This is a genomic window from Microtetraspora sp. NBRC 13810, from assembly GCF_030268685.1.
Lineage (GTDB): Bacteria > Actinomycetota > Actinomycetes > Streptosporangiales > Streptosporangiaceae > BSRQ01.
In genome coordinates this window covers 1-109,394 of sequence record NZ_BSRQ01000019.1, presented here as the reverse complement: position 1 = coordinate 109,394, position 109,394 = coordinate 1, and the positions used below count along the sequence as shown (strand labels likewise).

At 72.2% G+C, this 109,394-nt stretch carries 116 protein-coding genes, 1 pseudogene and 1 riboswitch (1 of these 118 running past the window's edge); of the genes and pseudogenes, 48 read left to right on the top strand and 69 right to left on the bottom strand.

Features of this window, described 5'->3' with window-relative positions; genetic code table 11:
- Positions 1–829 carry the 3' portion of a LysR family transcriptional regulator gene (locus QSK26_RS31025; protein WP_285778845.1) on the top strand. It extends 281 nt beyond the left edge of the window, so the window shows 829 of its 1,110 coding nt (coding positions 282–1,110); its start codon lies beyond the left edge, outside the window; its stop codon occupies positions 827–829.
- A gap of 131 nt (positions 830–960) precedes the next feature.
- Positions 961–1,605, top strand: coding sequence for a ribonuclease HII (gene rnhB, locus QSK26_RS31020; RefSeq protein WP_285778910.1), 645 nt, complete (start codon positions 961–963; stop codon positions 1,603–1,605).
- A gap of 10 nt (positions 1,606–1,615) precedes the next feature.
- On the opposite strand, the gene QSK26_RS31015 is transcribed toward rnhB, so the two are convergent.
- Positions 1,616–2,200 carry an HD domain-containing protein gene (locus QSK26_RS31015; RefSeq protein WP_285778844.1) on the bottom strand — a complete coding sequence of 195 codons (585 nt, stop codon included), beginning with the start codon at positions 2,198–2,200 and terminating at the stop codon, positions 1,616–1,618.
- A 200-nt stretch (positions 2,201–2,400) separates the two neighbouring features.
- Positions 2,401–3,129, bottom strand: a complete 729-nt coding sequence (locus QSK26_RS31010; RefSeq protein ID WP_285778843.1) for a FadR/GntR family transcriptional regulator — start codon at positions 3,127–3,129, stop codon at positions 2,401–2,403.
- Positions 3,130–3,199: 70 nt separating this feature from the next.
- On the opposite strand from QSK26_RS31010, the gene QSK26_RS31005 reads away from it, so the two are divergent.
- On the top strand, positions 3,200–4,060 hold the full coding sequence (locus tag QSK26_RS31005; RefSeq protein ID WP_285778842.1) for a carbon-nitrogen hydrolase family protein: 861 nt from the start codon (positions 3,200–3,202) through the stop codon (positions 4,058–4,060).
- A gap of 19 nt (positions 4,061–4,079) precedes the next feature.
- Positions 4,080–5,426: an APC family permease gene (locus QSK26_RS31000; protein ID WP_285778841.1), complete on the top strand. Its 1,347-nt coding sequence runs from the start codon at positions 4,080–4,082 to the stop codon at positions 5,424–5,426.
- Positions 5,427–5,430: 4 nt separating this feature from the next.
- Here QSK26_RS31000 and QSK26_RS30995 read toward each other — a convergent pair whose 3' ends face one another.
- The 9 genes from QSK26_RS30995 to QSK26_RS30955 form a co-directional block, all read right to left on the bottom strand.
- Entirely contained in the window at positions 5,431–7,320 is a 1,890-nt protein-coding gene (locus QSK26_RS30995) for a hypothetical protein (protein ID WP_285778840.1), read from the bottom strand.
- 198 nt (positions 7,321–7,518) lie between these two features.
- Positions 7,519–7,905, bottom strand: a complete 387-nt coding sequence (locus tag QSK26_RS30990; RefSeq protein ID WP_285778839.1) for an SCO5389 family protein — start codon at positions 7,903–7,905, stop codon at positions 7,519–7,521.
- A 65-nt stretch (positions 7,906–7,970) separates the two neighbouring features.
- Positions 7,971–8,951 (bottom strand): ATP-binding protein, encoded by a 981-nt coding sequence (locus tag QSK26_RS30985; RefSeq protein ID WP_285778838.1) that lies wholly within the window; start codon positions 8,949–8,951, stop codon positions 7,971–7,973.
- Between the two features lie 267 nt (positions 8,952–9,218).
- On the bottom strand, positions 9,219–10,601 hold the full coding sequence (locus QSK26_RS30980; RefSeq protein WP_285778837.1) for an LCP family protein: 1,383 nt from the start codon (positions 10,599–10,601) through the stop codon (positions 9,219–9,221).
- 82 nt (positions 10,602–10,683) lie between these two features.
- Positions 10,684–11,604, bottom strand: coding sequence for an NAD-dependent epimerase/dehydratase family protein (locus QSK26_RS30975; RefSeq protein ID WP_285778836.1), 921 nt, complete (start codon positions 11,602–11,604; stop codon positions 10,684–10,686).
- Positions 11,605–11,787: 183 nt separating this feature from the next.
- Positions 11,788–13,443, bottom strand: coding sequence for an AMP-binding protein (locus QSK26_RS30970; RefSeq protein WP_285778835.1), 1,656 nt, complete (start codon positions 13,441–13,443; stop codon positions 11,788–11,790).
- On the bottom strand, positions 13,440–14,573 hold the full coding sequence (locus QSK26_RS30965; RefSeq protein ID WP_285778834.1) for a cytochrome P450: 1,134 nt from the start codon (positions 14,571–14,573) through the stop codon (positions 13,440–13,442). Before QSK26_RS30965 ends, QSK26_RS30970 begins: the two co-directional genes overlap by 4 nt.
- A complete protein-coding gene (locus QSK26_RS30960; RefSeq protein WP_285778833.1) occupies positions 14,570–15,301 on the bottom strand; it encodes a glycosyltransferase family 2 protein in 732 nt (243 codons plus the stop codon). The genes QSK26_RS30965 and QSK26_RS30960 overlap by 4 nt, the downstream gene beginning before the upstream one ends.
- Entirely contained in the window at positions 15,301–16,260 is a 960-nt protein-coding gene (locus QSK26_RS30955) for a 3-oxoacyl-ACP synthase III family protein (RefSeq protein WP_285778832.1), read from the bottom strand. Before QSK26_RS30955 ends, QSK26_RS30960 begins: the two co-directional genes overlap by 1 nt.
- 147 nt (positions 16,261–16,407) lie before the next feature.
- Here QSK26_RS30955 and QSK26_RS30950 point away from each other — a divergent pair, with 147 nt between their 5' ends.
- Both QSK26_RS30950 and QSK26_RS30945 read left to right on the top strand, forming a co-directional pair.
- On the top strand, positions 16,408–17,604 hold the full coding sequence (locus QSK26_RS30950; protein ID WP_285778831.1) for a cytochrome P450: 1,197 nt from the start codon (positions 16,408–16,410) through the stop codon (positions 17,602–17,604).
- The gene (locus QSK26_RS30945) at positions 17,598–17,801 is read left to right on the top strand and encodes a ferredoxin (protein WP_352244424.1); all 204 of its coding nucleotides are present in this window, start codon (positions 17,598–17,600) and stop codon (positions 17,799–17,801) included. Before QSK26_RS30950 ends, QSK26_RS30945 begins: the two co-directional genes overlap by 7 nt.
- 55 nt (positions 17,802–17,856) lie before the next feature.
- On the opposite strand, the gene gnd is transcribed toward QSK26_RS30945, so the two are convergent.
- Positions 17,857–19,278: an NADP-dependent phosphogluconate dehydrogenase gene (gene gnd / locus QSK26_RS30940; RefSeq protein WP_285778829.1), complete on the bottom strand. Its 1,422-nt coding sequence runs from the start codon at positions 19,276–19,278 to the stop codon at positions 17,857–17,859.
- Positions 19,279–19,369: 91 nt separating this feature from the next.
- Complete coding sequence (locus QSK26_RS30935; protein WP_285778828.1) at positions 19,370–20,425, bottom strand: glucose 1-dehydrogenase; 1,056 nt, start codon at positions 20,423–20,425, stop codon at positions 19,370–19,372.
- A gap of 88 nt (positions 20,426–20,513) precedes the next feature.
- Here QSK26_RS30935 and QSK26_RS30930 point away from each other — a divergent pair.
- A pseudogene (locus QSK26_RS30930) lies at positions 20,514–20,828 on the top strand (arylamine N-acetyltransferase family protein); the annotation flags it as partial.
- On the opposite strand, the gene QSK26_RS30925 reads toward QSK26_RS30930, so the two are convergent.
- Entirely contained in the window at positions 20,789–21,214 is a 426-nt protein-coding gene (locus QSK26_RS30925; RefSeq protein ID WP_285778827.1) for an AAA family ATPase, read from the bottom strand. The pseudogene QSK26_RS30930 and the gene QSK26_RS30925 sit on opposite strands and share 40 nt — an antisense overlap.
- Before the next feature lie 191 nt (positions 21,215–21,405).
- On the opposite strand from QSK26_RS30925, the gene QSK26_RS30920 reads away from it, so the two are divergent.
- A complete protein-coding gene (locus QSK26_RS30920; RefSeq protein WP_285778826.1) occupies positions 21,406–22,014 on the top strand; it encodes a hypothetical protein in 609 nt (202 codons plus the stop codon).
- Positions 22,015–22,069: 55 nt separating this feature from the next.
- The gene (locus QSK26_RS30915) at positions 22,070–23,254 is read left to right on the top strand and encodes a saccharopine dehydrogenase family protein (RefSeq protein WP_285778825.1); all 1,185 of its coding nucleotides are present in this window, start codon (positions 22,070–22,072) and stop codon (positions 23,252–23,254) included.
- A gap of 12 nt (positions 23,255–23,266) precedes the next feature.
- On the opposite strand, the gene QSK26_RS30910 is transcribed toward QSK26_RS30915, so the two are convergent.
- The 3 genes from QSK26_RS30910 to QSK26_RS30900 all read right to left on the bottom strand — a co-directional run bounded on the left by QSK26_RS30910 (position 23,267) and on the right by QSK26_RS30900 (position 26,095).
- Positions 23,267–23,908: a hypothetical protein gene (locus QSK26_RS30910; protein WP_285778824.1), complete on the bottom strand. Its 642-nt coding sequence runs from the start codon at positions 23,906–23,908 to the stop codon at positions 23,267–23,269.
- A complete protein-coding gene (locus QSK26_RS30905) occupies positions 23,905–24,513 on the bottom strand; it encodes an RNA polymerase sigma factor (RefSeq protein ID WP_285778823.1) in 609 nt (202 codons plus the stop codon). Before QSK26_RS30905 ends, QSK26_RS30910 begins: the two co-directional genes overlap by 4 nt.
- A 301-nt stretch (positions 24,514–24,814) precedes the next feature.
- Complete coding sequence (locus tag QSK26_RS30900; RefSeq protein WP_285778822.1) at positions 24,815–26,095, bottom strand: adenosylmethionine--8-amino-7-oxononanoate transaminase; 1,281 nt, start codon at positions 26,093–26,095, stop codon at positions 24,815–24,817.
- 139 nt (positions 26,096–26,234) lie between these two features.
- Here QSK26_RS30900 and QSK26_RS30895 point away from each other — a divergent pair, with 139 nt between their 5' ends.
- Together QSK26_RS30895 and QSK26_RS30890 are read left to right on the top strand one after the other, a co-directional pair.
- On the top strand, positions 26,235–26,795 hold the full coding sequence (locus tag QSK26_RS30895; RefSeq protein ID WP_285778821.1) for an RNA polymerase sigma factor: 561 nt from the start codon (positions 26,235–26,237) through the stop codon (positions 26,793–26,795).
- Entirely contained in the window at positions 26,792–27,439 is a 648-nt protein-coding gene (locus QSK26_RS30890; RefSeq protein WP_285778820.1) for a hypothetical protein, read from the top strand. The genes QSK26_RS30895 and QSK26_RS30890 overlap by 4 nt, the downstream gene beginning before the upstream one ends.
- A 44-nt stretch (positions 27,440–27,483) precedes the next feature.
- Here QSK26_RS30890 and QSK26_RS30885 read toward each other — a convergent pair whose 3' ends face one another.
- Positions 27,484–27,978, bottom strand: coding sequence for a beta-class carbonic anhydrase (locus tag QSK26_RS30885; protein ID WP_285778819.1), 495 nt, complete (start codon positions 27,976–27,978; stop codon positions 27,484–27,486).
- Positions 27,979–28,144: 166 nt separating this feature from the next.
- On the opposite strand from QSK26_RS30885, the gene QSK26_RS30880 reads away from it, so the two are divergent.
- The 5 genes from QSK26_RS30880 to QSK26_RS30860 all read left to right on the top strand — a co-directional run bounded on the left by QSK26_RS30880 (position 28,145) and on the right by QSK26_RS30860 (position 32,620).
- Positions 28,145–28,693 (top strand): RNA polymerase sigma factor, encoded by a 549-nt coding sequence (locus QSK26_RS30880; protein WP_285778818.1) that lies wholly within the window; start codon positions 28,145–28,147, stop codon positions 28,691–28,693.
- Positions 28,690–29,547, top strand: coding sequence for a zf-HC2 domain-containing protein (locus QSK26_RS30875; RefSeq protein ID WP_285778817.1), 858 nt, complete (start codon positions 28,690–28,692; stop codon positions 29,545–29,547). Before QSK26_RS30880 ends, QSK26_RS30875 begins: the two co-directional genes overlap by 4 nt.
- Positions 29,548–29,568: 21 nt before the next feature.
- Complete coding sequence (locus tag QSK26_RS30870; RefSeq protein WP_285778816.1) at positions 29,569–30,375, top strand: ABC transporter ATP-binding protein; 807 nt, start codon at positions 29,569–29,571, stop codon at positions 30,373–30,375.
- A gap of 236 nt (positions 30,376–30,611) precedes the next feature.
- Positions 30,612–31,934, top strand: coding sequence for a hypothetical protein (locus tag QSK26_RS30865; RefSeq protein WP_285778815.1), 1,323 nt, complete (start codon positions 30,612–30,614; stop codon positions 31,932–31,934).
- Positions 31,935–32,044: 110 nt separating this feature from the next.
- A complete protein-coding gene (locus tag QSK26_RS30860) occupies positions 32,045–32,620 on the top strand; it encodes a hypothetical protein (protein ID WP_285778814.1) in 576 nt (191 codons plus the stop codon).
- Here the strand turns inward: QSK26_RS30860 and QSK26_RS30855 are convergent.
- Positions 32,617–33,951, bottom strand: coding sequence for a helix-turn-helix domain-containing protein (locus QSK26_RS30855; RefSeq protein WP_285778813.1), 1,335 nt, complete (start codon positions 33,949–33,951; stop codon positions 32,617–32,619). The genes QSK26_RS30860 and QSK26_RS30855 overlap by 4 nt on opposite strands.
- A gap of 188 nt (positions 33,952–34,139) precedes the next feature.
- Here QSK26_RS30855 and QSK26_RS30850 point away from each other — a divergent pair, with 188 nt between their 5' ends.
- Genes QSK26_RS30850 through QSK26_RS30840 form a run of 3 tightly spaced genes read left to right on the top strand, consistent with a single transcriptional unit; the run spans position 34,140 to position 34,920 of the window.
- Entirely contained in the window at positions 34,140–34,424 is a 285-nt protein-coding gene (locus QSK26_RS30850; protein ID WP_285778812.1) for a hypothetical protein, read from the top strand.
- Entirely contained in the window at positions 34,421–34,690 is a 270-nt protein-coding gene (locus tag QSK26_RS30845) for a hypothetical protein (RefSeq protein ID WP_285778811.1), read from the top strand. Before QSK26_RS30850 ends, QSK26_RS30845 begins: the two co-directional genes overlap by 4 nt.
- Positions 34,687–34,920: a hypothetical protein gene (locus QSK26_RS30840; RefSeq protein ID WP_285778810.1), complete on the top strand. Its 234-nt coding sequence runs from the start codon at positions 34,687–34,689 to the stop codon at positions 34,918–34,920. The genes QSK26_RS30845 and QSK26_RS30840 overlap by 4 nt, the downstream gene beginning before the upstream one ends.
- Positions 34,921–35,004: 84 nt before the next feature.
- Here QSK26_RS30840 and QSK26_RS30835 read toward each other — a convergent pair whose 3' ends face one another.
- The 4 genes from QSK26_RS30835 to QSK26_RS30820 all read right to left on the bottom strand — a co-directional run bounded on the left by QSK26_RS30835 (position 35,005) and on the right by QSK26_RS30820 (position 38,773).
- Complete coding sequence (locus QSK26_RS30835) at positions 35,005–35,559, bottom strand: GNAT family N-acetyltransferase (protein WP_285778809.1); 555 nt, start codon at positions 35,557–35,559, stop codon at positions 35,005–35,007.
- 99 nt (positions 35,560–35,658) lie between these two features.
- A complete protein-coding gene (locus QSK26_RS30830; RefSeq protein ID WP_285778808.1) occupies positions 35,659–37,137 on the bottom strand; it encodes an amidohydrolase family protein in 1,479 nt (492 codons plus the stop codon).
- Positions 37,134–37,799 (bottom strand): hypothetical protein, encoded by a 666-nt coding sequence (locus QSK26_RS30825; RefSeq protein ID WP_285778807.1) that lies wholly within the window; start codon positions 37,797–37,799, stop codon positions 37,134–37,136. Before QSK26_RS30825 ends, QSK26_RS30830 begins: the two co-directional genes overlap by 4 nt.
- Before the next feature lie 212 nt (positions 37,800–38,011).
- Positions 38,012–38,773: a glycoside hydrolase family 16 protein gene (locus tag QSK26_RS30820; protein ID WP_285778806.1), complete on the bottom strand. Its 762-nt coding sequence runs from the start codon at positions 38,771–38,773 to the stop codon at positions 38,012–38,014.
- 228 nt (positions 38,774–39,001) lie between these two features.
- Between QSK26_RS30820 and QSK26_RS30815 the strand changes: the two genes are divergently transcribed.
- Positions 39,002–40,390, top strand: coding sequence for a hypothetical protein (locus tag QSK26_RS30815; protein WP_285778805.1), 1,389 nt, complete (start codon positions 39,002–39,004; stop codon positions 40,388–40,390).
- Between the two features lie 604 nt (positions 40,391–40,994).
- On the opposite strand, the gene QSK26_RS30810 is transcribed toward QSK26_RS30815, so the two are convergent.
- The 9 genes from QSK26_RS30810 to QSK26_RS30770 form a co-directional block, all read right to left on the bottom strand.
- Complete coding sequence (locus QSK26_RS30810; protein WP_285778804.1) at positions 40,995–41,729, bottom strand: hypothetical protein; 735 nt, start codon at positions 41,727–41,729, stop codon at positions 40,995–40,997.
- Entirely contained in the window at positions 41,729–42,823 is a 1,095-nt protein-coding gene (locus tag QSK26_RS30805; RefSeq protein WP_285778803.1) for a MinD/ParA family ATP-binding protein, read from the bottom strand. Before QSK26_RS30805 ends, QSK26_RS30810 begins: the two co-directional genes overlap by 1 nt.
- Positions 42,824–42,857: 34 nt before the next feature.
- On the bottom strand, positions 42,858–44,594 hold the full coding sequence (locus QSK26_RS30800) for a hypothetical protein (RefSeq protein ID WP_285778802.1): 1,737 nt from the start codon (positions 44,592–44,594) through the stop codon (positions 42,858–42,860).
- Positions 44,591–46,153: a hypothetical protein gene (locus QSK26_RS30795; protein ID WP_285778801.1), complete on the bottom strand. Its 1,563-nt coding sequence runs from the start codon at positions 46,151–46,153 to the stop codon at positions 44,591–44,593. Before QSK26_RS30795 ends, QSK26_RS30800 begins: the two co-directional genes overlap by 4 nt.
- A 1,083-nt stretch (positions 46,154–47,236) precedes the next feature.
- Complete coding sequence (locus tag QSK26_RS30790; protein ID WP_285778800.1) at positions 47,237–47,704, bottom strand: hypothetical protein; 468 nt, start codon at positions 47,702–47,704, stop codon at positions 47,237–47,239.
- 142 nt (positions 47,705–47,846) lie between these two features.
- Entirely contained in the window at positions 47,847–48,482 is a 636-nt protein-coding gene (locus QSK26_RS30785; protein ID WP_285778799.1) for an ATP-dependent Clp protease proteolytic subunit, read from the bottom strand.
- Entirely contained in the window at positions 48,479–49,135 is a 657-nt protein-coding gene (locus QSK26_RS30780; RefSeq protein WP_285778798.1) for a ClpP family protease, read from the bottom strand. Before QSK26_RS30780 ends, QSK26_RS30785 begins: the two co-directional genes overlap by 4 nt.
- A 203-nt stretch (positions 49,136–49,338) precedes the next feature.
- Positions 49,339–49,902 (bottom strand): HAD-IA family hydrolase, encoded by a 564-nt coding sequence (locus tag QSK26_RS30775; protein ID WP_285778797.1) that lies wholly within the window; start codon positions 49,900–49,902, stop codon positions 49,339–49,341.
- Positions 49,903–50,045: 143 nt separating this feature from the next.
- A complete protein-coding gene (locus QSK26_RS30770; protein ID WP_285778796.1) occupies positions 50,046–50,405 on the bottom strand; it encodes a hypothetical protein in 360 nt (119 codons plus the stop codon).
- A 217-nt stretch (positions 50,406–50,622) separates the two neighbouring features.
- On the opposite strand from QSK26_RS30770, the gene QSK26_RS30765 reads away from it, so the two are divergent.
- On the top strand, positions 50,623–50,784 hold the full coding sequence (locus tag QSK26_RS30765) for a hypothetical protein (RefSeq protein WP_285778795.1): 162 nt from the start codon (positions 50,623–50,625) through the stop codon (positions 50,782–50,784).
- Between the two features lie 270 nt (positions 50,785–51,054).
- On the opposite strand, the gene QSK26_RS30760 is transcribed toward QSK26_RS30765, so the two are convergent.
- The gene (locus tag QSK26_RS30760; RefSeq protein WP_285778794.1) at positions 51,055–51,666 is read right to left on the bottom strand and encodes a TetR/AcrR family transcriptional regulator; all 612 of its coding nucleotides are present in this window, start codon (positions 51,664–51,666) and stop codon (positions 51,055–51,057) included.
- Between the two features lie 214 nt (positions 51,667–51,880).
- Complete coding sequence (locus tag QSK26_RS30755) at positions 51,881–52,750, bottom strand: aldo/keto reductase (protein WP_285778793.1); 870 nt, start codon at positions 52,748–52,750, stop codon at positions 51,881–51,883.
- A 276-nt stretch (positions 52,751–53,026) separates the two neighbouring features.
- On the opposite strand from QSK26_RS30755, the gene QSK26_RS30750 reads away from it, so the two are divergent.
- Positions 53,027–53,815: a carbonic anhydrase family protein gene (locus QSK26_RS30750; protein WP_285778792.1), complete on the top strand. Its 789-nt coding sequence runs from the start codon at positions 53,027–53,029 to the stop codon at positions 53,813–53,815.
- Positions 53,816–53,835: 20 nt separating this feature from the next.
- On the opposite strand, the gene QSK26_RS30745 is transcribed toward QSK26_RS30750, so the two are convergent.
- From QSK26_RS30745 to QSK26_RS30735, 3 genes are all read right to left on the bottom strand, one after another.
- Positions 53,836–53,973, bottom strand: a complete 138-nt coding sequence (locus QSK26_RS30745) for a hypothetical protein (protein WP_285778791.1) — start codon at positions 53,971–53,973, stop codon at positions 53,836–53,838.
- 43 nt (positions 53,974–54,016) lie between these two features.
- Positions 54,017–54,274 carry a hypothetical protein gene (locus tag QSK26_RS30740; RefSeq protein WP_285778790.1) on the bottom strand — a complete coding sequence of 86 codons (258 nt, stop codon included), beginning with the start codon at positions 54,272–54,274 and terminating at the stop codon, positions 54,017–54,019.
- A 78-nt stretch (positions 54,275–54,352) separates the two neighbouring features.
- Entirely contained in the window at positions 54,353–55,630 is a 1,278-nt protein-coding gene (locus QSK26_RS30735; protein WP_285778789.1) for a flavin-dependent oxidoreductase, read from the bottom strand.
- A gap of 153 nt (positions 55,631–55,783) precedes the next feature.
- On the opposite strand from QSK26_RS30735, the gene QSK26_RS30730 reads away from it, so the two are divergent.
- From QSK26_RS30730 to QSK26_RS30705, 6 genes are all read left to right on the top strand, one after another.
- Entirely contained in the window at positions 55,784–56,542 is a 759-nt protein-coding gene (locus tag QSK26_RS30730; RefSeq protein WP_285778788.1) for an IclR family transcriptional regulator, read from the top strand.
- Between the two features lie 188 nt (positions 56,543–56,730).
- Positions 56,731–58,251, top strand: coding sequence for a UbiD family decarboxylase (locus QSK26_RS30725; RefSeq protein WP_285778787.1), 1,521 nt, complete (start codon positions 56,731–56,733; stop codon positions 58,249–58,251).
- Positions 58,248–59,285: an ABC transporter substrate-binding protein gene (locus QSK26_RS30720; RefSeq protein ID WP_285778786.1), complete on the top strand. Its 1,038-nt coding sequence runs from the start codon at positions 58,248–58,250 to the stop codon at positions 59,283–59,285. Before QSK26_RS30725 ends, QSK26_RS30720 begins: the two co-directional genes overlap by 4 nt.
- Positions 59,282–60,124, top strand: coding sequence for an ABC transporter ATP-binding protein (locus QSK26_RS30715; protein ID WP_285778785.1), 843 nt, complete (start codon positions 59,282–59,284; stop codon positions 60,122–60,124). Before QSK26_RS30720 ends, QSK26_RS30715 begins: the two co-directional genes overlap by 4 nt.
- Positions 60,121–60,963, top strand: a complete 843-nt coding sequence (locus tag QSK26_RS30710) for an ABC transporter permease (RefSeq protein ID WP_285778784.1) — start codon at positions 60,121–60,123, stop codon at positions 60,961–60,963. The genes QSK26_RS30715 and QSK26_RS30710 overlap by 4 nt, the downstream gene beginning before the upstream one ends.
- Entirely contained in the window at positions 60,930–61,640 is a 711-nt protein-coding gene (locus QSK26_RS30705; RefSeq protein WP_285778783.1) for a UbiX family flavin prenyltransferase, read from the top strand. Before QSK26_RS30710 ends, QSK26_RS30705 begins: the two co-directional genes overlap by 34 nt.
- Here QSK26_RS30705 and QSK26_RS30700 read toward each other — a convergent pair.
- The 3 genes from QSK26_RS30700 to QSK26_RS30690 are packed head-to-tail and all read right to left on the bottom strand — an operon-like array spanning position 61,571 to position 64,176.
- Positions 61,571–62,272 carry a maleylpyruvate isomerase family mycothiol-dependent enzyme gene (locus tag QSK26_RS30700; RefSeq protein WP_285778782.1) on the bottom strand — a complete coding sequence of 234 codons (702 nt, stop codon included), beginning with the start codon at positions 62,270–62,272 and terminating at the stop codon, positions 61,571–61,573. The two genes, QSK26_RS30705 and QSK26_RS30700, sit on opposite strands and share 70 nt — an antisense overlap.
- The gene (locus QSK26_RS30695) at positions 62,269–63,096 is read right to left on the bottom strand and encodes a fumarylacetoacetate hydrolase family protein (protein WP_285778781.1); all 828 of its coding nucleotides are present in this window, start codon (positions 63,094–63,096) and stop codon (positions 62,269–62,271) included. The genes QSK26_RS30700 and QSK26_RS30695 overlap by 4 nt, the downstream gene beginning before the upstream one ends.
- A gap of 9 nt (positions 63,097–63,105) precedes the next feature.
- Entirely contained in the window at positions 63,106–64,176 is a 1,071-nt protein-coding gene (locus tag QSK26_RS30690) for a cupin domain-containing protein (RefSeq protein ID WP_285778780.1), read from the bottom strand.
- Positions 64,177–64,288: 112 nt separating this feature from the next.
- Between QSK26_RS30690 and QSK26_RS30685 the strand changes: the two genes are divergently transcribed.
- The gene (locus QSK26_RS30685; protein ID WP_285778779.1) at positions 64,289–65,044 is read left to right on the top strand and encodes an IclR family transcriptional regulator; all 756 of its coding nucleotides are present in this window, start codon (positions 64,289–64,291) and stop codon (positions 65,042–65,044) included.
- Positions 65,045–65,256: 212 nt separating this feature from the next.
- Positions 65,257–65,889 (top strand): LysE family transporter, encoded by a 633-nt coding sequence (locus QSK26_RS30680; RefSeq protein ID WP_285778778.1) that lies wholly within the window; start codon positions 65,257–65,259, stop codon positions 65,887–65,889.
- A gap of 37 nt (positions 65,890–65,926) precedes the next feature.
- Here QSK26_RS30680 and QSK26_RS30675 read toward each other — a convergent pair whose 3' ends face one another.
- Positions 65,927–68,917, bottom strand: a complete 2,991-nt coding sequence (locus QSK26_RS30675) for an FAD-binding and (Fe-S)-binding domain-containing protein (protein WP_352244428.1) — start codon at positions 68,915–68,917, stop codon at positions 65,927–65,929.
- Positions 68,918–69,271: 354 nt separating this feature from the next.
- Here QSK26_RS30675 and QSK26_RS30670 point away from each other — a divergent pair, with 354 nt between their 5' ends.
- Entirely contained in the window at positions 69,272–70,354 is a 1,083-nt protein-coding gene (locus QSK26_RS30670; protein WP_285778777.1) for a PP2C family protein-serine/threonine phosphatase, read from the top strand.
- 87 nt (positions 70,355–70,441) lie between these two features.
- Here the strand turns inward: QSK26_RS30670 and QSK26_RS30665 are convergent, their stop codons facing one another.
- From QSK26_RS30665 to QSK26_RS30655, 3 genes are all read right to left on the bottom strand, one after another.
- Entirely contained in the window at positions 70,442–71,830 is a 1,389-nt protein-coding gene (locus QSK26_RS30665; protein ID WP_285778776.1) for a HAMP domain-containing sensor histidine kinase, read from the bottom strand.
- Positions 71,831–72,094: 264 nt separating this feature from the next.
- Positions 72,095–72,475 carry a hypothetical protein gene (locus QSK26_RS30660; protein ID WP_285778775.1) on the bottom strand — a complete coding sequence of 127 codons (381 nt, stop codon included), beginning with the start codon at positions 72,473–72,475 and terminating at the stop codon, positions 72,095–72,097.
- A 58-nt stretch (positions 72,476–72,533) separates the two neighbouring features.
- On the bottom strand, positions 72,534–72,929 hold the full coding sequence (locus QSK26_RS30655) for a hypothetical protein (RefSeq protein WP_285778774.1): 396 nt from the start codon (positions 72,927–72,929) through the stop codon (positions 72,534–72,536).
- Positions 72,930–73,327: 398 nt separating this feature from the next.
- Here QSK26_RS30655 and QSK26_RS30650 point away from each other — a divergent pair, with 398 nt between their 5' ends.
- Together QSK26_RS30650 and QSK26_RS30645 are read left to right on the top strand one after the other, a co-directional pair.
- Positions 73,328–73,537: a hypothetical protein gene (locus tag QSK26_RS30650; RefSeq protein ID WP_285778773.1), complete on the top strand. Its 210-nt coding sequence runs from the start codon at positions 73,328–73,330 to the stop codon at positions 73,535–73,537.
- 119 nt (positions 73,538–73,656) lie between these two features.
- Positions 73,657–74,289 (top strand): hypothetical protein, encoded by a 633-nt coding sequence (locus QSK26_RS30645; RefSeq protein WP_285778772.1) that lies wholly within the window; start codon positions 73,657–73,659, stop codon positions 74,287–74,289.
- 25 nt (positions 74,290–74,314) lie between these two features.
- On the opposite strand, the gene QSK26_RS30640 is transcribed toward QSK26_RS30645, so the two are convergent.
- Positions 74,315–75,133 carry an MBL fold metallo-hydrolase gene (locus QSK26_RS30640; RefSeq protein WP_285778771.1) on the bottom strand — a complete coding sequence of 273 codons (819 nt, stop codon included), beginning with the start codon at positions 75,131–75,133 and terminating at the stop codon, positions 74,315–74,317.
- Positions 75,134–75,202: 69 nt separating this feature from the next.
- Between QSK26_RS30640 and QSK26_RS30635 the strand changes: the two genes are divergently transcribed.
- Positions 75,203–75,832, top strand: a complete 630-nt coding sequence (locus QSK26_RS30635; RefSeq protein ID WP_285778770.1) for a TetR/AcrR family transcriptional regulator — start codon at positions 75,203–75,205, stop codon at positions 75,830–75,832.
- On the opposite strand, the gene QSK26_RS30630 is transcribed toward QSK26_RS30635, so the two are convergent.
- From QSK26_RS30630 to QSK26_RS30610, 5 genes are all read right to left on the bottom strand, one after another.
- Positions 75,829–76,530: a hypothetical protein gene (locus tag QSK26_RS30630; protein ID WP_285778769.1), complete on the bottom strand. Its 702-nt coding sequence runs from the start codon at positions 76,528–76,530 to the stop codon at positions 75,829–75,831. The genes QSK26_RS30635 and QSK26_RS30630 overlap by 4 nt on opposite strands.
- On the bottom strand, positions 76,527–76,865 hold the full coding sequence (locus tag QSK26_RS30625; protein ID WP_285778768.1) for a PadR family transcriptional regulator: 339 nt from the start codon (positions 76,863–76,865) through the stop codon (positions 76,527–76,529). Before QSK26_RS30625 ends, QSK26_RS30630 begins: the two co-directional genes overlap by 4 nt.
- A gap of 4 nt (positions 76,866–76,869) precedes the next feature.
- Positions 76,870–77,595 carry a CPBP family intramembrane glutamic endopeptidase gene (locus QSK26_RS30620; RefSeq protein ID WP_285778767.1) on the bottom strand — a complete coding sequence of 242 codons (726 nt, stop codon included), beginning with the start codon at positions 77,593–77,595 and terminating at the stop codon, positions 76,870–76,872.
- Between the two features lie 408 nt (positions 77,596–78,003).
- Entirely contained in the window at positions 78,004–79,503 is a 1,500-nt protein-coding gene (locus QSK26_RS30615) for a DHA2 family efflux MFS transporter permease subunit (RefSeq protein WP_285778766.1), read from the bottom strand.
- A gap of 205 nt (positions 79,504–79,708) precedes the next feature.
- Positions 79,709–80,068 (bottom strand): YybH family protein, encoded by a 360-nt coding sequence (locus QSK26_RS30610; RefSeq protein ID WP_285778765.1) that lies wholly within the window; start codon positions 80,066–80,068, stop codon positions 79,709–79,711.
- 93 nt (positions 80,069–80,161) lie between these two features.
- On the opposite strand from QSK26_RS30610, the gene QSK26_RS30605 reads away from it, so the two are divergent.
- Complete coding sequence (locus QSK26_RS30605; RefSeq protein WP_285778764.1) at positions 80,162–81,064, top strand: LysR family transcriptional regulator; 903 nt, start codon at positions 80,162–80,164, stop codon at positions 81,062–81,064.
- A 36-nt stretch (positions 81,065–81,100) separates the two neighbouring features.
- Positions 81,101–82,132 carry an NAD(P)H-dependent flavin oxidoreductase gene (locus QSK26_RS30600; RefSeq protein WP_285778763.1) on the top strand — a complete coding sequence of 344 codons (1,032 nt, stop codon included), beginning with the start codon at positions 81,101–81,103 and terminating at the stop codon, positions 82,130–82,132.
- 28 nt (positions 82,133–82,160) lie between these two features.
- Here QSK26_RS30600 and QSK26_RS30595 read toward each other — a convergent pair whose 3' ends face one another.
- Positions 82,161–82,967: an SAM-dependent methyltransferase gene (locus QSK26_RS30595; RefSeq protein ID WP_285778762.1), complete on the bottom strand. Its 807-nt coding sequence runs from the start codon at positions 82,965–82,967 to the stop codon at positions 82,161–82,163.
- Positions 82,968–83,175: 208 nt separating this feature from the next.
- Between QSK26_RS30595 and QSK26_RS30590 the strand changes: the two genes are divergently transcribed.
- Complete coding sequence (locus QSK26_RS30590) at positions 83,176–83,448, top strand: GlsB/YeaQ/YmgE family stress response membrane protein (protein WP_285778761.1); 273 nt, start codon at positions 83,176–83,178, stop codon at positions 83,446–83,448.
- Between the two features lie 48 nt (positions 83,449–83,496).
- On the opposite strand, the gene QSK26_RS30585 is transcribed toward QSK26_RS30590, so the two are convergent.
- Together QSK26_RS30585 and QSK26_RS30580 are read right to left on the bottom strand one after the other, a co-directional pair.
- On the bottom strand, positions 83,497–83,781 hold the full coding sequence (locus QSK26_RS30585) for a hypothetical protein (RefSeq protein ID WP_285778760.1): 285 nt from the start codon (positions 83,779–83,781) through the stop codon (positions 83,497–83,499).
- Positions 83,782–84,021: 240 nt separating this feature from the next.
- Positions 84,022–84,756 carry a GNAT family N-acetyltransferase gene (locus tag QSK26_RS30580; RefSeq protein ID WP_285778759.1) on the bottom strand — a complete coding sequence of 245 codons (735 nt, stop codon included), beginning with the start codon at positions 84,754–84,756 and terminating at the stop codon, positions 84,022–84,024.
- A 263-nt stretch (positions 84,757–85,019) separates the two neighbouring features.
- Between QSK26_RS30580 and QSK26_RS30575 the strand changes: the two genes are divergently transcribed.
- Complete coding sequence (locus tag QSK26_RS30575) at positions 85,020–85,292, top strand: hypothetical protein (RefSeq protein ID WP_285778758.1); 273 nt, start codon at positions 85,020–85,022, stop codon at positions 85,290–85,292.
- Here the strand turns inward: QSK26_RS30575 and QSK26_RS30570 are convergent.
- Positions 85,265–86,077 (bottom strand): aminoglycoside 3'-phosphotransferase, encoded by an 813-nt coding sequence (locus QSK26_RS30570; protein ID WP_285778757.1) that lies wholly within the window; start codon positions 86,075–86,077, stop codon positions 85,265–85,267. The genes QSK26_RS30575 and QSK26_RS30570 overlap by 28 nt on opposite strands.
- A gap of 80 nt (positions 86,078–86,157) precedes the next feature.
- On the opposite strand from QSK26_RS30570, the gene QSK26_RS30565 reads away from it, so the two are divergent.
- From QSK26_RS30565 to QSK26_RS30545, 5 genes are all read left to right on the top strand, one after another.
- On the top strand, positions 86,158–86,445 hold the full coding sequence (locus QSK26_RS30565; protein ID WP_285778756.1) for a hypothetical protein: 288 nt from the start codon (positions 86,158–86,160) through the stop codon (positions 86,443–86,445).
- A gap of 141 nt (positions 86,446–86,586) precedes the next feature.
- Positions 86,587–87,405 (top strand): ion transporter, encoded by an 819-nt coding sequence (locus QSK26_RS30560; RefSeq protein WP_285778755.1) that lies wholly within the window; start codon positions 86,587–86,589, stop codon positions 87,403–87,405.
- 167 nt (positions 87,406–87,572) lie between these two features.
- Positions 87,573–88,217: a DedA family protein gene (locus tag QSK26_RS30555; RefSeq protein ID WP_285778754.1), complete on the top strand. Its 645-nt coding sequence runs from the start codon at positions 87,573–87,575 to the stop codon at positions 88,215–88,217.
- A 220-nt stretch (positions 88,218–88,437) separates the two neighbouring features.
- Positions 88,438–88,661, bottom strand: a riboswitch (cobalamin riboswitch).
- A 206-nt stretch (positions 88,662–88,867) separates the two neighbouring features.
- On the top strand, positions 88,868–89,389 hold the full coding sequence (locus tag QSK26_RS30550) for a phospholipase (RefSeq protein ID WP_285778753.1): 522 nt from the start codon (positions 88,868–88,870) through the stop codon (positions 89,387–89,389).
- Positions 89,390–89,456: 67 nt separating this feature from the next.
- The gene (locus QSK26_RS30545) at positions 89,457–89,987 is read left to right on the top strand and encodes a GNAT family N-acetyltransferase (protein WP_285778752.1); all 531 of its coding nucleotides are present in this window, start codon (positions 89,457–89,459) and stop codon (positions 89,985–89,987) included.
- On the opposite strand, the gene QSK26_RS30540 is transcribed toward QSK26_RS30545, so the two are convergent.
- Positions 89,888–90,820 (bottom strand): hypothetical protein, encoded by a 933-nt coding sequence (locus QSK26_RS30540; RefSeq protein ID WP_285778751.1) that lies wholly within the window; start codon positions 90,818–90,820, stop codon positions 89,888–89,890. The two genes, QSK26_RS30545 and QSK26_RS30540, sit on opposite strands and share 100 nt — an antisense overlap.
- Positions 90,821–90,847: 27 nt before the next feature.
- Here QSK26_RS30540 and QSK26_RS30535 point away from each other — a divergent pair, with 27 nt between their 5' ends.
- Together QSK26_RS30535 and QSK26_RS30530 are read left to right on the top strand one after the other, a co-directional pair.
- Positions 90,848–92,215 carry an SGNH/GDSL hydrolase family protein gene (locus tag QSK26_RS30535; RefSeq protein WP_285778750.1) on the top strand — a complete coding sequence of 456 codons (1,368 nt, stop codon included), beginning with the start codon at positions 90,848–90,850 and terminating at the stop codon, positions 92,213–92,215.
- Between the two features lie 115 nt (positions 92,216–92,330).
- Complete coding sequence (locus QSK26_RS30530; RefSeq protein ID WP_285778749.1) at positions 92,331–93,200, top strand: hypothetical protein; 870 nt, start codon at positions 92,331–92,333, stop codon at positions 93,198–93,200.
- A gap of 8 nt (positions 93,201–93,208) precedes the next feature.
- Here the strand turns inward: QSK26_RS30530 and QSK26_RS30525 are convergent, their stop codons facing one another.
- Together QSK26_RS30525 and QSK26_RS30520 are read right to left on the bottom strand one after the other, a co-directional pair.
- On the bottom strand, positions 93,209–93,562 hold the full coding sequence (locus QSK26_RS30525; RefSeq protein WP_285778748.1) for a YbaB/EbfC family nucleoid-associated protein: 354 nt from the start codon (positions 93,560–93,562) through the stop codon (positions 93,209–93,211).
- A 17-nt stretch (positions 93,563–93,579) separates the two neighbouring features.
- Positions 93,580–93,933: a hypothetical protein gene (locus QSK26_RS30520; protein WP_285778747.1), complete on the bottom strand. Its 354-nt coding sequence runs from the start codon at positions 93,931–93,933 to the stop codon at positions 93,580–93,582.
- Between the two features lie 663 nt (positions 93,934–94,596).
- On the opposite strand from QSK26_RS30520, the gene QSK26_RS30515 reads away from it, so the two are divergent.
- Positions 94,597–95,904 (top strand): extracellular catalytic domain type 1 short-chain-length polyhydroxyalkanoate depolymerase, encoded by a 1,308-nt coding sequence (locus QSK26_RS30515; protein WP_285778746.1) that lies wholly within the window; start codon positions 94,597–94,599, stop codon positions 95,902–95,904.
- Positions 95,905–96,033: 129 nt separating this feature from the next.
- On the opposite strand, the gene QSK26_RS30510 is transcribed toward QSK26_RS30515, so the two are convergent.
- The 9 genes from QSK26_RS30510 to dnaK form a co-directional block, all read right to left on the bottom strand.
- Entirely contained in the window at positions 96,034–97,308 is a 1,275-nt protein-coding gene (locus QSK26_RS30510) for a cytochrome P450 (protein WP_285778745.1), read from the bottom strand.
- Positions 97,309–97,317: 9 nt separating this feature from the next.
- Positions 97,318–97,509, bottom strand: coding sequence for a ferredoxin (locus QSK26_RS30505; RefSeq protein WP_285778744.1), 192 nt, complete (start codon positions 97,507–97,509; stop codon positions 97,318–97,320).
- A complete protein-coding gene (locus QSK26_RS30500) occupies positions 97,506–98,120 on the bottom strand; it encodes a TetR family transcriptional regulator (RefSeq protein WP_285778743.1) in 615 nt (204 codons plus the stop codon). The genes QSK26_RS30505 and QSK26_RS30500 overlap by 4 nt, the downstream gene beginning before the upstream one ends.
- 232 nt (positions 98,121–98,352) lie before the next feature.
- Positions 98,353–99,183, bottom strand: a complete 831-nt coding sequence (locus tag QSK26_RS30495) for an SDR family oxidoreductase (RefSeq protein ID WP_285778742.1) — start codon at positions 99,181–99,183, stop codon at positions 98,353–98,355.
- A gap of 78 nt (positions 99,184–99,261) precedes the next feature.
- Positions 99,262–101,871 carry an ATP-dependent chaperone ClpB gene (gene clpB, locus QSK26_RS30490; RefSeq protein WP_285778741.1) on the bottom strand — a complete coding sequence of 870 codons (2,610 nt, stop codon included), beginning with the start codon at positions 101,869–101,871 and terminating at the stop codon, positions 99,262–99,264.
- Complete coding sequence (locus QSK26_RS30485) at positions 101,868–102,203, bottom strand: chaperone modulator CbpM (RefSeq protein ID WP_285778740.1); 336 nt, start codon at positions 102,201–102,203, stop codon at positions 101,868–101,870. Before QSK26_RS30485 ends, clpB begins: the two co-directional genes overlap by 4 nt.
- Positions 102,200–103,150 (bottom strand): DnaJ C-terminal domain-containing protein, encoded by a 951-nt coding sequence (locus QSK26_RS30480; RefSeq protein ID WP_285778739.1) that lies wholly within the window; start codon positions 103,148–103,150, stop codon positions 102,200–102,202. The genes QSK26_RS30485 and QSK26_RS30480 overlap by 4 nt, the downstream gene beginning before the upstream one ends.
- On the bottom strand, positions 103,150–103,713 hold the full coding sequence (locus QSK26_RS30475) for a nucleotide exchange factor GrpE (RefSeq protein WP_285778738.1): 564 nt from the start codon (positions 103,711–103,713) through the stop codon (positions 103,150–103,152). Before QSK26_RS30475 ends, QSK26_RS30480 begins: the two co-directional genes overlap by 1 nt.
- A 1-nt stretch (position 103,714) precedes the next feature.
- Entirely contained in the window at positions 103,715–105,598 is a 1,884-nt protein-coding gene (gene dnaK, locus QSK26_RS30470) for a molecular chaperone DnaK (RefSeq protein ID WP_285778737.1), read from the bottom strand.
- Between the two features lie 235 nt (positions 105,599–105,833).
- On the opposite strand from dnaK, the gene QSK26_RS30465 reads away from it, so the two are divergent.
- The gene (locus tag QSK26_RS30465; RefSeq protein ID WP_285778736.1) at positions 105,834–106,535 is read left to right on the top strand and encodes an alpha/beta fold hydrolase; all 702 of its coding nucleotides are present in this window, start codon (positions 105,834–105,836) and stop codon (positions 106,533–106,535) included.
- Positions 106,536–106,555: 20 nt separating this feature from the next.
- Here QSK26_RS30465 and QSK26_RS30460 read toward each other — a convergent pair whose 3' ends face one another.
- Entirely contained in the window at positions 106,556–107,620 is a 1,065-nt protein-coding gene (locus QSK26_RS30460; RefSeq protein ID WP_285778735.1) for an oxidoreductase, read from the bottom strand.
- 9 nt (positions 107,621–107,629) lie between these two features.
- A complete protein-coding gene (locus tag QSK26_RS30455) occupies positions 107,630–108,433 on the bottom strand; it encodes an aminotransferase class IV family protein (RefSeq protein WP_285778734.1) in 804 nt (267 codons plus the stop codon).
- Between the two features lie 202 nt (positions 108,434–108,635).
- Between QSK26_RS30455 and QSK26_RS30450 the strand changes: the two genes are divergently transcribed.
- Positions 108,636–109,142 carry a lytic polysaccharide monooxygenase auxiliary activity family 9 protein gene (locus tag QSK26_RS30450; RefSeq protein WP_285778733.1) on the top strand — a complete coding sequence of 169 codons (507 nt, stop codon included), beginning with the start codon at positions 108,636–108,638 and terminating at the stop codon, positions 109,140–109,142.
- A 94-nt stretch (positions 109,143–109,236) separates the two neighbouring features.
- Here the strand turns inward: QSK26_RS30450 and QSK26_RS41940 are convergent.
- Positions 109,237–109,394, bottom strand: a 158-nt coding sequence (locus QSK26_RS41940; RefSeq protein ID WP_502888763.1) for an ATP-binding protein, incomplete at its 5' end; no start/stop codon positions are given.

Here is a 109,394-nt window from a genome sequence, read left to right as displayed (position 1 = left end):
GATGATCACCGCCTTCCCCACCGCCGCCGTCGCCTTCGCCCCCGCACTTGCCCGCTCGCTGCGCCGTCACACGTCCCTGACCCTGCGGATGCGGCAACGCCGGTCCGGCCTCGGCATGCGGGAGGTCGAATCCGGCGAGGCGGACATCGCGCTGGTCGACGACTGGTACGGCCGGGTGCGTGAGCGGGCCTCCGGGACCCTCCGCGTCTTCCCGCTGCTCCGCGACCCGCTGGTGCTCGTGGTGCCGCGCAAGCACCGGATGGCCGACCCGGCCGTGCCGGTGGACCTCATGGCGCTGCGCGGCGAGTCCTGGATGGCCACCCCCGACGGCGAACCCTCCCGCCTCGCCGTGGACCGCCTCCTCGCCGACGTGGGCGGCGCCCCGCCCGTCCCGTGGGAGTTCGAGGGACTCGGCACCATCCTCAGCCTGGTCGCCAAGGGCATCGGCATCGCAGCCGTCCCCGCCCTCGCCCTCGCCGCCGGCGTACGCGGCATCGTCGTCCGCGAGTTCCCCGTCGAGCCCGCCGAGCCCGCCGAGTACGCCGGATCCGCCGCGTTCGCCGGGGTCTCCGAGGCCGGCGAACCCTTCGACGCCGCCGAAGCGATCATCGGCGGTCCGGTCGTCGCGGGCACCCCCGTCTATCCGGCCGCCGTGGGCCGCGAGGTGCACGCCGTGGCCCGGGTCTCCAGCGTGCACCGGCCCTCGGTCTCGGTCACCCTGCGCGCCCTGCACGTCGCCGCCCGCCTCCTGGCCGCCGACCTGGCGCCCCTCGCCCTCGCCGACCGCGACCCGCAACCCGCTCCCGACCGCTACGGTCGATCCTCGTGACCCGCACACCGGACCACCCGACCCCGCCCCTGTCCGACCCGCACCTCGACCCGCGCCCCGAGGTCGGTCACGAGGGCGGTGGTCACGGGGGCGGACGCCCGGTGCCGAGCTATGACATCGAGCGGCTGCTGATGGCAGGCGGCGGATCGACCCGGCTGGTGGCGGGGGTGGACGAGGTGGGCAGGGGCGCGTGGGCCGGGCCGGTCTCCGTGTGCGCCGTGGTCACCGACCTGTCGGACCCGCCCAGCGGGCTCACCGACTCCAAACTGCTCACCCCGGCCCGCCGTACGGCTGTCGCCGCCGAGGTCGAGAGCTGGGCCGCCGGCATCGGCCACGGCGAGGCGGACGTCGAGGAGATCGACGAACTCGGCATGACCGAGGCCCTGCGCCGGGCCGCCCGCCGAGCCCTCGCCGCCCTCCCGGAACGCCCGGACGCCGTCATCCTCGACGGCAAGCACGACTACCTCGGCGCCCCCTGGCCGGTGCGCTGCCAGATCAAGGCCGACCTGACCTGCGTCTCCGTCGCCGCCGCCGCCGTCCTCGCCAAGGTCCGCCGCGACGCGCACATGGCCACCCTGGGCTTCGACGCGTACGGCTTCGCGGAGAACGCCGGCTACCCGTCCCCGTCCCACCAGGCCGCCCTCGCCGAGCACGGTCCCACCCCGCACCACCGGCTGTCCTGGAGCTACCTCGACGACCTCCCCCGCTGGCGCCACCTGAAGAGACACCGCAACCCTCTCGCCGGCGAAGGCCAACTCACCCTGCTCGACCTGTGAAACGAGGGCGTCACGGAGTCCGGTGGCCGTTGAGCACGTGGGTCATCCAGGTGAGGGAGCCGGTGCGGAGGGCTTCGTCGGCCAGGCGTTTGGCGGTCGGGGTGGTGAGGGCGGCGAGGGAGCTGTCGATCCACGGCTGGACGTTGTGGTTGCCCTGCTCGCGGTACTCGACGGCCTGGAGCAGGCATTCCAGCTTGTCGGCGTCGCGGGCGCAGACGGCTTCGAGGCTGGTCTTCTCCTCGTACTCGCCGACCGCGTCGCCCACCATCCGCGCCACCGGCTCGGGCAGGCCGCGCACCTGGTCGGCGGTGACCTGCTCGTTCGGGGTGGGCTTCAGGTAGCGCTTGCCGATGTAGGGGATGTCGGTGATCCGCGTCTCCTGGGTGTCGTGGAACAGGCCCATGAACGCCGCCCGCTCGGGGTTGCCGCCTTCCAGCGCGGCGATCACGCCCGCGATGAGCGCCGTACGGAACGAGTGGTCGGCGACGCTTTCCGGGTCGCGCACACCCGCGACCAGCCATCCCGTGCGCTTGTACCGCTTGAGCAGGCCGATCTCGTACAACAGGCCCGTAAGTCCGGTGAGTTCCTCTGCCATGAGATGTCCTTTCCCACCGTGGGTAGGTCATCGCGGAGCCGAGGCGTCAAGTTCGGGTCCAGCAGGTGACGAAATTGCCCGCGCTTTGCCCAGGCGGCCGTCAGCCGTCGTATCCGAGGAGGTCTCCTGGCCGGCAGCCGGGCTCACGGCAGAGGGCGCTGGTCGAGCGGCTCGGTACGAGCCGTCCGGGGGGCGGACCGTCACACGAGTCCGACGAACATCGTCCTGTGCAGGACCTCGACGTGGCGTCTGGCGACGTCGACGGCGGCGCGTGGATCGCGGGCGCGGAGGGAGCCGACGAGCTCGCGGTGCTCCTCGTTGGACTCGCGCAGGTACTCCACGGGGTAGGGCAGGTAGTACTGGTACAGGTCGTGCAGCACCCGGCGGTACTCGGGGACGGCGCCGGCCAGCCCGATCGTCTCGGCGACCAGGAGGTGGAAGCGCTGGTCCAGGGCGTGGAAGTCGGCCCAGTCCTTGGCCTCGTCCAGTTGGGCGACCACGTCGGCGAGCGCGCCGATCCGGTCGTCGGGGGCGGTCAGCGCGGCCAGGTGGGCGAGGCCGCACTCCAGGACCACCCGGTGGTCGATCAGCCGGTGCACCTCGCCGGTGGACTCGCGGTAGGCGGCGATGGCCGAGACGATGCCCCGCGCCGGCTCGTCGGCGACCAGGGTGCCGCCCGTCCGGCCGCGCACCCGGCGTAGCACGCCGTCCTCGCACAGGGAGACGAGGGCCCGCCGTACTGTGATGTCGCTCACATCCAGCGCGGCGGCGATGTCGGCGTTCGGCGGGAGGCGCTCGCCCGGTTTGAGGAGCCCGAGGTCGACGGCCAAGGCGATCCGGGCGCGGACGGTGTCCAGCGCCGAAAGCCGGCGGATCCCCGCGAGCGCGGGGGCCGTGAGATCGACTCGCTTGCGGGGGACGGGGGGCATGCGTGCAACCGTAACTCAAGGGTAAGTTAGGTATTGCCAAATTTGCTCAATCTGACTTATTTTCGCCGTCATGTCTCGATCGCTCCCTGTCGCGCTCGTGCAGGAGCCCCCCGCCACCGATCTGGACGCCTTCACCGAGGCCGTCCAGGCGACGATGGCGAAGCTCCCGCAGACGCGGCTCATCGCCTATCCGGAGTTGCACCTGTGTGGGACACAGGGCCGCCCCGCGGACCGCGACGCCCAGCTCGCGGCCATGGCGGAGCCGCTGGGCGGCCCCCGGGGCAAGCGGCTGGCCGAGCTCGCGGGCGACCTGGGCGTCTGGCTGCTCCCCGGGACCGTGGTCGAGGCCGGCGAGGGGACGATCTACAACACCGCGCTCGCCTATTCACCCGAGGGCGAGCTGGTCGCCTCCTACCGCAAGATGTTCCCGTGGCGGCCGTACGAGCCGTTCCGGCCCGGTGACCGGTTCGTCGTCTTCGACATCCCCGACGTGGGGCGGTTCGGCTTCGCCATCTGCTACGACGCGTGGTTCCCCGAGGTGGCCAGGCATCTCGCCTGGATGGGCGCCGAGGTGATCGTGAACCCGGTGTACACGACCACCACGGACCGGCGGCAGGAGCAGGTGCTCGCCCGCGCCAACGCCATCGTCAACCAGGTCTTCGTGCTCAGCGTGAACGCCGCCGGGCCCGAGGGCATGGGGATGAGCCTGATCACCGATCCGGAGGGGCGGGTCCGCAACGAGGTCGCGCACGCGGGCGAGGCCGTCCTCACCGACGTCATCGACCTCGACGACGTCACCCGGGTCCGGCGGTACGGCACCGCCGGGCTGAACCGGATGTGGTCGCAGTTCCGCCCGGACGACTCCCCCATCGACCTGCCGCTCTATCAGGGCCGGCTGCATCCGCGGCGTTGGCGGCCCGCCTCCCCCTGACCGAGAAAGACGCTCGCCCATGGCACCCACCACACTCACCAGGTCGCTCGGCCTCAGCTCCGTCACGCTGTTCGGGCTTGCGTACATGACCCCGCTCATCGTTCTCGGCATCTTCGGCGTCGTCGCGGAGACCACCGCGGGCGCCACCCCGTCGGCCTACCTGATCGCGCTGATCGCGATGCTCTTCACCGCCTACAGCTACGGCCGGATGGCCGCCGCGTACCCGGTCGCCGGTTCCGCCTACACGTACGTGCGCAAGGCGATCGACTCGCGGGTCGGGTTCATGGTCGGCTGGGCGGTGCTGCTCGACTACTTCTTCCTGCCGATGGTGATCTGGCTGATCGGCGGGGCCTACCTGTCGGCGCAGTTCCCCGGGGTGCCGTTCGCGGTGTGGATCCTCGGCTTCATCGTGCTGACCACCGTGCTGAACGTGGTGGGCGTCAAGGTGGCGGACCGGGCCAACAGCCTGCTGATGGCCTTCCAGGTCCTGGTCATCGTGTTCTTCGTCGTTCTCGCCGCCGGGCACCTCGTCGGCGGGTCGGGGGTGGGCGCGCTGTTCAGCGCCGGGCCGTTCACCGGGAGCGGCGCGACGTTCGGCGGCATCACCGGCGGGGCGGCCATCGCGGCCTACTCCTTCCTCGGCTTCGACGCGGTGACCACGCTCACCGAGGAGACCAGGGAGCCGCGCCGGACCATCCCGCGCGCCATCCTGCTGGTGGCGCTGATCGGCGGCGGCATCTTCGTCTTCGTCGCCTACGTCGCCCAGTTGCTGCACCCGGGCGGCACGTTCACCGACTCATCCTCCGCCGCGTTCGACCTGGCCAGGCTCATCGGCGGCAGCCTGTTCGGCGCGATCTTCCTGGCCGGCCTGGTCGTCGCGCAGTTCGCCTCCGGCCTCGCCGCCCAGGCCAGCACCGCCCGCCTGCTGTACGCCATGGGCCGTGACTCGGTGCTGCCCCGCAGGCTGTTCGGCTACGTGCACCCGCGCTACCGCACCCCGGCGTTCGGCATCCTGCTGACCGGCCTGGTGGGACTGGTCGCGTTGAAGCTGGACGTGGCCACCTCCACGTCGTTCATCAACTTCGGCGCCTTCGTGGCGTTCACCTGCGTCAACCTCAGCGTGATCGCGTTCTGGCTGCGCGAGCGCCGTGCGGGCCGGCCGCTCGGCGCCTTCGGCCATCTGGCGGTGCCCGCCGTCGGCGCCGTGGTGTGCCTGTGGCTGCTGACCAACCTGGACTCCAAGGCGATCACCCTCGGGCTGAGCTGGCTGGTGATCGGCGTGGTCTACCTCGCGGTCCTCACCCGCGGCTTCCGGGAGCGGCCCAGGGAGATGCAGTTCGAGGAGTCCGAGACGACCGTCGGCTGACCGGTCACACGTTCAGGGCGGCGCCGGGACCGCGGCGTTCCGGCACGGGCTCGGCGGCCTCGCAGATGGTCCGCAGTTCCGCGGCCAGGATGGCGAGGTCACGCTCGGCGACCAGCTCGGTCAGGCCGCCCAGGCGGGTGTCCCACGACTCGCCGAAGACGTGCGCGGCCCGGCTGCCGTGCCCCGCGCCGATGAGCCGGACGGCCGAGCAGATCAGGGTGTGGTCCCCGTCCGGCGGCAGCGCGGTGACGTGCCGCATGACGTCCACCAGTTCGCGCATGGCGTCCTCGTCCGAGGCGGCCACGGCGGTGAACAGCCGCTCGCGCAGGATGTCGTCCGCCGGGGTGATCGAGCCCTCGTAACGCATCCGGTCGAGCCGGGCGAGCAGGCCCGCCGCCCGGCCGGGCACCGAGGCGGCGGCCCGGTCGCGCAGCCGCAGCAGCCCGGCGATCTCCTCCTCGACGAACGGCGGGGTGTCCGTGTAGCGGACGAGCCCGCCGACGACGGCCCCGTCCACGCCGGTGCGTACGGCGAGCGGCACGTGCTCGGGGCCGATCCCGGCGGCGAAGCAGGCGGGCAGCCCGGCCTCGTGCGCCCGGTGGACCAGCCGGACCGCCTCCTCGTGGGTGAGCTGTTCCAGCACGCACTGCTCCGGCCGGTCGCCTCCCGTCCCGTCCCAGACGACCTTGTCGAACCGGCCCGCCCGGATCATCTCCACGGCCAGCATCCCCACGGCGTACCGGTCGGCGACCAGGACGGGCCGGCCGTCGTTGCGCTCGCGGGTGGCCGGGCGGTCGTCGAGCAGCGGGGTGTTCAGGTTGACGGAGGCGGAAAGGAGCTGCCGGAGCGGGTCCCGGCGCACGTGCGCGGCGACGGCCCGCATGAAGCCGATCGCCTGGAGCACCGTCATCCCCTCGATGACGACCTTGCACTCGGCGAGCCCCTCGTTGAAGATCAGCCCGCACACGCCGTTCATCAGCCGGACGCCCTCCGCCATCGACGCGGCGGCGTCGCCCGCGAACATCGGCCGGCCGACATGGCAGGAGCACGGGGCGTCGGCGCCGGTGTGCAGCCGTACTCTGGCCACGGTCTTCAGCGCGGGGATGCGGTAGGGGTCCGCCGCGTCCGCCGCCGGCCGCTCGACGTGCACCGCCGCCCCGGCCAGGTTGGCCGCGTCGGCCGTGGTGCACCGCAGATGTCCCGGCCCCGGGTCGGCCACCGCCAGGTAGGTCTGCCGGTCCCGGAACCCGGAGGCGCCCCACGCCCTGTACGGCCGGCGCGGGCTCCAGCCTCGTGCGATGAGGTGGTAGGCGATCCGCACCGCGACCATCTCGTTCCTGGTCGGCCCGCCCGGACAGCGGCGGCGGCTCTCCAGCAGGTAGGTGATCGAGTCGAGGTAGTCGGCGGGGGTGAGTTCGGCGACCGGTCCGCCTGCGTGGCCGCCGTGCCGCCCGTCCGGCCGCCAGGCGGGCACCGAGAGGACCACGTGCAGCCGGTCGGGACCGGCGGCCACGCGCGCCATGCCGTTCTCACCGGCGAGTGGCATGACGTGCCGGTGGACGAGGTCGAGGAATGCCTGGTAGGCGCGCCATATATCGGTAAGCCGGTCACCGCCGGAAATATCGGTTACCAGCGGGATGACCGCCTCGCGGAATTGCGCGGCCTCCGCGAAACGGGTGCTGATCGGTTCCAGATCGCGCAGGATCATGGCGGCCAGGTCGCCGTTCCCGCGATATGCGGGAAGCGTGAAACCGTGCGGCTCCCGGTACATGCTCTCGCCGGCGTGGGTGCCTTCGGCCAGCCTGATGTGGAGCTGGTGAACGCCGTCGAGAATGTGGTGCAACGCCACGTTCTGCAGGGTTCCCGGGCCGATGCCGAATTCGCCTATTCGCATCGAGGGCAGGGAAGAAACCATCATGTTTCGGACACTTCCCCTGAAAATGCTATGAAAATACCTTAAGTCATCAAAGCATTGCCGCTGTCCGGTTGAATGAGGATCAGGGTTATCTTGGCCGCCCTACGACGGCGAAGGGTGCGGGCTGGCGTGCCCGCACCCTGGCGACCGTGGCCCGGCTCCCGAGGCCGGGAGATGTCAGCAGTCGACGAACTCCGGCCGCTGGTTGAGAATCTGCGCGCGCGGGGTGACGAAGTCGCGCAGCGCCTCGGTGGCCGTGGGGTCGAAGACGGCGACCCGGTGGCAGTTCTGGAACGCGAGACGCATCCCGAAGTGCCGCTCCAGCGCGCCGCGCATGGCGTCGCTGGCCAGGCAGCGCAGCAGCTGGCCCCGGGCCTCCTCGTCCGGCGGCGGGGTCTGGTTGTCGGCGAAGGCGGCACCGGTGGCGTTCCGCTGCTCGGCCAGCTCGCTGATCAGCGACCACGCGTAGGGCAGCGAGTCCCGCACGCAGGCGACGAACGCCGCGTCCGCCACCTCACCCGCCCTGGCCTGTTCGAGCAGACTGTTGGGAACGGTCAGCGACATGCTGCATTCTCCTCTCGAAGGGGATCTCATCGACGCTAGGCAGAACCGGCCGGTCACTCCATTGGCTAGGGCGCGACACTCGCGTGCTGGAGGCCGAGGGCCGCCGGGCCGAAGGTGAAGTCCGGGTCCACCTGGGTGGCGAGGTCCTGGCCGGTCGCGCGGTTGGCCCAGGCCGCCGCGTTGCGCAGGTGGAACTCCACGGCCTGCCTGCCGAACCGCGCCCAGTCCTTCGGCTGCCCGTCGAGGTGCCGCAGCAGCACGGCGAGCGCGTCCAGGTTGGGCCGCTCCAGGTCGCCGAGCGCGAACGGCCTGCCCTGCTCCAGAGCGCGCACGGCCCGGCTGTGCCCGAACCAGGTGAGCAGGTCGTCGCCGACGTGCGCGCGCAGGAACGCCACGTCGTCCTCGCCGTGCACCTTGTTGCCGACCACCGCGATCGGCACGTCGAACTCCGCCGCGTAGTCGCGGTACTGACGGTAGACGCTCACGCCCTGCCGGCTCGGCTCGGCCACCAGGAACGTCAGGTCGAACCGGGTGAACAGGCCGGAGGCGAAGGAGTCGGCGCCCGCCGTCATGTCCACCACCACGTATTCGCCGGCGCCGTCCACCAGGTGGTTGAGGTAGAGCTCCACCGCGCCCACCTTGGAGTGGTAGCAGGCCACGCCGAGGTCGCTCTCGTCGAACGGGCCGGTGACCATGAGCCCGGGACCCTGCGGCGTGGTGATCGCGAAGCGCTCGTGGATCGGATCGGTCGGCAGGTCGAGCCGGAGCAGCCGGGAGCCGCGCCCCGGCGGCGTGGTCTTGACCATCGCCTCGGCCGAGGCGATGCGCGGGTTGTCGCCGCGCAGATAGCTCTTGATCTCCGCGAGATGCGTGCCCAGCGGTCGGGGCATCTCCGGCTCCTCGACCCCGAGGATCATGCCCAGGTGCTGGTTGATGTCGGCGTCGATCGCGACGACCGGCCCGCCGTGGCCTGCCACGAACCTGGAGAACAGCGCCGACAGAGTCGTCTTGCCGCTGCCACCCTTGCCAACGAAGGCTACTCTCACTCCCGATCCCATCTTGATTATGAAAACCATTATTACTGTCGCTGCCTCATGATGCCATGTCAACCCCGCTCCCGCCGGGATAAGCGGGAAACGGGGGTGTCGAGGGGGCGCGGGTGCCCGCGGGGAGCGTTTCAGGCGATCAGGCGATCAGGCGATCAGGCGATTCGGGCGGGCGAGCGGGCGAGCGGGCCGGGTGCCGGTCCCGGTCGGCCTCGGGCATGCCGAACCTCGGGCATGGAGAGATCGTCGCCCGTCGCGGCGGGCGGGCTACTCGCAGGTGGTGTCCAGGGAGAGCGGGCCGGGAGGGGCGGCCGTGGCGGTGGTGGTGGCCGTCGGGGTGGGGGTTGGGGATGCGGTGGGGCGTGGGGTGTGGTGGGGCTTGCTGAGGGTCTCGGTGACCTTGCGCCTGATGAGGTCGTAGTCGGGGTCGGCGGTGTTGATCAGGGGTGGCACGAACTGCAGGCTGGTGATGTGCGAGCCGCGCACCTTGCCGGACAGCTCGATGAGGTGGGGCAGCAGGCTCGGCGGGATGTCGGAGGAGACGGCCTGCTCGGCGGCGCCGGCCAGGCGGTCGAAGCTCCTGAGCAGGGTGGCCGGGTCCGCCTGCCGGGCGACCGCGTGCAGCAGGCACTTCTGCCGGGACATCCGGGAGTAGTCGTCGCTGTCGGTGCGGGACCTGCCGAACCACAGCGCCGCCTCGCCGGACAGTTTGCGGGTGCCCGCCGGGATGTAGCCCTCGTGCTGCCTGCCGTACACGATGGGGGACTTCACGGTGACGGTCACGCCGCCGATGGCGTCGATGAGCGCGGCGAAGCCCTTCATGTCGACCAGCGCGTAGTAGTGCACGGGGAGGCCGAGGATGCCGGCGACCGTCTCCTTGAGGAGCGTGGGGCCGCGGCTGCCCGCGGGGGCGTGCGGCACGATCTCGGGGTGGTCCTCGGCGTACTGGAACAACTCGTTGATGATGCCGGGGGAGGCGGGCGGGTCGCCGGTGAAGCCGTAGGGGAAGCGGTCGCGGGCCGGGCCCTCCGGGAGCGGGATTCGCTGGAGGTTGCGCGGCAGGCCGAACAGCACGGTCCGGCCGGTCCGCACGTCGATGGTGGCCAGGGTGATGCTGTCGGTGCGCACGCCGTACCGGTTGGGGGCGGAGTCGCCGCCGAGGAGCAGCACGTTAACCCGGCGCTCGCCCTCCCACGGGCCGGTGGGCGCCGTGCCGGTGCCGAAGATGCTGAGCACCAGGTCACGCGAGACGTGCGCCATCCGGGCCGCGTACGCCAGGGGGGTCATGACCGCCACGCACAACAGCCCGGCCAGCACCGCCCCGGCGGCCCTGGCCCGCCCGGACCGGCCCGCCGGCCGGACCAGCGTGTAGGACCGGATGATGATCGCAGCCCAGGCCGCGCCGAGCACGAGCAGCCCGATCGACAGCGCGGTCAGCCACCCCGGCTGTACGGCGAGCGCGAGCAGCCGCATCTGGAAACGGGTGACCAGCAGGTAGCCGGTGAGGACGAGGAACGTCTCGGCGCCGAGCAGCAGCAGCCCGGTCGTCCGCCGCCAGGTGGCGAGATGCGCCAGCCCCCAGAACACGGCGGAGCCGAGCGTGAGCACGATGCTCGCCGCCCAGTCGAAGCGCCTGCCCCCGATCGCCATCGAACTCCCCCGTTTTGACCACCCATTGTGACAGAGATGTCACGGAACGAGGGGGAGGCGTCGATCATCGGAGCGGCGTCGGTCACCAGGATGCGGCGCCGGTGAAGGAGGTCGGGGCCGGACGGTAGCCGAGGAGGCGGCGGGCGGCCGAGATGTCCAGGGTGCGTTCCACGGCCAGGTGGCCGGCGGCGTACCTGGTCAGGCGGGGCGGGCGGGGGCTGGCCAGCAGGCGGAAGGCGGTCTCGGCGACGGCGGCGAGGGAGGTGGCGAGACGCGGCGGGAGGTAGTACGGCTCGGCGGGGACGCCCCTTTCCCGCAGGATCGCGCGCAGGGCGTCGTCCAGGACGACCGGTTCCGCGTCGGTGACGTTGAACACGCCCGATGCGACCGGTCCCGCGGCGGCCAGCAGGCACGCCCGCGCCAGGTTGCCCACCGAGGTGAGGCTGAGGAGCTGGCGGCCGTCGCCCACGGCGAGCAGGCGCCGGCCGCGTACCGCGCCGAGGACGCGGGGCAGCAGCGTGGTGTCGCCGGGTCCGTAGACCGCGTGCGGGCGCAGCACGACGGCCCGGCCGGCGACCAGGCGTTCGGCCGCCGCCTTCGAGGCGCCGTAGGCGTTGACGTACCGGGTGACCGGCGCCTCCTCCTCCGTGGCCCGGACGGTCGGCCGGAACGGGTCGTAGACGCTGGCCGTGCTGACGTGCACGAACCGGGCGCCGGGGAAGGCGGCGGCGACGTTGCGGGTGCCGGTCACGTTGGCCGCCCAGATCGCCTCGGGGCGGCCCCAGTCGGTGACCCCGCCCGCGCAGTGGATCACGGCGTCCACCTCGGGCAGGCCGGGTGGCGCGGGGCGGGTGATGTCCCAGGAGCGCAGGCCCCCGCCGGTCCGGGTCCGCCCGAACCCGTGCACCTCCCAACCGGCCTCCCGGGCCGCCCGGCACACCGCCCCGCCCACGAACCCGGACGCACCGGTCACCGCCACCCGCATCACCGCCACCCGCCTCACCCCCTCCTCTCCACACCCCGCCCCGGCACCTCACCCCCGCCCGCCGGGCGTCTCGCACCTACCGGCGCCCCATGCCTGCCGGTGTTCCGTGCCTGCCGGTGTCTCGTGCCCGCCGATGTTCCGTGCTCGCCGGGGCCCGCGTTCGCCGGTGTCTCGCGTCGGCCGGTGTTCCGTGCCCGCCCGTCAGGACGGGCCGGGGCCTACGAGGGTGCGGAGGGCGGCGCGGTCCAGTTTGTCGGCCCGGCCGGACCGGGGGAGGGCGGGGAGCGCCGCCACCCGGTCCGGGAGGGCGCCCGCGTCCACGATGTCCGGGAGCGCTTTGCGCAGGCGGGCCTCGTCGAAGCCGGGCGCGGGCACCACGGCGAGCACGACCTCCTCGTCCCCGGTTTCCGGGTCCGCCAGGCCGACGATCGCGGCCTCGGCCACGCCGGGCAGGGCGGCGATCGCGGGTTCGTAGAGGCCGGGGTAGATGTTGACGCCGTCCCGCAGGATCATGTCCTTCTTCCTGCCGAGGAGCACCAGGCGTCCCCGGCCGTCCAGCCGGACGAGGTCGCCGGTCGCGACCTCGGTCACCGCGGGCTCGCCGAGGTAGCCGAGCGCGAGGTGCGGTCCGGAGACGAACAGTTCGCCGTCGTCGGCGATCCGCACGCCGACGCCGGGCAGCGGGGCGCCCAGCAGGTCGCCGTCCGGGCAGGCCAGCTTGTCCTGCGCCGAGGCGACCGCGATCGGCAGCGCCTCCGTCATGGCGTACACCGACGTCACGCGGGCGCCGGGGGCCGCCGCGAGCGCGCGGCGCAGTACGGCGGGCGGCGCGGGCGCGGCGCCGAGCAGCAGGTGGCGCAGGGTGTCCGGGAGCCGGGGCGACCTTCTCAGCAGGGCGTCGAGCCGGACCGGCACGCAGAACGTGTGGGTCGCCCGCCGTTCGGCCAGTTCCCCGGCGAAGCGGGCGGCCCGGCCGGGGAGCGACCACGTGGCCCCCGCCGTCAGCGCGGGCAGCCCCAGCATGAGCTGGTCGGTGTGCACGACGTCGCCGGGCCCGAGCGGGAACGCCTCGCCGAACATCGCGAGCCCCCGCGCCAGCGACCCGCGCGTGTGCACGACCCCCTTCGGCCGCCCGGTTGTGCCGGACGTGAAGACCACCACCGCCGGGTGGTCGCCGCCGGCCGACGCGGTATGCGCGGGGGCGGGGGCGTGGCGTAGCAGGCGGCGCAGCGAGAGGGCGTGCCGGGGGACGCCGGGGAGGCGGCGGCCGGTGTGCAGGTGCCGTACCGGGTGGCCGGGCAGCGGGTCGCCGAGGCGCGGCAGCAGCAGGCCGGTACGGCGGGCCGGTGCGTGCAGCGGCCCGCTGAGCAGGTAGAGCGCCGACTCGGCGATCACCCACCTGGGCCGGGTGGCCGCCAGCCGTCCCGCGAAGACCTCCGGCGCCACCCCCGGCTCCGCCAGCATCAGCATCCCCCCGGCCCCCACCGCGGCCAGCGCCAGCACCACGGCATCCACCCCCGGCCGCACCGCGAACAACACCCCGCGACCACCATCCCCGACGAGGGCATCCCGGACGACGCCATCCCCGACGGCGGCATCCCGGGCGACAGCATCCCCGACGGCGGCATCCCCGCCGGACGCGGACCCGCCGGACGCGTGCTCCGCCGGGGAGCCGGACGCGGACCCCGCTAGGGAGGACGGGTCCTCCGCCAGGGAGGACGACAGGACGGGGAGGACGCTGAGGACGCGGCGGTGGAGGGCTTCGTAGGTGAGGGTGCGGCCGCGGGCGTCGATGACGGCGGTGGCGTGCGGGGTTCGGCGGGCGGTGTCCAGGATGCCTGCCACGATGTCGTTCATGTCGCCTTTATCCACAGGTGTTGATACGTGGGGATGAGGACGCCGCGGGCCGCCCGCCGGCCGGTGACCCGGGGCCGGTGCGTGAGGAGGACCTCGGCGACCGCCTTGATCTCGGCCATGGCCAGCGGGTAACCGATGCAGAAGTGCGCACCGGCGCCGAACCAGAGGCGGCGCAGCTCCGGCGGGTGGGCGCGGCCCGGGTCGAAGGGGCCGAGGGCGCGGGCGCAGTTGTGCGTGACGATGAGCACCCGGTCGCCCGGCCGTACCGGGACCCGGCCCACCCGGGCGGGTTCGGCGACCGAGCGCAGCATGACCGGGGTCGGCGTGGTGACCCGCATCGCCTCCTCGACGGCCGCGTCCAGGTCGTCGCCGCCGGACGGGGTGACCCGGTGGTCGTGCAGCAGGGCGACCAGGCGGGGGACGAAGGTGGCGACCGTCTCGGTGCCGGTGAGGAAGAAGGCGCCCGCCGCGCCGCGCGCCTCCGCCTCGGACAGGCCGAGCGCGCGCATCCGGCCCATCACCGTGCCCTCGCCGCCGTGCCGGTAGGCCGCCGCGGCGGTGTCGCCGATCCGGTCGAGCACCTCGCGGGCGGTCGCCACCTGCCGGTCCGACAGCCGCCGGGAACGCAGCGACACCATGGACACGACCCGCTCGCCGTCCCTGAACAGCTCCCTGGCCCGCTCCTCGGGCACCTCGCCCAGGCCGATCACCCGGCAGATCACCGCGCCCGCCATCACCCGCATGGCGTCCACCAGGTCCACCGTCTCGCCCTTGGCCAGCCGGGCGGACAGGGCGGCGAGCGGCGCGGCGAGCACGTCGTCCACCAGCCCGCCCGCGTAGCCGGGCGTGAACAGCGGGGCGAGCCTGCGGCGCAGCGCGAGATGGGCCTCGCCCTCCATGTTGAGCAGCACGGAAGGGCCGAGCACCGGCGTCCACAGGTCGGCGGGCGAGCCGGGGCCGTCCTTGCGGAACCGCCGGTCGGTCAGCACCTCGCGGGCCGTGGCCGCGTCGTTCACCACCACGCCGAGCCCCGGCACCCGTACGGCGGGGCCGAGCCGGGCCAGCAAGCGCACGAGGGGGTAGGCGAAGGGGTGGGCGGCGAGGTACAGGCGGGTGTCACGGGAGATCATCTGACGTCGATCACCTGCGGCCGGTAGTGGTGGTCGGCGTACCAGGCGAGGGTGCCCACCAGGCCGTAGGCGCGCAGCCGGCGCACCGAGCCGTAGACGACGACGTCGCGGCGGGAGGCGTACCCGGCGGTCAACCGGCGCACGGCGTTGACCAGGGCGCGGTCCTCGTGCAGTTCCTCGATGGCGGTGCGCGGGAAGCCGCCCGCCCGCTCGTAGAGGTCGGCGGTGATCGCCACCGTCGCGCCGGGCATCATGACGTACGGCCCCAGGTAGGCGGCGTCCCGGTTGCCCGGCCGGAACCGGCCGAACAGCGCGGCCACGTCCACCACCAGCGGGATGAACCGCCGCTCCCACAGCTTCAGCGGGAACTCGTCGGTGCGCGGGAGCAGCCGCCCGCCGACCATCTCCAGGCCGTCCCCGAACGCCCGCCTGATGTTGCGCACCCAGTCGCGGCGCGGCAGGCAGTCGGCATCCGTCCTGGCCAGATGGGTGGCGCCGTGCGCGATCGCGTGCCGCATGCCGGTGTCGGCGGCGGCCCCGGTGCCCTTGCGCGGCTCGCGCACCACCTCGACGCCGAGGCGCCGCGCCACCTCGGCGGTGCCGTCGGTGCTCCCGTTGTCCACCACGACCAGCGTGAAGCCGTCGTCGTCCTGTTCGGCGAGCGCGCGCAGCGTCGCCTCGATGCCCGCCGCCTCGTTGTAGGCGGGCACGACCACCCAGAGGTCCATCACATCTCCGCGAGCATGACGCCGAGGCTGATCCCGCCGCCGAGACCGAGCAGGGCCACCTTGTCACCCGGCGACCAGCCGCCCAGCGCGAGTTGGAGCGGCAGCGTCGCCGAGGCGCAGTTGCCGTGCTCGGGCAGGGTGACCACCAGCCGGTCGGCCGGGATGTCCAGCACTCCGGCGAGGAAGCGCAGGTACGGCATGGCGACCTGGTGTACGGCGACGATCGCGAAGTCGTCCCAGGTCAGGCCGGTACGTTTGAGGGCGTTGAGGAAGAGGTCGGGGCCGACGCGTTCGAACGCCTCGTGCAGCCGCCGCCCGTCGCCGCGGAAGTAGGAGTAGTCGGGGTCGCGCGGGTGCGCGGAGCCGCCGCCGGGCAGGGTGCCGATCGGCCACGCGGTGCTGTCGGCGGAGAAGTCGCGGTAGAAGATCCCGCGGTCCTGGTCGGCGGTCAGCAGCACGGCCGCCCCCGCGTCGGACAGCGTGTACCCGGCGAACGACTCGACGAACTGCGCCCGGTCCCGCACCCGCCACCTGACCGCCCGGGACGGCATCTCGCCGCCGCACACCAGCACCCTGCGGTGGCCGCCGGCGAGGATGAGCGCCTCGGCCACCTGGATGCCGTTGAGCATGCTGTTGCACGCGTTCTTCACGTCGAAGACCGGGCAGGACAGGCCCAGTTTGGCGGCGACGATGTGCGCGGTGGCCGGTTCGACCATGTCCTGGGACGCCGAGGCGAAGATCAGCAGATCGATCCCGTCGAGGTCCAGTTGCGCCGCCGCCGCGACCGCGAGGTCGGACGCCTGCCGGTCGTCGCCGGCGACGTGCCGCCGCCGGATACCGGTGAGACGCTCGACCACGCCCGTGTAGGGGACGTGACCCTCGATCCGCCGCTCGACTTCGCCGCTGGTCAGCGTCCGATCCGGCAGATGAGCGGCAACGCCCGAGATCCGGGCCTTCATCCAACCCCCTGGGCATGTTTCCCTTTTGTCCGATCGCCGCAATGTATCCGGCTCGGGTTGCAAAGCACTTGACTTCCCCCGACCGGGGACGTGTCCCGGCGGGGAATCCGGGGACATCGACTGGTGTGACCGATCGGGGGAGGTTGCATGACCGAGATCCAGCCGTTGCCGGTCTACATGCGGCGCAGGGAGTTCGATCCCGATCCCGAGCTCGCGGTGCTGCGCGAGGAGGAGGGCGTCCGCCGGGTCGCCACGCCGTTCGGGGTGGACGCGTGGCTGGTCACCCGGTTCGCGGACGTCCGCGCCGTGCTCGGCGACCCGGAGCGGTTCAGCAGCGGCCGGGACTGGGCGCGGCTGTTCCGGGCGGCCGGCCTGGAGGCGATGGGCGACGAGGAGCTCGCCCGGCTGCGCGCGGGCAACCTGCTCGCCTACGACGCGCCCGAGCACACCCGGCTGCGCCGGCTGCTCACCCCGGAGTTCACGGTGCGCAGGATGCGCCGGCTGGAGCCCCGGGTCGAGGAGATCGTCGAGCGGCATCTCGACGAGATGGAACGTTCCGGTTCACCGGCCGACCTCGTCTCGTCCTTCGCGCTGCCGGTGCCCTCCATGGTGATCTGCGAGCTGCTCGGCGTGCCGTACGAGGACAGGGCCGGTTTCCAGCACCGGACGAGCCGGATGCTGGACGTGTCGGTGCCGGTGCGGGAGCGGGTGGCGGTGCAGCGGGAGTCCCGGGCGTACATGGCCGGGCTGGTCGCGCGGATCAGGGCGGACCCGGGCGAGGAACTGCTCGGCACGCTGGTCCGCGAGCACGGCGACGAGCTGACCGACGACGAGCTGATCGGCATCGGCAACCTGCTGCTGGTCGCCGGGCACGAGACCACGTCCAACATGCTGTCGCTCGGCACGCTCGCCCTGCTGCGCCACCCGGACCAGGCGGAGCTGCTGCGCGAGGAGCCGGAGCGGATCGACGCGGCCGTGGAGGAGCTGCTGCGCTGGCTCGGCATCCTGCACGCCGGCACGGCCCGGGTGACCACCGCGGAGGTCGATCTCGCCGGGCACACCGTACGGCCGGGCGAGCTCGTGGTGTGCGCCCTGACCACCGCCAACCGCGACCCGGCACTCGTGCCAGACCCGGACGCCCTGGACATCACCAGGGACGCGGCCGGCCATGTGGCCTTCGGGCACGGCGTCCACCACTGCCTGGGCGCGCCGCTGGCCCGGATGGAGATGCGCGTCGGCTATCCCGCGCTGCTGCGGCGCTTCCCCGGGCTGCGCGCGGTGGACGCCGACTTCCGCACGTTTCATGTCGTGTATGGCCTGACCTCGTGTGAAGTGGCATGGTGACGGCCATGAAGATTCGGGCGGACAGAGACGTGTGCATCGGAGCGGGTTTGTGCCTCATGACGGCAGAGGAGGTGTTCGACCAGGACGACGACGGCGTCGTGGTGCTGCTCACACCGACGCCCGCCCCCGAGCTGGAGGAGAAGGCCAGGCGGGCGGTGCGGAGCTGCCCGTCGGGGGCGCTGTCCATGGAGGAGTGACGATCCCGCCCCGCGTCCCCTGCCGGTGAGCCGGGACGCGGGGCGGGATCCGCGATCAGGACTCGACCTCGACCCGGCCGGCCTCCCAGCGGGTGTGGAAGGAGCCTTCCGCGTCCACCCGGCGGTAGGTGTGCGCGCCGAAGAAGTCACGCTGCGCCTGGGTGAGCGCGGCCGGCAGCCGCTCGGCCCGCAGCGCGTCGTAGTAGGCCAGCGCCGAGGAGAAGCCGGGCGTGGGCACGCCGAGCTTCACGGCGGTGGCCACGACGCCGCGCCACGCGTCCTGCGCCTCGCCGAGCGCCTCGGAGAAGTGGTCGTCGGTCAGCAGCGTGGGCGTGCCGGGGTCGGCCTCGAAGGCGCTGCGGATCCGGTCCAGGAAGCCGGCCCGGATGATGCAGCCGCCCCGCCAGATCGCCGCGGTCGCGCCCAGGTCGATGTTCCAGTCGTACTCGGCGCTGCCCGCCTGGATCTGGTTGAAGCCCTGGGCGTAGGCGATGATCTTGGAGGCGTAGAGCGCCTTCTCCACGTCGTCCGGGGACAGGTCCACGGTGGACCTCGCCGGGCCGGGCAGCCCGCGTCCGGCCTTGCGCAGGTCGGCGTGGCCGGAGACGGACCGGGCGAAGACCGCCTCGGCGATCCCGGTGACCGGGGTGCCGAGGTCGAGGGCGATCTGCACGGTCCAGCGGCCGGTGCCCTTCTGCTCGGCCTGGTCGAGGATGACGTCCACGAACGGCTCGCCGGTCTTCGCGTCGGTGTGCGCGAGGAGGTCGGCGGTGATCTCGATCAGGTACGAGCTGAGCCGGCCGTCGTTCCAGGTCTTGAAGACCTCGGCGATCTCCGCGGGGGTGAGCCCGGCGCCCTGCCGGAGCAGGTCGTACGCCTCCGCGATGAGCTGCATGTCGGCGTACTCGATGCCGTTGTGCACCATCTTGACGAAGTGGCCGGCGCCGTCCGGGCCGATGTGCGTGCAGCAGGGCGCGCCGTCCACGTGGGCCGAGATGCTCTCCAGCAGCGGGCCGAGCGCCTGGTAGGACTCGACGCTGCCGCCCGGCATGATGCTCGGCCCGTTCAGCGCGCCCTCCTCGCCGCCCGAGATGCCGGTGCCCACGAAGTGCAGGCCGCGCTCCCGCAGCGCCGCCTCCCGCCTGCGGGTGTCCGCGAAGTGCGCGTTGCCGCCGTCCACGATCATGTCGCCCGGTTCGAGCAGCGGCGCGAACTCCTCGATCACCGCGTCCGTGGCCGCCCCGGCCTTGACCATGATGATCAGCTTGCGTGGCCGCTCCAGGGAGGCGACGAACTCCTCCGCGCTCTCCGCGGGGACGAACGTCCCCTCGTGCCCGAACTCCTCGACCAGTGCCTTGGTCTTGGCCGGGGTCCGGTTGTGCACGGCCACGGTGTGCCCGTGCCTGGCCAGGTTGCGCGCGAGGTTGCGGCCCATGACCGCCAGACCGGTTACCCCGATGACTGCCTTATTCGCCATGATCATCTCTCCACATCGTTGTGGGCGGGATGTCGCCCCATGTCTGACAGTCTGCTACGAGGGAGAGAGGCCGGGCGCCGCGAGGGTGGGCTCACTCCCGCCCGAGGTCCACGACCACCTTGACGTCACCCGGTTCCGGGTGGAACGCCTCAAGGGCCCGCTCCAGCGGGACACGCCGGGTGATCAGGCGCTCCAACCAGGAGCGGTCGGCCTCGGCCAGCGCCGCCGCGGCGATCTCGTAGTGCCGCAGGTTGGCGTTGACCGAGCCGAAGATCACATCGTTCTCCAGGACGATGTCCCGGTTGATCGACCCGGCGTCCACCTCCATGTGCCGGCCGGCGGTCGAGACGCCGGTCAGGCAGACGATCCCGGCGGCGGCGGTGTTCTCCATCGCGTCGAAGACGAGCCGGCCCACCCCGGTGGCCTCGATGATGATGTCCGGACGGCAGCCCTCGACCGCCTCGCCGACGCTGCCGGTGTGATAGACGCCGCCGAGGTCGTGGACCAGCCGCGGCTTCGGGCCCTCCGTGGCCAGGTCGAGCACGTGCACCTCCAGCCCGCGGGCCTTGCCCATCATCGCGCCGAGCAGCCCGATCGGCCCCGCCCCGGTGATCAGCACCCGCCGCGGCTCGAACCACGCCCGCGCGCCGATCCGCATGATGTGCTCCCACGCCTTGGCCAGCACCGTGGCGGGTTCCATCAGCACGCCGACCGCCTCAAGGCCGGGATCCAGCTTCACCGCGTAGTCGACCTCCACCTTCCACAGCTCGCTGCCGAACCCGTGGATCTCCTTGATCCCGTGCTCGGTGTAGCGGCCGTTGCGGCACATGTCGAACTCACCCCTGGCACACGCCTGGCAGGGCACCGGGTCGGGCCGCCTGACCACCCCCACCACCAGGTCGCCGGGCACGAACCCGGACCCGGCGGGCGCCTGCCGCACCCTGCCCAGGGACTCGTGCCCCAGGATCAGCCGCTTCTCGCCCGGCGGCGCGAAGCCGTACGCCGACGCCACGATCTCCCGGTCGGTGCCGCAGATGCCCAGGGCCAGCCCCTCCACCAGCAACTCGCCCGCTCCGGGTACCGGGTCCGGCATGTCCGTCACGAGCAGCGAATCCTGCTCGCCCGGTGTCACCGTCAGAGCGCGCATGCCGTTCCCTTCGTCAGGTGTGCGTGTCGGAGATACCCCGGCAGGTCCCGTGAACACGTGATGCGGGTGTCCCCGGCGCACGCCCAGCATGGACCCCATGACGCACTCCGACCACCCCTTCGACCTCCTGTCCTATCTCCGGCGGATCGGCCACGACGGCCCGCTGGGCCCCACCGTGGAGACGCTGCGCCGGTTGCACGCGGGGCACGTGGCCGCGATCCCGTTCGAGAACCTCGACATCGTGCTCGGCGTGGGCGTCCGCCTCGACCCGCCCGCGCTGGTCGCCAAGCTGGCCGGACGGCGGCGCGGCGGCTACTGCCACGAGCACAACCTGCTGTTCGCCGCCGTGCTCGAACGCCTCGGCTACCGCGTGGAGCGCATGCTCGCCAGGGTCAGGGTGGGCCCCGGGGACCGGCCGCCGCTGCCGCGCGGGCACGCCATGCTGATCGTGCACGCCGGCGGCCGGCCCAGCCGGTCGACGAGCCAGAACCTGTGGTCGGGTTCGGGGCCGGTTCCGTGCCCGGGGCCGTCGCCGAGGAGGGGTGGCAGGATGCCGCGGAGGGCGGTGGTGAGAGGGGTGAGAGGGGCGACGCGGTCGAGTTCGGTGGCGCGGGCCGTGGCCACGGTGAGGCCGAGCGCGGTGGCCTCGCGTGCCGTGGTGTCAAGGAGCCGGCTCTTGCCGATCCCGGCGGGGCCTTCGAGGACCAGGCAGCCGCCGCCGTCCGCCGTGGACCGGAGGGCGCGCAGCAGCGACTCGCGGACGTCGTTCCGGCCGACCAGGGGAATCACGGATTATCCATCATGTGATGACACCCCAGATTACCGTGTGATTCGTACCCTTTTGGGTGGGCGGTACCTGCATGAAAGTCCGCTACCTGAGATACTTGAAGGTAGGCGGCCACCCCAGCCGCGACGGCCATCCACGCAGCAGCGTCCCTCAGGAGGGCCATGTACCACTTCCGCACCAACCGGCCCGCACCATGAAAGACACCACAGCGCGGGGCCGAGACGTAGCGCTCGCCCTGTCCTATGCCTGTAGCGCGCACGCCCACGAGATGGTGTTCGACGCCACCGGCGACATCATGCTGGAGCGCGGCACCTCCTGGGAGCCCAGGGTGATCAGCCGCCGTCAGGAGATCGAGGAGATGTACTCCCGGCTGCTGCTGGTCCGGCTGCGGGCCAGGGTGGACCGGCTCGGCGCCCTGGAGGCGGAGTGCCGCCGCCGCGCCGACGGCGCCCGGCTGCCGCGCGCGTTCGTCTCCGTGACCCGGCAGGCCGCCATCCGTCCTTATCCGGTCCTGCGCGGCGCGTCCTGGATCATCTCGCACGGCCGCCGCCGCAGGTTCCGGCACATCCACCTGCTCGCCGCCCGGCTGGCCGGTTCCGCCCGGTCCACGGTGGTGGACGCCGGAGCGGCGCACGACCCGGTGACCCGCACCCGGCTGCTGGCCGCCACCCGCTACCAGGCCACCCGCGACGCGCTCGACCTCGCCCTCGGGGACCCGTCGCTGGCCGGTCCGCCCGATCGGCTGCTGGCCGAGCTCGACTGGCTCGATACGCACCTGCCCCCGCGGGAAGGTAGAGCGTGACCGAGCACTTACCCGCGCGGGGCCGGACGGCCACCCGCGCGGCCCGGAGGAGCGCATGCCGCACGACCGCCCGTACGACCTCGTCCTGTTCGGCGCCACCGGCTTCACCGGCTCCCTGACCGCCGCCTACCTCGCCCGGACGTACCGCGAGACGGGCCTGCGGTGGGCGCTGGCCGGGCGGGACATGGTGAAGCTGGCGGCCGTGCGGCGTGGGCTGGGGACGCCGGAGCCGGCGCTGCTGCACGGCGACGCCCGCGACCCCGCCTCGCTGGCCGCCGTCGCGCGCGCCGCCCGCGTCGTCGCCACCACCGTCGGCCCCTACCTCACCCACGGTGAACCCCTGGTCGCCGCCTGCGCGGAGGCCGGGACGCACTACGCCGACCTGGCCGGTGAGATCGAGTTCGTGGACCGGGTCTACCTGCGTCACCACGATCAGGCGGTGCGCACCGGAGCCAAGCTGGTGCACGCCTGCGGGTTCGACTCGGCGCCCTACGACCTCGGCGTCCACCGGACCGTCCACCTGCTGCCCGAAGGGGTGCCGTTGCGGGTGAGCGGGTTCGCCCGGGTCAGCGGGCGGCCGTCCGGCGGGACCATGCGGTCGCTGGTCACCGCCGTCTCGCGGACCCGCCAGATGGCCGCCGCCGCGGCCGAGCGCCGCCGCAACGAACCGCCCCTCAAGGACAGGTCCGTCCGCTCCGGTCCCGGTCCGCTCCGCCTCGTGGGCGTGCGGCGGCCCCCCGGAGGGCGGCGCCCGGCGCACGGCTGGGCGCTGCCGTACCCGGCCCCCGACGTGGAGATCATCGCGCGCACGGCGCGCGCGCTCGGCAGGTACGGCCCCGACTTCGTCTACCGGCACCACCTGGTGGTGCCGAACCTCCCGGCGGCGGTCGCGGCGGTCACCGGCGCCGCCTCGGTCGCGGCGCTGGCCCAGATCCCCGTGGTCCGTGACCTCATGCTGGACCGCTTCCGATCCGGGCAGGGTCCCTCTCCGGAACGGCGGGCGCGGAGTTGGTTCCAGCTCACCTTCGTGGGCGAGGGCGGCGGCGAGCGGGTGGTGACCCGGGTCGCCGGCGGTGACCCCGGCTACGAGGAGGCGGCCAAGATCCTCGCCGAGTCGGCGCTGAGCCTCGCCTTCGACGACCTCCCGCCGCTCGCCGGCCAGCTCACCCCCGCCACCGCCATGGCCGGCCCGCTCACCGCCCGCCTCACCCGCGCCGGTCTGACCTTCACCACCCTTTGACCGGCGCTCCGGTCAGGAACCGGCGGGCGGGCCGAGGGGCGCTTCGGTGCTGTCGGCCAGGTGGCACTCGGCCACCGGGCCGTCGGACACCCGGGCCCAGATGGCGGCGATCACCCCTCCGGTTTGCTCGGACACGCTGAACTCCAGCACCGCCGTCTGCCCGGCCTTGACCACGCCGGGGTCGAGGGTGAACCCCGTCTCCTGGCCCTTCGGCGCCGGGAAGACGGTCAGCGGGGCCTCCTCCTTGGTGAGGAAGCGCTCACTGCGCGGCTGCGGGCTGCACTTCTTGCCCATGGGCACGTAGTCCACCACCGCGTTGAGCCCCAGGGCGCGCAGCTCCGCCTCCAGGCCGTCGGGGTCCTTGGCCTCGTTGATGGTGACGAAGATGGTGCCGTCGTCCTCCTTGGTGACGGCGTAGGCCGGTTCGGCGCCGCCGAGGAGCATGGGGGCGGCGACCGCGAGGCCGGCGGCGGCCAGCGCGGGGGCCAGCAGGGCGAGGCGGGGGAACCGGCGCCTCGGCGCGGCGGGCCGGGGGTCGCGGTGGATCTCGGTCATCACGAACTCCTTGAGTGTCCGGTGCCGGTCGCGGGGGAGTTCGGGGTCCGCCCGGTACGGCAGCAGCCGGGCCAGTTCTTCTCGCTCGCCTGGATTCATCGGTATTCCTCCCTCACGATCCGGACCGCGGTACCGCGGTCACCTCTTTCCTGTCGCGGCGGCGGCAGCGGTTCCCGTTCGGCCGCGAAAAGCGCCAGCCTCCGCCGCGCCCGGGACAGCCGGGAGCGGATCGTGCCCACCGACACGCCCAGCGCCACGGCGGCCTCCGCGTAGCCGAGCCCGGACCACACGACCAGCGCGAAGACCTCCTGCTCGGCCCGGCGCAGCGACCCGTACGCCCGCCGGACGGCGGCCAGCGTCCTGGCGTCGTCCACCCGGCCGGCCACCTCCTCGGCGAAGTCGGCGACCGGCGCGGGCCGCGGCAGCCTGGCCAGGGCGTCGTCGTGCCGGCGCGCGGCCCGCCGGGTGTTGCGCGCGACGTTGGTGGCGATGCCCAGCAGCCACGGGCGCAGCGAGCCGCCCTCGGCGTCGATCCGCCGGCGCAGCCGCCAGGCTTCCAGGAAGGTGAGGGCCATCACGTCCTCGGCGGCCGACCAGTCACCGGTCAGCCGGAAGGCGTGGCCGTACACCGCTCGGCCGAAGTCATCGAAGAGCCGCTCGAACGCCTCAGCGTCCCCATCACGTATCCGGGCGCGTAACGACATGTCCACATATAAGGACTGTCCGCGGCTCGCACCCGGTTCCCGGTGAAAGATGCCGGTACCGTCCGCTTATGCGCCTGGCACGTCTGGCCGTCATCTCCGGATCCGCGAGGGTTCGGAGGGCACCTTGTAGATCAGCAGCAGCCACGAAGGCGGCGGACCGGGGGGCCGGGCCGTCCACCGGACCGCTCACCGGAGCGGCCGCCTTCTCGGGCGTCCCGCGTAACGCTGCGCTCACCCGGCCTCCTCGATCCTCGAAACCGCGCCCCCCAACCCTACTGGCGGGAACGCCGGACGCGGCAGGTCAGGCCGTGACGGCGGCGACGGCGGCGGCGGTGATCAGCGCGAGGTCCTCGTCGCCGGTGACGTAGGGCGGCATCGTGTAGATCAGGTCGCGGAACGGGCGCAGCCACACGCCGTGCCGTACGGCCTCGCGGGTGGCGGCGGCGACGTCGACCGGGTGGTCGAGCTGGATGACGCCGATCGCGCCCATGACCCGGACGTCCGCGACGCCCGGCAGGTCGCGGGCCGGTTCGAGGCCCGCCCGCAGCCCGGCTTCGACGCGTTTGACCTGCCCGCGCCAGTCCCCTTCGAGGAGCAGCGCCAGGGACGCGTTCGCGGCGGCGGCGGCGAGCGGGTTGCCCATGAACGTGGGGCCGTGCGCGAGCACCGGGGTGTCGCCGGTGGAGATGCCGGCCGCGACCTCCTCGGTGCACAGCGTCGCCGCCATGGTCAGGTAGCCGCCGGTCAGCGCCTTGCCCACGCACATCACGTCCGGGCTGACCCCGGCGTGGTCGGCGGCGAACAGCTCGCCGGTGCGGCCGAAGCCGGTGGCGATCTCGTCGAAGATCAGCAGCACGCCGTGCCGTTCGGTGAGCTCGCGCAGGGCGCGCAGGTATCGCGGCGAATGGAAGCGCATGCCGCCCGCGTTCTGCACGACCGGCTCGACGATCACGGCGGCCAGCTCGGCGGCGTGCCGTTCCAGCAGGCGGTCCAGGTGGTCCACGTATCCGGGGTCGAAGCCGGCGGGGGGCGCGTCGGCGAAGACCTGGCGGGCCAGCGCGTCGCCCCAGATGTGGTGCATGCCGCCCTCCGGGTCGCACACCGACATCGGGTGCCACGTGTCGCCGTGGTAGCCGCCGCGCCAGGTCATCAGCCGCCGCTTCCCGCCCAGCCCCCGCGAACGCCAGTACTGGAGGCACATCTTGATCGCGACCTCGACCGACACCGACCCGGAGTCCGCCAGGAACACGTGCCGCAGCGGCCCGGGGGTGATCTCCACGAGCGTGGTCGCGAGCCGGATGGCGGGCTCGTGGGTGAGGCCGCCGAACATGACGTGCCCCATCCGGCCGAGCTGCCGCCGGATCGCCTCGTCGATCACCGGGTGGGCGTACCCGTGGATGGCCGTCCACCAGGACGACATGCCGTCCACCAGCTCGCTGACCCCGTCCACCGGCTCCGCCAGCCGCATCCTGACCCCGGCTGCCGACTCGATCAGCAGGGGGGTGCCGGTGCCCGGCATCGGGCTGTAGGGGTGCCACACGTGGGCGCGGTCGAGTTCGAGCAGCTCTTTCGGCGGTGTCATGCTTCAGACCTTCGCCGACCCCGCCGGGCCGGGGCAAACACCGCGTCCTACAACAACGTGGCCGGATCATTGTCTTGTAACGTTTCGTGGGGGTTCGTCCAAGTGAGGTCATGGGCGGAACACGAAAGGGGCGCTGCCGGTGCGCTTGAGACAGGCGGGGTTGGCCATCGCCGAGGACCCCGCGGCTTTGGAAGCCTTCTACCGGCGGCACATCGACGCGGTCACCAGGTTCGTGGCCAGGCGGGTGGACGATCCGCATCTGGCCGCCGACCTGACCGCCGAGGTCTTCCTCGCCGCGCTCGACTCGGCTCACACCTACCGGGCGGCGGCGGGCAGCGAGATCGGCTGGTTGTACGGCGTCGCGCGCAACACCCTGTCGGCCGAACGGCGCCGGGCTTACCGCGAGGCCCGCGCGACCGGCAGGATCGTCGGCCGGCGGCTGATGGATCCCGACGACGTCTCCCGGATGGTGGACCGGATCGACGCGGAGGCGCCGGCCCGCCGGGCGTTCGCCGCGCTCGCCGAACTGCCCGAGGGCGAGCGCGCGGTGCTGGAACTCGTCGCGATCGACCAGCTCACCGTCCCCGAGGCCGCCGCGGTCCTCGGCATCAGGCAGGGGACGGCCCGGGTGCGGCTGCACCGCGCCCGGCGGACGCTCCGGCACGTGATCCCGCCCGTGGTCATGGAAGGACTCGCATGAACTTCGAGGAGAGACTGCTCATGGAGCTGAAGTCCGAGGTCGCCCGGCAGGCGGCACAGGGGCGCGCCCGCCGGTTCACGCCGCGCCGGATGCTCGCCGCCGCGGTGGCCGTGGGGGCCGCGGCCGCGGCGGCGGTGATGATCCCGCTGGTCACCGGCACGGAGACGGCCGCGTACGCGCTCACCACGCGGCCGGACGGCTCGATCATCCTGAAGATCCACGATTTCCGGGACCCCGACCTGGTGGAACGGGACCTCGCGGCGCTCGGCGTCACCGCCGACATCGCCTACCTGGAACTGAGCCAGCAGTGCTCACCGGCGCGCCGCGCCAACCGGGCGTACGAGTCGTGGGAGCCCGCCGAGCCGGGCGAGAGGTCACCCGACTTCCAGGCGGCGCACCCGGTCGCGGGCACCGGCGGGATCGGCATCTTCCCCCGGCACATCAAGCGCGGGGAGACCCTGGTGATGGACATCAGGGAGAACATGGAGCCCGAAGACCCGGAGAAGCCGAGAGCCGTGTGGATGATGACCGCGTACCTCGCCGACGGGCCGGTCAGCCCGTGTGTCCCGGTGGACGCTCCCGGGGCGGATGACATGCCGGACCCGGTGGAGAACCCCGAGGCGTACCCGCCCGCCGGGAGCTGAGGGGACGCCGCCGCCCGGCGGGAGAGGCCGGGCGGCGGCGGCCTTCACGCCTTGACCTCGCGCAGCCGGCCGGTCTCGACCTCGTAGACGAAGCCGCGGACCTGGTCGGTGTGCGGGATGAACGGGTCGGACCTGATCCGGTTGACGGACTGGATCACGTCCGCGTCGACGTCGGGGAACGCCTCGGCGGCCCAGTCGGGCTTGATGCCGACCTCGGCCTCGATCTCCGACTTGAACGCGTCGTCGGTGAAGGTCAGCATGCCGCAGTCGGTGTGGTGGATCAGCATGATCTCGCGGGTGCCGAGCAGGCGCTGGCTGATGGCCAGGCTCCGGCGCTCGTCGGCGGTCACCACCCCGCCGGCGTTGCGGATGACGTGGGCGTCGCCCTCTTGCAGGCCGAGCAGCCCGTAGACGTTGAGACGCGCGTCCATGCACGCCAGCACCGCCAGCCTCCTGGCCGGCGGCATGGGCAGATGCCCTTTGCGGAAGGCGGCCGCGTAGTGCTCGGCGTTGGCGACCAACTCGTCGGTGACGCTCATCGACTCTCCTCGGATGCGGGGGCCTTACCGCGAAAACTACCGGGAAAACCTACACAGTCAATAGGTTTTTACGCAGAGTTATCGGCGTCCCGCGGGAAGGCGGGCGACTGTGACGTAGATCACTCCGATCGCAAAACCGTCCGGGGCGTTCCGGCGTCTGTGAAGTGTGAGATCACGCCAGAAGGCGGATGAGGAGCATCTCGTCCGTCTCGTCGCCAAGGGGGACCGCGCCGCCTTCGAGGAGCTGTACCGGCGTACGGCCCCGTGGCTGGCGGTACGGCTGCGCCGCCGGTGCGCCGACGAGCAGATCGTCGCCGAGGTCATGCAGGAGACGTACCTGGCCGTGTGGCGGGCGGCGGGCGCGTTCACCGGGGTGGCGGTGGGCGGGACGGCGGTCGGCTGGCTGTGGACGATCGCGGCCCGCCGCCTCGTCGACGCCTTCCGCCGCCGGGCCCACCACGCCGAGCCGCCCGAGGCGGTGGCCGCCGAGGCCGTCGCCCCGGCCGCGGAGGACGAGGCGCTGGCGGCCACGGTCGGCGGCGATGTGGGGGACGCCCTGCGGCGGCTCGCCCCCGAACTGCGGCAGGTGCTCCAGGCCATGGTGCTCGACGGGCTGTCCGTCCGGGAGACCTCGGCCCTGCTCGGGGTGCCGGAGGGCACCGTCAAGACCCGCGCCCGCCGGGCGCGCGTCGCCATGCGGGAGGCGCTGTCATGACCGTCCCCCACCCCTCGGCCCGGCTCCTCGCCCGCTACGCGCACGACGCCGCCGCACCGCCGGGCGGCGCGCCCGCGGGCGCATTGCCGGGCGGCGCGCTCGCGGGTGACGAGGTGTGGGCGGTGGAAGCCCACCTGGAGTCGTGCGCGGAGTGCCGTGCCCGCCTCGCCGCGGTCGTCGGGGAGCGGGCCCCGGCGGTGGCCGCACTGGTCGACGCCGTGTGGGCGGAGCTCGAACCGCTGGCCGCCACGATCGTCCCCGCGCCGCGCCGGCCGCGCTGGGCACGCAGGCTCGCCACCTGGATGACGCCCGCGATGCTGTCGTGGCTGGTCATGACCGCGCTCGTGACGCCGCTCGCCGTAGTGGCGCACGAGATGGCCGGTGGCGGCCGGGTCGCCCCCGTGCTGGTGCTGGCGCCGGTGCTGCCCGTGCTCGGGGTCGCCGCCTCCTGGGCGCGCGGCCTCGACCCGGCGTACGAACTGGTCGCCGGGACTCCCAGGGCGGGGCTGGAGCTGGTGCTGCGGCGGACGGCCGCGATGCTCGCCGTACTGGTCCCCGTGCTGCTGGCCGCCGGGTGGGTGACGGGGGTGATGGCCGCGCAGTGGCTGCTGCCCTGCCTCGCCTTCACCACCGGCACGCTGGTGCTCGGCGGGCTGATCGGGATGACCCGGGCCGCGGTCGCACTGGTGACGGTGTGGGCCGCCGTGATCGTCGCACCGATCCTGGCCCTGAGCCGGCTCCCCTCCGTACTGGAACCGGGCGTCCTGCCCGTATGGGGCGGGCTCTTCGTCCTGGGGGCCGCCGTCGTGATAACGCGCAAGCACGCGTACACCCTGCTCGGCGTCCATCGCTGACCGACCGGAGAGAGGACTGACATGACACGCGCGGTAGGCGCGGCGGAGGTCGCACCGACGCCGTACGCCTGGGAGATCCGGGCCGAAGGGTTGAAAGTGCGGGCCGGGCGGCGGATGGCCGTCGATGGGCTGGACCTGTCCCTCGGCACCGGTGTGCACGGGCTCCTCGGGCCCAACGGCGCCGGGAAGACCACCCTGATCCGGGCCCTGGCCACGGTGCTCCGCCCGGCCGACGGCACGCTGGAGCTGCTCGGCGTCCCGGCCGGGGGGCAGGCGGGCCGGCGGGAGCTGCGCCGCCGGATCGGCTACCTGCCCCAGGACTTCGGGTACTACAAGCGGTTCACCGTCCGCGAGTTCGTCGAGTACATGGCCTGGCTGAAGGAGATGCCGGCCAAGGAGATCCCGGCGGCCGTCCAGCACGCCGTCGAACGCGTCGGGCTGGCCGACCGCGCCGACCACCGGATGCGGACGCTGTCCGGCGGCATGGTACGGCGGGCGGGCGTCGCCCAGGCGATCGTCAACGACCCGCGGATCCTGCTCCTCGACGAGCCGACCGTCGGCCTCGACCCGGCCCAGCGGCTGCGCTTCCGCGAACTCCTCCAGAGCCTGGGCGCCGGCAGCTGCGTCATCGTGTCCACCCACCTCGTCGAGGACGTCGCCGCCGCCTGCACGGACGTCGTCCTCATCGCCGGCGGCGAACTCGTCTTCCAGGGCACCCCCGCCCGCCTGGCCGGCGCCGGAACCCCGGACCACCCCGGCGACACCCCGATGGAACGCGGCTACTCGGCCCTCCTGTCCCGCTCCGAACAGGGCGGCGGCGCATGGTGACCCGGCCCCCCGCCCCGGACGACGGGTCCCGGGCCGGGGAGGGGCACATGGAGATGCGGTCCGGGGTCGGGGAGGGGCGTGCGGCGATGCGGTCGTCCGGGAGCGGGGAGGGGCGTGCGGTGACGCGGTCGTCGGGGGCCGGGGAGGGGCGTATGGCGATGCGGTCGTCGGGGGCTGGGTCAGGGGAGGGGCGTGGGGGCGGTGGGGGGATTCTGCGGACGGAGTTGCGGCGGTCGGTGGCGCCGTGGGCCGGTGGGATCTTCTTCGCGGTGGCGGTCGGCTTCCTCTACGGGCTCGGCGGGCCGTGGTGGAAGGGCACCGGGATGTGGACGGCTCAGTGGTCGTCCGCGGCGCAGTGGGAGCGCTGGCTGTTGCTCTTCCTGTGGCCGGGGGTGCTGGGCGCCGGGGCGTTGCAGGGGCTGCGCGAGCGGCGCTCGGGTATGCGGGAGCTGCTCGCCAGCACGCCGCGTCCCGCCTGGCGGCGCGCGGTGACGACGGCGGGCGCGCTGGCGATCCTGCTGGCCGCCGCCTACCTGCTGGTGTTCGTCGTCGCCGCCGTCCAGGTGGTCGTGAACGGCGGGTACTTCCATCTCGGCTGGGTCCCGGTCGTCGCGGTCGGCGTGCTGGCGGTCGTCGCCGGTGGCTGGCTGGGCATGGGCGTGGGACGGACGATTCCCTCCGTGCTCACCCCTCCGGCCCTCGCCGTGACCGGCCTGGTGACGATGATCTACTTCGAGGCGTCCAACAGCGCCGGCACGGTGTTCAGCGGTGGGCTGCCGCACCGGATAGGGCTGCTCTCCCCTTCGCTGACGGCGGTCAGGGACGTGTTCCTCGCCGTGTCGGGCCGGGTGCACCTCGGGCAGGCCGTTTGGCTGGCCGGGATCGCCGCCACCGGGTTGCTGCTGCTGGCGGCCACCCGGCCGCGCGCCCGGCTCGCCGCGCTGCTGCCCCTGGCCCTCGGTACGGCTGTCGCGCCGGCGATCCTGCCCGCCGGCCCGGCGACGTACGTCAAGGACGCGGCGTTGACGGCGCCGGTGTGCGACGGCCCGGTCTGCGTCACCCGGCTGCACGAGCCGCGTCTCGCCGTACTCGCCGGTCCGGGCCGCGAGGCGCTGCGGCTGCTGGGCAGGCTTCCCGATCCGCCGGTCGCGATCCGGGAGACCGACGTCACCTGGCCGGTGCACGGGCCGCCGCCGCGGACCGCCGGGGCGGTGCCGGTCGACTTCGGCGCCCCCGACTTCCAGGGCGCGGCCGGGGAGCGGCTCACCCGCAGCCTCGTCGCCGGCGCCGGAACCCCGCCGTGCTTCGGCACCGCCGGGTGGGACGCCCGCGAACAGGCCGCGCGCACCGTCGCCGCCGCCTGGTTCCTCGGCGACCTCGAACCCCTCCCCGGCACCTTCGACCCGGAGGGCGAGGTGGGCCAGATGGCCGCCTCCGCCTGGGACACGCTCCGCGCCCTGCCCGCGCACGAGCAGGTGTCCCGGATGTCCGCCCTGCGCACGACCTCCCTGTCCTGCGACGACGACCTCCTGTCCACTCTTACCGAGGTGTCCCGATGAGACGAGATCCTCTGGTGAACGATCACCACATGGGCCGCACGGTACGAGCCGTTGGTGGACGATCACCACGTGGGCCGCACGGTGCGAGCCGTTTCCTGGCGCGGTGTCCGGTGAGGGGGCTGGTGCTCTACGCGCGGTCGCGGGAGGTGCCGGTGGGGGGCGCGGCGGCGGTGGGCGGGCTCGTGGCGGTGTGGGGGTTCGCGCGGTGGGTGAGCGACGGGCGGGGGGATCCCCGGCTGGCGGCGCTGGCGGTGGCCATGGCGGTGGCGGCGACCGCGGCCGGGCTGGGCGGCCAGGACGTCGCGCTCGACCGGACGGCCGCGATCCGCTGGGCGCCCCGGCGGGCGGCGCACGTGCTGCTGATCGGCGTGCTGGCCGGGACCGTGCTCCTCGCGCTGCAGACGGTGGCCGGTGAAGCGATGCCGGCCGCGTCCGCCGTACGGAACAGCGCCGGGCTGGCGGGACTCGCGGCCCTGGGCGCCGCGGCCTTCGGCCGGCAGTTCGCCTGGACCCTGCCGATCACCTGGTGCTCGGTCGCGTACTTCATCCCGATCACCCCCGATCTGCCGGTCCAGGCGGCAGCCTGGATGATGACCCCACCGGGCACCCCGGCCGCCACCTGGACGGCCCTGGCCCTCACGACCACCGGCACCCTGACGTACGCCCTGACCGGCCCCCGGCGTTAACGCCGCCCCTGACCCGGATCGAGGGAGCCGCGGCCTCCTCGCGATGCGTCACCGGTCCTCCCGACGGCCAGGAACTCACCGAACTCGGCGACATCCGCGCGACCGCGCTGCTCGACCGGCACGGCCCGCAACACCATCCTGCCCGTCTCCAGGACGTGGTTGCTCAGGTACTCCGCGGGCACGGTGTCCAGCATCCCGGCCGCGTGCCGTACCCCTTCGGCGACCCCGCGCGCACGCACCAGGCACAGCGCCCTGTGCAACTCCACGTTCGCCCGGTACACGTAGTCGCCCGTCAGCCGCCGTACTTCCTCCTGCGCCGCCCCAGCCGCGGTCTCGTCCCCCGCCGCGGCGTACACCCAGCTCTGGGTGAAGTACACCTGGCTGGGCGTGTAGAACCCGGCACTGTCGGCGGGCACACCGCGGTGGGCCACATCGAGCAGTGTCCGCAGCGTCTGTCGCGCCTCATCGGTCCGGCCGAGCATCGACAGCGCCTTGGCGCGCGTGGACAGCAGATGCACGAGCGGCTCACCGGCGAGCCGCTCGGCGGCGTCCACGAGCCGCAGCACGCTCTCCGGGCTCCGCTGCCCGTACAGGCTGTGCCCGGCCTCCTCCGAGCGGATCAGCAACCGGATCTCGAAGTCGCCGGAGGCGTCAGCGGCACGTCGGCCGGTGCGCCACCAGCCGATCGCCGCGCCGTGCTCACCGAGCCTGGTCAGCACGTTCGCGTGGATGGCGCACAACTCCGCCGTCACACGGTGCAGGGCGGGCAACTCGGCGGGGGAGGACACCTCCTTCTGCCGTCGCAGGGTGTCCAGGTCGATCGCCAGGTGCGCCGCAACGGCCGCCGGCGGGCGGGTACGGAGCGCGTGCAGGTGGTCCGAGGACGACAGCTCCCATTCGTCGAGGTCGCGGAAGTCGTCGCCGATGCCCATGTTCAGGAGCTGCCGCACGGCCTCGGTGCCTCCGAGCGCGCCGAGACCGGCGGCAGCGGCGATTTGCAGCAGTCGTCTGCGGTCCGTGGCGCTCTCCCCAAGGTCTCGATGTCCACTGCTTGCCAGAGTACGTAATCGGTCCAGGTCGGCCATAGAGGCGTGGAGGGCCACGAGTTGCCCGCCCGCGCCATAGAGGGCGTCCAGGCGGGCGACGGTGTCGGGGTGGGGGCGGGCGAGGCCGCGTTCCCACTTGGACAGGTCTGAGTCGTCGCACAACCCCGCCGCCGCCGCCTCACGTTGACTGATGACGCGTACGTCGTCACGCCAGTATCTGAGGGCGGCACCCAGAAGGTGCCACGGAGAGGCGTTCGGGTCCACGGGCTCCGGGCGGCGCGGCATCGAAGTCTCCCGGTGGTTGCGGGTCGTAGCGGGAACGTGACTCCCCCCACATCGAACCTCTTGGACGTCCATCGGATGGTCCCCATGATGGCACTACCACGCGCTCACGTTCCGTGAGAAAGGCGGAACCCGCCGAGGCGCTGTGAACGCTCGACGGGTTCCTTGACCAGGAAGGCGACTCCTGACCCATGAGCAACCCTAGGACGGGGCGGCCATCGGCACAGCCCCGCGTTCGTGCCCACCGGGGCAATCACGACCCGGCGAAACGGGCGGCCGCCGCCCGCCTCGACGAGGCCAGCCCGTTGTGGCTCGTCCTCTACAGCCTGTACCGCAGGCAGTTCTACGCCGTCGCCTTGTGGCCGCTGCCCGAGCCGGTGACTCTGTGGGCTCGTACCGTCGAGGACCTCGCCGGGCAGATGCGGGCGATGACCCCGGTGGTGCCGCGTCCGCGTGTTCTCCAGGACGTGCGATGAGCGGCCCGTCGGGGACGCCGGTCTCTTATCTCCACCTTCTCGCCGACGTGCTCGGCGGTCTCTCGCTGGATACCCGCGTGGAGGGGCAGAGGCTGATCGTCACGAATCCGCACGCGTCCCGGCTCGGCGAGTCCATCACCGTGGCCGTGGACGCCGGCGGTGTGTGGCACTACCGGTGGTCGTGGGGCGACCCGATCGCCCCGGTGGGCAACCTGCACACGGTCGCGACGCGTATCAAGTACGTCCTCACGGGAACGCTCCGATGACCCCGGACGAGGAGGCGCTGCACCTGAACGCCCTCGACCAGACCTTCCCCGCCTGGCGGTTCACCGTCCTCGGCGGCGGCTGGTGGGCCACCAAGGTGGATCCGCCCACCGAGAAGGAAAGGGCTGAAGGGATTCACGCGCAGATCCGCCGCGACCATCCGCACGCCCTCGTCTCGGCCCTTGCCCGGCAGCAGGGCATCCTGTCCGCCCGGCGTGGCATCTGCGTCTGACGACGGCGCCTTCTACTCCTCGGCGGGGGCGGGCTTCCCCCAGGGCCTGTCCCCGCCGAGGCGCGACGACGGGCGTATTGCCGGTCAGTTCGGGTCCAGGACGGAGGGTCCGGTGCTGTTGACCATGTTGCTGGTGATCGCCCAGCGTTCGTGGTCCCGCCAGGCGCCGTCGACGAACAGGAAGTCGGGGGAGAAGCCCTCCTTGCGGAAGCCGTGCCGCTGGACGAGCCTGCGGGCCGGCGCGTTGCCCGGCTGGATGTTCGCCTCCAGCCGGTGCAGCCCCAGGTGGCCGAAGGCGTGGCGGAGCGTCAGCCCGAGCCCTTCGAACATGTACCCCCGGCCGGGCGCGAACGCCGCGTAGCTGAGCGTGCCGCTCTGGAAGGGGCCGCGTACGACGTCGCCGACGGTGATCTGCCCGACGATGGGCCGTCCCTCCTCGCGGGCGCAGACGAGCAGCACGTCGCAGGTGGTCCCGTCGGAGCGCGCGACGAGGGCGTGGAACTCCTCCGGTGTGGTGGGCGACCTGACCCACGGGCGATGCAGCTCGACGTGTGCCCTGGCCAGGGCGAGGAACTCCTCCTCGTCCCCGGCGGTGATCCGGCGCAGGACCACCTGGGGGGCCTCCTGCCGATCGTCCATCACGATCTGCGCATACCAATCCGAAGCGCCCTGAGACACGCTATCCCTGCCGAAACTCGCTGATAAGTATCCACTGACTTTAGCGATCCGGCGACCTGATCAGCGGCGGACCGGGCGGCCGGGCAGGGCCGTGGGGATGAGCGCCGAGTCGCGAACCACGGGCTCGCCCATCACCAGCACGTGCCGGTAGCCGGTGGACGGGCGGGTGGTGTGCGAGTAGGTGGCCTGGTCGCTGACCGTCTCCGGGTCGAAGACGACCAGGTCGGCGTCGCAGCCCGTCCGCACCCTGCCCTTGCGGCGCATGGCGGGGACGGAGTCGCCGAGGATCTCGGCGGGTGTGAGGGTGCACCGGCGCACCGCGTCCATCAACGTCAGCGAGCCCGTCTCCCTGACGTAACGGCGCAGGAACTTCGAGAAGGTGCCGGCCGTACGGGGGTGGGTGACGGCGGTGGGCGGGAGCGGCCAGGCCCGCGGGTCGGGCGGGCCGCCGGTCCAGGTCAGCGGCATGGCGTCGGAGCCGATGACGGTGCTGTCGGCGAGCACGGCCCGGTCCAGGAAGGCCAGGTCGGCGGGCAGCGTCTCGTCCAGGGCGTGGGTGAAGGCCAGGCCGCCCGGGTCGGCCGCGCGGATCTCGCGCAGCCGGTCGGCGTCGGCCACCCGCTCGCCGGTGACCGCGTACACGATGGAGTCGGGGCGCATCCCCAGCGCGGCCAGGCGCTCGGGGGCGAGGAAGTGGGCGCCGATGCCGGTCATGCCCGCGCCGTACGGGTAAGCCTCGGTGGACACCCGGCCGCCCTCGGCGCGTACCCGCTCCACCAGGGAGAGCACCCGGTCGATCTGCCGCAGCGAGGTGCTGTTCACGTGGCAGTAGTGCATGTGGGCGCCGGTCGTGGCCGCCGCCTTGACGAGCTCCTCGGCGCCGTCCATCGGGATGTCGGGGACCCGTTCCACCAGGTTCCGGGCGTGCGTGAACGTCGGGACGCCGGCCTGGGCGGCGAGAAGGGCGAGGGAGAGGTACTCGATGGGATCGACCCCCGGCGCGTAGCCCAGGAGGATGCCGATGCCGAGCGCGCCGTCGGCGAGGTCGCGGCGGAGCAGGCCGAGCAGGGCGCCGGCCGTCCGGTCGGTCGCCGGGGCCTGCCAGGCCGGGTCGGCGATGTGCCGCAGGACCTCGCTCAGGCCGCCCGTCGTGGTGATGCCGGCGACCGCGGCCATCCGCGCCTGCGTCCAGGAGGCGGAGAAGCCGTAGTTCAGCGGGCGGCCCTCGGCGGCGGCCACGGCGTACGCCCAGGCGACCGGGCTCGCGCCGGCCTCCAACTCCAGCGCCGTGGTCACGCCGTCGAGCGCCTGGAGGCGGTGACCGGCGAGGGTCTGCGCGTGGCTGTGCAGGTCGATCCAGCCCGGCGCGACCACCTGGCCGTGCGCGTCGAGCACCTGGCGGCCCGCGAGCGGCGCGGCGGACACCTCGGCGATGATCCCGGCGGTGACGCCGACGTCCGCCACCGCGTCGTGGCCCGTCTCCGGGTCGAGCACCCGCCCGCCGCGCACCACCAGATCGTGCGCGGCCGGTGGGCTCACGACTGGTCCGGGGGAGTGCGCTTGGGGAGGGGGCCGGGGATCGTCGGCTGGGCGCCCTCGTCCACCGGCGGCTGCGGGTGCTGCGGCTGGAACAGCGAGCCCGCCGGCTGGGCGCTCTCACCGGGCGCCGGCTGCGGACGCGGCTGCGGCTGGGCCGGCTGTGGGCGCGGCTGCGGCTGGAAGAGCGAGCCCGCGGTCTCGGGCGCGGCCGGCGCCGCCGGGAACGCCGCGGGCGCGTGGGCGGGCGCCCTGCGACGGCGGGACCGCCACCGCGAGGGGAACAACGCCGTGATCAGCAGCGCCGAGCCGATGAGCAGGTACAGGCCCGTCCCGCCGGCGAAGGCGGTGTACCCCGGGAGGGCCAGCCGCTGGGAGAGCTCGAAGGCGAGGACCGGTTCGAGCACCCACAGCACGCCGATCGCGCACAGCGGCGCCCCGGACAGCAGCGCGGCCAGCGGGGAGAGCCACTGCCAGCTGGTGAGCAGGGCGATCAGCACGCCGCAGCCCGCGAGCCCGGCCGCGGGCACGTAGGCCTCCGCCATCTGGAAGATGGTGACGGCTCGGGCGAGCCGCGCGGGACCGACCTCCAGGCCGTAGTAGAGGCCGGGAAGGGAGATCAACCCCACGAGCGCCCCGATGACATGCCGCACCCCGTTCGGCACTGGGTGTCTCCCCTCGTGTGTGGCTCGCCCGCGGCTCCACGTGACCCGCGCGGCGTGCTCCGCGGTCCGCCGGTTTCCCCTGAGTCATGACATGGCGACGGCCCCGTCGTCGCGGCCAGATGTCAACCGTACTCGGGAGTGCCCTCCGTTGTCGAAGGGTCGTGCAGCGTGACGGCCCCCGCGCGGGGTCGCGGGGGGCCGTGCCCGGCGGACTATCCCGTGGTGAGCGGATAGATGCGGAGCCAGTCCACCTCCATCCAGCCCTCTCCCGGGGAGTTGTCGCCGGGGAACCAGTCCAGTTGCAGGGTGGCCGTCATCGGGCTCTGCGTCGTGCGGGACGAGCGGAACCATTCGCGCCCGTCGAGATACCCGACGATGCCGTCGGCGGAGACCTCGACGCCGTAGGTGTGCCACTGGGTCAGGTCGATGTTGGCGTGCGCCTGTTCCTGGCGTCCGCCGGGGGCGTGCAGGAAGAAGTTCGCCCGCTGCCGTTGCGGGTCGTTGACGACCTCGAAGTAGTCGATCTCCTCGCCGGTGGCGCTGGCGACGTTGCCGCCGCCGTTCTGCGGCCACAGCAGCGCGACCGGGTGGTAGTTCCCCGCGCCCGGGTAGAGCCGGATCCTGGTCTCCCACCGGCCGCGCGCCTGCGCGAACCGGGTGGCCATGCCCGCGGTGTCGCCGTTCTCCCTGCCCCACAGGAAGAGCGACCCGCCGCCGATGAACGCCTGGTCCTGGGTACGCCGTCCGTTGCCCGCGTGCCCGGCCGAGTTGTACATCTCCCAGTCCGAGGTGTCCACGTGATCGGTGAACTCCTCACACCACACGGGCGCCCCCCAGTTCGGGTGGGCGCCGTCCGCCGGACACGGCCCGGCCGCGGTCGCCTGCGCGGAGGGCAGGGAGGTGACGGCCAGCGCGGCCACCGTGCCGAGGACGACCGTACGCACGAGGGCTCGCGGGAGCAGGCGGGAGATCATGAGTTCTCCTCGGAACGGGCGCAGAGCGCGGAGGGACTGAAGGACCAGCAACCGACCTGTGCCGGAACCTGGCCGAGCACCGGCGTCCGCGGCGTCGGCGACACCGTCAGCCCCGGCACCACCGGAGGCGCGAACACCCACCGGGGCGCCCCCGCCGGGTCCGCCCCCTTGGGCGCGTCCGCGCCGATGGTACGGCCCCGCCACGGCGCGAGACTCCAGCACTCCGCCTTGTCGAACGGCCGGCACGACGCCGGATCGACGGAGGCGGCCCGCCGCAGCGGCGGCAACGGCAGCACCTTCCGCGGCGCCGGCTGGGCCGCCGCCGACTGCGGACCGCGCGCCCAGTACGGCGAGCCCGCCCGCACCGGCGGCACCGGGGCGGCCGGCGGCGTGACCCTGGTCGTCGGGATGACCGCGGGGGTCGCCGTCGGCGCCGGCGTCGCGGTCTGCGCCGGGCGGGGGGCGGCGGGCGGCCTGGACGCGTTCCCGACGCCCGGCTGCGGAGCCGTGGACCTGGCCACCGGCGGCCGGTTCACCGGCGGCTTAGGCGGGCTCGGCGGGTTGGCCCGCGGGGGCGGGCTGGTGGCCGGCTTGGCGGGCGGGCTGGTGGCCGGTTTCGGGGCCCGGGTGGTCGCCGGTGGGCTGGACTCGCCGCCGGGGGCCGGGGAGCCGCTGGGCTTCGGGGCCGGAGTCGGCGGCGCGGGCGCGGGGTCGGGTGACGCCGGGGTGAGGATCGGCAGCTTGATCGTCGGCAGGGTGACGGGCGACGAGGGGGCGGGGGCGGGTGTGGCGCCACCGGTGGGGGTGGCGCTACCCGTCGGGGTGGTCTCCGGCTTCGCCTCGGGTGACGGCGTCGGCTTCGCGGTGGTCTGCCGCGCGTCGGGGGTGGGCGTAGCCGCCGGGGTGGTCTCCGGGGGCGCGCTCGGCGGCGGGGTGGTGGGCGGGGTGGTGGGCGGCGTGATCCTCGGCCGTGGGATGAGGCGCAGCGGGGGGCGGCGGGCCGGTGGGCGGGTGGCCGAACCGGTCGGGGACGGGGCCGGCGTCGCGGATTCGGCCGGAGGCGGCGAAGGGTCGGGCGTCCGGTCCGGGTCGGGGGTCCGGTCGGGGTCAGGGGTGCGCTCGGCCGGGGGCAGGGGGACCGGAGGGATCGGCGCGGGGTCGATCGGCGGGCGCGGTGCCGGGATCGTCGCGGTCCCCGTCGTCGTGGGGGACGCCGTCGGGACCCCCGACGGCTGCTGCGTGGGGTTCCCGGACGGGTCACCCGGCGGGCGTCCCGAGGGGTTCCCGGACGGGGCCGCGGTGGGGGACCCGGTGGGGGACCCGGTTGGGGACCCGGATCGCGTCGGGGGCGCCGGTGTGACCTGCGGCGGGGTCGGGCGCGGGGTTCGTACGAAGCCCGGCGGGCGCGGGTATCTGACGGGCGGTCTGATCCGCTCCGTCGGTGCCGCGCTGCCGGTGGGGGCCGGGGTGCGCGCGTCCGGGGGCTGCCCTTCGGGATCACGGGGCCGCGGGACGCGGTCGGCGTCCCGGGGCGGTGCCGTGCGGTCGGTGTCGCGCGGTGGCCGCACGTTGTCAGGAGTGTCGTCCGGGGCGCGGGACGGGGTGCGGCCGAAGTAGCCCGGGGGCGGGGTGCGGACCGAGTCGACGTCCCGGGAGTTCCGGTCGAGGCCGTCGGACGGGAGTGTCCGCACCGGGGTGCTGGGCTGCGGCTGGTCGCCTGTGGGGGAGTCCGCGGAGCCGTCGCGCGGGTCGGCCGGTGGGCGGGCAGCGGAGTCCCTGGCAGGGCCGCCGACGGGGGCGTCCGAAGAGCCGGCGGGAGCGTCCGCCGAGCTGTTCGCGGCGCCGTCCGGAGAGCTGTTCGCGGCGCCGTCCGGAGAGCCGTCGGGGGCGGCGGCACCGTCGGGGGCGGAAGGACCGTCGGGGGCGCCGGGGGGATCGTCCGGGGAGTCGCCGGAGGGGGAGTTCGCGGAGTCGTCCGCGGGGGTGTCCGCCGGGAGGCCGTCGTTCCGGGGGGTGTCCGGGGAGGCGGGGGCGGAGGCGGCCAGGGGGTCGAGGGGAGGGGCCGGGGCCACTTCGCCGCTCCGGCCGGGTTCGGCGACCGCGGCCCACGGGTAGCCGATGATCAGACCGGTTGACGCCGAGATCCCGGTGAGAAGAAGCCCGGAGATCACACTCTGGCGCCGGGAGGGGCTGCGGGGGGTCATGGATCCTCCACCTCGAACTATGACGTAGGGCCTGCGATGGGCTTCCAGCCCGCTGCGCGGAACTCGGGAGTGCCCGGCGTGGCCACCGGGGGGATGGCGGCGGGCGAGGGGTCGGGCACGTTGACCCAGTCCCCGGCGGACCCGTCGCGGATATCGGTGCGCCAGGCCATCAACAGGCTCATGGCGTAAGGACTCGAATAGGCGGGCTCGTCGCTCGCCGTACCTTTCGTGGCGTCCACCTGGACCAGTACGGACACCAGCACCTGGTCCCCGGCGCGCTTGGTCCACTGGACGCCGACCGGAGTCGTGCGCAGGGCCGCGCCCTCGGGCAGGTCGCCCTCCTCGGGCAGGCCGAGCGCCGCGCGCCACTCCTGCACGGCGGCGTTGGCGCCCTCCCGGGCGGCCTCCTGCTGCTCGGGCGGCGCGTACAGCACGGCGGCCTGTTCGGCGTCCGCGGTCTCCAACGTCCAGGCGGCCTCCAGCGCCGCCGTCGCGGCGGAGGCCGCGCCCAGCTCGGTGCGCGGGAACCCGATGGGATAACCGGCCTCGCCGTGGTAGCCGGAGGGCTTGGCCAGGGAGACGGCCGGGTTCGCGGGCGGGGCCGGGGTGGCGGCCGGCGCCTGCCGTACGGCCAGCCACACCCCGAGACCTATGACGAGCACGCCCACGATCGCCACGGCCGCCCAGTGGACGATGCGCCGCGGCGAACGGAGACCCCAGTCGAGCGCGGGGTCTTCGATGATCTGTCCCACTACCGGCCCCGGTCCTGCCGAACCCCGAAAGCCTGGCCGGCGGCGGCGGCGAGACGCAGGTAGGCGGCCCGGGTCGCGGGGCGCAGCCGCAGCAGGTCCACCTCCGCGCCCTCCCGCAGGTGCGGGTCGAACGGCACCCGGATGACGGCCCGGCAGCGGGAGGCGAAGTGCTGCTCCAGCAGGTTCAGGTCCACGTCGGTCTTGGGCTCCACGGCGTTGAGCACGACGATGGCGTTCTTGACCAGGTTGGTGTGGCCGTGCGCGGTGAGCCAGTCCAGGGTGGCGGCGGCGGAGCTGGCGCCGTCCACGGCGACCAGGCTGACCAGCACGATCTGGTCGGCCATCTCCAGCGTCGCGCCCATCGCGCCGTGCAGCAGCCCGGTGCCGCAGTCGGTGATGCAGATCGAGTAGTAGCGCTCGATGAGGTTGGCGACCGTGCGGTAGTCCTCCGCGTTGAACGCCTCGCTCACCGCGGGGTCGGTGTCGGAGGCGAGCACCTCCAGCCGGGCGGGCGACTGGGAGGTGAAGGCGCGGGCGTCGGCGTACCGCGCGATGTGCCCGGCCTCGGCCAGCAGCGTGCGGATGGTGGCGGCGGTCTCCGACTTGACCTTCAGGCCGAGGGTGCCCCGGTCCGGGTTGGCGTCCACCGCGATCACCCGGTCGCCGCGCAGGGAGGCCAGGGTGTTGCCGAGGGCGACGGTCGTCGTGGTCTTGCCGACCCCGCCCTTCAGGCTCATCACGGCGATCCGGTGGTGGCCGCTGGCGACCGGGATCTGCGCCTGGGCGATCAGCGTGCGGCGTTCCAGTTCGGACGAGGACTCGCCCGGGATGATCCGGCCGCCGGACAGTCGCCAGACGAGCCGCCGCCACCCGCCGGCCGGTTCGGGACGGCGGTTGGTGAGCAGGTGCTCGGCCGTGAGCGGGACCGTCTCGGGGTAGCGGTCGGGCTGCATGGACGACGTCAGCGGCGGCGTCAGCGGAGACGTCGGGGGCGGCGTCAGCGGAGACGTCGGGGGCGTCGGGGTCGGGGTCGGCGTCGGCTGCGTCGGCTGCGCCGGCGAGGTCGGATGGGTCCGGGGGGAGGTCTCGGTCATGTCCGCGGGGTCCTTTCGCGAGGCGGCGGGGGTGTCAGCAGGTGCTCCAGCGCACCGTCGTGGTGATCGAGCCTTGGGGGCCGTGCAGCGTCAGCGGAGCGGTGACCTCGGCCGGTGCGCCGCACCAGTTGCGGACCCGCAGCGCGCGCAGCACGACGACCTGGGTCTGACCGTCCTCCAACGTGCCGCTGGACGGCGTGGCCTCCAGGCCGGGCGCCGTGATCCGCCATTCCAGCGGCGGCCCGGTGAAGGTGAGGGGCATGCTGCCCCAGCCGAAGTCGTCCAGGGACACCTTGGAGGGGATCGTCAGCGCGCCGTCGATCGTGCCGGTGGTCGGTGGAGACTGGACCGCGGTGGGCCGCGGGGTGTTCGCCGGGGGCTCCTCGGCGCCGGGGCCGAGGAACTGGATGCCCGTCCAGATGCCCGCCGTGCCCGCGATGGCGATGATCAGCGTTTTCAGGGTGGTGGTGCGGAGCCGGGCGGAGATCCGCTCGCGCAGCGCGGAACGTTCCTCGTCCGGCGGGTCCGCGTGGTCCGGCCAGGAGCTGTCCGGCCAGGAGGGGATGACCGGCGGCTCGGCGACGTCCGCCGGGGTGGGCGCGGACAGCGCGAAACCCGGCTCGCCGGGGCCGGGGCCGGGGTTGGGGGCCGGGTGGGAAGCAGGGCCGGGCACCCGGGGGGGCGCCTGAGGCTGCCGGAAGACCGGGGGCTGCTCGAAGAGCGGCGGCGGCTGGTTCCGCTGCTCGGGGGCGGGTTTCTTGATCGGTACCGTGGTGTCCTCGGTGCGTTCCGCCTTGGACAGGACCTCGCGGGCCCACGCCTGGGACCGCAGCGCGTCATAGAGCGGGGTGTCGTGGCCGTGCCTGCGCGGCCGGGTGGGCAGCCCGGCCTCGATGTTCGGCAGGGTGATCTCCTCGGGGCCCGCCGTCGTGGGCGGCGGCGGCGCCGGTGGCTGCCTGTGCGGGGAGGGGGGCGGGCTCGCCGGGCGCACCGGCTGTTCCGGCTGCCGGGGCTCGGCGCGGGCCGGGCGCTCGGGCGGCTCCGGCGGGGGGAGCGCGGCGAGCAGCCGCTGCCTGACCTCCGGGGTCAGCGGCTTGACCGGCGGGTGGCAGATGAGCTGCGGCACGGTGTAGCGGATGCTGATCGGCCGCGTGCACACCTGGCACTGCATCATGTGGCTGAGCAGCGTCATGCGGGCCCGGCTGAAGTCGGCGGGCGAGCGCGGCCCCCGCTCCTCGGAGAAGAGCGCGTCCACCAGCGGGGCCAGCTCCGCGCAGGCGTGCCGGTCGTGGGCGAGCGCGTCCAGGCCGCTGACCAGCGTCTCGATCAGGTCCTGGGTGCGGTTGGCGAGCCTGCCGACCTCTTCGGCGGGCATCCCGAGCACGTGGGCGAGGTCCTCGGTGGCCAGCGCGTGCCGGTACATCAGCCGCAGCGTCTCGGTGCCGAGCGGGTCGGCGAGCGTCCACGCCTGCTCGATCAGCCTGCTGTCCGGCATCCCGGGGCCGCCGCTCGGCTCGTACTCGCGGCCCTGCCCGGGGCGCGCCAGGCAGTCGCGCCGCAGTACGGCGAGCAGCCTGGCCCGTACCGGGACGTCGTCGTCGCCGGTCTCGCGCAGGCACGCGGACAGGGCGGAGCCGACCGCGGTCACGGCCTGGGCGGGTTCGAGGTGATAGCCGGCGTAGTCCACCAGATGCGCCGCGTGCTCGTCCACCCAGGCCGCGCCCGGCCCGGGGCCGAGAACCGTGTTCTCGGCTCCGGTGGGCGTGCTCATTGCTCGGTGACCTCGAAGGGATCCGGCTCGATCTGGCCGGCGCCGGGTTGGACGGTGACCCGGCTGGGCTGGACGGGCACGGGGGTGGACGGGTTCCGCACCTCGATGTCCAGGTTCCTTTCCGGTAGGCCGGTGAACTTCGTCCAGTTGCTCACCTCGCCGGGGGCCGGGTCCGCCAGCAGCCAGCGGATGAAGGCGGGCCACATGCACGAGTCGCGCGGGATCACGCCGGTGGGCAGCGGGCTGTCGCTGTCACTGGACCGGAGGTCCCGCAACTGGGCCTCGGTGTAGTCGCGGCAGGTGGGGGTGCCGGGCGGGGCGATGTTGAGGTCCCACACGCCGTTGGCGTCGGTGTACCGCTGGTTCCCGTTCAGGCCGAGGGCTTCGTAGGCCCGGCGGAGCAGTTCGGGGTCCTGGAAGACCGGCAACTGGTTCTGGGTGCGCGTCGGGCTGGGGGCCACCGGGGACTGTGACGGGTTCGGCGGCGGATTCTGTGACGGGTTCGGCGGCGGGTTCTGTGACGGGTTCGGCGGCGGGGACACGCTGGGGAGCGGCGCCTGGGAGATCGGCGGCGGGGAGGCGCTCGGCAGCGGCGCCCGGGACGCCGTCGGCGTGCGGGGCGGCAGGAGCTCCCGGTTGCTCGTGCTGGGCAGCGGGGTCTGCGTCGGGCGGGTCCGGCGCGGCGAGTCGTCCCGCCCGCTCGGCGTGGGCTGCGGCGCGTCGGTGGGCCGGATCCGCGGCGTGGACCACGGGTCGCCGGGCCGTACCCGCTCGGACGGCTGCGGGGCGTTCGTCGGCCGGTCGCGCCGGCCGGGCGGCGGGGTGGTGTAGAGGGACGCGGTCGCCGTGGGGGCCTGGGAGCCGGTCGGGAGCGCGGTGGGGCAGCCGGCGCCGAGCTGCCGGTCGCCGCCGCGCCCGCCCTCGCCCGGCCGTACGGCGGGCACCAGCGGGACGCCGTTCGGAGCGCGCAGGCATCCCGGCGGAGCGGGTGAGACGTCCGCGAACGAGCGCTCCGGCGTCGGGGGCGCGGGATCCTGCGGCGCGCCGGCGGGGGGCGTGTCCACCGGGGAGGGAAGCGGGTGCGGGGGCGGCGAGCCCGGGTCGTCGCGCGGGGGGCTCCCGTCGCGGCCCTGCTCGTCCTGGCCGCCATCGTTGCGGCCCTGGTCGTCCTGGCCGCCGCCGTCGCGGTCGTCCTGGCTGTTACCGTCGCGGTCCGGATCGACCGGGCGCAGGCCGTCGCGGGAGTTCCCGTCCGGCACCGGCAGCGGCGTGCAGTCCCTGCCCGTGGACTCGATCACCCTGCCCTCGGGCGTGGTGGTCAGGCAGATGCGTAATCGGCCGTCGTCGCCTTGTTCGCGGTTCTCGTCCGTGCGCGGCGCCTCGGGTGCCTCCGGCCCGTCGGTCGGGGCGAACGTCCACAGCTCGGCCTGCTCGTCCAGCCGGTACGTGCCGGCCGCCAGGCGTATCGACTGCTCGCCGGATGGCGACGGGGAGGTCAGGAGAACTCCCAGCCCGGCGCCCGCGCCGAAGACGCCGATCGCCAGACTGGTCGTGATCACCGTCGTGCGGGAAAACCTCCGTGACGATGTCATGTTGAACGTGCCTCCTCTTCCAGCGGGGCGTCAGACGCCTTCGCTCTCCAAGAGTTCGGTCCACTTCCCCCATCACGCGGACACGCTCGGTCGAACCAGCAGGTGGGATACAGGCCGAGGCGCCGCCGCTGGTCCGTGGACCCGGCCATCTGGACAATCGCCGGTGGCGGGCCGAACCGAATGCCGTGCGGCTCGAATGGCTCGGGTTCCCGGTGCAAAGCGGGCTGAACTGTGGATCGGCGCCGCCTCGACGGCATCCGAGTGAGGGCATGGTCAAGGGAATCACCGGCCCGACGGGACGGGATAACTGACCTATGCCGAGACACAAACCCTGATATTAGACCGAGGGTGATCGGGTGGGAAGATAAAAAAGTGAGGCAATTACCGCTTTAGCATGAGAGGTTTGGAATAACACCTAGGGAGTGATAGGGCCTATCCGAAACCCGCGCCCTGTTGATCATGCCAAAGGGCGGTTGTGCTGCGGATTCGTGCCCGGAGGCCCCTGGGGAGGCGCCGGGTCCCCGGGTGCCCGGCGGGTGTACACCTGGCGTTCCAGGTAGTGGAAGAAAACGTTCAGCAGGGCGTTGAGCTGCCGTTTCCCGCCCGCGAATGGTGATCTATTCCGTATCGGTATGGGTCGTGAGTATGCGATTGCAGATGCACGTGCATTCGGGTCGGCTCGGGGGTGGAGCGTTTATCAGCGGGGTTTGTGGGGGCCGAATGTTGCACGAAGGTTGCATGATCATGGCACGGTGGCGGGCCGCCCGGGCCTCACCGGGGCGCATTGGCGGTGTGCGCGGGCCTCATTTCGCAACCGCTCCGAGGGGCGCCGTGCCACGCTTCCGCCGTCGGAGGCCGGTGCGCATTCCGATTCTCCGATACCCCGGGCACGCCGTCTCCATGCGCTTGTCAACCATCGAGTTCGGCCCTCTGAGTTCGGCCCTCTGGGGCCCTCCGAGTTCGGCCCTCGACCGGCTCCCCTGGCGGCGGCGGCCGGTTGTCCGGCCCGCCGCAGGTCGGTGCCTCGGCCGTAGTCGGCGCCCGCCGGGGTCAGAGGTAGGAGCGCGAGATCGCGGCCAGCTCGGGGAGGGTGCCGGTGGTGATGGTGACGACGGCGGTCTTCGGCGCCCGCTCGCGGACGTCCTCGCTCCTGATGGCCATCACCGCGGGCGGGCTCGCCAGGTCACCGTAACGCCCGGTCACCGCGTCGGTGATCACCGATCTCGCGTCGGAGACCATCTCCTTCGCCGACCGCTGGGACTCGGCGGTGGACAGGAAACCGAGCATCGCGGCGAACCGCAGATCCTCGGTCACCGGGCGCGGGGCGCCGTCGCCGCCCGGCACGGCCGACGGCCGGTCCAGCCAGAACGTCCTGCCGTACAGGCAGCCGGGATAGGAGCTGTCCTGCGGTCGCAGCGTGCGCACCGCGCCGGCGAGCAACTCGCCGAACTCGGCCAGGTCGGCGCCTGGAGGCAGATCGGTGGTGACCAGCAGCGGCACTGTCAATGCGTCCAGCATCAGGCATCCCTCCATGTGGTCGCTCATCGTAGAGGGCGCCACTGACAGTCTCGGCGTGTTGACGCCGCGCTTAGGAGGGCCTGACCGCTCTATGAGAGGGGACGGCCCACCAGCGGGCTGGTGGGCCGGTGGAGGTCGGGCGTCAGCTTCGTACCAGGGACGGGATGCGCTTGCGGCCGGTGTAGACGTCGTCGATGAGGCCGTACTCCTTGGCCTCCTCGGCGGTGAGGATCTTGTCGCGCTCCATGTCCTTGCGGACCTTGGCGGTCGGATGGCCGGTGTGCCGGGAGATGAGCTCCTCCTGCAGATCGCGCAGCCGGAGGATCTCGTTGGCCTGGATCTCCAGGTCGCTGGACTGGCCGCGACCGCCCTGCGTCCACGGCTGGTGGATGAGGACCCGCGCGTTCGGCAGCGCCGCCCGCTTGCCGGGCGCGCCGGCGGCGAGGAGCACCGCCGCCGCCGAGGCCGCCTGGCCCAGGCAGACCGTCTGCACCTCCGGCTTGATGAACTGCATCGTGTCGTAGATGGCGGCCATCGAGGTGAACGACCCGCCCGGCGAGTTGATGTAGAGATGGATGTCCCGGTCGGGGTCCATCGACTCCAGGGTGAGCAACTGCGCCATGACGTCGTTGGCCGAGGTGTCGTCGATCTCCACGCCGAGGAAGATGATCCGGTCCTCGAACAGCTTGTTGTACGGGCTCGTCTCCTTCACGCCGTACGTCGTGCGCTCGACGAACGAGGGCAGCACGTAGCGGGCCTGCGGCCCGGGGCCGGTCAAGAGACCGCTCCGCCGGCCACGACCCGGTCGGCGCTGCGCACGACCTGGTCGATCAGGCCGTACTCCTTGGCCTCCTCGGCCACGAACCAGCGGTCCCGCTCGAAGTCGGCCTTGATCTGCTCCACGCTCTGCCCGCTGTGCCGGGCGATGAGCTCGGCGCTGGTCTGCTTGACGTAGAGCATCTGCTCGGCCTGGATCGCGATGTCGGTCGCGGAGCCGCCGATGCCGCCGCTCGGCTGGTGCATCATGATCCGCGAATGCGGAAGGGCATATCGCTTTCCCGGCGTGCCGCAGGTCAGCAGGATTTGCCCCATGGAGGCCGCGAGCCCGATGCCGACCGTGGCGACGTCATTGGGCACGTATTCCATCATGTCGTAGATGGCCATTCCGGCACTCACGGAACCGCCCGGCGAGTTGATGTAGAGAAAGATGTCGCGCTCGCGGTCCTCGGCGCTCAGCAGCAGCAACTCGGAGCAGATGCGGTTGGCGATCTCGTCGTCGACCTCCTGGCCGAGGAAGATGATGCGCTGCTGGCGGAGGCGGTTGTAGAGCTGGTCCAGGCCGGTGAGGTGGGGTGCGTCCGTCGTCCGCGCGCGGATGGGGGCCACGTGGTCGAGGGGCCGCCGGCCCGAGGTGTCCCACGGATTGGTCATTGCTGCGACTCCCCTTCGTCAATGAGCTTCCGGACGCGTGGTGGACGCCGTCCTTCTCTGGACATTAACCACGGGGCCCCCGAATAAGTCCGTCCTTTCGCTGACGGCAAATTACTCTCACGGCTTATTACGCTTTAAGCGCATTACGCCTTCAGCAAATACCACTGCCGAAGTCGTATTGCCTGTGCTAGCGGGGGAGTCTTTTAGCGTGCCCGGTGGAGAACCGCGTTGATGCCGAGCGCCCGGGCCGCCTCGACGTTCTCGGCGCGGTCGTCGTGGAAGACGACGTTCGCGGGCTCGGCCTGGAGCAGTCGCAGGACCGTCTCGTAGATGGCCGGGTCCGGCTTCGTGAGGGACAGCCGGCAACTGTAGAAACGGTGGCTGAACGCCGCCGCCCAGGAGGCCCGGTCGACCGCCGCCGCCAGCGGCTCCGGCGCGTTCGACAACAGGGCCAGCCGGTCGCCCCGGGCCACGTGCTCCTCGATCGTCCGCAGCGCCGCCGGGTCGATCCGCGACCAGCTCGCGACATCCGCCGTCACCAGCTCGCCGACCAGCGGATCATCGGGCGCGAGCGCCCGCCCCAGCACCTCGCCCCAGTAGAGGTGGTCGGCCTGCCCGCGGTCGTACGGCAGGCGGTGACGCCAGTACCGGTCGCGGAACGTCTCGTCGTCCTGGCCGGCGAGGGCCGCCATCGCGGCGATGTCACCGGCCTGCTGCGGCAGCGAGATGACCTCTCCGTAGTCCAGCAGCGTCCAATGGGTCGTCATGGCTCCTCCTGCGAGTCGTGGTGCGAGTTCACGATCATTCTCAGCGCAGGGAAGGCGGTCATCCAGGGACGTCCGGCGAAAGTCTCCGCCGAGCCGGACGTGCCCCGGCGCACGGGGTGCTCCCGTGCGCCGGGGGTACCGGGTCAGGCGTCGGCGCAGATCACGAACACGCTGATGCCCACGTCGTTGTGGCCCGGCTGGCGGCCGAGACCGATCCAGCCGTTGTTGCCGTCGGTCGGGAACGAACCCACGAGGATCGCCTCGTTGCCGCGCGCCTCCGCGCCACCGCCGATGGCCACCTTGCCCGCCGGGCAGTAGGCATAACGACGCTGGAAGTTCGGCACGTTGGCGTTGGGGAGCCGCACCACCTGGTAGCCGGGCACGGCCTGGACCTGGGCCGCGGTGGGCGCCGCCTCCTCGGCCTGGGCGGCCGTCACCGTCAGCCCGATCCCTCCGGCGGCGATGACGGCGGTCGCGACGGCGGCGAGAGTCCTGATGCGCATGGCGTCTCCTGACACTGAAGTTGACAACCTGTCACGCAAAGTAAACGCAGCGTCGCTTCGGCGTGTCGAGCCTTACTTTTGTCACTCCGTAGTCGTCTTGTAGCTCAGAGTGATCACTGGTATCGGCTCGTGGGCCAGATGAGAATTTCCCCGAGGATCGTCGATTCGGCCGTCATCAGCGCGTCATAGGGGTGAACCTGACAGGCGGGGGGTGACCATGACGTACGTGCTGGTGCTCTGGGGTGAGCCCTGGGCCAAGGTGTGGGCCTACGCGGACCACGGGTGCTGCGACGTGCTGCTCAAGGGCCGTGACGCCGGGTGCGGCGAGTGGCGCTGTCCGGTTCGGCCGCCACGATTCGCAGACGCGGCGGCGAGGTGATCTGAGCGGCGACCCTCGACCTCACCTCTCACCTGCCCGCCTTCCCAACGAACGGCGGACCCGCGTACCGCTCGCCCCTCTCCGGAGAGCGATCGGTGCCGCTCCGTTCACAGGCGCCGGGTACGTCCGCGGCACTTCTCGCCGTCGCGGCGCCTCGGAGGAGGTGGCCAGGGCACCAGAGCCGGGCGGGCTGCGGAGGTGGCTTTCGGATGGCTTACGGAGGTGGCTTCCGGATGGTTGGTGGATCACTTGTTGTGGGTGGCTGGCGGATCACTTGTTGCGGAGTAGGCCGTTGAGGGCGGCGTGGGCGAGGTTGTCGGCTTGGGTGGGGGTGAGTTCGCGGTGGCCGGTGAGGAGGCGGAAGACGAGAGGGCCGAAGAGGAGGTCGATGGCGGTTTCCACGTCGATGCCCGGGTCCGTCTCGCCTCGCCGTACGGCCCGCTCCCACAGCCGGCGGATCGCCTCCCGGCGGCCGTGCAGGAAGTAGATGCGGAAGTACGGCGCCGCCTCGGGATCGGTGACGCAGGCGGCCAGGAGTTGGGCGAACACGGCGCCGTCGAAGCTGGCGTAGAAGGAGCTGACCCGGCGGACCTGTTCGGTGAGGTCGCCGCGTGCCGTACCGGTGTCGGGTGGCTCGACGACCTCGGCCATGTGCCGGCCGAACGCCTCGGCGGCGACGGCGGTCTTCGACGGCCAGTGTTTGTAGATGGTGGCCTTGCTGACCCCGGAGCGCTCGGAGATCGTGTCCACGGTGACGGCGGGCAGGCCGCCCTCCAGCAGCAGTTCCCGTGTGGCGCGCAGTGCCGCCTCGTGCACCCGCCGGCTCCGCGTCCCGACGGGACAGACGAGGATCCCCTCGCCCGCCTCACCAGCCGAAGCCACCACACCCACCTCGCCCACCTCAGAAACAGGCCCACTTACCCCTGCCGAGGTGGGGGCGTCTGCCTCCGTGGAAGTACGGTTGCCCGCCTCGGAGGAAGGGGCGTCGGGGCCCGGCGGAGTGGGGGTGGGGAGAGCGTGGGGGTGGTCGGGGGTGGGGGGTGACGTACCCGGGGTGGTGTTCGGCACGGGACTCGGCTCTCCCCTTCGGGTTTGGTCAGCGGCCCTGGGCGGCGATCTGCTCGAACTCCTCGTCGGTGAGGTCGATGCCGGCCGCGGCGGTGTTCTCCTCCAGGTGCGCGACCCGCGACGTGCCCGGGATGGGCAGCATGACGGGCGAGCGACGGAGCAGCCATGCCAGGGCGAGCTGGGACGGGGTCACGCCACGGCCGCGGGCGATCTCGGCGAGCGGGCCGTCCTCCTTGGCCAGGGTACCGGTGGCCAGCGGGAAGTACGGGATGAAGGCGATGCCGTTCTTCTCGGAGTGGTCGAGGAGGCGCTCGGCGCTGCGGTTGACCAGGTTGTAGAGGTTCTGCACCGACACGATGGGCGCGATGCGCTCGGCGGCCTGGAGTTCTTCGACGGACACCTCGGACAGGCCGATGTGCCGGATCTTGCCCTCGTCCTGGAGCGACTTGAGCTCGCCGATCTGGTCGTCGAGCGGCACGTCGGGGTCGATCCGGTGCAACTGGAGCAGGTCGATGCGGTCCAGGCCGAGGTGCCGCAGGCTGAGCTCGACCTGCTGGCGGAGGTATTCGGGGCGGCCGACGGGAGTCCACTGGCCGGGGCCCTGACGGGTGAACCCCGCCTTGGTGGCGATCACGAGATCGTCCGGGTACGGGTGCAGCGCCTTCTTGATCAGCAGGTCGGCGACGAACGGGCCGTACGCGTCGGCCGTGTCGATGAGGGTGACGCCCAGCTCGACCGCGCGGCGCAGTACGCGCACGGCCTCGTCCGGGTCGGCGGGGTCTCCCCAGACGCCTGCGCCGGTGATTCGCATGGCGCCGAAGCCCAGGCGCACGACGGGCAGGTCCCCGCCGATGGCGAAGCTGCCGGAGGCTTCGGCGATCTTGGTGGAGGTCGACATGATCACTCCTATCTGAACTGAACGACCAGTTCAGATTATCGGCCGCCGTCGGAGGGTCGCATCCGGCCCGCCTTCCAGTGGGCGGAATGGGCGGATCGGGGGGCAAATCACTCCCACGGGACGTTTTCCGGCAGATTGGCGACCCGGAAACAGGGGTGCGATTTGCCCGTGATCTACTTACCGTGCTAATGCCACATAGCCCCCCGGATGTGGGCAAAGGGTCCGCAGCCGCTTTGTGCTGCGTCCGGAGGCGGCCGAACACGGAGGGCCTCCCGAATGTTTCGTCGTCTTGCCTGGACGACGGCGGCAGCAGCCGCCTCGCTCGTCCTGACGGCACTCCCCGTCTCCGCTCAGGCGCACGGCACCCAGTGCCCGGGCAACGGGACCGACCAGGCAGTTCAGAGTCCGATTGAGATCAACCGCGCCAAGGCGTGCCACGCCGCCGTTCCTGCCGTCGTCTTCCACTACCCGAGCACGGTGGACGGCGAGATCCTCTTCCAGGACAAGGCGCCGCTCGGCGGCGAGCCGAGCGAGCACGATGACGTCCGCTTCATCATCGGCGACGACGGCACGCAGCCGTACATCACGTACGGCGGTGCGCGGTACAACCTGAGCAATGTTCACTTCCACGGGCATGCAGAGCACAAGTTCGCCGGCCAGCCGTTCGCGCCGATCGAGGCGCACTTCGTGCACGAGAAGGCGACGGGCGGGCCCGGTTACGTGGTGCTGTCGGTCATGCTGGACGCCGCGCGCACCAGCACCCGGTCCGAGCACGACCGCCTGCTGAAGTCGCCGCCGGAACTGGGGGAGACGAAGGAGGTCTCCGACATCCGCCTCAAAGACCTGCTGCCCGAGAGCCGTACCACCTACCGGTACACCGGCTCCCTCACCACGCCCGACGCGGAGGGCAACTACTTCCAGCCGGTGAACTGGGTGGTCTTCGAGGACCACGCCAAGGCCAGCCGGTCAGGGATCGAGGGTTTCCGGTCGCTGTGGCCCGAGGATGAGACCAACACCCGCGAGCTTCAGCACAACGTTCCCGCCCCCAACATCTACGTCGACTAGGCTGTGTTCCGCGAACCAGGTCAGAGCCACTCGTTGATCGTGGCGATGTTGGCGGTGGCCTCGTAGCGCACGGCGAGCTTGTCGAAAGCGGGCCGCGACGTCCGGTGGCGGTTGAGCCGGCCGATGCCGCATTCCACGGCGTGGCGTCGCCTGTACACCTCGGGATCGAAGGCCGGTGGCCGGCCGCCCTTCGATCCCTTTTCACGTTGATCGGCCCTGATCGGGATGGTGGCCTGCCTGGGGCTGCCGCATCGGCCGAGCGGTCACGGACTGCACCCAGTCACCCTGCGGCGCGGTGAACCGGCCGAAGCCGAGCGCGACGGCCGCCATGGTGGCGATCAGGCAGACGCCGGCGGTGGTGGCCATCGTGAGCGGCCAGGTTCGCAGGCCGAGCCGTCCCATGCCGAGCCGGCGCCACCCGTCTCCGGAGTACCCCTCTCGGGTGACGACGAGCTGCATCGCGCGCCGGTTGCCGTGTTGGGGGGGCTTTGCCTGCCTGTGGTGTGGGTTGCGGGGGGATGAGCTGGTGGGGTGGGGCTAGTGGTCGGGGGTGCGGAGGGCTTCGGGGGAGTAGCCGGCGACCTCTTTGTAGCGTTGGGAGATCTGGGCCAGTTCCTCGACCTTGATGACGTCGTCGATCGAGGTGAAGGGCTGGTCGCCGGTGCGCTGCCACACCTCGCGGATGATCACGTCCGGCGGCATGCTCCGGTTGGCCAGGACGACCTGGGCGGTGGCGGGCAGCCGTTCCGCCTCGTAGGCGCGGAGTGCGGTCGCCGGGTCGGGGGTCTCGGTCAGGTGGCGGCGCAGGGCGCGGGCGTCGAGGATCGCCTGGCCGGCGCCGTTGGAGCCGCGCGGGACCATCGGGTGGGCGGCGTCGCCGAGTAGCGTGACCCGGCCGAAGCTCCACCGGTCCAGCGGGTCCTGGTCCACCATCGGGTACTCCAGCACGGTGTCCGAGCCGCGCATCATCGCCGGCACGTCCAGCCAGTCGAAGTGCCAGTCCTCGAACGCCCCGATGAAGTCCTCCAGCCGGCCGCGCCGGTTCCAGTCCCGCTGGAGGTGGCGCGGGGTCTTGATCTCGACGACCCAGTTGAGGAGCTGGTCGCCGCCTTCGAGGTTCCTGATCGGGTAGGCGACGAGCTTGCCGCGGTCGATCCAGCCGGCCCGCACCATGCTGGCGCCGGACAGGAAGGGCCTGCCCCGGGTGACGCCGCGCCACATGTTGATCCCGGAGTAGCGCGGTTCGCCCTCGCCGGGGTGCAACTGCCGGCGCAGCGCCGAGTGGATCCCGTCGCAGCCGATCACCACGCGGGCCCGTACGGCGGGCAGTTCGGTGTCGGCGGGGGAGCGGAAGCGGACCGTCACGCCGTCGTCGTCCTGCTCGACCCCGGTGCACCGGTGGCCGAGCACCACCGCGTCCGCGCCGAGCCGGTCCCGCACGGCGGTGAGCAGGACGGTGTGCAGGTCGCCGCGGTGGATCGAGTACTGCGGGTGCTCGTAGCCGGCGTGCCTGCCGGACGGCTCGCGGTAGATGAGCTGGCCGAAGCGGTTGAAGAACACCGATTCCCGGGTGACGATGCCGACTTCGCCCAGCGCGTCGCCGAGTCCGAGCCGGTGCAGGATGCGCGAGGCGTGCGGCAGCAGGTTGATGCCCACGCCGACCGGGCCGATCTCGGGCACGGCTTCGTAGACGCGGCAGCCGATTCCGGCGTCGTGCAGTTCGAGCGCGAGCACCAGACCGGCGATGCCGGCGCCGACGATGAGGACGTCGTCCTCGATCGAGGGGTTCGGTGAATCGCTGGAACGTCGCGGCATGAAGACTCCTGGCTCCTGTGCGGGGTTCCGCCGGGAGGCGGCGGGATGGGCCGGTACCGGCCGGGTGGCGCCCGGTCGAGCGCCGTGCACATCGTGCCATGTGTTGTGCAGAACGCACCGATTTGTCAAAATTTTTCTGCTATACAGAACACCATGTCCGACCAACTCCCCCCCTACGCCATCGGATCAGTGGACAAGGCCATGCTGATCCTGCTGATGATCCGCGACCGAGGGGAGGTCAGGGTCACCGACGTCAGCGACGAGCTGGGCGTCGCCCGGTCCACCGCGCACCGGCTGCTGCTGACGCTCGCGCACCGCGGATTCGTCGCGCAGGACCGGGTCTCCCGCGCCTACCGCGCCGGCCGGGTCGTCGTGGAGATCGGCCTGTCCGCGGTCGGCGAGCTGGACGTGCGGCGCAAGGCCAGGCGGCACATGGAGCGCCTGGCGGCCGAGCTGCACGAGACGGTGAACCTCATCGTCCTGGAGGGCAACGGCAGCCGGTTCATCGACGGCGTCGAAGGCGACCGGCCGCTGCGCGTCTCCTCGCGCACCGGGACGCTGCTGCCCGCGCACAGCACCTCGGGCGGCAAGGTGCTGCTCGCCGAGTTGGCCGACGAGGAGGCGCTCGCGCTCTTCCCCGACGGGCTGACCCGGGTCACCGACCGCACCATCACCGATCCGGACGCGCTGAGCGCGGAGTTGCGCAGTGTGCGCGATCTCGGCTACGGGGTGAACCACGAGGAGAGCGCGGCGGGGCTCGACGCGGTGGCGGTCTGTGTGCGCGACCACATGGGCCGGGCGCTGGCGGCGCTCGCGGTCAGCCTGCCCCACCAGCGGATGACCCAGGGCAACCTGCACATGATGCTCCCCGCGCTGCGGGCGACGGCGGAGGCGATCAGCCAGGACCTCTAGCGGAGGGTGGCGTGGCTGGCAAGCCCAGGTTTGTTCCGGTATGCAGAATCTGTGGCGGTTAGATTCCCTTTTGTGAAAACGGGCCGTAACTTCTGGCAACGAACGAGCTGCTCCCGGCTCTGCGCCACGAAACGGATATATGCCATGATTCTTCACGAATACGGTCACGCCGCGGTACGCTCGCGCGGGTGGTGCCGGGGCACGGCACGATGAGCTACAACGCGTACGACCGCCCCCATGCCGACCTGCGCGAACTGATCGAACGCATCGACCGGTCCGGGCAGCTCGTACGGCTCGGCGGCGTGGACCCGCACCTGGAGCTGGGCACCCTGATCGAGCTGGTCGCCCACCGGGGCGGCGAGGGCGGCCCGGCCGTCCTCTTCGACGACCTCGTGGGCGCCCGGCCCGGCCACCGCGCCTTCTCCGGCGCGACCAACTCGGCCGAGCGGCTGGCGCTCACCCTCGGCCTGCCCCGGCCGAAGCATCCGCTCGACGTCGTGCGCGCCTACCGCGACCGGATGAAGACGCACCGGCCGATCCCCTCGGTGACCGTGGACGACGGCCCCGTGCTGGAGAACGTGCTGCGCGACGACGAGGTGGACGTGACCGCCCTCGTCGCCCCCTTCCTGCACGAACGCGACGGCGGCCGGTACATCGGCACCGACGACCTGGTCATCATGCGCGACCCCGACGACGGCTGGGTGAACGTCGGCACCTACCGCAGCCAGGTGCACGGCCCGGACCGGGTGGGCCTGTGGATCTCCCCCGGCAAGCAGGGCAGGCAGATCAGGGACAAGTACTTCGCCCGCGGCGAACCCTGCCCGGTGCTCATCTCGGTCGGCCACGACCCGCTGCTGTTCCTGGCCTCCGGCAACGAGCTGCGTTACGGCCTGTCGGAGTACGACTACGCGGGCGGCCACCGCGGCGAGCCGTTCGAGGTGGTGAACTCCGAGCTGCACGGGCTGCCCATGCCGGCACGGGCCGAGCTGGTGCTCGAAGGCGAGATGTACCCGGGCGAGGTCGCCCCCGAGGGACCCTTCGGCGAGTTCACCGGCTACTACGCCGGAGGACGCTCCGACCAGCCCGTGGTGCGGGTCCGCCGGATCTACCACCGGGACGACCCGATCGTCACGGTCGCCTCCCCGATCAGGCCCCCGTCCAACTTCTCCTACAGCAAGTGCGTGATGAAGTCCGGGATGATCTGGGACGAGGTGGAGCGGGCCGGGCTCGCCGGCGTCCAGGGAGTGTGGTGCCACGAGGCGGGCGCCGCCCGGCTGTTCAACGTCATCTCCGTCAAGCAGGCGTACGACGGGCACGCCAAGCAGGCCGGGCTGCTGGCCGCCTCCTGCCAGTCGGGCTCCTACCTGGGCCGCTTCGTGGTCGTGGTGGACGACGACATCGACCCGACGAACACCTTCGACGTGCTCTGGGCGATGTCCACCCGGTGCGACCCGGCCGAGGACATCGAGATCATCCGCCGGGCGTGGAGCGGGCCGCTGGACCCGCGCATCCCGCACGGGCAGACGCACAACTCGCGCGCCGTCATCTCGGCGGTCCGCCCCTACCACCGCCTCGCCGAGTTCCCGCCGGTCGCCGAGGCCAGTCCCGAGCTGCGCGACCAGGTCGCCCGCAAGTTCGCCGACGTGCTGGCCACGATCGGGACCCCCACCCCTCACCCGTCGGTTCGCACTCCGGAGGATGCACTTTGAGCAGGTCCCGTATCGCCGCCCTCGCCGCGGTGACCGCCACCATGGTCCTCGGCCTCGCCGCGTGCGGCGGCGGCGACACCTCCGCCACGGCGGGCGGCGCCGACACCATCACCTACGGCATCTACGAGCCCGGCGCCGACTCCGGCTACCTGCTGATGGGCCAGGAGAAGAACTTCTGGGCCAAGCACAAGGTCAACGTGAAGGTCGTGCAGTTCAAAAGCGCCCAGCAGGCGTTCCCCGCGCTGCTCGCCGGTCAGGTCGACGTCGTGCAGGGCAACCCCAGCGAGGCGCTGCTCGCCTCGCAGAAGGGAGCGAAGCTGAAGTTCGTCGGCTCCACCATGCCGGGTCAGAACTATGCGCTCTATGCCAAGCCCGACGTCCCGGCCATGTCCGCCCTCGCCGGCGCCACGCTCGGCATCTCCACCCCGACCGGGCTCCCCGCGGTGGTCGCCAAGGCCATGATGCTCCAGTCCTCCGTGGACCCGGCCTCGGTGAAGCTGGTCAACGCGGGCGGCTCGCCGGACCGGTACAAGGCGGTCGTCTCGGGCCAGATCCAGGTGGCCTCCGCGCCGCTGGACTACACCGTGCAGGCCGAGAAGGACGGCATCAAGCTGCTCGGCCGGGCCAAGGACGTGGTGCCCGACTTCCCCAGGTACGCGCTGATCACCAGGGACGAGGTGCTCCAGTCGAAGGGCGCCGCGGTCACCGGTCTCATCGCCGGCCTCGTCGAGGGCATCCGCTACGCCGACGCGCACCAGGACGAGGCGACGGCCCTCGCCGCGAAGACCCTCAAGGTGCCGGCCACCGACCCGATGATCGCCGCCACCTACAAGGAGTTCCACGACGGCGGCTACCTCGCCATGAACGGCGAGATCCCGGTCAGGCAGATCAAGTACCTCGCCGACCTCCAGGTGAAGCTGGGCATCACCAAGACGGCGGTCCCGGTGGACCCGCTGGTGGACGACAGCTACCGGCAGAAGGCCGTCGCCGCGATCGGCGAGGTCCCCTCGACCTACTACGGAGACGCCCGATGACCACCACGGCGCCCGGCCACTCCGCGGCCGACGCCCGGCCGGCGGACCTCGCCGTCGAGGTGCGGCAGGTGTCCAAGGTGTTCGGCGACGACAGGGGCCACCGGGTCCAGGCGCTGAAGGACGTCTCCTTCCAGGTGCGCCGCTCGGAGATCGTCGCGCTGACCGGCCGCAGCGGTTGCGGCAAGACCACGCTGCTGCGGATCATCATGGGCCTGGAGCATCCCAGCTCCGGCACCGTGGTGGTGGACGGCGACGTGGTGCACGGTCCCGGCCTGAACCGGGGCATCGTCTTCCAGAACGCCGAACTCCTGCCGTGGCGTACCGCGCTCGGCAACGTCGAGTTCGGCCTGGAGGCCCGCGGCGTGCCGAAGGAGGAGCGGCGCGCCGCGGCCGAGGGCGCCATCGAGCTGGTCGGACTGGGGCACGCGGCGCACCGCAGGCCGCACGAGCTGTCCGGCGGCATGCGCCAGCGGGTCGGCATCGCCCGCGCGCTGGCCATCGACCCGGCCGTGCTGCTGATGGACGAGCCGTTCTCCGCGCTGGACGCGCAGACCAGGGAGAACATGCAGGGCGAGCTGCTGGAGATCCACGCCAGGACCGGCAAGACCATCATCTTCGTCAGCCACGACATCGACGAGTCCGTCCTGCTCGCCGACCGCGTGGTCACCCTGGTGCCCGACCCCGGCCGGGTGCACGCCGAGCTGGACACGGCCTTCGGCCGGGGAGGCTCCCTGGACGACCGCCGCACCTCGGCGGAGTTCGCCCGGCGGCGGCACGAACTGCTCCAGCTCGTGCACGGCCGGCAGATCCAACCGCAGGAGGATGGGAAGTCAGCATGACAGCCTTGGCGGAACAGACCGCGCCGGTCGCCGACGACGAGACCGCCCTGTCCAGGAAGATCCGCACGCAGCGGCGCAGCGGGCGCGACCGCCTCGTGACGGCGGGCGGCGTCGTCGTGCTGCTGATCATCTGGGAGGTCGCCGCACGCCAGGTCAACCCGATCCTGGCCGCTCCGCCCAGCGCGGTCTTCACCGCGCTGGTCGGCATGATCTCGGACGGCAGCATGCCGCAGGCGGTGTGGGAGAGCGCCCAGCCGTTCCTGGTCGGTTACCTGCTCGCCATCGTCGTGGGCATCCCGGTGGGCCTGCTCGTCGGCAGGTTCCGGGTGGTGGAGGCGGCCATCGGCTGGCTGGTCATCGCCGGGTACGCGATGCCGATGATCGCGCTCACCCCGGTGTTCATGCTCTGGTTCGGGCTCGGTTTCGCGGTGAAGACGGCGATGGTGATGACCATGACGGTCTTCGCGATCGCCATCAACACCTGGAACGGCGTGCAGAACGTGCCGCGCACCACGATCGAGGTCGGCACCGCGTTCTGCGCCTCCCAGCCGCGCATCCTGTGGCAGATCGTGATCCCCTCCGTCATCCCGTCGATCATGACCGGGTTGCGGATCGGCATCGGCAAGGCCGTCGTCGGCATCGTCATCGCGGAGTTCTTCACCGCGCTCGGCGGCATCGGCGGGGTCATCGTGGACGCCGGGCACAGCTTCCAGCCGGACAGGATGTTCGCCGCGGTCGTCGTGCTCATGCTCGCCGCCGTCGCCCTCACCGGGCTGATCGGTCTCGTCGAACGGTGGATCGCGCCGTGGAACCGGTCGATCACCGGGAGCGGCCGGTGAACACGCCGATCGCCGGAGCGCCGCGCCGGGTCGTCGTCGGGGTCTCCGGCGCGACCGGCACGGCGCTGGCCGTACGGACGTTGCAACTGCTCGGCGCGGCGGGGGTGGAGCGGCACCTGGTGGTCAGCCCGGCGGCGCGGCGCACCGCCGCCTACGAGATGCCGGACGCCCGGCTGGAGCGGGACGCGGAGGTGGTGCACAGCTTCCGGGACATCGGGGCCTCCATCGCGTCCGGGTCCTACCCGGTGGACGCGATGATCGTGATCCCGTGCAGTGTGAAGACGCTGGGCGCGATCGCCGCGGGAGTGTCGGAGAACCTGCTGGTGCGCGCCGCCGACGTCACCCTCAAGGAACGGCGGCGGCTCGTGCTCTGCGTGCGCGAGACGCCGCTGCACCTCGGGCACCTGCGGGCGATGGTCACCGCGACCGAGATCGGCGCGATCATCGCGCCGCCGATGCCGGCGTTCTACTCGATGCCGGAGTCGCTCGACGACGTGGTGGACCACATCGTGGCCCGCGCGCTGTCACTGATCGGCGTGCACGTGCCGGGAGCGCCGCCGTGGCAGGGCGAACCCGCCTCGGCGGCGCGTACGGCACGCGACGGCGCTCAGAGCCAGGCGGGCAGTGCCGGTCCCGCCGGCTCCAGCCTGCCCGAGAGCGGCCGGCCGAGCAGGTAGGCCGCCAGGTCGGGGAGGGCGCCCGCCACCTGCACCGCGGAGTCACCGGTGCCGACCTCCCAGCGGCCGGGCCCGCCCGTCGCCACCAGCGACACCCGGGGCGTGTCCGGCGTCGTGGAGAACTTCGCCGCGGCGTCGGCGAGCAGCCCCTCCAGCACCCCCTGGGGAATGTCGTGGAAACCGGCGCCCGCGGCCAGGTCCGCGCTGTGCACCCACACCTCGCGGGTGCGCATCCACGGCACCTGGGACGCGGGCACGGTGCGGCCCTGGGCGGTCCGCACCTGCCGTTCCCAGGCGTCGGCGGGCATGCCGGCGAGGTTCGCGCCGAGCCGGGCGTTCGCGGTGATCAGCTTCTCGCGCAGCTCGCCGGGCGGCAGCGCCGCGCCCTTCTCGATGTCCTCCGCGCGCTGCTCCGGCGAGGAGTACATCGGCGTCGGCACGCCGGTGCGCGCCCAGTCCAGCAGGTTGACCAGCGCGTCCGCGTTGTACGCGACGTGCGCGACGACATGGCTGCGACGCCAGCCCGGCAGCGCCGAGGGCGCCTCCAGGCCGGCGTCGTCCATCCCCGCGACCGTCCGTTCGAAGAGGGCGGTGCCCTCGTTCACCCAGGCGATCAGTGAGGCGACGGTCATGCCTTCTCCTTGTGACAGACGTTGCGGCACTCGCCGAGTCCGGCGATCCGGGTGGTGAGCACGGAGCCGTCGGCGAGGTACCGGGGAGGCTTGCGGGCGTGCCCGACCCCGCCCGGCGTGCCGGTGGCGATCACGTCACCGGGTACCAGCGTAATGATCCTGGAGATGTAGGAGACGAGTTCGGCCGGTTCGAAGACCAGGTCGGCGATGTCCGCGGTCTGCACGGTCTCGCCGTCCACCTCGCAGCGCAGCTCGCCGCTCTCCGCGGTGGCCTCGTCGGAGGTGACCAGCCACGGGCCGATCGGCGTGGTGGCCTCGAACGTCTTGCCCTGGAGCCACTGGAGGGTGCGGTACTGCCAGTCCCGCGCGGTGACGTCGTTGAGCACCGAGTAGCCGGCGATCGCGGCCCGCGCCTCCTCGGGGCTCGCGTCGCGCACCGGGGCGCCGATCACCACGGCCAGCTCGGCCTCCCAGTCCATCGCCTCGGAGGCGGCCGGGAGCACGATGTCGTCGTAGGCGCCGACCAGCGAGCGGCTGAACTTCGCGAACAGCGTCGGCACGTCCGGCAGCGTGCGGCCCATCTCCAGGATGTGGTTGCGGTAGTTGAGCCCGGCGCAGAAGATCTTCTCCGGCGCGAGCACGACGGGGGCGTAGTCCAGCCCGTCCAGCGGGTGCGCCGGGCCGTCGGCCGTGGCCGCGGTGGTCCGCCAGCCGGGCCTGCGCAGCACCTCGACCAGGTCGGAGGCGCCGAGTTCGACGGCCGCGTCGTCGTCTACGCGTACCGCGCGGGTCGTGCCGTCCACGCGGATGGTGGCGAGTTTCATCCCGTACTCCTACTTGCCGTTCGCCTGCCGCGCCAGCCGGGTGAAGCCGAGCGCGTCGTACACGGGCTCGTCGCTGAACCGGAAGAGGTCCACCTGTGACGTCGCCTCAAGGAAGAACTCACACCATGACGGCACGACGAACAAGTCGCCCTTGTCCACCGTGAAGCGCTCGCCGTTCAGCGAGACGGCGGCGGTGCCGTCGAACACCTGCCAGACGGCCGAGCCGACGATCCTGCGCGGCTCGGTGCGCGCGCCCGCGCGCAGCCGGTGGAACTCGGTGCGCATGGTGACCAGCGCGTCCCCGCCGGTGGTCGGGTTCGTGTAGCGCACGCCGGCGTGCCCGGGGCCGAGCGTCGTCGGGTGCCCCTCGTCGGCGAGTTCGAGCTGCGCGGTCAGCGCCGCGTCGGTGTGCGCCCAGCGGTAGGCCATCAGCGGCGAGCTGGGCTGGTCGGCCGCGCCGATCGGCCGCAGCCCCGGATGGCCCCACAGCCGCTCGTTGCGCGAACGCTCCGGCGTCTCGGTCACCGTCAGCTTGTCCGGCCCGAACTCGAAGAAGCTCGCGTCGAGCTGGTGCACGAGCGGGATGTCCAGCCCGTCGATCCAGGCCATCGGCTGGTCGGAGGTGTTCTGGTGCTCGTGGAACGCCCAGCTCGGAGTGAGCAGCAGGTCGCCCCTGCGCATCGCGACCGGGTCGCCCTCGACGTTGGTCCAGACGCCCTCCCCGTCGATGACGAACCGGAACGCGGTCTGCGTGTGGTGGTGCGAGGGCGCGATCTCCCGCGGGCCGAGGTACTGGATGGCCGCCCACAGCGTGGGACTCGCGTACGGCAGGCCGGGCAGGCCCGGGTTGGCCAGGGCGATGGCCCGGCGCTCGCCGCCGCGTCCCACCGGCACGAGGTCGCCCGACCGCCGCGCGAGCGGGTAGAGGTCGGACCAGCGCCACACGTACGGCACGGCGGCGGGCTGCGGGGTGAACGGCATCAGATCGTCGCGCGCGGTCCACAGGGGGATGAGGTTGGCGGCGCCGAAGTCTCGGTACAGCTCGTCGAGCGCGGCCTGATCCTGCTCGATCGTGGTCATGGAATCTCCCATCGAACCCATCGGTGCAGCCGGCCGGGGCATGCCCGTACCGGCGATTCGACGGTACCCACGCCGATCTCTCCGTGGAACTTGTGGCTGTTAAGATTCCAGGATGCAGAATCCCCCGACCTACCCGCTCAAGGCGGTGGAGAACGCGCTGGTCGCCTTGAAGTTCCTCCAGGAGCGTGGCGAGATCCGGGTGGCCGACGTGGCCGACCATCTGGGGGTGGCCAGGTCGACCGCGCACCGGGTGCTGGCGATGCTCGTCTTCCACGGCTTCGCGATCCAGGACGCCCGCCGGGTCTACCGGCCGGGGCCCGCGCTGCGCTCCTTCCACGAGGCCGGGATGGCCCCGCCCGACCTGGTCACGGCGGCCCACCCGCACCTGCGGGAGCTCAACCGGGAGGTCGGGGAGACCGTGCACCTGATGGTGCTCCAGGGCAACGGCGTCCGGTTCGTGGACGGGGTGGAGGGGCCGCAGACGCTGCACGTGGGCAGCAGGATCGGGATGCTGCTGCCCGCGCACGCCACCTCAGGCGGCAAGGCGCTGCTCGCCGAGCTGCCCGACGAGGAGCTGCGCGCGCTCTACCCGCGCGGGGTGTCCACCGGCGCGGCGGCGATCGGCGACCTCGCCGCGCTGCGCCGCGAGCTGGACGGCGTCCGCCGCCGTGGTTACGCGGTCAACAGCGAGGAGAGCGAGCGCGGGGTCCGCGCGGTGGGCGTCTGCGTGCGCGACGCCGCCGGGCGCGCGGTCGCCGCCGCCGCGGTCGCCGTGCCCGGCGTCCGCTGGCCCAAGCGCCGCCTCGCCGAGCTGGCCGCCCCCCTCCTCGTCTCCGCCGCCCGCATCACCACCGCCCTCACCGCCTGACGCACCACCCGCCCGCCGCCACCCCGCCTGACCACCACCCCGCCCGTCCGCATGGAGCGCTCCCATAAATTGGTTGCCCCGATTCGTCGTCATGGGCAGGATCTGCGCATGACCTCGATCATCAACACTCTGTCACCCGCCTCCACCACCGTTCACGTGGTGCGGGTGCGACAGCAGGGTGGCCGACGACGGGAGCCGATCGACCCGCGACCGTGATCGCGGCCCTGGTCGCGGGGCTCGTCGCCGGCTATGGCATCGCCATGCCGATGGGAGCGGTCGCGACGTACCTCATGGCCCTCACGGCCCGGACGTCTCTGCTGATCGGTGCGTGTGCCGCGCTGGGCGTGGCCACCGCCGACGGACTCTACGCACTGGTCGCCGCACTCGGCGGCTCGGCGCTGGCCCCGGTGATCCAGCCGTTCACGGTTCCGCTGCGCTGGGCGTCGGTGGCCGTGCTCGTCGCGCTGGCGGTCCGGGGAGCGGTCACCGCGCTGCGGCGCTACCGCGAGCAGCAGGAGTCAGGCACCTCACGCGAGACCCCGATCGGCCCCACCCGCGCCTACCTGACCCTCCTCGGCATCACGATCATGAACCCGACCACGGTGATCTACTTCGCGGCGCTGGTGCTCGCGAACCAGGCCACCGCGACGGCGCCCGGCCACCTGGAACAGGCCGTGTTCGTGCTCGCCGCCTTCGTCGCCTCCGCGAGCTGGCAGCTCCTGCTGGCCGGCGGCGGCGCACTGCTCGGCCGGGCTCTGAGCGGCGCACGGGCCCGGCTCCTCACCGCGATGGCGTCCAGCGCCCTGATCATCGCGCTGGCCGTCGGCCTGCTGATGGACGGGTGAGGTGACCCGGAGGAGGATCCCGCGCCGGACCCTCCTCCTACCGCTGGTGCAACGTCGAGAGCCGGCCGGGCGGGCGGGTGAGGCGTTGCTCGGGATAGAAGCCGAAGGCGGTGTCCCGCTGTGCCGCGGCGAGGATCTCGGCGAGGTGCACCGCCTGGCGGCCGACGCCGGAGTGCTGGATCTGGGTCCGGCAGCTGAAGCCGTCCGCCATGATCAGCGTGCTCGGGTCGGCGCCCCGGACGGCCGGCAGCAGCTCGTGCTCCGCGCAGGCCATCGACACCTTCAGATGCCCGGCCGAGAAGCCGAAGTCGCCGGCCAGCCCGCAGCAGCCGCCGACCGCGTCCAGCCGGACCCCGGCGCGGGCCAGCAGTTCCCGGTCGGCGTCGTAGCCGAGGATCGCGTGCTGGTGGCAGTGCGGCTGGGAGACCGCCGACCGGTCGATCATCGGCGGGGACCACCCGTCGGTGGCGTTGAGCAGCTCGGCGAGGGTGCGGGTCTGCTCGGCCAGCCTGGCGACGTTCCGGTCGTTGGGGAACAGCTCGGGGGCGTCGCCGCGGAAGACGGCGGTGCAGCTCGGCTCCAGGCCGACGATCGGCGTGCCCTGGCGCAGCAGCGGGGCCAGGGTGCGCAGGGTGCGGCGCAGCACCCGCCTGGCGATGCCGAGCTGGCCGGTGGAGATCCAGGTCAGCCCGCAGCACAGGGTGCGCGGCGGGACGAGCACGCGGTATCCGGCCGCCTCCAGCACGGCCACCGCCGCCTGCCCGACGTGCGGGTCGAGGTTGTCGGTGAAGGTGTCCGGCCACAGCACCACCGGCCCGCGCTCCCCGCCGCCCCGCGGTCCGCGCACCCGGTACCAGTCGGAGAACCGCACGGTCGCGAAGTACGGCATCGGCCTGGCCCGCTCGATGCCGCCCAGCCGTTTGAGCAGCCCGGTCAGGCCGGGGGCGTGGGTGATCGCGTTCACCGTGCGCGGGGCGAGCACGGCGAGCCTGGCCCACAGCGGCAGCCAGCCCATCGTGTAGTGCGCGGCCGGCCGCGGCCTGCCCGCGTAGTGGTGGGACAGGAACTCCGCCTTGTAGGTGGCCATGTCCACCCCCATCGGGCAGTCGTGTTTGCACCCTTTGCAGGCCAGGCACAGGTCGAGCGCGTCGTTGACCTCCTCCGACGCCCAGCCGCCGGTCACCGCGGAGTCGGCGTGGCCGTTCAGCATCTCGAAGAGCAGCCGCGCCCGGCCCCGGGTGGAGTGCTCCTCCTCGCCGGTCGCCCGGTAGGACGGGCACATCACCCCGCCGCTGTGGCTGCGGCACATGCCGACGCCGACGCAGCGCATGACGGCCCGCTGGAAGCTGCCCTCGTCGCCGGGGTAGCCGAACTCGGCAGGCGGGTTCGCCGGACTCCAGGCCGCGCCCAGCCGCAGGTTCTCGTCCGACCGGTACGGCGTGACCACCTTGCCGGGATTCATCTGGTCGTCGGGATCGAAGACCGCCTTGACCTCCTCGAACGCCCTGACGACCTCCGGCCCGAACATCCTCGGCAGGAACTCGCCGCGGGCCTGCCCGTCGCCGTGCTCGCCGGACAGCGACCCGCCGTAGCCGGTCACCAGGTCGGACGCCTCGCCCAGGAAGGAGCGGTAGGCGGCGATCCCGTCGGCGGTGACCAGGTCGAACGGGATCCTCGTGTGCACGCAGCCCTGCCCGAAGTGGCCGTAGAGGGCGGCGTCCGCGTAGCCGTACCGCTCGAAGAGGTTGCGCAGGTCGCGCAGGTAGTCGCCGAGGCGTTCCGGCGGGACCGCGGAGTCCTCCCAGCCCTCCCAGGTCTCGGGCATGCCGGGCACCCGGGCGGTGGCGCCGAGCCCTCCCTCACGCAGGTCCCACAGCTCCTTCTCCGTCTTCGTGTCGTCGAAGAACGCGATGTGCGGCTCGTGCTCGGTGCCCGCCAGGGCCTCGATCAGCGCGTGACCCCGCTCGTCGGCCCGCTCCTGGGAGTCGGCGCCGAAGGAGACCATGAGCCAGCCGCCGCCCTCGGGGAGCCGGCGCAGGGCGGCGGGGTGCATGCCCTGGCGCCGCTCGTAGCCGATCAGCTTGTCGTCCACGCCTTCGAGCTGGAGCGGGTCGTGCCCGGTGATGCGGGTGACGGCGTCGCCCGCCTGGGCGATGTCGTGGTAGCCGAGGATGACCAGGCTCTCCGCCTTCGGCACCGGCACCAGGGACAGCTCGGCGCGCAGCACGGTGACCAGCGTGCCCTCGGAGCCGACCAGGGCGCGGGCGAGGTGGAAGGGGCCGCCGGGCAGCAGTTCGTCGAGGTTGTAGCCGGACACCCGGCGCGGGATGCCGGGGTAGCGGCGGCGGATCTCATCGGCGTGCCGTTCGATGATCGCGCGCAGCTCGCGGTAGATCTCGGCCCGCCGCCCGCCCTCGGCGAGGATCGCGGTGAACTCCTCCTCGCCGGTGTCGCCCACCCACATCCGCTCGCCGTCGTAGGTGAGGATCTCCAGCCGGCGGATGTTGTCGGCCGTCTTGCCGAACGCCTGGGCGGTCGAGCCGCACGAATTGTTGCCGATCATCCCGCCGAGCGTGCACTGGGCGTGCGTCGAGGGGCGGGGGCCGAACATCAGGCCGGTGGACGCCAGCTTCCTGTTGAGCACGTCCAGCACGATCCCCGGTTCCACGACGCAGGTCCGCGCGCCGACGTCCACCGACACCAGCCGGTCGCAGTACTTCGACCAGTCGATCACCACGGCCGTGTTGCAGGTCTGCCCGGCCAGGCTGGTCCCGCCGCCACGGGAGGTGATCGGCGCCTGGTGGGCGCGGCACACGGCGACCGCCCGCACGGCGGCCTCGACGGTGCGCGGCACCACGACCCCGAGCGGCACCTGCCGGAAGTTCGACCCGTCGGTGGAGTACGCACCCCGGCTGCCCGGGTCGAACCGGACCTCGCCGTCCACCTGCTCGGCCAGGTCCCGCTCAAGGTCGCGCATTCGCACGTACGGCCGGCGCGGCCGGGCGGTCACGGGCGCGGGAACGGACACACCGGTCAACGCGATCACCATCCCAACTTCGGAGACCTCGTCCTGAGGCGACGACATGGCGGTGATGTGTCCGCATGCCCGGTACCAGGGCGGCAAACACCTGCCCGGGAACCTTTGCCCGCTTCCGTGACGGATATCGGCCTTGACGGAGGTGGGTCAGAAAACGGTAAACGGCTGGCCGGAGTTGGGTGCGGGCAGGGGGCTTTACTGGGTTTTCATGAAAAAAGACGCCACACTGTCCGGAAGGGGGTGATTGTCCTGACCATCCACCTTCGAGTGGGCGGGGGAACGCGACACCACGGGGGGCCGGTCCGGAGGCGTTCCCGATACGCGCTGGCCGCGATCCCGGTGGCGATGATCCTGATCATCATGGTGGGCGATCTCCTCGCTCCCGCGGACACCCACCTCGGCCCGCTGCTCATCGTGGCCCCCGCGATCACGGCGTCGTTCGCCGGTCCGCGCCTCACGGCCGCGCTCGGCGGCGCCGCGATGGTCTGCCACGTGCTGCTCAGCGTGCACGACCGCGCGCTCGGCACCGAACGCGTGCAGACCGAGATCATCGCGGTGGTCGCGGTCTCCATTTTGGTGGTGGTCTACTGCCTGGCCCGCGACCGGCAGCGCAAACAGCTCGTGCAGATCAGGTCGGTCTCCGAGGTCGCGCAGAGCGTGCTCATGCGGCCCATCCCCCAGCGCAGCGGCCCGCTGTCCATGGCCTCGCTGTACCTCGCCGCCCAGGCCGAAGCCAAGATCGGCGGCGACCTGTACGGCGCCGCCCGCACCGCCGCCGGGACCCGGCTGATCATCGGCGACGTGCGCGGCAAGGGCCTGGGCGCCATCTCCGACGCCGCGCTGCTGCTCGGCGCCTTCCGCGAGACGGCCCGCAGGCAACCCGAACTGCCCGCCCTGGTCTCCGACCTGGAGGAAAGCCTCCGCTCGGAGATGGAGGAGTTCCCGGACGCCGACCTGGAGGCCGGGGAGGCGTTCGTCACCGCCGTGGTGCTCGACATCCCCGACGACGTGCCGGTCCTCAGTCTGATCAACTGTGGTCATCCGCCGCCGCTGCTCATCCGGGCGGGCGACGTCATCGAGCTGTGCGCCGCCCAGCCCGCCCCGCCGCTGGGACTCGGCGAGCTCACCCGGCCGCACTACACGGTCCAGACGTTCGCCTTCGAGCAGGAGGACGTCCTGCTGCTCTACACCGACGGCGTCGTCGAGGCCCGCGACGGCGACGGGACGTTCTACCCGCTGACCGAACGGCTCGCCCAGTGGGCGCAGGACGGGCCGCAGGGCCTGCTCGGCCACGTGCACGACGACCTGCTCCGGCACATCGGCAGCTTCCCCGACGACGACGCCGCCCTGGTCGCCGTCCAGCGCGGCGACGGCGGCACGGCCCGGTCGTACCTCTCGGCGACGACCGCCCGCGGCGCACTCCACTGACCCGCACCGGCCACGCCACGCCACGCCACGCCACGCCACGCCACGCCACGCCGTGCCGTGCTGTGCCCGGGAGCGGATCCGGGTGGGCTAGATCGCCTCGGGTTCGAGTGGCGGCTCCGGCGCCTGGAGGGGGAGCCGCAGGACGAAGCAGGCGCCCTTCGGGGAGTCCTCGATGGTGAGGGTGCCGTCGTGCGCGTGCACGACGGCACGGCAGATGGCCAGGCCCAGGCCGCTGCCGCCGGGGTCGCGGCGGCGGCCCTCGTTCAGACGGACGAAGGGCTCGAAGATCCGCTCGCGGTCCTCCGGCGCGATGCCGTGGCCGTCGTCGGACACCGTCACGACGGCCTGCCCGTCCTCGGCCCGGACGGTGACCGCCACGCCGGTCTCGGCGTGCCGCTGGGCGTTGACCAGGAGGTTGTTCAGCACGCCGATCAACTGGATCCGGTTGCCGAGCACCCGGACCTCGCTGTCGGCCAGCGTGTGCACCAGCGGGCCCGAGACCCGGGCCGCGGACTCCTCCTTGGCCAGGGCGGCGAGGTCGATCGACTCGGGGGCGGCCGGCGCGGCCGTGCGCACCCGGGCGAAGGCCAGCACCTCATCGATGATCGCCTGGAGTCGCTCGGTGGTGGACAGCGCGGCCTGGAAGGTCTGCTGGGGGTCCACGTCGCCGGGGTAGAGCAGCGCCTCCTCCAGTTGCGCGTGCAGCCCGGCGACCGGCGAGCGCAGCTCGTGCGAGACGACGGAGGCGAAGTGGCGTTGCTGCTGCACCGCCTCCTCCAGCCGGGCCAGCGTCTGGTTGGAGGTGCGGGCGAGCTGGGCGATCTCGTCCTGGCCGGGGGGCTCCGGCACCCGCTGGCTCAGGTCGCTGACCGAGATCTCGGCCGTCTTGGCCCGGATGGCCGCCACCGGTCGCAGCGTGCGGCCCACCACCCACCAGGTGGCCCACGCGGACAGCGCGGCGGCCAGCAGCGCGCCCGTGGCGGTGAGGATCTCCAGGCGGTGCCGGGTGAACATGGGCGGCTGCGGCAGCGCGGCGTAGACGAAGTGCGGCTCGCCCTGCCACAGCACCTGGGTCTCCACGGGAGGGACCCGGACGGCCGTGTAGAAGAGGCACCGTCCCCCGGCGGCGCAGGTGGTGCCGTAGTGGAACCGGTCGGTGGCCGACGGGCGCACCGAGCTGATCGGCGGCAGACCGGCGGCGGCGGGGTTGGCCGCGATCACCCGGCCTCGTGAGTCGACGGCCTGGATGAGCTGTCCGCCGGTGGCGGGGGTGGCCTGCGGCGTGCTGCCGGGGCGCAGGGTGCCGGCCCAGTCGGTGGCGGCGCGCTCGGTCCGCCGGTAGAGCTGGTCCTCGGCCTTGGTCACGATCGCAAAGTCCATGACGGTACCTATCGCCACGAAGACGATGAGCGCCAGCACACCTGCGGCGAGGGTGAAACGCGCGCGGATCGACCGCGGGCGAAGATGAAGTGACACCGACTGCCTCCCAAGGTGGCTCCTGGTCCCGGTTTGCCCACCTCCTTGACTCCTGTCAAAGTCAAAACAACGATTAAAGGCAACCTATTGCACGCTTGGCTGCCGAGAATAGGTGATTTAGGTCACTGGTTGACCTGGGCTTGACCATTCTTGTACCAGGCTTTTGATTTGACCCGCGAGATTGTATGGAGTCGTGGCGGTCGCCACGGTTTTCATGTGACCGCGTTTTTGGGAAGGCCGCGAAGCCGGGCGTTAAAGCCCGCGTCATCGGCAGCCGCGTTTGGCCGCCCGCTTCCGGATGACGACGCACTGGGAACCGTTGGCGAAGTTGCCGCTGCCGACCTTGGTGTTGTTGCTGTGCGTGCTGCCGGTGATGTTCGAGTAGTTGCCGCTGTTGACCGGCCTGCCGGTGCCCCGGTAGTTGCTGCTGTTCTTCAGGTTCCCGCTGTCGCGCGGGCCGTCGCCGACCGGCAGTGCCGGCATGGCGACGGCGGCGGTGGCACCGGGGTCGTGCCGCGTGGCGACGGCGGCGTCCACGTGCCGGGCGGCCCGTGCGGTGCCCGCGGCGGCCGGTGCCGCGACCGCGATCGGCGCGCAGATCCACGCGCTCATGACCAGCGCGGTCGCCCGTGTCAGACTCCGCACCGTCCATGCGACTGTCCAGGTCATTTCCCACGCTCCCCTGCGCTCGCGGAATTCCCGCTCACCTGTCCACGGTGTAGTGCTGCGGTCCGTTGGCCATGTTGTCGGCGTTGGCGGAGTTGTTGCTGTGCGTGGAGCCGTTGACGTTCGAGAAGTTGCCGCTGTTGATCGGGGCGCCGCTGTTGTGGAAATTCCCGCTGTTCGAGGAGTTTCCACTGTTCTCCGGGCCGTTGACGCATTTGGTGGGCGAGTCGGTCACCGGTGACCGGTAATTGATCAGGCGGTTGCCGCAGAAAACGGCCGGAAGCGTCCTGAGCACCGTGCCGAGATCGGCGCCGACGAGCGCGGCGAGCTGGGAGTCCTCCCTGGGCGGGTCGGCGGAGGCCGGGCCGGACCAGCAGAGCAGAGCCCCCCATCCCACCACGGCCACCAGGGCGGTCCGCACCGACGCTCTCATTCCAGCCTCCAGTTCCGGCGTACCGTTCAGCGTAACAGCGGGTGTCTTGACGAACGCAAAGGGTAATTGACGTCACCCTTCCGTATCCCGTGCCGCCGCCCACGATTTCGCCAAGGGTTCGCCGGAATACGGCTCACCCGGCCGGACGGAGGGGCCGGTGAAAGGGGTCCGGCGGCGGGGTGGCGAAACTCGCCGGTCGGCGCGTGTGCGGAGCGTGACATCGTGACCGCTTGTCGTTACTTTGAGGGCTGATCGTGGTTGTGGGCCCGCAACCACGGCGCAGAGCCCGCGGAGCCCGGCCGTCGCCGTTCCGCGAGGCGTCACCCGGTTACGCGGTGCACACAGGTTGATCACCGCAGAAAAGAGGTTGTGTCATGACCGTTCGACGGCGTCTTGGTGTGGCGTCCGCCGTTGCGGCCTTCGCGATGCTGGGGATGGGCCTGACGGCCGCCGCCACGCATGCCGACGCATTCGTGGACGCGTTCGTGGACTCCTACGAGTGCATGTACGGTGGCGGATACGTTGGCCTGGCCAACACCGTGTACGGGGACAGTTACCTGTACTGCGACGGTGGCCTCTGGGACGGGGAATTCGTCACCAACTTCTGAGGCCGAGAGAGGCCGAGAGTGACCGGCCGGCCTGAAGAATCGGCCTGCCCTTGAGCCGGGGGAATTCAGCTGTTCTCCGGCAGGCGGTGGAGGTCCACGGTCTAGCCTGTCGTCATGCAGTGCAGCCCGAGCCGGCCGGCCCGTTCGCGACCGTGGCCGCGTTCATGAGCGATCCGCGGTCGCCGTCGGAGACCGACGCGGCCCGGCAGCTCGCCCGGCACGCCAAGGCGGCCTTGCTGCACCTGGGGTGCCTGGCGAAGCTGGCTGCGGCGGCGGGGCTCGACCCGGCCGCCGATGATCGGGCGGCCGGACCTCACGCGCTGATCCGCACCGTCCGGGGCCTCGCCGCCGACCTCGACGTGTGGGCCACCGGCCACGCCTACGCCCGCGGCGCCGGCGAGGAGACCCTCGCCCGCACCGAGCGCTGGTGTCACACGCCCGGCGGCGTGCTTCCCGCCGGTCCGCCCGGCCTGCCCCGGCTCGCGGTCCGCCCGCCCGGTTCGTGCTCGATGCCGTGGGGCGTCTGCCCGGAGCACGGCAACACCCTGGTCACGGCCGCCGGTCTGTGCCGGTGCGGGGACTCCTCCTGCGGGCGCACCTGGACCTACGACCGCGACTCCGCACCGTGCGCGGAGCCCGCGCGGTGGCGGCTGACCGACGCCGTGGGAGAGAGCGCCGACCTGTGCGACGGCCACGCCCTGGACGCCTGCAACCAGGTGACCGGCGCCCGGGTCCGCCCGATCACCGCCTGACGGGGGCGCACGCCCGTAGGAGCGGTCACGCGTGGCGCCGGAACTCCCACGGATCGTGTGCGGAGAAGACCGCCACCTCGTCACCGTGGTCGCGGAGCAGTTCGCGGAGCCGGGCCTGGTTGCCCATCCGCAGCGGGCGGTCGATCTCGGCGAGCGCCTGCAGCGTGTCCAGCGGAGCCACGGACCAGCGGGCCTCGGGGGCGATCTGGCCCTGGTAGTAGTAGGCGTCGCCGGCGTGCAGCAGCCAGCGCCCGCCGTCTCGCACGGCCACCGCGCAGTGGCCCTCGGTGTGGCCGGCGAGCGGGATGAGCAGGATCTCCGGCGGCAGGCCGGTCAGCTCGATGGCGTCGAACCCGAACCAGGAGTTGCCCGTCTGCGTCGTGTAGGTGGCCCAGTGCGGCCGGTGCGCCCAGTGGGCCGGCCGGTAGCGGAATACGTGCTCGGGGTGGTGGCTGGTGGCGGCCATGGCCGCGCGGTGCTCGGCGTCGTGCAGGTGCACGGTGGCGTGCGGGAAGTCCGGCAGGCCGCCGCTGTGGTCGAGGTCGAGGTGGGTGAGCACGATGTGCCGTACGTCCTCGGGCGCGTACCCGAGGCGCTCGATCTGGCGCACCGCGGTCTCCCCGACGTCCAGCACGGCCTCCGTGCGCTCCAGGAACGTACGGCCGAGCGACTCCTCGCGGCGTTCCACGTCTCCGGTGCCGAAGCCGGTCTCGACCAGGACGAGCCCGGCCGAATCGGTCTCCACGAGCAGGCAGTGGTTCAGCGCCCTGGCCGGACGCAGGCCGGAGGCTTCGCCGGGATCGAGTTCGCGCATGGTGCCGCAGTTGAGATGGTGGACCTTCATGACGTGCCCCTTTTGGCTAACGAACGGTCGTAAGTTAATAGCGAACGGTCGGTAGATTAAGCTGTCGGCATGAGCCCGCGCAAGTCCGCCCTGGAGGCGGTCGCCACCCGCACCCGGATCATCGGCCGCGCCCTGGAGGTCGCCTCCGCCGACGGGCTCGAAGGGCTCACCATCGGCCGGCTCGCCGCCGACCTCGGCATGAGCAAGGCCGGCGTGATCGGTCACTTCGGGACGAAGGAGGCGTTGCAGCTCGCCGTGCTCGACGCCGCCGTGGAGCGGTTCCGGCTGCGGGTGCCCGCCCGGGTCGTCGGCGCGGAACCGGGGACCGAGCGGCTCGGGCGGGCGTTCGGCGAGTGGCTCGACTTCATGATGGAGGGCGAGGGGCACGGCGGATGCTTCCTGACCTCGGCGGCCAGCGAGTTCGACGGCCGCCCCGGTCCGGTCCGCGACGCCGTGATCGCCGCGCTGACGAGCTGGTCCGAGTACGTCACGGCCGAGCTGGCCATCGCCGCGCGCAACGGCACGCTCCCCCCGGACACCGACGTGGACCAGCTCGCCTTCGAACTGAACGGCGTCGTCCTCGCCGCCGAGCAGGCCATCCAGCTCTACCGCGACCCTCGGGCCCCCGCCCGCGCCCGCGCCGCCATCACCCGCCTCCTCCGAGGGGTGACACCGCCAGGCGCGGAGCGGGCCGGCTAGTGGTCGCGGCGGCGGGAGAGGAGCCAGAGGGCGACGATGACGGCGGTCGCGCCGACCACCGCGCCGACGGTGAAACCGGTGGCTTCGCTTCCGGAGGTCCGGGCGGCGCCGACCACCGCGAGCACGCAGGCGACCAGCAGCAGGACGGCCAGCAGGTAGAAACGTCTGCTGAAGAACAGCTGGCGGCCCGCCGCCGGAGGCGGGGAGTCGATGGCGGCCGCCGGTCCCACGCTGGCCGCCCTGGGCCGCTTGAAATACTCGTAGTGGAACCAGGTGCCGCACGGCTCCCAGCCGTCGGGGGCCAGTCGCTCGGTCAGGGAGCGCCCGCGCGCGAGGACGACCTCCCGCCGGTATTCCCAGCGCTGGGCCCGCTCCGGGTCGCGGTGGCTGACGAACCGGCCCAGCCGGTCGACCTTCTCCACCTCCCAGCCCTGGTCGCCGAACTCGTTGAGCCGCTGCTCGTCGGCGAAGATGTCGGCGGTCCACACCCACGTGCCCTCGGCCGGGCCACCGGTCTCCGGCTCCGGCTCGGGGCCGAGCTGCGCGGCGAACTCGGCGACCGGGCCGAACTCCTCCTCGGGGTCGGCCCCGCTCTCCTGCGCGTAGGCGGTCAGGTCGTCGACGGTGGCGGTGATCCGGTGGTCCGGGACTCCCCGGTCGCGCAGCAGCCTGGCGAGCGTGTCGAAGTAGTCGCTCATCCGGCCCTCCCCTTGGTGAGCACGGCCCGCACCGACTCGTCGAAGGCGAGCCAGCGGGACGCCTGATCGGCCAGCGTCTCCCGGCCGAGGTCGGTCAGGCGGTAGTAACGCCGGCCGGGACCGCGCTCGGTGACCCGGAACTCGGTCGCCAGCAGGCCCGCCTCCTCCAGCCGGTTGAGCACCGGGTAGAGGGTGCCGCCCTTGATCTGGCCCAGCCCGGCGTCCGCGAGCGTCTTGGAGATCTCGTAGCCGTAGCTCTCGCCCTCGGTCAGGCTGGCGAGCACCAGCAGGTCGAGGACACCTTTGAGCCAGCTCGCGCGTCGGTCGGCCGCCATGGACTCATCCTCGCACAGTAGCGATGCCATCTACGTCGCCAGGCAGCTTAGCCGGGGGCCGCTTGGCGGGGAGGAACAGGAAGGAGCGGACGTCGATCAGGACGTGCAGCACGATGGGCAGGACCAGGCTGCCGGTGCGCAGGTAGAGCAGGGTCAGGCCGAGACCCGCCAGGGTCACCACGGCCATGCCCTTCGAGCCCTGGTAGAGGTGCCCCGCGACGAAGATCGCCAGGGCCAGCCCCGCCGCGACGGGCAGCGGCAGCCCGAACACGTGCACGCCCAGGCCGATGAGCAGCCCCCGGTACACGATCTCCTCGGTGACCCCCGCCGTGACGGACATCCCCATGGCGAACCAGCGCTCGGCCGGGGTCCGCGGCATGATCGCCTGGAACGCGGTCGTGCCTGCCACGTCCCGCTGGGATCTGCGCAGCAGCAGGACGATCAGCACGGCGGCCACCGCGGCCCCGACCAGCATTCCGGCCAGGGTGGGCAGGTCGGCGCCGGGCACCAGCCCGATCCGCGCGAGGTCAAGCTCCGGCGACAACCCCACGATCACCAGAGCCAGCCCGGCCAGCGCCCACAACTCGGCCATCCACCACCCGACCAGCCGTTCGTACGTCCGCGGCGTGTCACGCTCCCGCGCGAGCCGGTTGTACGACCGTTTGCCCAGCCAGGGGGAGCCGGCGGCGAGATAGGCGATCAGCAGCACTGAGAGTGCGAGGGGGATCATCGTCCACTTCCTTCCATGTGGTGCGATCTAAAGCGTAAAGCGACCTAGTTAGGAATGCAACCTATCTAGGTATAGCTTCACATCCGCCCCCGCACCGACACGCCGAGGCCCGCGCGATCCTCCGTGAAAGGGGGGAGGGGGCATGGGTGCCAGGGCGCGGGCCCCGCCGTGGTCCGCTCCGCCGTGGTCCGCTCCGCGCCGTGCACCGGCGGGAGGAGGCGCGTGTCGCCTGTGACGCCTACCTCGCGGCCTGCCCGGCCCGCCGGCTTCTTGACCGGATCAGCGACAAATGGGTGAGCCTGCTGCTCAACGCGCCGGCCGACGGGCCGCGGCGGTACAGCGACCTGTCCAGGAAGGTCGCCGGGGTCAGCCAGCCCGCGACGGATATGACCGCCGCGAGGCGGAGGTTCAGCGCTTCTGATCGCCGGCCATGGCGGCCGGCGTCTGCGACCAGTTCACCACCTTCGCCGGCTTGGCGAAGAAGGCGACGACCACCGCGCCGAGGACGGCGACCGCGGCGGGCAGCAGCATCGACTCGGCCATGGCGCTGGTGAATCCGGCGTGCAGCGCGGCGGGGAGCGAGCCGGTCAGGGTGAACTCCGACGCGTTCGCAGGCCCGGGGGAGGCCGGGAGCTCGGCGGTCAGCCGGGCCTGGATGAGCGCGGCGATGGAGGCGCTGCCGAGGACCGCGCCGATCTGCCGGGTGGTGTTGTAGACGCCGGCGCCGGCGCCCGCGAGCTGCGGGGGGAGGTTCCTCGTGGCGGTCGTGGAGATCGGCCCCCAGATGGCGGCGCTGGCCACGCCGAGCAGCGCGCCGGGCAGGGTGAGCAGCCAGATGCTCACGTCCGGCGTGAGCATGGCCGAGTACCAGCACAGCCCGGCGGCGAGCAGTACGAGGCCGGTCACCGCGATGTTGCGCGGGTTCACCCGGTCGATCAGCCTGCCGACGAGCGGCGAGCCCACCGCGAGCAGCACGGCCATCGGGACCAGAATGAGCGCCGACTGGGTGGGGGTCAGCCCGCGGACGAGCTGGAAGTAGAAGATCAGCGGCGTGGACATGCAGGTGACGGCGAAGCCGACGGTGGTGATCGCGCCGTTGGCGAGTGAGAAGTTGCGGTCCCGGAAGAGGCCGAGGGGGAGCAGCGGCTCGCCGCTGTTGACCTTCTGCCACACGACGAACGCGACCAGCACCACGATTCCGGCGACGATCAGGCTCGGCACCGAGACGATCCCGGTGATCGTGCCCCAGTCGTACTTCTCGCCCTCCTGGATGCCGAAGATGACGAGGAACATGCCGACCGCGCTCAGGAGCACACCGAGGACGTCGAAGCGATGCGGGTGCGTCTCCAGTCTCGGCACGAGCCGGGCCGCGAGCACGAAGGCGACGATGCCGACGGGGAGGTTGATGAAGAAGATCCACTCCCAGCCGAGCCCGTCGACGAGCAGCCCGCCGAGGATCGGGCCGACCAGGGTGGCGACCCCGGCGACCGACCCCCACAGTCCCATGGCCGCGCCCCGCTTGTCGGGCGGGAAGATGCGCGTGATCACGGCCATGGTCTGCGGTGTCATCAGGGCGGCGCCCAGGCCCTGGACCACCCGCTCGGCGATCAGCACGGTGATCGACCCGGAGAGCCCGCACCACACCGACGCCCCGGTGAAGATCACCAGGCCGGTGAGGTAGACGTTCTTCGGCCCGAACCGGTCGCCCAGCCGCCCGGTGATCAGCACCGGCACCGCATAGGCGAGCAGGTAGGCGCTCGTCACCCAGATGACCGAGTTGATGTCGGTCCTGAGTCCTTCGAGGATGGCCGGGTTGGCGACCGACACGATCGTCGTGTCGATCAGGATCATGAAGAACCCGATGACCAGCGCCCAGAGCGCCGGCCATGGCCTTATCGGTTGGTCCATGCGTAGTCCTTACGGTCGCGGCGACGCCGGGGAAAGGGGCACGCCGCGAGGCGTTCGCGCTTCAGTTGGCGGGTGGCCGATGCGGCGGGCCCCGGAGCGCGGCACCCGTGGGCATCGGCCGGGCCGGCGCCACCCGTTCCGCATGGCGCGCCGCACCTTATCGCCTATAGGGGAAACGTGCACAGATGTCCAGATGGCGAGCCGGTCACGGCTGGACGAACTCCGGCTGGTCGAGGACGCGCAGCCAGCTCCCGTCCGGCTGGCGGCGCACCACCTGGGCGCGGGCGCCGGTCCCGTCCTTCGGCGGGGTGGCGGTGAGCGCGAGATCGCCGCTGATCAGCGTGGGCAGCGGCTCCTCCGGCTCGAAGTGCGGCCGGTTCGCGAGCACCTTCTCCCACAGGGCGCGGATCGCCGCCCGGCCCACCGTCCGCCTGCCCGGCGGGTAGGCCAGGACGGCGTCCTCCTCGTAGAGCGCGGCGACGCCCTCCGCGTCGCCCGCGTTGGACCGCTCGACGAAGAGCCGGGTGAGGTCCTCGGGCTTCATGGCCTTCTCGTAGTCCGACATCGATGTCCCTTTCATCGGTTGACAGGAAAAGTCTTCCGGGCGGGCATTCAGAAGTCCAACAGATGGTTCTGCTGGTAACTAGAATCTGTGGTTATGGAACTCAGGCAGCTGGAGTACTTCGTCGCCGTCGCCGAGGAGGCCAACTTCACCCGGGCGGCCGAGCGGGTGCACATCAGCCAGTCCGGGGTCAGCGCCCAGCTCAGGCAGCTTGAGCGGGAGCTGGGCGCCGCGCTCATCGACCGCTCCGGCCGCACCGCCACGCTGACCACCGCTGGAGCCGCGGCGCTCGTGCACGCTCGCGCCGCGCTCGCCGCCGCCGACGCCGTACGGCAGGCGGTGGACGAGGTGAACGGGCTGGTGCGGGGGCGGCTCACGGTGGGCATGGTGATCGGCTGCACGATCACCCCGCTGTTCGACGCCCTCTCCGCCTTCCACCGGGCCCACCCCGGCATCGAGCTGTCCCTGGTCGAGGGCAACTCCGACCGGCTCGTCGAAGGGGTCCGCGCCGGCGCCCTCGACCTCGCCCTCATCGGCGCCGCCGACGGGCCGCCCGCCGGCCTGGGCGCGCTGCCGATCATCACCGAGCGGCTGGTCGCGGTCGTGCCGGAGGGCCATCCCCTGCTGGAGTCGCCGGTCACGACCCTGGCCGAGGTCGCCGCCCATCCGCTCGTGTGCATGCCGGAGGGCACCGGGGTCCGCACCGTCCTCGACCGGGCCTGCGCGGCCCTCGCCGTACGGCCGGCCATCGCGTTGCAGGCCAGCGCCGCGGACGCGGCGGCGGACCTCGCCCTGCGCGGCCTCGGCGTCGCGATCCTCAGCGAGTCCATGGCCGAGAGGTACGCCGACCGGCTGCGCGCCCTCGTCATCGACGACGTCGAGACGTCCGCCGTGCTCGCCCTCGTCTGGGCCGCCTCCCCGGGCCCCGCCCTGCGGGAGCTCGTCGTGCGCTGCCGGGAAGCCTTCCGGCCCGCCGGTGATCTCGTCCGCCTCGGCTGACAGAGTGCGACTTGGGACGCGTGGAAGGAGAGAACCATGGCGAGCGTGTGGGACCGGCTGCTGGACAGGGACATTCCGCTGATCGCCGCGCCGATGGCGGGCGCGACCACGCCGGCCCTGGTGTCGGCGGTGACCTCGGCGGGCGGGTTCGGGTTTCTGCCCGCGGGGATGAAGACCCCCGAGGCGCTGCGGTCGGAGATGGAGGGGCTGCGGGGGGCCGGGGTGGAGTTCGGGGTGAACGTCTTCGTGCCGAACCACGTGCCGGTCGATGAGGAGGAGTTCCGCAGGTACGCGCGGGAGCTGGCCGACGAGGGGCGGCCCTACGGGCTGGACCTCGCCGGCGCCCCGCTCGTCACCGACGACGACCACTGGCAGGACAAGATCGACCAGCTCCTGGAGACGCCGGTGCCGGTCGTCAGCTTCACCTTCGGCCTGCCGGGCGCGGCGGCGGTCGCCGCGCTGCGCCGGGCCGGGTCCCGGGTGCTGGTCACGGTGACCGGCGAGGCCGAGGCGGCGGCGGCCCGCGACCTGGGGGCCGACGGCTTCGTGGTGCAGGGCGGCGCGGCCGGCGGGCACAGCGCCACGCACACGCCCGACCGGCCGGCGCCGGCGGTCCCGCTGCCCGGCCTGGTCCGCAGGATCGTGCTGGAGACCGGGCTGCCGGTCATCGCGGGCGGCGGGGTGGCGGGCCCCGGCGACGTGCGCGACCTGGTCGCCGCCGGGGCGAGCGCCGTCATGGTGGGCACGCTGCTGCTGCGCACCGACGAGAGCGGGGCCGGCCGTACGCACCGGGACGCCCTCGTCGATCCCGCCTTCACCGAGACGGTGGTCACCCGCGCCTTCACCGGCCGTCCCGCGCGCAGCCTGCGCAACGGCTTCGTGGACCGGCACGACGCGGGCGCGCCGCACGGCTACCCGGCCGTGCACCACCTGACCCGCGAGCTACGCGCCGCCGCCGCGGCGGCCGGCGACGCCGACCGGCTCCACCTGTGGGCCGGCACCGGCCACCGCCACGCCCCGACCGGCCCCGCGTCCGCCGTCGTCGCCGCCCTGACGGCCCGCCTGTGAACCTCGGCGATCCGCTGCCCGCCGCGGGTCAGACGACCTCGCCCACGGCGGCGAGCAGGCCGGGCCGGGAGAAGTCGGGCTCGTCGCCGAAGACGATGTCGGGCCGCCAGGCCGGCGCGGGGACGATGCCCGGCGACAGCAGCCGCAGCCCGTCGAAGTAGCCGGTGAACTGCTCGACGTCACGCGGGATCAGCGTGCCGCTGGCCGTCATGCGGTAGGCGGCCTGACCGGCGTGGATCTGCTCGCGGGTCATGCTCCCCGCGTAGCCGTGCGACATGGCGAGATAGCTGCCGGGACGCAGTGGCTCGCGCAGCCGGGCGACGATGTCCGCGGCCTCGGCGTCGTCCGGGACGAAGTGCACGATGGCGAACATCAGCAGCGCCACCGGCCGGTCGAAGTCGATGTGCGCGCGCAGCTCGGGATGCTCCATGAGCGCCTTCGGCTGCCGCAGGTCGGCGTCCACCACGATCGTCTCGGGGTTGTCCGCGAGCAGCGCGCGGGCGTGGATGAGCACGATCGGGTCGTTGTCCATGTAGACGATCTTCGCGTCGGGAGCGGTCTCGTGCGCGACCTCGTGCACGTTCCGCTGGGTCGGCAACCCGGTCCCGATGTCCACGAACTGCCGGATGCCGAGGTCGGTCAGGGTGCGGACCGCCCGGATCAGGAACCGCCGGTTCTCCCTGGCGATCTCCCGGATGGTGGGCACGACCTTCATGAACTCCTCGGCGGCGGCCCGGTCGGAGGCGAAGTTGTCCTTGCCGCCGAGGTAGTAGTCGTACATCCGGGCGACGCTCGGGATGGTCGGGTCAATGCCCGTGGGTGCGCTCTCCGTCATCGCCTTTCCTCTCCCCGTTCCTTCCGGATTTTAGGCAAGAACCGCACCATAGATCACAGAACTCTCACATTCGCGTGCGGTAAGGTTCCTGGCCCCCGGAACCCATCGGCGGGGAACGCCACAGGTAGAGCGAGCGTTGACGGGTATGAGTGAGACTTACCGCCCGCGGCCGAGACGAGCCGGGGGCCGTCTCACGGGAGCGTGAGTCATGGAAGTCACCGGCATCTTCTCCGCACTGATCATCGGCATCGTCATCGGAGCGCTCGGCCGCCTGGTCCTCCCGGGCCGGCAGCACATCCCGATCTGGCTGACCGTCGTCATCGGCATCATCGCCGCGTTCATCGGCACCGGCATCGCCGCCGGGCTGGGGGTGGCCGAGACCCGGGGCATCGACTGGATCGAGCTGATCATCCAGGTGGTCCTGGCCGCCGCCGGCGTCGCGCTGGCCGCCGCGGCCTACCACCGCCGCCACGCCGGCTGACGCCGGACCGCGGACCGGCGCCCGCCCACGGGGCGGGCGCCGGGCATTTCACCGCCGGACGTAAAGCTGCCCGTAGAGCATGTACAGATCGGTCAGGCGGATCAGCACGTCGTTGCACACGTAGTCGGCCCACCGGCCGTCTTCGACCCCCGCGCTGCCCACCTCGTCACACCAGGTGGGGCCGAGATACGTGCCTTCGAGGACGTATCCCGGTGGCGGCGTCCACGCTGACGCCGCCGCTGGCTGCGGGGCGGCGACCGCCGGGGCCGCCGGGAGCAGGGCCAACACGCCGGCGCACGCCAGCAGGGCCGTGATTCTGCGAACTTCGAGCAAGACTTCTCCCCTGTCGCGGATTCGTGATGGAGACGGCATCGCAGATCATTCGCGCCGGGAACGTCACGGCCTGAATCGAGCGTCATCCCCATGATGCGAAGGAGATCCGGGCAGGGTCAAGATCATCCGGTGGCCGGAGGATGCCAGGCCGGGCCGGCCGCCGGTGCGCGGGGCGTCGATGGGAGAGGGCCGGGCGGCGCGGACCGCGGGGTGGAGACCGGCGACGGTCCGGGACCGGGGTCAGGACTCGGCGCTCTCCTCCCCGTCGTGGCCGGCCTGGGCGAGGACCGGGACGCCGGCCGGCACCCGTACGGCTCCGAAGACGAGCCGGCGGCGGAGCCGGAAGCCGAGGGACTCGTAGAGCCGGATCGCGTTGACGTTGGACGCCGCGGCGTGCAGCAGCGGGACGTCGCCGCGGGCGCGGACGCCGGCGGCGACGGCGCGCACCAGGCGGGCCGCCAGGCCCTGGCCGCGGAAGGCCGGGTCGGTGCAGACGGCGCTGATCTCCGTCCAGCCGGGTGGGCGCATGCGTTCGCCGGCCATCGCCACCAGCCTGCCGTCACGGCGGATGCCCAGGTAGGCGCCCATCTCGACGGTACGCGGCAGGAAGGGGCCCGGCTGGGTCCTGGCGACGAGGTCGAGCATCTCCGGCACGTCCCCGGGACCCAGCGGGACCGCTTCCCCGTCGGGCGCGGCGGCGACGCCGTCGTCCACCATCTGGACGCCGGGCAGCCGCATCTCCACCTCCCACCCGTCGGGCGGCTCGGTGTCGAAGCCTGCCACGGTGACCAGGGCGCCGGGTCCGGCGAGCGCGGCGAGGTCGTCCCAGTCGGCCCGGCCGGGCCGGTCCGGCAGCGCGTGGAACGGCGAGACGTCCACCGGGTAGCGCAGCACGCCGCCGCGGCGCTCCGCGAGGTGCGCGTGCGGCCCGGCCAGCGACGACCGCGTGGGGTTGTCCAGCACGTGCCCGCTCATCGGGCCTCCCCGGTCACGACCGCGGCGAACGCCGCCTCCTGGTCGCCTCGCCGGGCGAACACCGACGTCTTCCGCATTCCGCCGCCTCCCTGCTAGCTGTGCGCGAACACCAGGGTTAAGCGCCGCACGGCCCGGCGTTCATTCCTGCGGAGGACGTCTCCCCGGCCGGGAAGGCGGAGGCGGAGCCGCCCCCGGGGGTGGGCGGGCGGCGGTCATGTTCTCCGTGAGGGGAGGATCGGCAGCCATAGCCGAAGTAGTTGCACGTGCCGTGCGCGAAGGTCCGCTCACAGGCCGGGGCGCAGCGACGTCCTGCGCGACCACGGCCTGCACTGGGCGAACGTCACCAACGTCGCCAGGGCGGCCGTCCCGGCGGCGCGCTGCGGTTCATCCTCGACGGGCCGCGGCTCGGCAAGGTCACCGGCGAGCTGAGCGTCCTCGCCGACCGGGCGATGCGCAGGGGGTTCGACGCGGTGCGGAACGGGCAGCGCGCCCGGCTGAACCGAGAAGGTCAGGCCATGTCCCAGAGCAGCCGGTAGTAGGCGAGCCGCTCGGGGTCGGGGGCGACGCCGTACCCCTCGTACAGGAAGCCGTCGTATCCCGGGCCGAAGTCCAGGTCCAGGCTCCACGCGGCGACCGCGAGGTCGGCCCACCGGTCGGCCACCCCGAGCGAGCCCAGGTCCACGTGCGCGGCGAACCCGCCGTCGTCGTGCAGCAGCGTGTTGGGCACGCACGCGTCGCCGTGGCAGACGACGAGGCGGTCGATCGGCGGCGGGGCGCCGATGAGCGCCCTGGCCTGCGCCGTGTCGAGGTGCTGGTGCTCGGGGAACCGGTCGGCCGGTCCCTCGCCCTCGGCGATGCGCTCGTCGGCGCGGACGAGCCGCCGTTCGACGCTCCAGTCGAACGGGCACTCGTCCACGGGCAGGGCGTCGTGCAGCCCGCGCAGCCCCCGGCCGATGCTCGCCGCAACGGTCGCCGGATCGACGGCCAGCGAGGGGTCCACCGCCGAGCGGCCCGGGACCGCCTCGGCGACCAGCCACGCGCCCTCGGCGTCCGTGCCGTGCTCGACGACCCGCGGGACGGTCGCCCAGCGTTGCGCCCAGCTCAGCCGCTCCGCCTCGGCGGGCAGGTCGATCTCCGGGGTGCCGGCGGCGACCCACTTGGCGTACCGGCTGCCGCCGTGCCCGTCCTCCAGGCGGAAGGTCAGGCCGCCGAGCTCGTTGACCCACACCGGTGTGACGTCGTCGCCCCCGGCGATCGCCGCGATGACGGCGGGAACCTCCACGAGGTCGGTCCGCATGTTGGATATGACGGGTCGGCTCATGTTGGACATCGTCCCCCAGACGGCAAATGGTTTTACGGTGGGACGGCGGGCTTGAGTCTCCTCCAGGGGGAGATGTGAGGGTGGGGGCATGGAAGGCGACGCGGTCTACTCGATCGGCGAGTTGGCCCGGCCTCGAACAGGTCGAGGCGTGGGTGGAACTCGCCGAGCTGTCCCAGGACCCGGACTTCCGCGCCGTCCTGCGGAGCGTCGCCGAGCAGCTCGCGGCCGACCGCGCCGCGCACGGCCCCGGTCTGCGCCGGGACGCCGCCGCGGTGGTCCGGAAGCACGCCGGTCCGGTCCTCGCGGCGGGTGACGAGCGACCGGGCGGTGCGGGCCGGCGCTTCGTCCGGCCCGCCGCCCAGGGGTGAGGATCGGCGACGCGGGCTCCCGGGGCGACGTCCGCCCCGCAAGTTGTGATCGGTGTCTCTCCCGTAGGTGCCACGCGCCCGGGTTCCGCCCGACATGATGATCCACAATCGTGCATCTCATCCCTCGTCAAGGAGCCGACGTTGTCGCGGCAAGAGCGCGTTCGTCATGTCCTGGAGACCCGGTTCGTCCAGCGGGCGATCATCCTGGTCATCGTCATCAACGCCGTCACGATCGGATGTGAGACCAGCTCCTACCTGGTGGAACAGATCGGCGGGCTGCTGTACGCGGTCGACCGGATCGCGCTGGTCGTCTTCACCGTGGAGATCGCCGCCCGGCTGTACGCCTACCGCCGGTCCTTCTTCGCCGATCCGTGGAACTGGTTCGACACCGTGATCGTGGTGATCGCGCTCATCCCGGCCTCCGGTCCCACGTCGGTGCTGCGCGCCCTGCGCATCCTGCGCGCGCTCCGGCTGGTGTCGGCGGTGCCGAGCATGCGCCGCGTGGTCGGCGCCCTGCTCGCCGCCGTCCCCGGAATGGCCTCCATCATCGGCCTGCTCGTCCTGATGATCTACATCGCGGCGGTGATCGCCACCAGGCTGTTCGGCGACATCGTGCCCGAACGGTTCGGCGAGCTGCCGTACTCGCTGTTCACGCTGTTCCAGATCATGACCGGTGACGACTGGGGGAACCTGGCCAAGGAGGTCATGGAGCACAAGCCGTGGGCGTGGGTCTTCTTCATCACCTACATCCTCATGTCCACCTTCGTGGCGCTGAACCTGTTCATCGCGGTGGTGGTCAACGCCATGAACGACGCGGAGGCGTCGCCGTCCGAGCTGCAGACCCAGGCCGAACTCGGCGTCGTGAAGGAGGAACTCGCGGCGGTGCAGGCCAAACTCGACCTTCTCCTCGCCCGCCAGGACCCGCCGCGCCCGAAGGGCAGGCAACCGGCCCGGCTGTGATCAGCGGAAGGAGCGCGCGATCCCGCTGGCGGGTGGGTTCGCGGGAGGGTTGTCCCCCTGGGGATACGGGTGCCAACCGTACAGACAGGCGACCGGATGTGGGGGAGGGTGTCAGGAGCGCACGGCAGGGGCGGCAGCGGGGCGACGGAGGGGGGCGGTGATTCGCCATGGCAGTGATCGCCGGGGTCCTCGACTGGCTGGCGACACAGCAGGGCGTCACCGTCGCGCTGGTGGTCAGCGTGTTCCTGGTCGTCGAGACCTCGCTCTTCCTCGGGCTCCTCGTCCCCGGTGACGGCGTCGTGCTCCTCGCGGGGGCGAGCGTGACATCCGTGGCCGAGTTCCCGCCGCTGGTGCTGGTCGCGGTCGCGGGGGCGCTGATCGGGCAGACGGGCGGCTACCTGCTCGGCTACCACTGGGGGCCGCGGGTACGGCACAGCCGGGCCGGTCGCAGGCTGGGGGAGCGCAACTGGCGCCGGGCCGAGCGGCTGGTGCTCGGCCGGGGCGGCGGCTGGGCGCTGGCGGGTTCCCGCTTCATCCCGCTCATGCACGCGCTGGTGCCGGTGCTGGCGGGCACGCTGCGCATGCCGTACCGGCGGTTCCTCGCCTGGGAGTGCCTCGCGGCGGTCGTCTGGTCCACGTCCTACGCCGCGATCGGCGCGCTCGTCGGAAACACGTTGCGCGCCAACGGGCACCTCATCGGCTATGCCATTTCCGCTGTCATCCTGCTGATCACTTTCACCGTGACCCGTTTCCTGTCCCGCCGCGGCGAGCCGTGCGAAACGGCCGGCACGCTCGCCGAGCAGCGGGGGTAGCCACTTCCGAAGGCCGTGTCAGAAGGCTTCCGACCTCTCAGCACTGTCAAGGCGTGCCACCACGACCCGGCTGTCGGGTGCTGGCACGACTGACAGTGCTTTGTGCGCTTATTAGGGTCGTCCCCAGGTTGAGCAACACATCCGGTGATAACGGGGATTTTTGATCACCGGATGTGGTCACTGTCGGCACGCCTGCCCCGGACCGTCGTGCCCGCCCTCGGGTCGCACGCGGGCAGTGGCAGGTCTTCGGACTCACGGGCGGCACGGACCGGAGTCCGCGTTGCCTACTGGCCGTCGCTTCCCGGATCCGGTGCTCGGATCCAGTGCGAGTGACGGCGGTCGTTCCCATTCACCGCTGCGGGGCAGTCCCGGATTCTCACCGGGTTCCCTCTTGCGACGCGCCTGCCTGGCGGGCAGGGCGAACCGACTGCGGGTGCAGCCCAGGCGCACCCGGTCGCGGGCCGTACCGCGGGCCGCGGGCCGCCCGGCACCTTACAGGACACAGTCATCCTGTAAAGAGCGATTGTTGGCGAATATCGACATCGATCTTGATGGACATCTGATCCGGCGTCCGTGGTTATTCCACCTCATTGTTGTGCAGTGGCAGGACCCTGCCGTGTGAGTTACCCCCCGGACAAAGGCAGAGCCCAATGGTGAAACGCGCCCTCGCGACCGTCGCCCTCTCCCTCGCCACATTACTCGGATTAACGCTTCCCGCCTACGCGGTGACGCTGCAGCAAAAGCTCGCCGCACTTTCCAGCTTCTCCCAGCCCACCGCCGCCAGCGCCGCGAGCTGGCGGGCCGCCTGGCAGAACCAGGGAGCCTGGGCGGACTACGCCTTCGACTGGTCCACCGACCTGTGCTCGACCAGCCCCGACCAGCCCCTCGGCTTCGACTTCAGAATGCCGTGCCGGCGGCATGACTTCGGCTACCGGAACTACAAGTCGGTGAGCCAGTTCCCGGCGAACAAGGCGCGCATCGACGACGCGTTCTACTTCGACATGCAGCAGGTCTGCGCGGGATATTCCGGCGTCTCCCGGAGCACCTGCAACGGCCTCGCCTGGACCTACTACCAGGCGGTCCGGGAATTCGGCGACCTCAACGTGACCGAGGCGCAGATCGAGCGAATCCGCCTGAACGCCGAAAAGGCCGCCCAGAACGCCGAGTCGTAGCCGTCCCACCGGGTGACAGCACGAACGCCATGAGGCCGGTCGCACGGACGACCGGCCTCATGGCCGCATGGCCTACGGGCGGGAGGTGGACGGCATACAGGACATCACGGTGGTCCAGGCGTCCGCCCAGGACGGGGATGTGCTGGGCGAGATCCACGCGGCGTCCTGGCAGGCGGCCTACGCCGGGTTCTTCGCACCGGAGTTCTTCGCCGGTGCGGTGCGACGCCGGCGCGGTCAGTGGCACGACCGGCTCGCCGCGCGGACGGGCACCGCCCTGCTCGCCGGGCGGGCGGGTCGGCCGCTGGCCCTCTCCTTCTTCGGCGCCTCGCCGGAACGGCCCGGCACGGCGCAGATCTTCAGCTTCTTCGGGCATCCGGCGGGCTGGGGCACCGGCGTCGCGAGCGTCCTGATGCATGCGACCCTGCGCGAACTCCGCGAGCGCGGTTTCGGCCGGGTGCACCTGTGGACGCTGCGCGACACGCCCAGGGCCCGCCGCTTCTACACCAAGAGCGGCTTCACCGAGTCCGGCGCGCTCCGCGGGCACGACTTCGGCGACGGCAACCTGATCGACCAGGTCGAGTACGAGTACTCCTGGTGAGGCGGGCTCACCCGGTCACAGGCCGGAACACGCCCTCGGCCTCGACCCTGCCGGGGCCGTAACGGGTGTCCAGGTCGCGCCGCAGTTCGTCGGTGGCGACGAAGACGGTCAGTCTCACCCGTCTGCCGACGAGGTCCACGTGGGTGCTGTTCGCGCCGGGCGTCGTCGTAGACCTTCTTCGCCAGCGCGTCCAGGTCGGCGTGGGTGTGCTCGGCGCGGGAGACGCAGAGCGCGCCGCCCCAGGTCTGCCGGGCCAGCCGCTCGTTGCCGGCCAGATCACCGGTGAACATGAGGTTGAACACGAACCGGACCGGCTCGTGATCCTCCTTCAGATCGTGCGCGCTGAAGTCGACCGTGTGGTCGTTGTCGAGCCAGGAGCCCGCGAACTGCGGTGACCTGCTCACCGCCTTCTTCGTGGCGGACAGCGCCTCGAACGTGGCGGTGGCGGGATCCACCGGCCGCCAGCCGCCCGCCGGCTCCGGGCACGGCGTGGGAGGGATGTGATCAACGGCGCCCGGAGAGGGCGGGGGCGCCGGGGGCCTCGGCGGCTCGGTCAGGTGCAGGCGCCCGCCGTCCCACGTGCCGACGACCGTGTAACTGCCCCACTTCACGCCGCCGCCCGACTCGTGCCGTACGGCGGCCCAGTCCCAGCCCACGATGTCGGCCCCGTCGCACTGCGGGATCTTGGACGTCAGGACGACCCGGCAGAACTGCGGCCCGTGCCGTTCGTTCTCCAGCACGGTCCCCGAAGCCGTGTAGCGCGTTGCTCCCGCGGGGGCGGCGGGGGTGCAGGCGGTGAGCAGGAGGCAGAGGGCTAGCGAGGGGGCTCTCATGCCACTGAGACGTCCGCCGGGCGGCGGATGGTTTACCGGCTCGGTGTGGTGCTGGCGTCGCCGGCGCTCGGGGCGGTGGGGCAGGGCGGCGTACCGGCGGCCCCCGGGGTACCGGCGGCCCCCGGCGTACCGGGGGCCGACGGCGTACCGGGGGCCGCCGGGGGTGCGGCGCCGGAGACAGGCCGGCGCTGGCTCGGCACCTGGGTGTCGATGCCGCAGCTGACCGAGCCGGGCAACATGCCGCCGCCCCCGTACACCCAGGAGAACCTGGTGCTGCCCGACAGCACCCTGCGGCAGACCGTACGGGTGTCGGTCGGCGGGCGGCAGTTGCGGCTGCGCTTCTCCAACGCGTTCGGCGGCACGGCGCTGCCGCTCACCAAGGTGTCCGTCGCGCTGCCGGCCGGCGGGCGGGCCGGGGTGAGCGCCGTCAGGCCGGGCACCTCCAAGCCGGTGACCTTCGGCGGCAGGTCGTCGGTGGTGATCCCGGCCGGGGCGCAGGCGGTCTCCGACCCGCTGTCCTTCGACCTGGCGCCCCGCTCGAACCTCACCGTCACGGTCTACCTGGCCGACGGGCAGGCGTCCGCGAACATCACCTCCCATCCCGGGTCGAGGACCACGTCCCACCTGCTGACCGGCGACCACGTCGCGGCGACGGACCTGCCCGGCGCGACGCCCACCGATCACTGGTACTTCCTCAGCGGCGTCGAGGTGTGGACGGGGAGCGGCGGCGGGGCGGCCGTCATGCTGGGAGACTCGCTGACCGACGGCCGCGGCTCGACCACCAACATGAACGACCGCTGGCCCGACCAACTGCTCGACCGGCTGCACGCCGGGCCCGGCACGGCGGGCGTCGCGATCCTCAACCAGGCGGCCGGCGGTAACCGGGTGCTGAACGACGGCCTTGGCCCCAACGCGCTGGCCAGGCTGGACCGCGACGTGCTGGCGCAGACCGGCGTCGAGTGGCTGCTCGTCTTCGAGGGCGTCAACGACATCGGCACGGCCGAGGCCACCCAGGCGGCCCAGGACAGGGTCGCGGACGACCTCATCGCCGCCTACGACCAGATCCTCGTCCGGACCCGCGCCCAGGGGATCCGCGTGTACGGCGCGACCCTCACGCCCTTCGGCGGCAACGCGATGTACGACGACCCGCAGGGGTACCGGGAGGCGGCCCGGCAGAAGGTCAACGACTGGATCCGGACCAGCCGCCGGTTCGACGAGGTGATCGACTTCGACCGGGCGGCCCGTGACCCGGCGAACCCGCGCAGGCTGCTGCCCGCGTACGACACCGGCGACCGGCTGCACCTGAACCCGGCGGGCTACGAGGCGCTGGCCGGCGCCGTTCCCGCCCGCCTGTTCCACCGGAAGCCGCTGCCGCCGGGATTCGGCTACAACTAGTGGCACTATATTTGGCAGGATGATCGGATGACCTGATCTCTGGATCGGGTCATCCGGCGGTGGAGAAAGGGTCTGCTACGTGAATCCATCCCAGTCCCTTCCCAAGGCAGGGTTCATGCTCTCCGCCGTGGGTGTCGGCGGCGTGGTCCTGCAGATGCTGGCCGTCGCCTACCCCGATGGCGACCCGGCCAAGGCGCGCGAGGCCGCGGGGCTGCTGCGGCAGCTGGCGACGCGGGTGGACGTGAGCCTGGACGACGTGGAGGAGGTCGCGAGGAGGGTGTGGCAGCCGCCCACCTCCGGCGCGGGCGTCGACGCCTTCAGGAGCTATTTCACCGACGAGGTCGCGCCCTATCCGCCGCTGGTGTCCGCGTACATCCGCGGGTTGGCCGACGCGGTCGACGAATACGCGGACATGCTGGAGGAGACCCAGCACACGCTCCGGACGATGGCCATGATCCAGTGGCTCGAACTGCTGATGTTCTTCTGCTGGCCGGCGATCGACAAGAAGATCCAGACGCTGATCAACTGGGGGATCCGCAAGTCGCAGGCACGGCTGCTGCTCAAGATGTTCAACCACGCGGTGGGGCAGCGGTTCATCTACGCCGCGGGGGGCAGCCTCGCCTACACGGCCCTCGACCAGCTCGTCGTGGACGGCGTCAAGCTGGCGAGAGGCGAGGACACGGGGTCGTGGGGCGACCGCGGCGAGTACATGCTGAAGAACTTCGCGGCGGCCATGGTCTTCTACCACGTGGACCCGGCCAACTTCGGAAAGGCCGCGAACGTGTTGCCGAAGAACAAGGCGGCACAGAACGCGATCGTGTTCCTGACCGGGTCCAGCGTCTTCACCACCACGGCCAACGTGCTCAACCGGCCGGGCGACGTGATCGACGATCCGGTCAGCCTGCTGCCCACCTGGGAGCAGATGCTCGCCAAGCTGGGTGTCGCCGCGGGCCAGGACCAGTTCAGACGCTGGCGCGGACTCTGACCGCACGGCTAGTCCCGGCCGAAGCGCCTGGCCTCGTCGGCGAACGGGGTCAGGCCGTCCGTCATCATCCCGGCCATCTGCCGGGCCAGGTCGGCGGTGGCGTCGCCCGCGGCGGCGAGCACCGCCTCCGCCAGCGCGTCCGCGCCGAGTCGCAGCGCGCGCGGGTCGATGCGCAGGCCGCCGAGCGCGCCGCTGGGCAGCACCTCGGCCGTCACCTGGCCGTTGGCCGCCTCACCTCGGCCGCGGACGGCGTTGAGGCTCTCCTGCAGGTCCAGCAGCGGACGAGTGTCGGCTTGGAACTGGGCGAGAAGGCGGTGCATCTCCTCGTCGAGGAAGGGGGCGCCGTCGTCCGGTGTGGTCATCAGGTCTCCAGAAAACATCAAGAGGTGAACTTCTTGTCCGACTTCGAGTATTTCGGCGGTTCGGACACTTTCGGTAGGGATGCGATGGTGGCCCAGTTTGCGACGTCGAAGCCGGTCGTCATGCTGTCCAGCCGTCCGGCGACCCCGGGATAAATGTCGCGTAGGGCGTTGACGTACGTCTCGGCTTTCTGCAACGCGGCGGAATAACCCTGCTTGAACGTGTTCGCCGTCTCGTCGGTGCCGGCGAAGTCGCCCAGTGCGGCGATGGAGTCGAGAATCCGGCGGACATCCCTCTTCAGGTCGTCGTGCTCGTCGGCGAACCCACCGGCCGCTCTGATGAAGGTGCTCCCGCGGACATCGGTTACCGGCATGGCAGGGAGTCCGATACCGGGCCAGGCCGGCGAAGGGCTGGGGGTGGGATGCGCGGGAGCGGAGGGGGCCGGCGATGCCCCGGGCGTCTCGGCGGGCGTCGGAGCGGGCGTGGGCGAAGGGCCGGGGGACGTCGGGCTCGGGGTGGGGCTGGGGGACGTCGGGCTCGGGGTGGGGTCCGGGGTCGAGGGGCTCGGCGTGGGCGTGGGCGTGGGGCTGGGGGTGGGGCTTGGGGACGTCGGACTCGGGGACGGGTCCGGGGTCGAAGGGCTGGGGGTGGGGGTGGGGCTCGGGGTGGGGGTGCCTGTGGAGGTGGGCGAGGGGGTGGGCCATGAGGGCGGAGAACTCGGATCCATCTCAGACATGACACCCTCCTCATCGATGCCCCTGTCGGCGTCGCGCAGGCCGAACATAGCAATGCCGAATTGTCAACACTACCTACATGAATAGTCTACTTTGCGGGGATGTCGGTCATGACGCCCCGGGGTGAGGAAACTTTCAGCGGATTCGCGCCCATTCCGAGCGAAGTCCCCAGGTGTACGGCAGGGGGCGGGAACAGGCCCGGTCCCCGTCTTCCGTTCTGAAACATTTCGGCTGACACTACGAAAGATTTCAGTGAATCGCGCCTCGGCGCGCGGTCGACGCCAGGGAGAACAGGACGGCGGATGAAGATCCTCAGAAAGGTGCTGGGCGCCGTGGCCGCTGCCGCGGTGCTCGTCGTCGTGGGGCTGTCCACGGCGCCCCCGGCCGCACCGGCCACGCTGACCGAGGTGACCAGCTTCGGTACCAACCCGACAAATCTCCGGATGCACCTGTACGTGCCGGACAACGTCGCGCCCAGACCGGCGATCCTGGTGGCGGTGCACTACTGCACCGGCTCCGGGCCCGCCTTCTACTCGGGGACCGAGTTCGCCTCCCTGGCCGACCGGTACGGGTTCATCGTCGTCTACCCGTCGGCCACCAGGAGCGGATCCTGCTTCGACGTCTCCTCGCCCCAGGCGCTGACCCACAACGGCGGCAGTGACCCGGTGGGGATCGTGTCCATGGTCAGGTACGTCCAGCAGCGCCACAACGGCGACCCGGACCGGGTCTACGTCACCGGCGCGTCCTCGGGCGGCATGATGACCAACGTCCTGCTCGGCGCCTACCCGGACGTGTTCAAGGCCGGGGCCGCGTTCATGGGCGTGCCGTTCGCCTGCTTCGCCACCACCGACGGCTCAAGCTGGAACAGCGCCTGCGCCAACGGCACGATCAGCAGGACCCCGCAGCAGTGGGGCGACCTGGTACGGGCGGCCTACCCCGGGTACAGCGGCCCGCGTCCCCGGATGCAGACCTGGCACGGCACCGAGGACACCACCCTGCGCTACCCGAACTTCCAGGAGCAGATCAAGCAGTGGACCGACGTCCACGGGCTCAGCCAGACGCCCGCGTTCACCGACCGCCCGCAGTCGAACTGGACCCGGACCCGTTACGGCGGGACCGGTACGAGCGTCCCGGTGGAGGCAATCAGCGTCCAGGGGGTCGGGCACAGCCTGCCGACCGGCGGCATGGCCGCCGCCGTGATCCAGTTCCTCGGCCTGACCGGCGGTCCCCCCGGGTCGCCTGGCCCGTCCCCTTCGCCGACCCCCACCCCGACGACCACGCCGCCGCCGGGCGGCACCTGCCGGGTGACCTACACCATGAACACGTGGAACACCGGCTTCACCGCGGCGGTCACGATCGCCAACACCGGCTCCGCCACCGTCGGCGGCTGGTCCCTGGCCTACGCGCTCCCCGCCGGGCAGGCCGTGACCTCGGCGTGGAACGCCACGGTGTCGCCCGCCGGCGGACAGGTGACGGCCAGGAACGCCCCGTACAACGCGACGATCGCGCCCGGCGCATCCGTTTCGTTCGGCTACCAGGCCACCCACACCGGCAACACCGGTGAACCCACCGCCTTCACCCTCAACGGGACGAACTGCACGGTCGGCTGACCGGCGTGAGACCGCCGATGCCGGCGAGGAGTGCCGTCCTCGCCGGCATCGGCGCAGCCGCCGCCACGTCGCCGTGGGCCGCCCGGACGGGGTCAGCCGATGGGTCAGCCGATAGGTCAGCCGATGGGGTCAGCCGATGCGGAGCGGGAGCACCCGCGGTCCGCGCACCTGGCCCGCCGCCCAGGTCACCGCCGCCGGGTCGTCGAGGGTGAACTCCGGGAAGCGCTCCAGCCAGACCTCCAGTGCGACCCGCAGCTCCATCCGCGCGAGATGCGAGCCCACACAGCGGTGGATGCCCAGGCCGAACGCGGCGTGCCGGTTGACCTCGCGGTCGATGACGACCTCGCCCGCCCGGTCGAACTGCGCCGGGTCGCGGTTGGCCGCGGGGAAGGACAGCAGGATCCAGTCGTCGGCCTTCATGTCGACGCCCTTCCAGTGCATGTCCTCCTTCACCAGCCGCGCCATCGTGACCGGCGCGTAGACCCTCAGGAGCTCCTCCATCGCGGTCGGCAGCAGGGCGGGCTCGGAGACCAGCCGCTCGCGGTCCGCGGGCGTCTTCGCCAGGTGCCACAACGACGCGCCGATCGCGCTCCACGTGGTGTCGATGCCGGCGATGAGCAGCAGGGCCATCGTGCCCGCCACGTGGGACGAGTCCAGCTTCCTGCCGTAGAGCTCCACGTTGACGAGGTAGGTCGTCAGGTCGTCGCGCGGCTTCTCGACGTGGTCGCGGATCTGCGCGTACAGGTACTCGAACAGCTTCTCCATCCTGGCCAGGCGTTCCTCCGGCGGCAGGTTGATGCCTTCGAGCGCGTTCTCGACGAACTGGCGGAACTGCGGCCCGTCCTCGGGCGGGAAGCCGAGCATGTCGGCGATGACCCGGATCGGGATGTGCTGGGCGTAGTCGCGCGCGGCGTCGACGACGTCCTGCCCCTCCAGCGCGTCGATGAGCGTGTGGCAGAACGCGCGGGTCGCCTGCTCCTGCTTCGCGACCGCGGTCTTGGTGAACGCCGGGAGCAGCAGCTTGCGCGCGTCGTGGTGGAAGGGCGGGTCGGAGGAGATCGGCGGCACGCCGCCGACGGGGGCCACTTCGCGGGGCGGCCGGAAGTTGCTCATGATGATCGCCCGCGAGGAGAAGTGCTCGGTGTCGTAGGCGATCGCCGCGACGTCCTCGTACCGGGTCGGCAGCCAGCCGCCGCCGAACCGGTCGGTGTGCGCGATCGGGCAGCGCTGCCGCAGGTCGTCCTGGATGCGGTACGGGTCGGCGGCCCATTCCGGCTCGGCGTGGGAGAAGTCGGTCGCCCAGTCCGAGACCGGGCCGGTGATGACCTCGTTACGTCTGCCGAGAGACCGGTCTTGCATGTTCTCCCGGAACTCCTGACTGAAGCGGTCGTCGTCGACGGTCATGCACGCCTCCTAGAGGGTTTCGATCGCTCTCTCTGGACAGTTGGACAGGGCCAGCCGTGCCGCCTGCTCCTCGCCGGGCGGCACGACGCCGTCGCCGACGACCTGTCCGTAACCTTCGTCGTCCTCACCGAACAGGTTCGGGGCGAGGTCATAGCAGCGACCGTGTCCCTGGCATCGCTCCGTGTCGATCTTCACTTTCATTCGGGCGCTCCCCTCTGTGCTGTGGTGTCAGGGGCCAAGGCGGTGACGATCCGGGTGAGCAACGCGTGCCACTCCTCGTCGTCCACCGCGTGCAGGCTGGGCGGGATGAGCGCGCTGCCCATCGCGAGCAGCAGGCAGAAGTGTGCCAGCGCCCCCGGTGGCAGCGCGGGATCCAGCTCGCCGTCGCGCTGGGCGACGTGCACGAGCCCGGCGAGCCAGTCGGCGCGTTCGCCGACGTAGTCCCGCATCGGCCCGGCGACGTCCTCGTCGCGGCGGGCCGCGACCAGCGCCTCGACGATGAGGTAGCCGCTCGCGTCACGCCGGCGCGGGAGCCGGCGGCCCACGACGACCAGCAGATCCGTGATCGACCGGCTCGGGTCGGCGGCCAGCAGATCGGCCAGCAGCCGGGGCCCGTGCGCGCGCAGCGCGGCCACCAGCAGGTCCGCCTTCGAGCCGAAGTGCGCGTAGAGCGCGCCGTTGCTGACCTTCGCGGTCGCGGCTATGTCGGCCACCCGCGTGCCGTCGTATCCGCGCTGCGCGAAGACCTCGGCGGCCGCACGCAACAGCCGCTCGCGCGTCTCGGCCGCGGTGACGCCTGCGATACGCCCCATATGCGAATCAAAATATCGTTCATTTGATATGTCAATCAATCATGGCAGCCGCCGGGCTGTCAGACGGCCTTGAAGATGACAGTGCGTCACGCGACCCCGCACTGAGCCATCGCAGATGACATCGGGGGCGTTGGGGCGCGTAGCGGATGCGGCGGCGGTAGACCTCCAGCAGCGCCTGCGGCTGTCAGTGCACCGCGGCCATATGCCACATCCGCCGGCGACGAGACCGCGGTCAGCGGCGTCCCGCGGCCAGGAACTCCCGCGCGCCGCGCAGTCTGGTCCGCAGCCGTCCCTGAGTCATGTCGCACCGCAGGCGCACGCCTATCGGACCGGGCAGGTCGGTCTCGGCGCGCAGCCCCGAAGGCAACCTGTCCGCGTCGAGCCCGTCACGTCGGGCGATGAGCAGCCCCAGCTCGTATCGGCTGACCTCGTCGGCTCCGGCGACGTGGTGGACGCCGCGATACCCGGACGCGGCGAGTTCGAGGAGAGCCGCGGCGAGATCGACGACATGCACGGGACATCGCACATCGTCGGTGAACAGCCTGCCCCTGACCGTGCCGTCGGCCAGTTGACGCACCAGCTCCTCGTGCGGAGAACCACCGTCACCGATGATCAGGGAGGTCCGGACCACCGCCGAGTTCGGCACGATCGCGTCCACTGCCGTCTCGGCGGCGGCTTTGGCGGCGCCGTACGGACTGATCGGGTCGGGGACGCACGTCTCGTCATAGCGAATCGCCGCACCGGAGAAGACCGCGTCGCTGGACACGTGAACCAGGCGCCCGCCCACCGCGGAGACGGCGAGAGCCACATTCGCCGCACCGACCGCCGTGGTCGCCCAATCCGTCTGCCGGAACGCGGCATTGACGACCACCTCCGGCCGCAACGCGCCGATCAGCGCTCCGACCTCCTCCCGTCGGCGCACATCGAGCGGCAACCAGTCGACACCCGCCGTCTCTCCCGGTCGGGTCAGGTAGGTCCCCGCCACCTCGTGCTCGGCCGCCGAACACTGCCGGGCGAGTTCGCCGCCGAGAAAGCCGCTGCCACCGACGATGAGGATCCTCATGGGCGGTCACCATAGTCGATCGTTTTCGACTGGTGTCAGGCGAAATGGCACTGTCACCTTCGCCGCTCGCCGGCAACCTCAGCGGGCTTCGGCCGGCTCTCGGTAGGTGACGGTGAGCTCGCCCTCGGCGGTGTCCACCCTGACGGTCGAGCCGTCGGCGATCTCCCCGCCGAGCAGGGCGCGGCCGATCCTGGTCTCGACCTCGCGGGCGATGAACCGGCGCAGCGGGCGGGCGCCGTAGACGGGGTCGTAGCCCTGGGCGGCGATCAGCCGGCGGGCCTCCTCGGTGACCTCCAGGCCCAGCCGCCGGTCGGCGAGCCGGTTCCTGACGTCGGTGAACATCAGCTCGACGATGCGCTCGATCTCGTCCTGGGTGAGCGGCTTGAACAGCACGATGTCGTCCACCCGGTTGAGGAACTCCGGCCGGAACCTGGTCCGCAGCTCCCGCATCACCCGGTCGCGCCCCTCCGGCTTGATCTCCCCGCCGGGCGTGACACCGTCCAGCAGGTACTGCGAGCCGATGTTGGACGTCATGATGATCACGGTGTTCCTGAAGTCGACCGTACGCCCCTGCGCGTCGGTGAGCCGCCCGTCGTCGAGCACCTGGAGCAGCGTGTTGAACACGTCCGCGTGCGCCTTCTCGATCTCGTCGAAGAGCACCACGGAGTACGGCTTGCGCCGCACCGCCTCGGTGAGCTGGCCGCCCTCCTCGTACCCGATGTAGCCGGGCGGGGCGCCCACCAGGCGGCTGACCGTGTGCCGTTCCTGGTACTCGCTCATGTCGAGGCGCACCATGTTGTCCTCGGTGTCGAACAGGGCGGCGGCGAGTGCCCTGGCCAGCTCGGTCTTGCCGACCCCGGTGGGGCCGAGGAAGATGAACGACCCGATGGGACGCCGGGGGTCCTTGATCCCGGAGCGGGCCCTGATCACCGCGTCGGCGACCAGCCTGACCGCCTCGTCCTGGCCGATGACCCGCTCGTGCAGGATCTCGTCCAGGCGCAGGAGCTTCTCCCGTTCCCCTTCCTGGAGGCGGGTGACCGGGATGCCGGTCCACCGGGAGACGATGGAGGCGATCTCGTTCTCGGTGACGACCTCGCGCAGCAGCCGGTGGCCGCCCTGCCTGCTGCTCAGTTGCTCCTCCTCGGCGCTCAGGCGGCGTTCGAGTTCGGGCAGCCTGCCGTGCCGCAACTCGGCGGCCCGGTTGAGGTCGTAGGCGCGTTCGGCCTGCTCGGCCTCCCGCCGTACCGTTTCGATCTCCTGGCGCAGCGCCTGCACCTTGCGCAGCGCGGCGCGCTCGGCCTCCCACTGGGCGCGGGTGGCGTCCGCCTCGGCGCGCAGGTCGGCGAGTTCCCTGCGCAGCTCTTCGAGGCGGACCCGGCTGGCGGGGTCGTCCTCCTTGGCCAGCGCGGCGTCCTCGATCTCCAGCCGGGTCACCCGGCGGGTCAGCTCGTCCAGCTCGGCCGGCATGGAGTCGATCTCCGTGCGGATCATCGCGCACGCCTCGTCCACCAGGTCGATCGCCTTGTCGGGCAGGAACCGGTCGGAGATGTAGCGATGGCTGAGGGTGACCGCGGCGACGATCGCGCCGTCCTGGATCTTCACGCCGTGGAAGACCTCCAGGCGTTCGCGCAGGCCGCGCAGGATGGAGATGGTGTCCTCCACGGTCGGCTCGTCGATCAGCACCGGCTGGAACCTGCGTTCCAGCGCGGCGTCCTTCTCCACGTGCTTGCGGTACTCGTCGACCGTCGTCGCGCCGATCATGTGCAGCTCGCCGCGGGCCAGCATCGGCTTGAGCATGTTGCCCGCGTCCATCGCGCCCTCGGCGGCCCCGGCCCCCACGACGGTGTGCATCTCGTCCACGAACAGCAGGATGCGCCCCTCGGCGGCCCTGACCTCGGTGAGCACGGCCTTGAGGCGTTCCTCGAACTCGCCGCGGTACTTCGCCCCGGCCACCAGCGACCCCATGTCCAGGTTGAAGATCGTCTTGTCGCGGAGCCCCTCGGGCACGTCACCGTGGCCGATCCGCTGGGCGAGCCCCTCGACGATGGCCGTCTTGCCGACCCCGGGATCGCCGATCAGCACCGGGTTGTTCTTCGTCTTGCGGGACAGGATCTGGATCACCCGCCGGATCTCCTGGTCCCGCCCGATCACCGGTTCGAGCTTGTCGGCCCTGGCCTCCGCCACCAGGTCGCGGCCGTACTTCTCCAGCGCCTCGTACGCCGCCTCCGGCATCGCCGAGGTGACCCGCTGGTTGCCCCGCACGGAGGTGAGGGCCTGCAGGAACCGGTCCCTGGTGAGCCCCTGCCCGTGCAGCAGGCGGCCGGCCGCCGACTCGGCTCCCTCGTCGATCAGCGCGATCAGCAGGTGCTCGACGGAGACGTAGTCGTCCTTGAGCCGTCTCGCCTCCCGGTCGGCGGCGTCCAGCAGGCGGGACAGGCGCTGGGTGACGAACACCTGGCCGGGGGCCGCCCCCGGGCCGCTGACCCGGGGCCGCCGCGCCAGGTCCGCCGCCAGGTCCTCGCGGAGCCGTTCGGGATCCGCGCCCGCCGCGGCGATCAGCCGGGAGGCGAGCCCTTCCGGCTGTTCCAGCAGGGCAAGCAGCAGGTGCTCGCCGTCGATCTCGGTGTGCCCGAAACGGAGCGCCTTGGTCTGGGCGTCGTGCAGGGCCTCCTGCGATTTCTGGGTCATCCGGTTCGGATCCACGTCACCCCTCCTGGTCTCGCGTGCCCGGTTGCCGCCGCGGCCTCGCGCAGCGCCGTCTCCAGCTCGGCGATCCGGTCGAGCAACTCGATCACCAAGCCGAGCCCGGCGTAGTTGATCGACAGGCCGGCGTGCAGCCGCTGGATGCGCGCGGCCTCGGCGACCTGCGACGGCGGGAAGCACAGCCCGCCCCCGGCACGGGCGGCCGGTTCCAGCAGCCCCAGGGCCACCAGGCGGCGCACGGCGTCGGGATGCAGGCCGGTGGCCCGCGCGAAGGAGTCCAGATCGAGCAGCGCGGGCCGGACGATCGCGTACATCATGTCCGCCTCCTGGGATCGAAGTCCGACGCGGCGGCGAGCCGCTCGTACAGGTCGCGCTCCCGGGCGGTCAGCCGGTCCGGCACGCTGATCCTGACCTCGGCCAGGAAGTCGCCCGCCCCGCCGCGCGGGTTGGGCATGCCCCGGCCGCGCAACCGCAGCCGCCGGCCCGTCGAGGTGCCCGGCGGCACCTTCAGCTTCGTCTCCCCGCCCGGCGTGTCCACCGCGACGGTGGCCCCCAGCGCGCCCTCCCACGGGCTGATCGGCAGGTCGGCGTGGATGTCGCGGCCGGTCACCCGGTACCGGGGGTGCGGGGCGAGCCGGACGATCAGGTACAGGTCCCCGGCCCTGGCGCCGTCGCCGCCCCTGCCGCCCTGCCCGGCGAGCCTGATCCGCTGCCCGGCGGTGACCCCGGCCGGGATCGTCACCTCCAGCCGGCGCGTCCCCGCGGGCCCGGGCAGCGTGATCGTACGGCGCCCGCCCCGGTAGACCTCCTCGACCGTCAGCTCGATCTCGGCCTCCTGGTCGGCCCCCTGGACGGGGCCACCCCACCGCCGCCCGCCCCGGCCGCGGAAGATCCCGCCGAGCAGGTCTTCAAGGTCCACTTCGACGCCCTCCCCGGTCCCGAACCCGCCTCCGGCCCCGGCCCCGGTCCCGAACCCGCCTCCGGCCCCGGCCCCGGCCCTGGCTCTCGCGTAGTCGGCCGGGTCCACGTCCGGCGGCACCTGGCGGAAGTCGTGCCCGAACGCGTCGTAGCGGCGGCGGGTGGCCGGGTCGGACAGGACCGCGTAGGCCTCGGAGACCTCCTTGAACCGGTCCTCCGCGCCCGGGTCCTTGTTGACGTCGGGATGGTTGGCGCGGACCAGCTTGCGGTAGGCCCGCTGGATCTCGTCCTGCCCGGCTTCCTTGCCCACTCCGAGCACCTCGTAGAAGTCGCGCCGAGCGGCCATCACTCGGCCCTCTTCGCCCTCGCCACGACCGCCACCGCCGGCCGCAGCAGCCGTTCCGCGCCGCCGTACCCGGGCCGCACCACCTCCACGACCGTGCCCGGTTCGGCCTCCTCGCTGTCCACGGTGGCCACGGCCTCGTGCCGCCGGGGGTCGAACGGCACCCCGGTCTCGTCGTCGCGCGGGTAACCCAGGCGGGTCAGGACGTCCACCGCCTGGTCGCGCACCGCGCGCACTCCCTCTGCGACGCCTTCCGCCCCGCCCGCGTGCCGCAGGGCCAGCTCCAGGTTGTCGACGACCGGCAGCCACTGCGCGGCCACCCGGTCCCGCTCCTCGGCCCGCACCCGTTCGGCGTCCCTGGCGATCCGTTTGCGCAGGTTCTCCAGGCCGGCCACGGCCCGCAGCCAGCGGTCCTCCAGCTCGGCGATCTTCGCGTCGGCCGCCACCACGGCATCGGGCTCCTGCCGCGTGCTCTGCCGGGCGTCCGCGCGGCGGCGGGCACCGGGGCGCGGGCCGGCCCTGGACGTGCGGCCGACCTCCTCGGGGATCTCCTCGTGGCCGTTCATGTCAGTCCGAGCTGGTGAACTCGGCGTCGATCACGTCGTCGTCGCCTCCCGGCGGCTTCTCCCCGCCCGATCCCGGCTCCTCCTTCGGGCGGGCGGAGGACGTGCCGAGGCCGTGGTAGACCTGCTGGAGCTCGGCGGTGAGCTCGCGCAGCCGGGCCAGCGGGGCCTCCTCCTTGATCGCCTGCCGGGCGTCGGCGACCAGCGTCTCCGCGCGGGCCTTCTCGTGCACCGGCACCGTGTCCGCCAGCTCGGTCAACCGGCGTTCCACCTGGTAGGCGACCGAGTCGAGCTCGTTGCGCGCGTCGATCGTCTCGCGGAGCCTGGCATCCTCACCGCGGTGCCGCTCGGCGTCGGCGACCATCCGCTCGATCTCCGACTTGTCCAGGTTGGACGTCTCGCTGATCGTGATGCGCTGCTCGGCGCCGGTGTCCCTGTCCTTGGCCGACACGTTGAGGATGCCGTTCGCGTCGATGTCGAACGTCACCTCGACCTGCGGCACCCCGCGCGGCGCCGGCCGGATGTTCTGCAGCCGGAAGCGGCCGAGCACCCGGTTGTCCGCGGCGCGTTCCCGCTCGCCCTGGAGGACCACGATGTCGACGGCGCTCTGGTTGTCCTCGGCGGTGCTGAACGTCTCGGTACGGCGGGCCGGGATCGTGGTGTTGCGCTCGATCACCTTGGTCATCAGCCCGCCGAGCGTCTCCACGCCCAGCGACAGCGGCGTGACGTCCAGGAGTACGACGTCCTGCACCTCGCCCTTGATGATGCCCGCCTGGACCGCCGCGCCGATGGCGACGACCTCGTCCGGGTTGACCGTCATGTTGGGGTCCTTGCCGCCGGTCAGCCTGCGGACCAGCTCCTGCACGGCGGGGATCCGGGTGGAGCCGCCGACCAGGATGACCTCGTCGATGTCGTCGGCGGTCAGTTTGGCGTCCTCCATCGCCTGCTTGACCGGATTTCTACAGCGTTCGACCAGGTCCGAGGTGATCTGCTCGAAAGTGGAGCGCATCATGGTGGTGTTGAGATGCTTGGGGCCGTTCGCGTCGGCGGTGATGAACGGCAGGTTGATCGTGGTCTGGCTGACCGCCGACAGCTCCACCTTGGCCTTCTCCGCCGCCTCGAACAGCCGTTGCAGCGCCTGGGGGTCGCGGCGCAGGTCGATGCCCTCCTGCCGCTGGAACTCGTCGGCCAGGTGGTCCACCACCCGCCGGTCGAAGTCGTCCCCGCCCAGGTGCCCGTCCCCGGAGGTCGAGCGGACCTCGATGACCCCCTCGCCGATGTCCAGGATGCTGACGTCGAACGTGCCGCCGCCCAGGTCGAAGACGAGCACGGTCTCGCTCGACTTCTTGTCCAGGCCGTAGGCGAGGGCCGCCGCCGTCGGCTCGTTGATGATCCGCAGCACGTCGAGGCCGGCGATGCGGCCCGCGTCCTTGGTCGCCTGGCGCTGGGCGTCGTTGAAGTAGGCCGGCACGGTGATGACCGCCTCGGTGACCTTCTCGCCCAGGTACTTGGCGGCGTCGGCGACCAGCTTGCGCAGCACCAGCGCCGAGACCTCCTCCGGCGCGTACTGCCTGCCGGACACCAGGAACCTGGCCGCGCCCTGCGGCCCCTCGACCACGTCGAAGGACACCGCGTTCAGCTCGCTCTGCACCTCCTCGAACCGGCGGCCGATGAACCGCTTGGCCGAGTAGACGGTGCCCTTCGGGTTGAGGATCGCCTGCCGCCGGGCGAGCTGACCGACGAGCCGTTCGCCCTGGTCGGTGAAGGCCACCACGGAGGGCGTCGTCCGCGAGCCCTCCGCGTTGGGAATGACCGTGGGATGGCCTTCCTCCGTGGTGGCGATCACCGAGTTGGTGGTCCCCAGATCGATGCCCACTGCCTTCGCCATCGCTCCGCTCCCCCCGCGGCGGCGCGGTCACCGCCGCTGATCGCGCAAGAGATCACACCGGTCCCCGGTCCGGTGCTTCCCGATCCACGTTGTCCCAGAGGCCGCCTCACCACATCCCCAAGGCTTGTAGTTCTTCTCCGGCCCGGCCCCGGCGATCATCGGCTCGAACGCGACGGCGTACGACCTGGCTCGACGGCCGGCGGCCGATGTCGGTGCCCTGTCCTAGCCTCGGAGCATGAACGTCATCCTGATACCCGGGTTCTGGCTCGACGGCTCGTCCTGGGACGCGGTCGTCCCCGTCCTCGAACAGGCGGGACACCGCACGCACCCGCTCACGCTGCCCGGCATGGAGTCCAAGGACGCCGACCGCTCGGAGATCACCCTGCGCGACCATGTGGACGCGGTGGTCCGGGTGATCGACTCCCTCGACGGCGACATCGTGCTCGCCGGGCACTCCGGCGGCGGCCCGGTCGCCCACGCCGCGCTCGACGCGCGCCCCGGCAGGATCGCCCACGTCGTCTACGTGGACAGCTGGCCCCTCGGTGACGGCGGGGTCGTCAACGCCGGGCTCCCGGCCGAGCGGGGCGAGGTCCCGCTGCCGGACTGGTCGTTCTTCGATGACGAAGACCTCGTCGACCTCGGCGAAGACCTGCGCGCGGCGTTCCGCGAGCGCGCGATCCCCACGCCCGCGCACGTCGCCCACGACCCCCAGCGGCTCTCCGACGAGCGCCGCTACGACGTCCCCGCCACCGTCATCGCGTGCGAGTTGCCCAGCGCGCGGCTCCGGGACTGGATGGCCCAGGGTGAGCCGGACCTGCGGGAGCTCGCGAAACTCCGCCACGTCGGATACCTCGACCTGCCGACCGGCCACTGGCCCCAGTTCACCCGCCCCGCGGACCTGGCCCGCGCGATCCTCCAGGCCATCGGCCCCGCCTGACCCCGGCCGCGAGGACCGGCTCACCCGGTGAGGCGGGGATAGTCCAGATATCCTTCCGTGCCGCCCTCGTACATGCCGTTCTCGCGTAGCGGGTTGAGCGGGGAGCCGGTGGCGATGCGCCGGGGCAGGTCCGGATTGGCCAGGAAGAGCCGGCCGAACGCGTAGACGTCGGCGAGCCCGCTGCGCACCGCCTCCTCCGCCCGCCCCAGGCCGCCCGGCTCGGGGCCGTCGAAGGTGGCCATGAGGGTGCCGCTCCAGCGGGGGCGCAGGCCCTCCAGCGCGGCGTACCTTCCGGACGACTGCACCACGTGCAGGTAGGCCAGGCCCATGCCGTCCAGCGCGTCCAGCAGCCGGTGGTAGCGGGCGGCCGGATCGGACTCGACGATGTCGTGGAGCGGGTTGCCGGGGGAGACGCGCAGCGCGGTCCGGTCCGCGCCGACCGCGGCGGCGACGGCTTCGACGACCTCGATCGCGAAGCGCACGTGGTCCGCGTAGCCGTCGGTGCGCAGGTTGGCGCTGTCGGACAGGAACTGGGCGATGAGGTAGCCGTACGCGGCGCTGATCTCGATCCCGTCGAAACCGGCGTCCATGGCGACGCGGGCGGCCGCGGCGTGGGCCTCGACGATCTCGGCGACCTCGGCCGCCGGCAGCTCACGCGGGATGACGTAGTCCTGCGGCCCGGAGGCGGTGAAGACGCTGCCCTGGGAGATCGCCACCGCCGAGGGGGCGACCGGCCGCTCTCCGCCGAGGATGTCGGGGTGGCTGACCCGGCCCACGTGCCACAGCTGGGCGAAGATGCGGCCACCGGCGGCGTGTACGGCCCGCGTCACCTGACGCCAGCCCTCGGCGTGCGCCGGCCCGGTCAGCCCGGGTACGCCGGGGCCGCCCTTGCCGAGGCGGTGCGGCCAGATGCCCTCACTGACGATGAGACCGGCGGCGGCGCGCTGGGTGTAGTACTCGGTCATGATCGGCGTGGGGACGCCGGTGGCGTCGTCGGCGCGGGCGCGGGTCATCGGGGCCATGGCCGCCCGGTTGGGCAGCCGGAGGACCGGACCGTGGTAGGGGGCGAGCAGGGGGGAGTTCACGGCTCTCCTTCACGGTGCGACGAGCGGTTCGGCCTGGTAGGCCCGGTGCAGCAGGTCCAGGAAGGCCGGCGCCCCGGGCAGCGGCACCGAGTCGATCCGGTGCACCGGGATGCCCGGCGTCCACGAGTTCATGACCACGGCCCCGGCCAGCGCCGGCAGGTCGGCGAGGGTGATCTCCTGGACGCGCTGGGGGACGCCGAGGCGCTCCAGTTGCCGGCGCAGGATGCCCATCGTGGTCCCGTCCAGCATCTCGGCCTCGGGCCACACCACCGTGGAGCCGTCCCAGAAGGCGAGATTCCAGATGGACCCCTCGCTGAGCCGGCCCCGGCGGTCGACGAAGGCGGCGTCGTCGAAGCCCTGTGCCACCGCCTCCCGGAGGTAGTACGTCTTGGCCACCTCGCCGACGTGCTTCACGGCCGGGAGCACCCGTTCGTACTCGATCGTGGCCAGGGCCAGCGGGCCCTCCGGGCCTGAGGAGGGGGGAGCGGTGCTGACCAGCACCTCGGGTTCCACGTCGGGCCCGGCCACGGTGAACTCGCCCGCCGGCGAGAACACCGTCACCATCAACGAGAGGTCGGCGGGCCCGGCCTCCAGCGCGCTCCGCAGGCAGGACCGCACCCGGTCGTCGGGCAGAGCGCGGCCGAACAGCTCCACCGAGGCGGACCGCAGCCGCTCCAGATGGAGGTCCAGCCCGCGGAGCCGGCCCCCGCGCACCTGCGCGGCGGTGAAGTGGGCGAAGCCCGCGAAGGCGAGCGGTGTCAGGTCCCCGGCGGTCGCCGCCAGGCCGTTGCGTTGTACGACGAAAGAGGTCATGCGTCACTCCACGGGTACGGATACCGGCACCTCGGCCCGGGTACGAGCGATGGCCCCCGAGCTCTCGGAGCGACGCTAAGGCTTGACATCGGTTGGAAGGTCAAGCCGGGCGCCAGGCATCGGGTGAACTAACCTCCAGGACATTTGTTGTTAGGAAAGTTTCCTTTACATTGAGTGGAACCCCCCAGTAAAGGAGCAGCTCATGCGAAGGATGCTCACCTTCCTCGCAGTGGCCGTGGTGACCGTCGCGACGACGGTCTTCATCGCCACACCCGCCCAGGCGCACGGCTACATCAGCTCGCCCCCGAGCCGCCAGGCATTGTGCGCGCAGGGCCGCGTCGCGAACTGCGGGCCGATCATCTACGAGCCCCAGAGCGTCGAAGGTCCCAAGGGCCTGCGCAACTGTCACGGCAACGTCGCCCGCTTCGCCCAGCTCAGCGACGAGAGCAAGGGGTGGCCCGCCACCCAGGTCGGCAACCAGGTCACCTTCAACTGGCAGCTCACCGCCCGGCACAGCACCAGCACCTGGGACTACTTCATCGGCAACACCCGGATCGCGCAGTTCAACGACCAGGGCAGGATTCCCGGCGCCACCGTCTCGCACAGCGTCAACCTGGGCGGCAGGACCGGCAAGTTGAAGCTGCTCGCGGTGTGGAACATCGCCGACACCGCCAACGCGTTCTACGCCTGCGTCGACCTCCAGCGCTGACCGGTAACGCCCACGGCAGGCGGTCCGGCCGGCACCGGGCCGCCTGCCGCCGGTCCGGCCTCCAGCGCGCCTCCAGCGGGCCGCCTGCCGCCGGCTACGTCACCGGGTCGTGCTGGATGGCGGGTGCGGGGGCGTCCTGGTGGCGGGGGAGGCGCAGGACGAAGCGGGCGCCGCGGGGGCTGTCCTCGATGCGGAGGGTGCCGCCGCTGGTCTCGGCGATCTGGCGGGCGATGGGCAGGCCGAGTCCGGTGC

Coding starts and splice junctions, on each gene's coding strand:
- QSK26_RS30980 (WP_285778837.1), bottom strand. CDS start 10,601: ATGGCGATCGGGGGCAGGCGCTTCGACTGGGCGGCGAGCATCGTGCTC.
- QSK26_RS30900 (WP_285778822.1), bottom strand. CDS start 26,095: ATGACACCGCCGAAAGAGCTGCTCGAACTCGACCGCGCCCACGTGTGG.
- QSK26_RS30765 (WP_285778795.1), top strand. CDS start 50,623: ATGACGTACGTGCTGGTGCTCTGGGGTGAGCCCTGGGCCAAGGTGTGG.
- QSK26_RS30520 (WP_285778747.1), bottom strand. CDS start 93,933: ATGCCGGTAACCGATGTCCGCGGGAGCACCTTCATCAGAGCGGCCGGT.
- QSK26_RS30960 (WP_285778833.1), bottom strand. CDS start 15,301: ATGGACCTCTGGGTGGTCGTGCCCGCCTACAACGAGGCGGCGGGCATC.
- QSK26_RS30590 (WP_285778761.1), top strand. CDS start 83,176: ATGGAAGTCACCGGCATCTTCTCCGCACTGATCATCGGCATCGTCATC.
- QSK26_RS30510 (WP_285778745.1), bottom strand. CDS start 97,308: ATGACCGTCGACGACGACCGCTTCAGTCAGGAGTTCCGGGAGAACATG.
- QSK26_RS30750 (WP_285778792.1), top strand. CDS start 53,027: ATGTTTCGTCGTCTTGCCTGGACGACGGCGGCAGCAGCCGCCTCGCTC.
- QSK26_RS30495 (WP_285778742.1), bottom strand. CDS start 99,183: ATGAGGATCCTCATCGTCGGTGGCAGCGGCTTTCTCGGCGGCGAACTC.
- QSK26_RS30905 (WP_285778823.1), bottom strand. CDS start 24,513: ATGTCGTTACGCGCCCGGATACGTGATGGGGACGCTGAGGCGTTCGAG.
- QSK26_RS30845 (WP_285778811.1), top strand. CDS start 34,421: ATGAGCGGCCCGTCGGGGACGCCGGTCTCTTATCTCCACCTTCTCGCC.
- QSK26_RS30885 (WP_285778819.1), bottom strand. CDS start 27,978: ATGAGCGTCACCGACGAGTTGGTCGCCAACGCCGAGCACTACGCGGCC.
- QSK26_RS30600 (WP_285778763.1), top strand. CDS start 81,101: ATGGCGAGCGTGTGGGACCGGCTGCTGGACAGGGACATTCCGCTGATC.
- QSK26_RS31010 (WP_285778843.1), bottom strand. CDS start 3,129: ATGCCCCCCGTCCCCCGCAAGCGAGTCGATCTCACGGCCCCCGCGCTC.
- QSK26_RS30740 (WP_285778790.1), bottom strand. CDS start 54,274: ATGCAGCTCGTCGTCACCCGAGAGGGGTACTCCGGAGACGGGTGGCGC.
- QSK26_RS30475 (WP_285778738.1), bottom strand. CDS start 103,713: ATGAACGGCCACGAGGAGATCCCCGAGGAGGTCGGCCGCACGTCCAGG.
- QSK26_RS30935 (WP_285778828.1), bottom strand. CDS start 20,425: ATGCGCGCTCTGACGGTGACACCGGGCGAGCAGGATTCGCTGCTCGTG.
- QSK26_RS30970 (WP_285778835.1), bottom strand. CDS start 13,443: ATGAACGACATCGTGGCAGGCATCCTGGACACCGCCCGCCGAACCCCG.
- QSK26_RS30540 (WP_285778751.1), bottom strand. CDS start 90,820: ATGAGAGCCCCCTCGCTAGCCCTCTGCCTCCTGCTCACCGCCTGCACC.
- QSK26_RS30855 (WP_285778813.1), bottom strand. CDS start 33,951: ATGCCGCGCCGCCCGGAGCCCGTGGACCCGAACGCCTCTCCGTGGCAC.
- QSK26_RS30995 (WP_285778840.1), bottom strand. CDS start 7,320: ATGCGAATAGGCGAATTCGGCATCGGCCCGGGAACCCTGCAGAACGTG.
- QSK26_RS30605 (WP_285778764.1), top strand. CDS start 80,162: ATGGAACTCAGGCAGCTGGAGTACTTCGTCGCCGTCGCCGAGGAGGCC.
- QSK26_RS30595 (WP_285778762.1), bottom strand. CDS start 82,967: ATGACGGAGAGCGCACCCACGGGCATTGACCCGACCATCCCGAGCGTC.
- QSK26_RS30910 (WP_285778824.1), bottom strand. CDS start 23,908: ATGAATCCAGGCGAGCGAGAAGAACTGGCCCGGCTGCTGCCGTACCGG.
- QSK26_RS30950 (WP_285778831.1), top strand. CDS start 16,408: ATGACCGAGATCCAGCCGTTGCCGGTCTACATGCGGCGCAGGGAGTTC.
- QSK26_RS30465 (WP_285778736.1), top strand. CDS start 105,834: ATGAACGTCATCCTGATACCCGGGTTCTGGCTCGACGGCTCGTCCTGG.
- QSK26_RS30775 (WP_285778797.1), bottom strand. CDS start 49,902: ATGACGACCCATTGGACGCTGCTGGACTACGGAGAGGTCATCTCGCTG.
- QSK26_RS30840 (WP_285778810.1), top strand. CDS start 34,687: ATGACCCCGGACGAGGAGGCGCTGCACCTGAACGCCCTCGACCAGACC.
- rnhB (WP_285778910.1), top strand. CDS start 961: ATGGCAGGCGGCGGATCGACCCGGCTGGTGGCGGGGGTGGACGAGGTG.
- QSK26_RS30550 (WP_285778753.1), top strand. CDS start 88,868: ATGGTGAAACGCGCCCTCGCGACCGTCGCCCTCTCCCTCGCCACATTA.
- QSK26_RS30835 (WP_285778809.1), bottom strand. CDS start 35,559: ATGGACGATCGGCAGGAGGCCCCCCAGGTGGTCCTGCGCCGGATCACC.
- QSK26_RS30685 (WP_285778779.1), top strand. CDS start 64,289: ATGCAGAATCCCCCGACCTACCCGCTCAAGGCGGTGGAGAACGCGCTG.
- QSK26_RS30570 (WP_285778757.1), bottom strand. CDS start 86,077: ATGAGCCGACCCGTCATATCCAACATGCGGACCGACCTCGTGGAGGTT.
- QSK26_RS30790 (WP_285778800.1), bottom strand. CDS start 47,704: ATGCTGGACGCATTGACAGTGCCGCTGCTGGTCACCACCGATCTGCCT.
- QSK26_RS30820 (WP_285778806.1), bottom strand. CDS start 38,773: ATGATCTCCCGCCTGCTCCCGCGAGCCCTCGTGCGTACGGTCGTCCTC.
- QSK26_RS30635 (WP_285778770.1), top strand. CDS start 75,203: ATGAGCCCGCGCAAGTCCGCCCTGGAGGCGGTCGCCACCCGCACCCGG.
- QSK26_RS30805 (WP_285778803.1), bottom strand. CDS start 42,823: ATGACCGAGACCTCCCCCCGGACCCATCCGACCTCGCCGGCGCAGCCG.
- QSK26_RS30875 (WP_285778817.1), top strand. CDS start 28,690: ATGACCGTCCCCCACCCCTCGGCCCGGCTCCTCGCCCGCTACGCGCAC.
- QSK26_RS30730 (WP_285778788.1), top strand. CDS start 55,784: ATGTCCGACCAACTCCCCCCCTACGCCATCGGATCAGTGGACAAGGCC.
- QSK26_RS30545 (WP_285778752.1), top strand. CDS start 89,457: ATGGCCTACGGGCGGGAGGTGGACGGCATACAGGACATCACGGTGGTC.
- QSK26_RS30555 (WP_285778754.1), top strand. CDS start 87,573: ATGGCAGTGATCGCCGGGGTCCTCGACTGGCTGGCGACACAGCAGGGC.
- QSK26_RS30620 (WP_285778767.1), bottom strand. CDS start 77,595: ATGATCCCCCTCGCACTCTCAGTGCTGCTGATCGCCTATCTCGCCGCC.
- clpB (WP_285778741.1), bottom strand. CDS start 101,871: ATGACCCAGAAATCGCAGGAGGCCCTGCACGACGCCCAGACCAAGGCG.
- QSK26_RS30525 (WP_285778748.1), bottom strand. CDS start 93,562: ATGACCACACCGGACGACGGCGCCCCCTTCCTCGACGAGGAGATGCAC.
- dnaK (WP_285778737.1), bottom strand. CDS start 105,598: ATGGCGAAGGCAGTGGGCATCGATCTGGGGACCACCAACTCGGTGATC.
- QSK26_RS30735 (WP_285778789.1), bottom strand. CDS start 55,630: ATGCCGCGACGTTCCAGCGATTCACCGAACCCCTCGATCGAGGACGAC.
- QSK26_RS30535 (WP_285778750.1), top strand. CDS start 90,848: ATGGTTTACCGGCTCGGTGTGGTGCTGGCGTCGCCGGCGCTCGGGGCG.
- QSK26_RS30655 (WP_285778774.1), bottom strand. CDS start 72,929: ATGAGAGCGTCGGTGCGGACCGCCCTGGTGGCCGTGGTGGGATGGGGG.
- QSK26_RS31000 (WP_285778841.1), top strand. CDS start 4,080: ATGGCACCCACCACACTCACCAGGTCGCTCGGCCTCAGCTCCGTCACG.
- QSK26_RS30710 (WP_285778784.1), top strand. CDS start 60,121: ATGACAGCCTTGGCGGAACAGACCGCGCCGGTCGCCGACGACGAGACC.
- QSK26_RS30715 (WP_285778785.1), top strand. CDS start 59,282: ATGACCACCACGGCGCCCGGCCACTCCGCGGCCGACGCCCGGCCGGCG.
- QSK26_RS30530 (WP_285778749.1), top strand. CDS start 92,331: ATGCTCTCCGCCGTGGGTGTCGGCGGCGTGGTCCTGCAGATGCTGGCC.
- QSK26_RS30485 (WP_285778740.1), bottom strand. CDS start 102,203: ATGATGTACGCGATCGTCCGGCCCGCGCTGCTCGATCTGGACTCCTTC.
- QSK26_RS30640 (WP_285778771.1), bottom strand. CDS start 75,133: ATGAAGGTCCACCATCTCAACTGCGGCACCATGCGCGAACTCGATCCC.
- QSK26_RS30915 (WP_285778825.1), top strand. CDS start 22,070: ATGCCGCACGACCGCCCGTACGACCTCGTCCTGTTCGGCGCCACCGGC.
- gnd (WP_285778829.1), bottom strand. CDS start 19,278: ATGGCGAATAAGGCAGTCATCGGGGTAACCGGTCTGGCGGTCATGGGC.
- QSK26_RS30945 (WP_352244424.1), top strand. CDS start 17,598: ATGGTGACGGCCATGAAGATTCGGGCGGACAGAGACGTGTGCATCGGA.
- QSK26_RS30505 (WP_285778744.1), bottom strand. CDS start 97,509: ATGAAAGTGAAGATCGACACGGAGCGATGCCAGGGACACGGTCGCTGC.
- QSK26_RS30780 (WP_285778798.1), bottom strand. CDS start 49,135: ATGACCAATCCGTGGGACACCTCGGGCCGGCGGCCCCTCGACCACGTG.
- QSK26_RS30990 (WP_285778839.1), bottom strand. CDS start 7,905: ATGTCGCTGACCGTTCCCAACAGTCTGCTCGAACAGGCCAGGGCGGGT.
- QSK26_RS30965 (WP_285778834.1), bottom strand. CDS start 14,573: ATGATCTCCCGTGACACCCGCCTGTACCTCGCCGCCCACCCCTTCGCC.
- QSK26_RS30700 (WP_285778782.1), bottom strand. CDS start 62,272: ATGACCGTCGCCTCACTGATCGCCTGGGTGAACGAGGGCACCGCCCTC.
- QSK26_RS30625 (WP_285778768.1), bottom strand. CDS start 76,865: ATGGCGGCCGACCGACGCGCGAGCTGGCTCAAAGGTGTCCTCGACCTG.
- QSK26_RS30480 (WP_285778739.1), bottom strand. CDS start 103,150: ATGGCCGCTCGGCGCGACTTCTACGAGGTGCTCGGAGTGGGCAAGGAA.
- QSK26_RS30770 (WP_285778796.1), bottom strand. CDS start 50,405: ATGCGCATCAGGACTCTCGCCGCCGTCGCGACCGCCGTCATCGCCGCC.
- QSK26_RS30630 (WP_285778769.1), bottom strand. CDS start 76,530: ATGAGCGACTACTTCGACACGCTCGCCAGGCTGCTGCGCGACCGGGGA.
- QSK26_RS30610 (WP_285778765.1), bottom strand. CDS start 80,068: ATGTCGGACTACGAGAAGGCCATGAAGCCCGAGGACCTCACCCGGCTC.
- QSK26_RS30850 (WP_285778812.1), top strand. CDS start 34,140: ATGAGCAACCCTAGGACGGGGCGGCCATCGGCACAGCCCCGCGTTCGT.
- QSK26_RS30500 (WP_285778743.1), bottom strand. CDS start 98,120: ATGGGGCGTATCGCAGGCGTCACCGCGGCCGAGACGCGCGAGCGGCTG.
- QSK26_RS30515 (WP_285778746.1), top strand. CDS start 94,597: ATGAAGATCCTCAGAAAGGTGCTGGGCGCCGTGGCCGCTGCCGCGGTG.
- QSK26_RS30755 (WP_285778793.1), bottom strand. CDS start 52,750: ATGTCGACCTCCACCAAGATCGCCGAAGCCTCCGGCAGCTTCGCCATC.
- QSK26_RS30955 (WP_285778832.1), bottom strand. CDS start 16,260: ATGAAGGCCCGGATCTCGGGCGTTGCCGCTCATCTGCCGGATCGGACG.
- QSK26_RS31005 (WP_285778842.1), top strand. CDS start 3,200: ATGTCTCGATCGCTCCCTGTCGCGCTCGTGCAGGAGCCCCCCGCCACC.
- QSK26_RS31015 (WP_285778844.1), bottom strand. CDS start 2,200: ATGGCAGAGGAACTCACCGGACTTACGGGCCTGTTGTACGAGATCGGC.
- QSK26_RS30670 (WP_285778777.1), top strand. CDS start 69,272: ATGATCCTGATCATCATGGTGGGCGATCTCCTCGCTCCCGCGGACACC.
- QSK26_RS30800 (WP_285778802.1), bottom strand. CDS start 44,594: ATGAGCACGCCCACCGGAGCCGAGAACACGGTTCTCGGCCCCGGGCCG.
- QSK26_RS30580 (WP_285778759.1), bottom strand. CDS start 84,756: ATGAGCGGGCACGTGCTGGACAACCCCACGCGGTCGTCGCTGGCCGGG.
- QSK26_RS30920 (WP_285778826.1), top strand. CDS start 21,406: ATGAAAGACACCACAGCGCGGGGCCGAGACGTAGCGCTCGCCCTGTCC.
- QSK26_RS30890 (WP_285778820.1), top strand. CDS start 26,792: ATGAACTTCGAGGAGAGACTGCTCATGGAGCTGAAGTCCGAGGTCGCC.
- QSK26_RS30695 (WP_285778781.1), bottom strand. CDS start 63,096: ATGAAACTCGCCACCATCCGCGTGGACGGCACGACCCGCGCGGTACGC.
- QSK26_RS30450 (WP_285778733.1), top strand. CDS start 108,636: ATGCGAAGGATGCTCACCTTCCTCGCAGTGGCCGTGGTGACCGTCGCG.
- QSK26_RS30455 (WP_285778734.1), bottom strand. CDS start 108,433: ATGACCTCTTTCGTCGTACAACGCAACGGCCTGGCGGCGACCGCCGGG.
- QSK26_RS30615 (WP_285778766.1), bottom strand. CDS start 79,503: ATGGACCAACCGATAAGGCCATGGCCGGCGCTCTGGGCGCTGGTCATC.
- QSK26_RS30870 (WP_285778816.1), top strand. CDS start 29,569: ATGACACGCGCGGTAGGCGCGGCGGAGGTCGCACCGACGCCGTACGCC.
- QSK26_RS30690 (WP_285778780.1), bottom strand. CDS start 64,176: ATGACCACGATCGAGCAGGATCAGGCCGCGCTCGACGAGCTGTACCGA.